Genomic DNA, 108305 nt, shown 5'->3' with positions numbered 1-108305 from the left:
AGGTCCCCAGCGGTCGGCGGGGGAGTGGGCTGTGGGTGGGACGCTGCTGCTCCAGGCCACTCTGGCCGCCGCCGGCTGCGGCGACACCCGCCGCGCCGACGACCTGATCGACCGGGCCGCCGGGATCGCCGCCGGGCTCAGGGGGTACGACGATGTGCACCGGACCAGCTTCGGGCCGACCGCCGTCGACGTGGCGCGAGTGCTGGCGGCGGCGCAACGGGGTCAAGCCGTCGAGGCGCTCCAAAGGCATTCGACAGTGATCCGGCGGGAGGCGTGGCGGCGGTTGCCGGCCGAGTATCGGGGCGCGTACCTGGTGGACGTCGCGCGGGCGTACCTCCAGGTGGGTGACCTACGCGGGGCTGCACGGGCCCTGGTGGACGCCGACAGTGTCGCGCCGGCCGAGGTTCGGTGTCGGCCGTTGGCGCGTACCGTGATCGCCGATGTTGCCCGCGCGCAGCCGGCGCCGGCCGGCGTGGCGCGACTCGCCACGCTGGTCGGGCTCACGAGGTGAAAGCCCGCCGTCCTGCTATCCGCGGCCGACCCAGGTGGCGACGCACGCCTCGTTGCCCTCGGCGTCGGCCAGGACCCACCACATGGGTGCGTGCGCGTCGGAGACCAGGTGGCCGCCGGCCGCCAGGGCGGCGGCGATGCGAGCCTCTGCCTGATCGTGCGGGACGGCTATGTCGAGGTGCATGCGGTTGCGCTGTGGGCGCGCCTCGTCCGACGGTTGCAAACCGAAGCCCGGGCCGCGGCGCGACGGGTCGAACAGGTAGTCGTCGCCAATCTGCCGATAGCCGAGCAGCGCCTGCCAGAACGGCAGCACGTCCGCGCCGACGAGTGCGTCAAGGGTGACGTTGATGAGTTGTACGGCGGTCGGGTCGGCGGGTAGGCCCAGTTCCTTGGCGGCGGCCGAGATGCGCCGGGCCAACGAGATGTCGCGCCGATTCAGGCTCACCGTGACGCCAGTGCCGCGCAGGTCGACGATGAGGTGTTGCTGCTGGGCCTCGTCGGCTAGCCGGCCAATCTCGTCGACGAGCGCGATGCCCTTGGACAGCGAGTCGGTCGGGAAGTAGGCCGAGACCAGGTGGTAGAGGCAGCGCCAGTCCTCGACACCGTCGGCCGCGTGGAACTGCGCGGCCGTGATCTGCCCAGTCATGTCAGCGAACCTAACATCGGCGTCGCGACGGCCTCCTACACGGCGGTTGCCGGCTGCGGGCGGATCGCAGTAGAAGCGGAAGGCGAGCGAGGGTACGAGGATGGCGAGGGCGGCTCGTCGCTGAATCAGGCTGCGTTGTGCTGGCCGTTGACCGGAGGGCTGATGGTGTACTGGCTTGCCGCATCCAGCCGGGTGGAGACGCTTTCCGGAAGCTCGAATGCGAGGCCGGCGAGGTTCGCGCTCAGTTGATCGGCGGAGCGAGGGCCGAGGACCACCGAGGTGATCTCGGGCCGGCTGCGGAGCCAGGCGAGCGCCACGGTTGGCGTGGTCGTTCCTAGTTCGGCGGCGACGGTGGTGACGTCGTCGACGATGTCGAAGTGCCGCTCGGCGAGGAGACCGGTCACGAATGCGCGTGCCATCGGGCTGGGCATGGCCGCCCATTGGGCGAGTCGGGATCCGGCGGCCGGCGCGGTGCCGCGCTGGTATCGCCCGGCGAGCAGACCGCTGCCGAGCGGGCTGTAGGCGAGGACGCCGAGCCCGTGTTGCTGGCAGGTGGGCACGATCTCGGCCTCGATGGCGCGCGTGATCAGGGAATAGTTGGCTTGCAGGCTGATGAAGGGTGTTCCGCCGAGGCGTTGCGCCGCCCATTGGGCGCTGACGATTCCGGCGGCGGTGAAGTTGGAACAGCCGATGTAGCGGACCTTGCCGGAGCGCACGAAGCCATCGAGCGCTGCCATGGTTTCGTCGATCGGGGTGTCCGGGTCGGGCACGTGGCACTGGTACAGGTCGACGTAGTCGGTGCCTAGTCGGCGCAGGCTCGCCTCCAGGGCGCGGGTCAGGTGGGCGCGGGACAGGCCCCGGGTGTTGGGCCCGGCACCCTGCGGTGCCGCCCCCTTGGTGGCGAGGACGACCTCGGAGCGGCGGTGGGCGATGGCGTGGCCGACAACCTCTTCGCTGGTGCCACCTCGGTAGGTGTCTGCGGTGTCGATGAAGTTGTGGCCGGCGTCGAGGAACTCGCCGATGACGCGGCGGGCCTCGGGTTCCGGCGTCGGTGCCTGCGGGTCGGTGCCGAAGTTCATCGTGCCCAGGCCGGCCCGGGAGACGTGGAGGCCGGATCGGCCCAGTGTCGTGTACTGCATGCCATCCCCGTAGAATCGGAATCAGTATTCCGCTTGAAGATACGGAATCTAGATTCCGCTCGTCAAGGGTGCTCGATTTGAGGAGGCCGGCATGATCCGTTCGGATGCGGCGCGCAACCGCGCGAAGGTACTCGCGGCGGCGGAGATCGTGCTTGGCGAGCAGGGGCTGACCGCCCGCATGGACGAGATCGCCCGCCGAGCCGGAGTTGGTGTCGGTACCGTCTACCGGCACTTCGCCACCAAGGAAGCCCTCTATGCGGCGATCGTCTCGGCGCGGGTGGACCTGCTGCTTGACGAGGCTGCCCGGTTGCGCGTCGCCGCAGAGCCGCAGACCGGGTTCTTCAGATTCTTCGCGCAGGTCGTCGCGGACGCAGCGCGCAAGAAGACTCTGACGGACGCGTTGCACAGCGCAGGGATCGACGTCAAAGCAGAGCAGGCAGGCCAGCGAACGCAGATGCGCGACGCGTTGGCAGACCTTCTGCGCGACGCCCAGGGCGTCGGCGCCGTACGCCTCGACGTCGGCATGCCCGAGATACTCGCCTTGTTACGGGGCGCCAGCATGGCGGCGGAAACTGGTGACTACTCCGGCCCCGTCATCGACCGGACCCTTGCCGTTCTGTTTGACGGCCTGCGCCCGCTCGCGCCCCAGGCACCCCCGCCATCGGCGTAACGCGTCGGCTTCTCAGTAGGTCTTGTCGGCCCGGCCCGGCGCGACGCACGTGCCTGCCTCGTTCAGGTCACCGGCAAACCGTAGCCGGCCCTAACGCTGGGGTTGTGCCACGTGCGACTGAGCCTGCGACGCCCCTCGGGCCGCGAAGCGTGTTAACGCGGACAGTGTCGCGCCGGCCGAGGTTCGGTGCCGGCCTCTGGCGCGTACCGTGATCGCCAATCTTGCCCGCGCGCAGCTGCCGCCGGCCGGCGTGGCGCAACTGGCGACGCATCTCGGCCTCACCCGCTGACAGTCGCTGACCTCGGCACCGGCCTCGCGTGGGTTCTTACTGGGGCTACCGGGCGTCGCGCCGACGACGCGCGCGCTCGAACTCGGCGACATCCGACATCCAGGGACCGTGCTGTTCGAGTGCGGCGCAGCCGCCGCGGACGAAGGCGCTCACCAGCTTCCGGTACCCGCCGATCCCGTCGACCAGGCTGTACTCGACCTGGTACTGCGGATCGGATCCGGCTTCCCCGTGTCGCACCGTCGTGATCCGGGCGATGGAGTCCGCGTAGAAGTGCAGTTGAATCCCCTCGCCCCTCTCCTCGTCCTCGATGGTGAACACTTCGTTGTCTCCGGCTGAGCGATCGGAGACGAACTCCCAGAACTCGGCGGAGGCAGTGCGAGGCCCGTCCCGTACCCATTTCTTCTCGCCGCCCTTGTCATCGGTGAACGACAGGGCCGTCTTTCTCGCACTCTCACCGAGGTCGGCGTGGTCGTCGCCTTCCACCGGTGTGCTCCTGGAGCGGTCCGCGGCCTCCGAGCACATCAGAAAGCTCACCGTCCGCACCGCGTCATCGACGAGTTCGGGGTACGCGCGGCGCACGGCGGCCTCAACCGCCGCCGCCATCCGATCCCGGTCGCGCTTGTCAGTGGCCCGGTGTCCCCGCCGCGGATCGAGGCCGATCCGCATCCCGGCGCACGCCTGCTCCGCGGTGGCGATCACACGCATGACCTGGGGCAGCAGTGCGGGGTCGACGGCATCCGGGCTCCGCCGTGGAACCGTCGCGCCATGCAGATACTGGCCCGTGTACCTCAAAATCGCAGCGTCGAGTGGCCCGAGGGCTACTCCGCGCTCGGCGCGACGGCGGTCCGCGTGATACTCCTGGGCACGTTTCTCGTTCGCCAGCTCCGTCGCCGCGCGCATCGCCTCGCAGACCTGACCGCGCTCCAGTAGCTCGATGTCGGCGCCATGGGCGACGAGACGACTCCTGTCCCACCGGATGCGCCGAAAGAGCGCGTCGACGCCTGCGGGCGGGGAGAGCAGGACCTGGTCCAGGAGCGCGACGGCAGCGTTCTCGTCGAGCTGGCCCCGGATTCCGGCGGTGTCGCACAGCGGGAGGACCGCACTCCACAACAGCAGGTGCCTGGCCAGGTCCGCCCGGATCACCGCAAGATGGGATTCCCCGATCGGGAACGTGAACGTGCGAGGGTCATGGTTGGCGTCGGCCCCGGCGGCGAGCGTCAGCTTCAGCTCACCGTCCTCGCGGATCACCTTCGGGAACCAGCCGCTGCTACGGGTGAAGACGATGTCTTCCATAGCTCACGACCACCGTGCACATTCGACAGCGAGGCGAGGGTCGGTGCGCACCCAGACCTCGCCCCCGGCGGCCTCGGCCGGGGCGTCGACCCGTTCGAGACCGAGGAATGCGATCAACTGGAGCAGTTCGGCTCGTTCGGCTCGGTCCTCGTCGACGTCATGCGAGTCGAAGAAGACGTAGTACTGGCCGCTCGGGTCGACGATGCCCGAATCCGCCCAGATCCGAGCGACCTCTTCGATTGCCGCTGCTTCCGTCGTGAACGTGGCGGCGCGGGCGGCACCGCGGGCCTCCGGTGACGCGTCGAGGTCCGAGAGGTCGGACAACCACTGGCCGAAGTGGTCGAGGCCGGCATATCCGTTCTCGAAGAACAGCATCGCGCTCGGAAGGTAGCGGTTGCCCCTGTCGACCCGGAGGTGCTCCGACCTAGGTTGGTCAGCATCCTTGATCCGGGAGATCACACCCAGACGGGGCCTGAGCACCAACCTCTGCCTCGCCGCTTCGTCAGTGATGATGTAGGTCTCCGACTCTCGACCCCGGAAGAACACAGAGAACGCCACGTAGGCCTCCTGAGGGTCGCCCACCGAGACTCGTTGATCGTTGCCATCACCGGCAGCGAAGACGAACAGCTTCGGTCCGGGACTGTAGGGGCGGGCCATGTGCGTCCTTCGTTCACGTGTGAAAGCTCCGCCAGCGTAGTGGAACGATCTGACACGACCGCGGCCTGATCATGGGCGTGCTGCGCGCGGTGGCCCTGCGCGAGCAGACCAGCCGTTCGCAAGCCCTCAGCCGGACCGCGATCAGGCTGGGCACCGTGGTCGCAGGGGCGCTCGACATCGACGACGGTGCCAGCGCGAGCGCAATTCCGCAGTGCATTGTCAGATCAACGATTCGTGTCACTCCACTCGCTCGGAGCCCTATCGCGCGACGGCCGAGGCAGCACATCCTGATTTCGCGACCCCCCCCGTGCCGCAGCCAGACCCGCCGCGCGGTCCGGCCCACTGCCGCACGTGTCCGTTGCCAGATTCTCCGGTCAACAAGGGAGCACTCACACCATGGATAAGGCCGATCAAGCCCCGCGCTGGACTCGTCGAGCGGTCCTCACCACGACCGCCGGTCTGGGCGCGGCAGCCACCCTGCTCGCCACCGTAGGCACTGGTTCCCCGGCGTCCGCCTGGACGAGCACCACACACGCCCCGTACCGGTACTGCGGCGACTGCTTCGTGATGTTCTATTGGGGCTTCGCTCCCAGTGGGCGCTGTGCGGCGACGGGCAGCACGCACCGTCAGATCGGCTGGATCTTCAAAATCCCGTTCGGGGGCGGCTGGACGCCCAACGACCAGCCCGACTGGCGGTGGTGCCGGAACTGTTTCGGGCTGTTCTTCAGCGGCTTCTGGCCGAACTACGGTCGCTGCATCGGCAACAACGTCGAGAACATCCAACACCAGCCGGGTTCCAGCATCCCCTTCAACTACGTACTGCCGCACGACATCGGCGAGCCACCTGGCACCCAGGCGAACTGGGAGTACTGCATCAACTGCTCCCAGTTGTTCTACAACGGCTGGGCCCCACAGCGAGGGGTGTGTTTCCGCTTCGGCGGGCCGCACGTCCCGGACCCGGGCGCGTTCCACTTCGCCATCCCCGTCTCCAGCTACCAGTAGTGCTCCGTGGCGCCGCGGGCGTACCCGCCGGTTTGCTGCGGCCTGAGCCGACACCTACTCGGCTTCGACCTCGGTCCGGTAGACGGTCATGCCGCGACGCTGGTAGTTGCCCAGCGCATTCGGATGGTCGAACGAGCAGGTGTGCAGCCACACCCTGCGCACGGCCGGAGAGTCCAGGGCCACCGTGTTCCAGGCTTGCCGGATGGTCAGCGTCAGCGCATGGCCGCCGAGACCTTTCCCGATATGTTCTGGCAACAGCCCGAAGGCGGTGATCTCCACATCTCCGCCCGGGTGGGGCTCCACATTCGCCACCCCCACGATCTCGTCCTTTAGGGTGATGAACCGGTACTGGCGCAGCGGAAGAGACCGCATGAACTCCTGCCACTCTTCGTTCGTGCGAGACGCGCAACGCCACCCGTGGGGCGCCCCGACCTGAGCATTGATGGCGTGCACGAGCGGCAGGCCAACGTCGACGCGCCGTAGGGAGAGTTCCGGCACGACCTTTCCCGGTCGCAGGTCCGTGGCGTTGTTCATCTCCAGGTACGTGACAACCTTTGCCATGCCGGCAGGCTACCCATCGATCCGGGTGGGCCCAACACGAGCGCTGCGGACGACGCGGATCGCCTCCGAGCGGCTCCCATCGACGTGCCCGATGGCGTCGCTTCGACACCATCCCGCGACCTGTCGAGGCCGGGGCGGGGTTTCCGGGAACGCGAGATTCGGGCATATACCTGGGCATTGCTCGAGGGGAGACGGCAATGCTGGTAACTGGTTATCTCGGCGCGGTGCTCATCGGTGCCCTCGTCGGCCTGCTCGGCCGACTCATCCTGCCGGGGAGGCAGCGGATCGGCTTCTTCGCCACGTTCGTCATCGGCGTCGGCTCCGCGGTGCTGGGCACAGTGGTCGCCAGGGCGCTTGATATCGACGACGGGGCCAACGTGGAGGTGTGGGTGCTGCGCTGGGACTGGGTAGTGCTCGCGATCCAGGTCGGCGTCGCGATCATCGCCGTGGCGCTGGCGAACATGCTCACCTTCACCCGGCTCGCCGGCGGCGACGACAAGCCCCGTCGGCGGGCTCGTCGCAGCCAGGCCAAGAGCTGAAGAGTCGGTCAATGGGCGAGCCGCGGAGGGACCACCCTTCCGACTGGTCCCTCCGCTGTTGCTGGTGAGTGGCTAAACTTCAGGTTGGCAGGCGCAAACTGGCCCGGCACATCACCGACGCCGGGTTCGCCGAGATCCGCCGGCAACTGACCTACAAGACCAGGTGGAACGGCAGCCGGCTGATCCTGGCCGACCGCTGGTATCCCTCCTCCAAGACGTGCTCGAGCTGCGGCGCGGTGAAAACCAAGCTCGCCCTGTCCGAGCGTGAATACCAGTGCGAATCGTGTGGCCTGTTCCTCGACCGGGACCTCAACGCCGCCCGCAACCTGGCCGCGCTCGCGGCTGACGCAACAACCGCCGGGAGTGGCCCGGCGGCTGGACGTGGAGCCGACCGCAAGACCCCACTCCCGGGGCTGGTGGCATTGAAACGTCAACCCGGCACCGCACCAACGGATCAGACCGGGACCGTCCCACCGCAGGGCGGGACTGCAAACCGCGCGCTCGCTAGAGCGCACTGAGAGGCAACGGTGTTCCCGCACCCTCTCGAGGGCCCGTCCCTTCAGACGGCGCCTACTCGCAGAAGACCCGCACTGTGGCATCGGGTGAATCCACCTCCACGGTGACCTCGTCGAGGTGCTCCACGAGCGCCTCCAACTGCTCGGGCTTGAGCTGCGTCAGGTCGATCGGCACACCCGAGTCGCTGAGTGACGCATTGGCCTTGACCAGGGCCTGCGGCGGGATCAGCGCCGCCAGCCGTACACCGGCCCGCAGCAGTTGCAGTGGCACCCGCACGTTGACCCGCGACGGCTCGCCGTTGTCGGTGGCGTCCACCATCACCCGCAGGTACTTCACCTTGCCCTTCGGCCGGACGTCGTGACTCACCGTCGCCGGTGCTTGGTCCCGTTCGAGTGCGGTGATCAGCTGCTCCGCCTCCTCAGCGGTGATCTTGCCGGCGGCCAGCATGTCGAGGATGTCCTTGCGTTGTTCGGTCATTCGAACCTCTCCTATCGGATAGCCACGAACACGGCCGTGCGGCAGTGCTCGATGTCGAAGCGGGCGCCGGGCAGCGCCGAGATGACACGCCAAGCGGCGCCGAGTGCCCGCACCACACCGATGCGGAACACGACGCAGGCCACGATCGCCGCCAGCACGACCAGGACCACGACCGGGAAGAGCACGAGCGCCACAGGGATCACCGGAACCCAGACGCGGATGGGCCGGCGGTCCGGGCGGTTGACCTTGACGGTCACCAACTGCGGCATCACGTCCGGCCGTCCAGCTCGGCCAACGCCTGCTGTGCGGTGATCTCACCGCGGCGCAACCGGTCGATGACGTCGGCTCGCGAGGGCGCCGGGTCGGTCTCGACGAAGTCGAGCATCTGCGTGATCCGGTTGAGCCGTGACTTGATCGTCGGGTAGCTCACCCCGAAGATGCGTTCCATCTCCTTGATCGAGCCGTGGCAGCGCACGAACGCCGTGACGAAGACCTGGTCATCGACGTTGAGCTGAGCCAGTTGCGGTGGCTCGAACTCGCCCTCGATCGCGACGCCGTTGCTCGCCAGGCGCACCCGCTCGACGACGAACGGCTGCCCCCGCGTCAAGCTGGTCAGCTCCTGCCAGTCCATCGCCTGTTCTGTCATACCTCAAGTTGTATCTTAAGAATCCTGAACTTAAAAGATGTTGACCTTAATTTTCTTAAGGCGGCGCTCGGCGGGAAGGACGGAGTCGATCTCGCCGTCGGATGGGGAATGCAAACCGCGACGGGACCCGAAGAGGTCTCGCCGCGGTCGAAGGGTTTTGCTTGCCGGGCGCCCAGCGGGCGGGAGCGGGCAACCCCGACTCCCGTCCACGGCAAGCGGATCAGCACATCCGGATGTACCAGACCGGCGAGAAGTCGACGGCTTCCCAGGCGACCCCAGAGCTGAAGCCGCGGATCGGGTTGCGGTTCTGGTCCATGATGTCGGCCCAGGCACCCCAGGTCTGGTTGTTGTAGATGGAACCCCAGCCGTTCCAGTTGGTGAGCGAGTACCACCGGCACTGGTACAGCACGAACATGCGTCCGCCGAAGTAGGTGTCGGTGTAGACGCAGGTGGCGCCGTACGGGCAGGCACCGACAGCCTGGGACGAGACGCCGCTGATGCCGGCGTACGGATTGTCGGCCGCGCTAGCGGTTGCCGGGTTGGCCGGCTGCGCCGCGACGTTGACGACCGGTTGGTCGGCCGGGCCCGCGGTGGCGGCCGACGGCGCTGCCAGCGTGGCGATGAGGGCCGCGAAGGCCGCGATCAGGAGCATGCGTAGCTTCATGCATCCACGATCCCCGATGACCCTGGAAGCAGAGGGTGTTTCACCTGTGACGGAAAGTACCCCTTCCGTTGGGGCGTCAACGACCTGGCATTTCGGCCGGGGTCGTGATTGTGACCCGGTGGCCCGCGCGGACCGCCACTAAGATGCCGGGATGGGCAGGTTCCTGGCGCTCTTCCACGGCGCGGCTGACGACGCCGACAAGGCCGACCTCACCGAACAGCAGCAGACCGAGTTCATGAACGCGTGGGCGTCGTGGCGCAGGCCAACGAGAAGGCCATCGTCGACCCCGGCGCTCCCTTGAACGCCAAGAAGCGGGTCACGGCGCGAGGTGTCGAGGACTTCACCGACACCCTGATCGCCTACACCGTGGTGGGGGCGGGCTCGCACGACGAGGCGGTTCAGATCTTCTCCGGGCACCCGCACCTGAGGCTGTTCGCCGGAAACTCGATAGCGGTCCTGGAGTGTCCGCCGCCGCCCGGCTGACACTCGCGCCCCGCCCACGATCCACTCGCCGGGAACACGAAACCGCGGCGGGACCCGGAGAGGTTCCGCCGCGGTCGACGAGCGTTGCCTACCAGGGACCCCAGGTGAAGGCTTGGTTCTCCGACGTCGTGTAACAGGTGAACTGCATCATGTCGGCGCCGTTCAACCTCGAGTTGGCCTCCACCGCCATGCACTTGCCGGTGCCCCGGTTCTTCAGCTGGTAGTAGTCAGCGCTCCCGGAGGCGAAGAGCTTGATGGGCAGCCACTGGTCGTTGAGCCGGGCGTCGCCGCACACCTGCGTGGCGATCTTCGCTCGTTCGGTGGTCACCGCGCCGCGGACGGCCATGCACCTTCCGCCGTTGTTGAAGGAGATGCGGTAGTAGCCCGAGCTGGTCGTGGTGAAGGTCCAGTTGCGGTTCGGTCCGCTCTCGCAGAGATGCTGGTCGACCACGACGTTGAGCGCTGACGAGAACGCCTCGGGCGACAGGCAGTGCAGGTTCGTGAAGGGCTGGATCACCCACGGACCAGAGGAGGCGGCCGCCGCCGGGCTGCCGGTGCCTACCAGCATCGCCGCGATCATGGTGAGCACCGTCACCAGGCTGGTCATCATCTTGCGCTTCATAAGAGCCCTTCGCGGTCCACAATGGAGTGTCGCTGAGGCTAGACGATCACCATCGATGCGCGCCACTCGGCCCGGGACGTCCGGCGTGGGCCAGGATGCACGTCCGGATCACTCGAAGAACTTGATGCTGAACCCGGTGTCGGCCGTCGGACCTGGCACGTTGGCGCGGCGGTAGGTGGTGTTGCCCCACCAGCAGAAGGTGCCGGTGTACCAGTAGCGGTTCGCCCAGGAGTACGCGGTGCCCTTGGGCACTCCGTGGTACATCAGCGGGAACCTCGGCCCGGCGGGCGGGCTGGTGGCGATGTCGCCGTTGAGCAGCACGAAGCTGTGGTGGCCAGGCCCGTTCACGTGCAGGGTCGGATCCCAGCCAGCCATCATGGTGGCCCGGTTCGAGCCGAACAGGCAGCCGTTCGACTTGTACCAGTCCCACACGTACGTCGGGTCGCCGCCGGCGCGCAGCCGCAGGTCCGCGAGACAGTACTGGTCGCTCCAGCTGCCGTTGGCCGAGTAGACGATGTGGAGCTGCCCGTTGGGGTCCCTGATCGCCTCGGGGGACTCGTTGATGAACGGGTTGCCGACGACGCGCTCCCAGCTCTCGCGGGGCTGGGAGATGACGTACCGGCCACCGCTCGGGGTTAGCGGGTCGCTCATCCGGCTGAGGTAGATGTTCTGTTCGACATTGGTGTCCCCGGCCCAACCCGACCAGACGAACCACCGCTGCCCGTTGAAGGTGAACAGGCTGCCGTCGATGGCCCACCTGCCGTCGGGTAGCGCGAGCTGGCGCTCGGCCGTGTAGCCGCTGGCCGGTGACGCCGAGTGGATCGCGTACATGCGGTGGGCGGTGCCGCGCCCGGCCGAGAAGTAGATGTAGTAGCGGCCGCCATCTGTGACGATCTCCGGGGCCCAGACCTCACCGAGGTTGCGGCTGTCCGTCCAGACCTGCCGTGCGGGCGCGGCGGCCAGCGTGTCGGGAGAGGCCGCCTGTCGAACGGCGATCCCGCCGTTGACCGACTGAACGGAGATGTAGGTGGCGCCGACGCGGATCACGCTGGGATCGGCGGCTCGCAGGCTGGTCTGCCCGGCCGCCGCCGGAGCCGCGCCGAGCAGGGGCAAGCCGGTGGCGAGCACGACGGCCAGCAGGACGGAGAGGAGTCGCGGAAGGGCTCGGCTACCGACATTCACGATCGGGATTCCTCTCCTCGAACGGAGCTGGAAGCAGTAATCGACACCCATAGATTAGGGCAGGAGTTGTGAGTCGCATCCTGGCAGCCGCTGCGCCTGCCTGACTCGAAAGACCTGTTGCGAAAGTAAGCCGAGGGGGCGTATAACCGAAAGGAGTCTTTCGCTAAGGGGTGTCTTGTGGAGCTGAACGAGCCGGAACGCCGGGTGCGCGTCCAGGACGCCACCAAGCTGCGCGTGCTCGCGCACCCGTTGCGCCTGCGGCTGCTGCGCTATCTGCTGGCCGCCGGCCCGAGAACCGCCGCGCAGTGCGCCGAGGCCCTGGACGACACCGGATCGAACTGCAGCTACCACCTGCATCAACTGGCCCGGCACGGCCTCATCGAGCGGGTCCACGCCGACGGGGCCAACCGGCGTGACCGGCCGTGGCGTGCCGCCGCCACCGGGCTCGAATTCCGCCCGGACCCCGATGATGCCGAGGGGCAGCAGATCACCGACGCGCTGACCGCCCTGGAGCTCGACGAGGTGTTCCGATCGTTGCAGCGCTACCACCATCAGCAGGACAAACTGACCGATGATTGGCGGGAGAGCGCCACCTTCCACAGCTACACGCTCTCGCTCACTCCGGAGGAGCTGCGGCATCTCGCCCTGACCCTGGACGCCGTCATCCGGCCGTACCTGCGCCCGTTGCGCACCGCGCCCCCGAGCGACGCCCGGCCCGTCACTCTCAACCTTCAGGCGTACCCCACGCCGGAGTTCCTCTAGATGGTGACCCTGCTGCGACACCGCGGATTCGCCCTGATCTGGGCTGCCGGGCTCTTCTCCAGCGTGGCGAGCTGGCTGCTGCTCACCGGGCTGCCGATCTACGTGTTCGGGGTGACCGGCTCGGCGCTCACCACCTCCGCCGTCTTCCTCGTCGAGTTGCTGTGCGGCATCACACTGGGATCGTTCGCGGGTGCTCTGGCCGATCGTCTCGACCGGTTCCGGCTCATGAGTTGCGTCGCTGCGCTCCAGGCCGCCGTGGTGATCCCGCTGCTCGGCCAACCCGACCACCACCTGTGGATCATCTCCCTGGTCGCCGGGGCCCAGGCGGTGCTGACGCAGACGTTCGACTCCGCCCGCAACGCCGCGCTGCCACGCCTCGTCGAGCCCGCGCACCTGGTGCGCGCCAACAGCGTGATAGCGCTCAACATGAGTGTGGGACGGCTCATCGGGGGTTCGCTGGGCGGGTTCGCGATCACCCGCGACGGCACCCGTTACCTCGCTGTCGGTGCCGCCGTGGGCTTCGTGATCACGGCGGCCCTGATCGCCGCCGGGCGCCGGGCCGCCCACCATGCAACTGCGCAGCAGGCGACCCCGGACCGTACGTCGTCGTTCTTCACCGCCTGGCGACACGGCCTCACGGCGATGCTGCGCAACCGCGCCGTCCGGATAACGATCGTGAGTGTGGCGTTGGGCGGCATCGCGCAGGGCCTGTTCGTGGTGCTCTTCGTGGTCTTCGTCAGCCGCGCGCTGCACGCCGACGGCACCCTCACCGGTGTGCTGCGCGGCGTTCAGGCCATCGGTGGGGTGGCGGGTGGGCTCATCGTCGGCCTGCTGGGCGCCCGACTCAGCCCTCGGCTGCTGATGAGCCTCGGGGCGACCACCTTCGCCCTGATCAGCCTGGTCATTTGGAACGGACCGGCGGTCAGCCGTCAACCCGAGTGGTACATCGGGTTGTTCATCCTGGTCGGTGCGCCGGGCATCGCGTACGCCAGCGGAGCTTTCGCGCAGATCCAACAGAGCGTGCCCGACACCGAGTTGGGCCGGGCCTTCGGCGTCTACTTCGCGATCTTCAACGCCTCGCAGGGGCTGGGTATGGCGGCGGCCGGCCTGCTCGGCGACGTGCTCAGCGTCGTACTCGTGCTCAACGTGCAGGCCCTGCTGTACCTGGCTTCCGGTGCGGTGGCCTACTTTGGCCTGCGTACCGTCCGGCAGCAGCGTCATGTCGTACGGCGGCGCGCCACCGTCGACGTCGGGTAGACCATGCTCGTCGCACCGACTGCGGCGGTCCGGCGGGAGGCATGGCCCGTGGCTTCCTCAATCCTGCTGCTGCCGCCGGCGGCGCAGCACGTGCACGAGCACGGCAGTCAAGCCCAGGATGATGATCACGGCGGATGTGCCCACGAATGCGTCTGGATAGCGCTCACCGATGGTGCTGGCGAGCACGTACCCGATGATGGTGCCCAAGACTATGAGGAGTACGCCGAGAGTCGGTCGTTTCACTGGGCTCACTCCTCAGTGGCAGCCGGACCTGACCCTGTTGGTTGTGCTCGAAGTCGTCGTCGGCCAAACCTGTGGGAGGGCTGGCGCGTCGAACAGGCTCGTCAGGTGGTCAAGGACTTGTCGTTCGAGCCTTACGCCGGGCGAGTGTGTCGCGGATGGCGAGAACGACGAGCGAGAGTGGTACGAATACCCAGAGCTGAAGCACCGTGTACCGGCGCAGATCCCGGTCGATGTCGACGCCTGCCAGTTCGGCTTCGAGGGCGCCGGGTCGTCTCAGCGCCAGCGCGTATATGGACAGCGGTGCGTAGTTGAGACCTGCGCCTGTCAACCACAGGCCGATCGCTCGGGTGCTGAGGCCGCTGGACGACGTCAGCAGCCAGATGCCCCACGTCACCATGAGAACCACGCCGACGAGGAACTCGGCCAGAATGATCCGCCGTCGGCGGGTCGTTCCTCGGCTGCCGTACATGTCGATGGCCGCCAAGCGACGCACGTTCATCAGAACGATGATGCCACCGGGGGACAACCCCGGGGTTGCGGCGGCACCGGCAGCACGACCCGATGATCCACTCGCGTTCACGGAAGTCGGAGTGTCCCGGTTCCAAGGACACCCCGACTTCACGAAACCCGAGTCGATCTTCGCCACCGAGGGGAAGTGGGGACGGGGCCGCCGGCCACGCCGCTGCGCCTATACGGCCAGGACGGCCTTGAGTGCCGTGTCGAGTGCCTGGTCCGCCGGGACGGGTACGTCGGGGACCACTCCGACGCCTTCCCAGTTGGTACCGGTGACGCTGTTGATGGTCCGGGCGGTCGGCACTGTCACGAGGATGTGTTCGGTGACCGGGTGGCGGGCCGTCGGATGCGCGCCGCCACGCGTCGTCTCACCGACGACGACGGCCCGGCCGTGCGCCTGAAGGGTGTACGCCACGTCCTCGCCGCCGGAGAACGTCATCGCGCTGGTGAGCACGTGGACCGGGCGGTCCGCGTAGCGCGGCGCGGGCAGGTGCGCGGTCGTCCAGAACTGCCGGGTCGCGCCGGTGGACCGCTCGTAGAAGTCGTTGAGGTGCACCTGGTCGTCGCGGAAGAAGTAGCTGCACCACATCGCGGCTCCCTCCGGTGTTCCGCCGGAGCAGGCGCGCAGGTCCAGGATGAGCGCGGAGCTGAGGGTGACCAGTTGCATGGCCGCGCCGATCGCGGCGGCGCCTTCGTCGGCGTACGCGATGCGCCGCACGTCGATGAGCCCGACGTTGCCGTCCAGGTGCTCGACCCGGCGGATGCCCTGGTTCTCCGCCCTGAGCAGGGCGAGGAACGCGGCCCGCCCTCCGTCTTCGTCGGCTGGATCCAGCGACTGCGGCTGGTCCGACCACAGCAGCCGTAGATGCTTGTCCGGGCAGACCTCTTGAAGGTGAGCGGTCAGCGTCTCGCAGAGCGCCGGCCCGTCCAGGTTGTCGTACTCGCCTGCCGCGAGACGGCGCCGGATCGCGGCGTCGATGTCCGGGACCTTTTCCGGAAAGACGTACCCGGCCTCGATCCGGTCCAGGGCCTGTCCGATTATCTGTTCGTTTGAGAGCACGGCGGGCAACGGTAGACCGCAACCAGCCTCATGACTACCGAGTTTCCCGCAGGGAATCAGGAGCGCGGCAGTATGCCCACTAGCGACGTGATGATGGCGACCCGCAGAGCTGTCCGTAGGTCGACATGGTGGACCGCGAGCGCCGGCTCGGACTCGTAGACGGCGAGCAGGCTCGGCGGAGGCGAGGTGTAGGCGGACAGCGCGCCACCCATGATCAGGGCGTTCAGGCAGAACAGCTCGGCGTTGTCGCCGAGCTCGGGTAGGTGCCGCCGGACGAGGTCGGCCATCACCGCGAGGTTGCCCAGTGCGGCCCGCTTGTGCCGGCGGACCACCTCGACCGAGACGTTGTGCTCAAGCACCCCGCCCTGCGCGCCGAAGAGATCGCAGAGCACCGTCTGGGCGGCGAGCGACCGGCTGAGCACGTCGGCCGTCTGCTGCGCCCGTTCCATCGGGGACCGGCTCAGGTCGACACCGTGGGCCAGTTCCTGGTCCAGTTCGGCCAGCCAGGTCGTCGTGCGGTCGTCCAGCAGGTCGAGCAGCACCGCCTCGCGGGACTCGAAATAGCGCAGCACCGCCGTCTTGGCCAGGCCGACCCGCCTGCTCAGCTCGTTCAGGGTCACCTCGGCCACCGACATCTCGTCGAGCATCGCCGAGGTGGTCTCCAGGATGGCCCGGCGCCGCGCCTCACGCTGCTCCTCGCTGCGCGCCCGCTGGAACGTCATGACGCCAACCCTAGCTTAGGTACCGGCGGTCCCTTGACAGCGTACCGGCGGTACCTTACCGTTTCGAACGTAAGTTACCGGCGGTACATAAGGAGCCTGAGATGAAGTGGACCGAGCAGCAGATCCCGCGCCAGGACGGCCGGGTCGCCGTGGTCACCGGCGCCAACACCGGGCTCGGCTTCGAGACCGCCCGGCGGCTCGCCGAGCGCGGGGCGTCAGTCGTGCTGGCCGTGCGCGACACGCAGAAAGGCAAAGTTGCCGCCGCCCGGATCAACGGCGATGTCTCCGTACGGGAACTGGATCTGACCTCGCTGGAGTCGGTACGCGCCGCCGCGGACGACCTACGCGCCGCCCACCCGCGGATCGACCTGCTGATCAACAACGCCGGCGTGATGTACACCCCGAAGCAGACCACCCGAGACGGCTTCGAGATGCAGTTCGGCACCAACCACCTGGGCCACTTCGCGCTCACCGGCCTGCTGCTCGGCCTGCTGCTGCCCGTGCCCGGCTCCCGGGTGGTCACCGTCAGCAGCGTCGGCCACCGCATCCGCGCCGCCGTCCACTTCGACGACCTGCAATGGGAACGGTCCTACGGCCGGGTCGCCGCCTACGGCCAGTCGAAGCTCGCCAACCTGATGTTCACCTACGAGTTGCAGCGCCGGCTCGCCGCGCACGGCACCACTGTCGCCGTGGCCGCACACCCCGGCATCTCCAACACCGAGTTGGCCCGCAACGCCCCGGCGGTCGTCCGCCGGCCGCTCACCTGGCTCGCCCCCGTGATCACCCAGTCCGCGGTGGCGGGCGCGCTGCCCACCCTGCGGGCTGCCACCGACCCGTCCGTCCTCGGTGGGCAGTACTACGGCCCCGACGGCCCGGGCGAGGCGCGCGGCTACCCGAGGCTGGTCACGTCCAGCCCCGAGTCCTACGACGTGAGCGTGCAGCAACGCCTCTGGGCCGTCTCGGAAGACCTCACCGGCGTGCAGTTCCCGGTGGGCCAGGTAGCCGCCACTGTGTGATCGTGCCCGAGTCGGGGCGCCCCGACTTCACCGGCGACCCGAGTCGATGTCGTGCCAGGCGGGACCCGGACAGGTCCCGCCGCGGCGTGAGGGCGTTGCTCAGTCCAGGCCCCAGGTGAAGGCCTGGTTGTTCGAGGTGGTGTAGCAGGTGAACTGCATCATGTCGGCGCCGTTCTGCACCGAGTTGCCCTCGACCGCCATGCACTTTCCGGTGTTGCGGTTCTTCAGCTGGTAGTAGTCGGCGCTCCCGGAGGTGAACAGCTTGATCGGCAGCCACTGGTCGTTGAGGCGGGCGTCGCCACACCCCTGCGTGACGATCTTCTCCCGTTCGGTCTTCGACGCGTTGCGGACGGCCATGCACTTCCCGCCGTTGCGGTAGGAGATCTGGTAGTAGCCCGAGCTGGTCGTGGTGAAGTTCCAGTTGCGGAGCGGTCCCCTGTCGCAGAGGTGCTGATCGACCACGGTGCCGCTCGCCGACGCGTACGCCTCGGGGTGGAGGCAGTAGAGGTTCGTGAACGGCTGGATCACCCACGGGCCGGTGGTGGCTGCCGCCGCCGGGCTGCCGGTGCCGATCAGCGTCGCCGCGATCATGGCGAGCGTCGCCACCAGGCTGGTCATCGTTCTGCGCTGCATGAGGGGCCTTTCCTTGGTCCAAAGTGGAGTGAAGGGGTAAGGCTAACGATCATGCTCGATGTGCGCCACCGTCGGCGGCGGCTAGATGATCCACTCGCGTTTACGGAAGTCGGGGTGTCCAGGAGTCCGGACACCCCGACTTCACGAAACCCGAGTCGATCTCGGCCGCAGGGCGTTGCCTAGGACGGGGAGAACCAGGTGAAGGCCTGGTTGTTCGACGTCGTGTAGCAGGTGAACTGCATCATGTCGGCGCCGCTCTGCACCGAGTTGCCCTCGACCGCCATGCACTTGCCGGTGTTGCGGTTCTTCAACTGGTAGTAGTCGGAACCACCGGAGCCGAAGAGCTTGATCGGCAGCCACTGGTCGTTGAGGCGGGCGTCGCCGCACACCTGCGTGGCGATCTTCGCCCGCTCGGTGGTCACCGCGCCGCGGACGGCCATGCACCGCCCGCCGTTGCGGTACGAGATGTGGTAGTAGCCCGAACTGGTCGTGGTGAAGATCCAGTTGCGGCTCAGTCCGCCCTCGCAGAGGCGCTGCTCGACCACGACGTTGAGCGCCGACGAGTAGCCCGCCGGGTGGAGGCAGTAGAGGTTCGTGAAGGGCTGGATGATCCACGGGCCCGAGGAGGCCGCCGCCGCCGGACTGCCGGTGCCGATCAGCGTCGCCGCGATCATGGCGATCATCGCCACCAGGCTGGTCATCGTTCTGCGCTTCATGAGGGGCCTTCCGTCGTCCACAGTGGAGGGACCGATAAGGCTAGCGATCATGCTCGATGCGCGCTACCCCCGTGCGCGTGGCCGGCGATTCGTGGGCGGCTGATCTCCGGAGCGGGCCCTTATGGCTGCGACGGCTCGGGCAGGTTGTGGCGTGCCCAGGCGGCGAAACTCGTGAGGGGAATGCCGAGGGCCCGCGCGTACTCCGGGCGGGCGGGTTGGCCGACGACGTTCATCTGCTCGTGGGAGATGCCGGCCCACTCCGGCATACCTGCGGCGACCGCCTCCTCCTCGGTCATGTCGGGCGCGGTCAGCTCGGCGCCCAGAGCGTCGGAGAGCGTCTTGGCGATCTCCGTCATCGTCAGGTGGTCGCTCGCCAGCTCCAGCTCAACTCCGTGGAACCGGTCGGGTTCGGCGATGGCCGCGGCGGCTGCGCGGCCGATGTCGTCGACCGCGACGAGGGAGAGCGAGGTCTGTGGCTTGATGACCGTCGCCAGCCCGCCGGCGACGCCCCGGGGGAGCAGGTACGCCACCGAGGGGAGGAGGTTGTCCATGAAGAAGCCCGGCTTGATGAGCGTCCAGTGCGTGAAGCCCGCCTCGCGTACCCGATCCTGGATTGCGGCCTTGGTCGTGTAATAGGGCTCCATCGTCGCCCAGCGGCCCTCGGCCCAGCCGGGCGCCTCGGTGTGCTGGCCAGCGCCACTGACTGACGTGTGTACGAACTGCGGCACCTTCGCGGCCAGCGCGCTTTCGATCAGGTTGACGCCCTGGGTCAGCTCGCCGTCGAAGTTGATGGTGTTGCCGTCCATCGCGGGCATCTGCACCGAGAAGACGGCCCGTGCTCCGTGCGCGGCCCGGACCAGCGAGTCGCGATCGTCGAGGTCTCCGGTGACCAGTTCGGCCCCGAGGGCCTCGACCGACCGCGCCCGGTCGGTCGAGGGATCACGGACCAGTGCCCGGACGGGTACGCCGGCCGCGAGCAGGGCGCGAGCGGTGGCACCACCCTGCCTTCCCGTGGCGCCGGTGACCAGGACGGGTGCGGAATCGGTGGGCATGCGGAGTCTCCTGTCACGGGGTGAACGATAAACGGCGGGGTCCGCCGTTTATGCTTCGCTAAGATACGGCGGACCCCGCCACTTAGCAACCGTGAGGTGACGCCATGTCCAGCCAGCGAGCGGACGCCCGGCGCAACTACGCGCGCCTGCTGGCCGTGGCCGAGCAGGAGATCGCCGCGCACGGCGCCGACGCGTCCCTGGAGCAGATCGCCCGCATCGCCGGAGTCGGCTCGGCCACTGTGCGCCGACACTTCCCCAGCCGCCACGCGCTGCTGGACGCCGTCTTCCGCGGCGTGATCGAGAACCTCGGCGCTCGTGCCCGCGACCTGTCCGACGCCGCCGACGCGCGGGCCGCGCTGATGGACTGGCTCGCCGCCGTCAACGGGAACGTCGCCACCATCAGAGGCCTAGCCATGGCGCTGACCCGCGACTGCACCGCCAACCCCACCGAGGCGCACGAGCACTGCGCCTCCGCGCAGCTCACCGAGGCGGGCGAGCCACTCGTGCGCCGGGCCGCAGCGGCCGGCGCGGTGGCCCCAGACCTGACCATCACCGACCTGCTCGCGCTGATCACCGGCATCGCCCTGGCCACCGAGCACCACGCCGATCCCGCCGCCGCCGCGACCCGACTACTCGACCTGACGGTGGCGGGAATCAGCCCAGGGCAGGGTAAGCGCGCCTGACCTCCGACCACGACCCTGGCTGATCATGGAGTTGTGGTGCCGGTTTGGGGATGCATCGCGGCTTCTGCGGCCCACCACAACTCCATGATCGACCACGGCCAGGGCGGGCCGGCCGGCTGGGCGGGGTGGGTGGGTGGGTGGGCGTCAGCTTGCGGGGGTGAACGGGGCCAGGAGCAGATCGGTGAGGCGCCGCCTGGCCTCCTCGTCGCCGCTCAACCGCAGCGCGCCCGACTCCATCGCCGCGTCCATGGTGATCTCCTGGCCGCAGACGGCCCGGAGGGTGTCAAGGTCGGTGGTGAGCGCCGCGTCGGGGTCGGACGCCGTGCCGCGCCGGAGCTGCACCGTCTCGCCGGCGACGTCGGCGAGATACGTGTCGGAGTCGATGTGGAACGCGTAGCTGCCGGCGAGTTCCGAAGCTCGCGCCGGGTCGAACGCCGCCTTGATGCTGAGCAGCAGGGAGTCGATGCCAAGAGCGCCGTCGGGCAGTTGAGGGGACTGGCTTCCCCAGCGCCCGAACTGAAGGAGGATCGGCTCCAGGGCGCGGCCCCATTCGGTCAGCTCGTAGAGGTGGACCCGCGTCGGCGGGCCCAGGTCCCGCCGGCGCACCACGCCGTGCTCGGTCAACTGGCGCAGCCGCTGGCTCAGCACGTTCGGGCTCACCCCGGGTAGGCCGCCGAGCAGGTCGTTGAACCGCCGGGGGCCGAGCAGGAGGTCGCGTACCACCAGCAGCGCCCACCGCTCGCCGATGATGTCCAGTCCACGCGCGACACCGCACGGATCTCCGTAACTACGCATGCCGCTCATGGCGTCCACCCTACCTGGATCCTAATTCAGGAGTATCGCTTGTTCTTTAGGAGTTAGACCCCTAGCGTGGTTCACATGAGCCTGCCGCAAGGTGACGTGAAGCTGCTGGACACCCCGTTGGCCCGCCGTCTGCTCGCCGCGTCCCTGGTGGCACGCCTCGCCTACACCAGCAGGGACGGCACGCCGAGGCTGATCCCGGTGAACTTCCTGTGGACCGGCGACGAGCTGGTGGTCGGCGCGTTCGCCGGCACGTACAAGATCCGTGACCTCAGCGCCCGGCCGGACGTGGCGGTCTGCATCGACACCGCAGACGGACTTCCGGAGGTGCTCATGCTGCGCGGCACGGTCACCCTGACCGAGGTCGCGGGCGTCCTGCCGGAGTACGCCACCATCCAGCGCGTGGGGATGGGCGACGAGATGGGCAACGCCTACCTGGCGGCGATAGATCAGCCGGGCCTGCGGATGGTCCGGATCGGCCTACGCCCCAGCTGGGTCGGCGTCGTCGACTTCCAGGAGCGCTTCCCGGCTCGCACACCGCAACCCGTCCGAGCCGCGCTCGGCGGCGGTCAGTAAGGCGGCGGTCGGTAACCAGCACGCCGAGGACCCGGATCCCCGGGGCTCACCGCACCATGACGGAGGACGACGTTGCGCAAGATTGTCGTGTCGATGTGGACCACTGTGGACGGGTTCGTCGCCGGCCCCGACGACGAGATGGACTGGCTCCTGGTCGACGACCACCTGCAGAAATACGAGCGGGCCCTGGTGGACGAAGCCGGCAGCCTGATGCTGGGCCGGATCACGCACGCCGACTTCGCCGGTCACTGGCCGTCGACCGCCCAGAACCCCGACCAACCGGACGACGTACGTGGGTATGCCCAACGCCTCGACGCGCTGGAGAAGATCGTCGTCTCCGCCTCGGGAGACATCGCCACCTGGACGAACACCCGGCGGCTCAGCCGCCTCGACGCCGACGAGATCACCGAAATCAAGCGTGGACCGGGCGGCGACATCGTGGTCTACGGCAGTCTCACACTGGTCCGATCCCTCGCGGATCTCCGGCTCATCGACGAGCTGCACCTTCTGGTGCATCCGGTGTTCCTTCGCCGGGGTAGGGCGCTGTTCGACGGTGGTCAGCCGCCGGCACGACTGGAGTTGGTGTCCGCCGAGCCCTTCGCCTCCGGGGTCGTCCTGCTGAAGTACCACCCCGCCTGACGAACTCAGGTGGTGCGGTCGGGCACCGCGCACCCGTCCGGGGCGCACATGCCCTCGGCCGCACCGACAACCGGCAGCGGCTGCGGCGTCGGGTGGCTCTCGGCCCACGCGTTGTCGATGACCACGAGCAGGTCGTCGAGGCCGATCGCCCCGGGGACGGCGAAGCGGCCGTCGAAGACGAGGAACGGCGCGCCGCGTGCCCCGAGGCGCTGTGCCTCGCGCTGGTCGGCCGCCACGCGGGCCCGGTAGCGGCGGCTTCGGAGGGCGTCGGCGGCCCCGGCGCTGTCCAGACCCACCTCGGCGGCGAAGTCGAGGACCTCCTCGACGGTCCACAGCTTGCGGGCCTGCCCGAAGTGCACGCGGAACATCGCCGTCCAGGTCTCGGCGCCGCGCCCCTGGTCAGTCGCGTACGCGAGCAGTTCGTGGGCGAAATCCGTCGGCCCGAGCGTGCGGTCCACCACGTGGTAGGGCGTCAAACCCTCCGCCTCGGCCACTCGCTCGATGGGCCGCAGGACCCGATCCACGGTCGTGGCGGGAGCCCCCGCCATCGTGATCAACTCCCGTTGTGTGACGCCCGCTCGGGGCAGGTCGGGATGTAGCTGGAACGACCGGTGGATCACCTGGACCTGGTCGCCGTATGGGAGTCGGTCCAGGGCCTGGTGGAGCCGGTGGTCCATCAGCCCGCAGTACGGGCAGACGATGTCCGACCAGAACTCGATTTTCATGCTGCTCCTCAATGATTCTCACTTCTTGTTCGTAGCGCCATGATGCATCAGAATCGGAGGGCCACAAAAGGTACATTCATGTGCGTAGCGCGGGCTGCGCGGAGGGGGCGGGGATGAGCGCAGGAGATCTTCGGCGTAGGCGCACCAACGTCCGGGGGAATGTCCGGGCCACTCCCGGGCCCTGCGCGCACTGGAACGACGAGGACGCCGACTTCATCCGGGAGGTCCTGGACCTCGTCGGCGACAAGTGGAGCGTGCTGATCATCGGCACGCTCGCCGACGGCCCCGTCCGCTACTCGGACCTGGGCGACGCGATCCCCGGCATCTCCCAGCGCATGCTCACGCTGACCCTGAAACACCTCCAGCGGACCGGCCTCGTCACCCGGACGTCGTACCCCGAGGTGCCACCCCGCGTCGAATACGCCCTGACCGACCTGGGCAGGTCACTGCTCTCCACCGTCCTGGCCCTGGCGGCCTGGTCCGCCGACCACCACGCCGAGATCCGCCGCCACCAGACGGCGTACGACAGCCGCGCCTCGACCTGACCGACTCATGCTCAGAGCTGGGCGACGACCACCCGGGTGGCCTGGGCGATGAGGGCGTCGTCGGGGGTGGCGTCCTTCGTGTCGCGGCTGGACAGCACGGCGAGCATGATCGGGGCCCGATCGGGCGGCCAGATCACCGCGATGTCGTTGCGGGTCCCGTACCCGCCGGTCCCGGTCTTGTCCCCGACCACCCAGCCGGCCGGCACCCCGGCGCGGACCAGCGCCGCGCCGGTGGTGTTGCCCCGCAGCCAGCCGCGCAGCCCGTCACGGTCCGCCGGTTCCAGGGCAACCCCCACTGTGTACGCCCGGAGGTCGCCGGCCAGGGCCCGCGCGGTGCTGGTGTCCCGCTTGTCGCCCGGCGTTGCCTCGTTCAGCGCGGTCTCGTAGCGGGCGACGTCGGTGACCGTGTCGCCGAGCGCGCGCAGCTTCGCCTCGAACCCCGCTGGCCCGCCGAGGTGGCGCAGCAGCAGGTTGCCGGCCGTGTTGTCGCTGTAGCGCACGGCGGCGTCGGCGAGGGCGCGCAGGCTCATGCCCTCGCCGACGTGCTTCTCGGTGATGGGGGAGTGTGCCACCAGGTCCCGTGCCGAGTACCGCACCACCCGATCGAGCTGGGCGTCGGTGGTGCCGTCGAGCACCTCGGCGGCAGCGAGGGCCTTCCACGTCGAGGCGTACGCGAACCGTTCGTCGGCGCGGTACTCCACAATGCGGCCGGTGCCCGTGTCGACGGCGGAGATCCCCAGTCGCGCCCCGAACTGCTCCTCCAGTCGCCGGAACTCCTGGTCGGCGGCCGGCGACGGGGCGAGCGTCACCTCCGGGCTCGGCGTCGTCCGCGCCTCGGTCGCGTCGCGGCCGCTGCCGCACCCCGCCAACGACACCAGCGTCGACGCCGTGGCCACCACGACCGCCAGCCGTCGAACCGGAACCGCCATCGTCGTTCCTCCTGAAGCGTCGTCGGTCAGGGCAGGATCTCCACGTACCCGTCGCTGCCGTGCACGCGGATCCGCTGCCCGTCGCGAATCAGCCGGGTGGCGTCGAGCACGCTGACGACAGCCGGCAGGCCATACTCCCTCGCGATCACCGCGCCGTGCGTCATCAACCCGCCGACCTCCGTCACCAGGCCGGCGATGCCGACGAACAGGGGTGTCCAGCTCGGGTCCGTGTGGGCCGTGACGAGGATGTCACCCGCTTCGAGGTCGGCCTGCGCCATGTCCAGGATGACGCGGGCGCGTCCTTCGACCGTCCCGGACGACACCGGCACACCGGCCAGGGCGCCGGCCGGCACGTCGTCGCGTCGGTACGCCCCGGTGATCGCCTCGCCGTCGGAGGTCAGCACCCGGGGCGGGGTGAGCGCCTGGTACGACCGGAACGCCTCACGGCGCTGCCGGATCAGCTCGTCGTCCACCCGGTGCGTGCGCGCGACCTGGTGGAACTCCTGGAACGTGAGGTAGAAGACGTCGTCGGTCTCGGCGAGCACCCCGGCGTGCACCAGCCGCTCGGCCTCTGCCAGCAGAGCCTGCTTGTAGATGAAGTAACGGCGGATGATGTCGTACTTCGGGTACTCCCGGTAGCCGGTGAAGGCCCGCACCCGGTCGATCATCCGCGCGGTCTCGTCGGCCTTCCGCTGCCCGTCCGGCAGCGCCCGCAGGCGCGTCAACACCTCCTGCGCCTGCTGCTGTGCCTGCTGTCGGCCCTGCTCGAAGCGCCGCCGGGCCGCGCCCGGCTCGAAGAGCTTGACGTTGTCCAGCAGCACGGGCACGAGCGTGCTGGGGCGTTCGCTCCACCGCGGCCTGGTGATGTCGATCTCGCCGACGCAGCGCATGCCGTACCGGTCGAGATACGCCTCGATGGCGGTGCGCGCCTCGGCCCCGCCCGCGACCTTCGGCAGCTCGTCGAGGAAGTCGTCGTGCGCGACGCCGTCGTGCGCGACGTCACGGAGGAACGCCACCACCTCCGGACAGGGACGGATCACGTCGGCGACGTCGAGCAGCGCCAGCCCCATCTCCGACGTGACGTTGCCGGGCGCGGACAGGGTGAGGGTGTCCGCGGCGTTCTTCTCACCCAGCCACTCGTGCAGCCGGTCGTTGAGCCACCAGGTGGCCTCCATGCCGGCCATGATCGCCTGCATGTTCAGTGGATCACCGAGGACCCGCTTGTGCTCCTTGAAGGCCTCCAGCAGGAAGTCGAACAGCGCCGTACCGGTCACCGTCGCGATGTCGCGCCGCAGGGCGGCGATGGACGTCTCGCTGCGTTCGGTCAGCTCGGTCACGATGGCCGGGTCGGCCTCGGTCGAGGTGGACGGGCCGCCGGTCGTCGGCTTACCCGGACCGCCCTGGTCGGGAAGCGTCGGAATGAAGTCCCGGCGGTCGATCAGGGTTTCCAGCGCGTCCTTCATCAGCGGATCGTCGCGCCCGGCCATCGTGAGGAAGCCGGCGCGGCTGGCGGGGGAGGCCAGCAGTCGGGTGGCGTCGACGAACAACCTCCCGCCGGCCTCCAACATCGGGGCCATGGCCGTCAGCTGCCACATGGAGAGCCCCAGCGGCCGCATGGCGTCGGTCATCATCTGCTGGTGACCGACCGAGAGGTAGACGTGGTTCTCCTGGTCATCGGCCACCGGGATGGGGAACAACGTGGTGATCGGCCGGCTCTGCACGATCTGGAAGTCGTCGTCGACCAAGCACCACTCGATGTCCTGCGGGCGGCCGAAATGCGCCTCGATCCGTCGCCCGAGCCGCACGAGTCGCACCACCTGAGCCTGCGTCAGCGCCGGCTGCTGCTGCCGCTGCCTGTCGATCTCCACTTCCCGGGTGCCGCCGCCGGGCAGAGCGGTGACGGCGCGCTGTTTGGCGGCGACAGTGCCGGTGACGACGTCCCCGTCGCGCACCGTGAAGACGTCCGGGTTCACCAGGCCGGACACCAGGGCCTCGCCAAGGCCGAAGCTCGCGTCCACCGTCGCGACAGTCCGGTTGCCCGTCACCGGGTCCGCCGTGAACAGGATGCCGGAGGCATCCGGAAAGACCATCTGCTGTACGACGACAGCCATCTGGACGGTGCGGTGGTCGATGCCGTTGCGCAGGCGGTAGATGACGGCCCGCTCGGTGAACAGTGACGCCCAGCATCGGCTGACGTGCCGCAGGATCGCCTCCGGCCCCACCACGTTCAGGTAGGTGTCCTGTTGGCCGGCGAAGGACGCAGTGGGCGTGTCCTCCGCCGTCGCGCTGGACCGCACGGCGTAGGCGGCCTGCTCGTCGAACCGGGCGAGCGCCCCGGTGATCGCGGCGGCCAGGTCGCCTGGAATCGCTGTCTCTTCGACGCTGCGCCGGATCTCCGCGCTGAGCGTGCGGATCGCCTCCCGCTCGTCCGGGCTCAGGCGCGACAGTTGATCGAGCCGATCGTCGATCGACGGCGTCTGCGCCATGATCCGCCGGAAGGCGTCCGTCGTCACGCAGAACCCCGCCGGCACCCGGATGCCGTCGATCCGGGACAGCGCGCCCAGGTGCGCGGCTTTGCCGCCGACGACCGACACCTGCGTCTCGTCGACCTCTCGAAGATCCAACAGCGGTGCCCGGTCGCCGCGCTCCCCGTCCATCGACAACACACCCACGTCGCGCCCCCGTTACCTCGTTCGTGCTGGTCCGGCCGCCGATTCTGCGCCACGACCGGGGTCTTGCCGCAAGTCCCCAGGTGCGGTATACGTTAGAAGTGGCAGGGGGAGTGATCTCCTTGCCTTTTGTTGTTCTTCGGGGCCGCCGGGCCCGCTCAGTCGTAGGGGAGTCGGCGCGGCTCGAACCTCAGCCTTCGGCCGAGCTGCCAGGAGGCGGTGGGCCAGGCCGCGGCGAAGCCGGCTATCAGCCCGAGCTGACCGGCGAACCAGAACGTCGGACTGTCGGGTCGCAGGTGTAGCTCCGGAAAGACCACCCGATGCGCGAGGGTCAGCCACACGAACAACGCCACCTCGAACACGGTGATGGTCAGCAGCTCGATCCTGCCGACGCTCGACAGCGCGTGCCAGACCTTTCCGAGGCTGCGACCCGGCCCGGCGAAGTATCGGAAGAGAACGGCGATCGTCACCGCCGTCAGGTAGTCGCCGGCGTAGGCGACCCACAGCGGGTCCTCGGCCGCGTCGAATCTCACTGCGTACAGGGCGACCTCGGCGACGATGAACCCGAGAGCGCAGTGCGCGCCGCAGCGGGACACGTGGGTGACGACGATGCCCCGGCGGGGCCGGCGCGGTTGATCCTCCTGCCGCCGTTGAGAGAACGCCTCGGGTCTGCCCCAGTTCCAGTAGAGGCGGACGGCGGCCGGGCCGATGTAGAGGACTGTCACCAGCCAGACGATCTCCATGACCCGGACCGGCTGACGGTTCCCGCGGAGATAGGTGTCGGCCAGCACGACCGCGAAGCTGACGACGCCGACCGCGAGCGAAGCCCACGAGAGCGCTACGAGCCAGGTTGGATGCATTCCCGCCCCTTCCGCCAGCCGGGCGAGTCTTTCATGGCGTACTCGAACGGATCGGCGGATCGGGCGTTCCCGCGTGCCGGCGCGGACGGATTCACCCCCCCGGCCCCGCCCGGACGGTGGAGCGAACCAGCCGGCCGCTGCACTACGGTGCGAGGGGTGACGAGTGCCCCTCGCGAAGCGGAAGCGCGTGTCGGTCCGATCGGCGCGCTGCTCAGCCGAGTCGTCTTCCTGGCCATCTGCCTACCCGGACCGGTCCTGCTCGTCGCCGCCATGACGCTGAACCCACCGCGATCGTCCAGCGACTTCTGGGGTCTGCTGGTCGGTGGCGTCCTGGCGACAGCCATCGGTGTCGGGTTCGGCGTCTTCGGTTGGCGGGTGGTCGCCCGATCCCGTCGCGACACGCGCCGGCTGTCCGCCGCCGGTGTCGCCGCGACGGCGGAGATTCTCACCGTGGCGAACCACCTGGCTGGAGAGAACCCCGAGCTGGAACTCCACCTGCGCATCAGCGGGCCGGGGTTCGCCACCTTCGAGGCGGACACGATCCGCGCGACCGACCCGGCCCTCGTGCCCGGCGCGGTCCTGGCCGCCGTGGTGGACCCCGCCGACCGCCTCTTCGCGATCATCTAACTTCTCCTGGCACCCGCCGGATTCCCTCTCGATCGCGACAACCACTGACCGTGATTCGCCGGGTCGAAGTGGCATCGCCGCGCTGGCACACTCGTGGGCATGGTCGACTGGTATGCGCGGGCCGACGTGGACGGCGACGTCCACCGAATCTCGGAACCGCACGTCAACGAACTGCTGTCGGCGAACTTCTGGTGGTTGCGGGGCGACGATCGGGACATCGTGATCGACGCCGGGCTCGGTGTCGTCGCCCTGCGGGAGGCGATTCCGGGCCTGTTCGCGCGCGATCCGATGGTCGTGCTCACCCACGCGCACCTGGATCACGTCGGTGCGGCGTCGGAGTTCGGGGAGCGGGCCGCCCACCCCGCCGAGGCCGGGGTCCTGGCGGCGGGCGTGCCGGCGAGCCTGTACGGCGCGGAACTCTTCGACAAGCTCGGGATCGACGCCGCCGGAGAGGACATCCCGGAGCTCATGATCGACGTCCTGCCCGATCCCGGCTACGACCCGGCCGCCTACCGCGTCGCACCGATGACCCTGCACCGCCTGCTCGACGACGGCGACCGGATCGACCTGGGCGGGCGGGTGCTGACGGTGCTGCACCTTCCCGGCCACACGCCCGGGAGCATCGCCCTGCTCGAGGAGCGCACCGGGACCCTGTACTCGGGCGACATCATCTACGAGGGCGCCCTGATCGACGATCTGCCGAACTCCGACGTGGCCGCGTACCGGCGAAGCATGCGGGTCCTCGTCGACCTCGACGTGTCCGTCGTCCATCCCGGCCACGGGGACAGCTTCGACCGGACGCGCCTACGCCAGTTGGCCGAGACCTACCTGCGCAGGACGGCGTAGGGCGAGCCCCGTCGATCTTGACGGCGGGTCACGCGGTTAGGGTGCTCGCCATGATCGAGGACGCCGTATGCCGTTGACGAATCCGTGGCTGTCGGAGCCCACGCCAGTGAAGCGGCTCGATCGCGAACGGCTTGAGGAGCGCCTCCTCAACCTGTTGTCGTCGCAGAACATGTGCGTGCTCGCGACCACGGGGCCGGACGGGCCGCTGGCCACCCCTGTGCGGTACTTCCCGCTCGGCTTCGCGGTGCTCTTCACCGCCGCGCCACGGTCGCCAAAGATTCGCAACATCGCCGCCGACCCGCGCGTGTCCATCGGCATCTTCGCGCCGCTGGTCGGGTTGGCCAGCAGCCGCGGTGCCCAACTGTTCGGGACGGCCAGGGTGCTTGCTCCGGAGCATCCGGACCGCGCGCACTACTGGACGGCGGTTCGATGGGAGAACGAGCACGCCGAGCGGGGGCGGGCGCTGTCCGAGCCACCCGAGGACACACTCGTGGTCGTCGAGGCGGAGCGGATCGTCTACACCGAGCACTGGCTGCGACGTGAGGGTTTCGCGCCACGCCAGTTCTGGCGCCGCTCCGCCAATGACGAAAGCCGATTTATTGCATAATTCGGTACGTGCCTCCCAAAAGGGAAACTTCGCGGCTCACCCGTAGCCCGGGCCGGCTGCTGGCCTTCAGCGACGGTGTCTTCGCGATCGCCGTGACGCTCCTCGTGCTGGAGATCCAACCGCCCCACGACTTCGGGCGCCTCGCCCAGGGGCTCGGTGCGCTGTGGCCGTCGTACCTGGCGTACACGTTGAGCTTCCTGCTCATCGGGCAGGTGTGGGTGAATCACCACGTCATGTTCGACCGAGTCCGGCACGTCGACCGAGGAGTCCTCTTCCTCAACACGTTGCTCCTGATGGTCATCGCGTTCCTGCCGTTCTCCACGTCACTGCTCGCCGAGGCGTTGCGCGCGGAGCAGGGGCTGCGCGCGTCGGTCGTCGTCTACGGCGGCACACTCTGGACGGCCGCGGCCCTCTTCAACATCGTGTGGGCACACCTGCGGCGGGCCAAACTGCTGGACCCCGGCCTCGGGCCGTTCGGTGCGCGGGCCATCGGTCGTCGCTTCGCGCTCGCGCTGGTCTGGATCGGCTCCGGCATCCTCGTCGGCGCGTTCGTGCCGATCGCCGGCGTCGCCATCATCGCCGCGTTCCTGCCCGCCTACTACCTGCCCATCCGCGGCGAGTACGGCGAGGACGACACCGCCGAGCAGCCGGCCGGTAACTAGAGTCGGTGCCATGCGCATCAGGATCGACGGCACCGATTTTCCAGGTCAGCGTGCCGGTGCGGAGGCCGACGCGCTGCGGCTGGGCAACGTGCACGTCGGGGTTCAGCGCAAGGCCGACGTGGTCGATCAGGTGCCGGCCGACGCGGCCAGCGCCACCTGGTCCTTCGAGGTGTCCAGCCGGGAGATCGACTGTGCGCTCGACGTCGGTGGCCCCTGGGTGCACGGCCGCCCCGGGGCGCGGTTTCTCTATCTGAGCTGGGGCGCGGTGACGCAGGACGGCTTCGCGATGTTCCGACGAGCGAAGTTGATGTTCACCGACGTGCCGACCGAGCTGCTGCGCGCCGCCCACGAGGGCAACGGGACGCTGGTCGGCCGGGTCGGGTTGACCGATGCCGCCGGTGGGCCGATCTGCGCTCGGGTGCGCCCGCCCGCCGTCGCCTGGGCTCTGGAGTGAGAGTCGCCGACGGCTAGCTGCCGAAGTCGACGCCGCTGAGGGGGACGGAGCGGTACGCGGCGAGGTGTTCGGCCTGCGCGGTGATGGCTTTACGTGTGGCGTCCGACAACCGGTGCCACGGCTGGACGGCGACAGTGAACGTCCTGCCGGACTTGCGGGGCCGCCAGGTGCCCACCAACTCGCCGTCGACCAGGACGGCTCCGGGGCGACCCAACACCGGCCACAGCTCCTTGGCGTGGGCGGCGTCCGGCACCAGCGTTGCCCGATCCTTGGCCTGGAGGAACAGGTCGAACGGGCCGAGCAGTCGGGTGACAGTGTCGTCGGCGGACTCCAGGGCCTCCACGTCGGCGGCCAGCAGTGAGCGCACCTCACGGTCGACAGTCACCTCGATCACATCGTCGGGCCAGTGCGCCTTCACGTCCTTCACCGGGGCGTCGAGGTAGTCGGCGACCTGTTTCGGGGTGGCCGGACCGAGCAGGCGAAGATACGCGCGGACGAGGTCGAAGCGGTCACCCGCAGCGGCTGCTTGTCTGAACCCGGCGATGCGCCGCAGGACCGGGGGCGAGGTGTCGAGCTGCAACTCCAGTCCGGCCCGCAGGGCGGCGAGCCGGAACGGCATCTCGTAGAGGTGCGTGGCGTCGCACGGCCGGCAGAACCGCAGATAGGGCTCGGGCAGCATGGTGGCCAGGCGGCCGGAGACGTCCCCCTTGACCGTCGGCGTGCTGACGATGGCCCGCATCCGTTCGGCGATCTCGTCCAGGGCCGCGAGGGTGTCGATGCCGGCCGCCTTCAACGGTTTCGCGGCGTCGTAGATGCGCTTACCCGCGTCGGCCGAGGAGAAGGGTTCGACGGCGGCCGCCACCTTCGCAACGTCGGCCCGGCGGTAGAGGTGGGGAGCGCCCCGCACCGTCCACAGCAGGACCAGATCCGCCTCGGACAACGCGGTCACGTCGACCCCGCGTACCGCCAGCGCCCACCGACCGCCGTCCGGACCGGTGTTCTGCACCCCGAGGTCCAGGACGGCGGTGTCGGCGAGCGTGCCCTCGGCCCGGTTCAGCTGCTGGGCCCGGACCCGGAAGTTCATCACCTGGTGCCGATCGACCATGTCAGCACCCTAGTTGGGGCGGCGCGCCCCGTGGGTCCAGGCGCGCAGCGCCCATTCGACGGGGCCGTACCGGAACCGTCGCAGCCACCACGAGTTGACCACCAACTGCACTGCGAAGATCACCAGTGCGATCAGCAGTGTCTGTGCCGGCGAGGTGCGGCCGACCAGGCCCCACCCGAGGCCGGTGAAGACGAGCACGCACACGAGCGACTGGGCCAGGTAGTTCGTCAGGGCCATCCGCCCAGCGGGCGCGAACACGTCCGCGAGGCGCGGCCGCCGCGTGAACAGGCGCAGCAGGGTCGCGGCGTAGGCGGCGGCCAGGAACGGCGCGGTGACGATGCTGACCATCAGTCCGGTCAGGTTCGCCGTAGAACCACCGACCGCGAACACGACGGCGCCGGCCAGACCGATCGGGTACCCCACCCGTTCGCACCGGCGAAGCAGGTCCTGGTGGGCGGGCACGGTGGCGAGCAGCCGGTGCTTGCCGGCGGCGAGGCCGACGAGGAACGCCGCGAACGCCAGCGGCCCCTGCACGGCGAGGCCGCCGATCATCGCCGGCATCGACCGCAGGTGCTCCAGGACGACATCGCCGAGGCCGCCGCCCAGCGCCAGCGTCGAACGCGCACCGGCGCTGAGCGCGGCGGCCTCGTCCGGAACCAGTGTGGCGCCGAGGACCGCGGCGATCCCGACCACCACGGCGATGCCGCCGATGATGGACGCCGCCGCGATCAGCGCGGTGCGGGGCTCGATCCGCCGGACCGCGAGCAGCACGAGGCCGAGCAGCGCGTACGTGGTGAGGATGTCGCCGTGGAACAGCAGCACCGCGTGCAGCACGCCGAGAACGAACAACCCGGTGAGCCGGCGCAGGAACGCGGGACGGAACGCCGCTCCGCGCCGAGCCGCGGAGTCGAGTTGCAGTGTGAAGCTGTAGCCGAACAGAAAGGCGAACAGCAGGTACGCCTTCATCGCGAACAACAGCTCCACCGCGCCGGCGATCAGCAGGTCGACGGTGCCGCGCGTCGGATCGTCGACCAGGTGGAAGTCGTAGCCGGAGCTGAAGAACGCGATGTTCACCAGCAGGATGAGCAGCAGCGCGCTTCCGCGCAGCGCGTCCACGACGGTGATGCGGGCGAGGGTGTCCCCGGGCGAGGGCTGTGGGTGGCTGTCGCCCGGTCGGTCGAGCCCTGTCACATTCATGCTGTCCAGCCTCCGGAGCGCGGCCCGCTGCCGTGAAGTGTTTCCGTCACACGGGTTGTCGTGACGAAAAGACACCATCCCCGGGGAGGGGGAGGCGATTTCCCTCCGCGCGGCGATCCGCTCGTCGCGCCGTTCGGCGACGGTGATCTCGGATGTGTCAACGCCTGCCGCTGATGGAGACGACGCCGTGACTCGAACACCACGCACGAACGCCATGCCCGCACCACCGCCGCCCTGGGCCCGCCGAGCCGGGCACGTGGCGTGGATCGCCCCCGTACTGGGGTTCATCCCGCTGCACGTGCCATGGATCCTCGGCATCCCGCTGTTCGCCAATCCCGACCCGTTCCGGGAGTGGTACCACGGTCGCGGGCCCGGGGTGGGGGACCACCCCGTCGACGGATTCCTGGGCCTGCCGGCCGGCGCGTTCTACCTGGGGCTCCTGTGCGTCCTCGCCGGGCTCGGCGGCGTTCTGGCGCTGGGGCTCATTCAGGACTGGGGCGTGGTCTTCCCCCGGTGGGTGCCGTGGCTGCGCGGACGTCGGGTGCCACAGTGGGTGCCGCTGACGCCAACGGTGCTGGGATCCGCCCTGATGATCGGCTACTCGGCGACCCTGCCCTGGCAGTTCGCCGCGGACCTGGGGGAGTCCAGTGCGGATGACATCTTCACCCCGACCGGCGTCCTGATCGGCCTCCCGCTCCTGCTGGCCTGGGCGGTCGCGTTGCCGATGGCCGGATGGTCCTACTACCGCCGTACCCGTCGGCCGCGACGCGACCGGCGGCGCTGGTCGGCGGCAGTGGATGACCGACCAGCGTCGCCGTCCGGGTGGCCCGGGCTCGGGTGACGGCCTCAGGCCACCAGGGAAACCCGCCCGTTGTCCAGGTCGTAGCGAGCGCCCACCACCCGCAGCGCACCCTCGTGCACCTTCTCGGCGATGATCGTGCTGCGTGCGCTGAGCGCCCGCACCTGGGCGACGATGTTGGCGCGCACCCCGTTCTCCACCGGGTCGCCGGGCTGGTCCAGCACCGGCTCGACGATCGGGCGCAGGGCGTCCACGATGGTGCCGATGTGCCCGGGCGCCGTACCGCCGGTGTGGATGGCGTCGATGGTGGCGGTGATCGCGCCGCAGCGCTCGTGGCCGAGGACGACGATCAGCAGGCTGCCGAACTCCTCCACGGCGAACTCGACGCTGCCGAGCAGCAGGTCGTCGACGATGTTGCCGGCCACCCGGTTGTCGAACAGGTCACCCAACCCCTGGTCGAAGAGCACCTCGGGGGCCACCCGGGAGTCCGCGCAGCCGACCGTGATGGCGAACGGGTGCTGGCCGGCGGCGAGCCGGTGCAGGTCGGTCAGGCCCTGGTGCGGGTGCCGGCCGTGGCCGGAGGTGAACCGCCGGTTGCCGGCCTGCAGCCGACGCAGCGCCTCCGTCGGCGTGTCGACCGGGTTGTCGGCTGGCGCGGCGGAGGCGGCGGACGGGCTGGCTGCGGCCGCGCCGAGCGCCACGGCGGCGGCGCCACCGGCGGTCAGCAGCGAACGGCGGGACAGGTGGGAACGTGCCACGATCATCTCCCTGAGGTGAGGCAACTCGTCTCTTCCTACCAGCCCGCCGTCCACATAGGTCGCCGCGGTCGGGCGGTCAGCAGGCGGCGGATGACCGCCCCTGCCCCTTCGTCGCCGCGTCCAACAGCGAGGACGGGTTGACCTTGACACAGTGACAAGGTCTTCACTGGGCCGGAAAGGGGTGATTCCGATGACCACGCCGAGACAGGACACGCACGCGACGAGGGTTCTCTGCGGGCTGGGAAGCAGCGACCCGTCGGTGCGGCTGCGCGCGGCACTGACTGTCGGCACGACCCCTGACCCGCAGCTCATCGACACGCTCATCGAGCGATGCGCGGTCGAGCCCGAGTTCTCCGTACGCGAGATTCTCACCTGGGCACTCCTGCGCCACCCACCCGCACTGACGGTGGCGAAGCTCACCGATGAGCTCCGCTCGGAGCGCGCGCAGGCCCGGAGTCAGGCATTGCACACGCTGTCCAAGATCGGGGACCGGCGAGCCTGGCCGGCGATCACCCGGGCGCTGCTGACCGACGCCGACGGCGAGGTGGCGCGGAGCGCCTGGCGTGCAGCGGTCGCGCTCGTACCCCCCGGCCGGGAGCCCGAGTTGGCCACGGTGTTGTCGACGCAGCTCGGGCGGGGTGGGCGTGAGATGCAGTTGAGCCTCAGCCGGGCGCTGATCGCGCTCGGCGAGGTGGTCATGCCGATCCTGCGTGCCGCGATGGCGGATCTCGACCCGCGAGTACGCAGGCACGCGGTCGCCACACAACGTCTGATGCAGGATCCGGATGCCGGGTTCGAGTTCGCGATCGAGGCGGCGAAGCGTGTCGTCGCCCTCGGCCCGATCGGCGAGAAGGGATGACACCAGATGTTGATCGGTGAGGTGGCGCGACGGTCCGGGGTCAGCGCCCGCATGCTCAGGCACTACGACGCGCTCGGGCTGATCCGGCCCACTGGTCGCACCGGTTCCGGCTATCGCGAGTACACCAGCGAGGACATCCGGCTGATCTTCCACGTCGAGAGCCTGCGGTCGTTGGGTCTGTCGCTACGTGACGTCTGCCGCGCGCTCGACGATCCCGGCTTCACCCCCGCGGAACTCGTCAACGACCTCATCCGGCGGACGCGACTGCGCATCGCGGATGAGATGGAGCTGCTCACCCGACTCCGTCGGATCGGTGCCGCGGACCCCGCCAACTGGGAGGACGTCCTACAGGTCGTCACACTCCTGCGGGCACTGGGGTCGGAAAGCGCGGGTGCCCGCCAACGCGCAGCCCTGTCGTCGGTCGGTGAGGGGCCGGTGCCGGTGGAGGCACTTGTCGAGGCGGTGCTGAGTGAGTCGGACCCGAACGTCGCCGGAGCCCTGCGCTGGGCGCTGGCGCAGTCCGGCGACGGCGGGTTGGCGTTGCTGGCCGAGGGCCTCGGCTCCCCAGAAGCCGAGGTACGCAGGCGCGCCGTTCAGTCCGTCGCCGAGATCCCGCACGCCGCGGCGACCGAGGTGCTGCGGGACGCCCTCGCGCACCCCGACCTCGTGGTGCGCGGGTACGCGGCTCTGGCGCTGGGCGCGCGCGGAGTGGCGGACGCGCTTCCCACGTTGATCGACATGGTCGCCGAGGAGAGCAAGGATGTCGACGCTGCCGACGCGCTGAGCCTGCTGGCGGCCGATCCCGCGCTGGCAGACGAGATTGCGATCCGGCTCGTTGCCTGCCTCGAACAGAGCGGCGTCGCACCGTCTGTACGGCGACGGCTGACCGAGGCGTTGGCGGACATCCAGGGGAGCGTCGCCGTACGCGCCCTCACGGACCTGTCGCACGATCAGGACCGTGCGGTCGCACTGACGGCGACCTCCATCCTGGCCCTGCGCGACGCGGCTTCACCATGACCAGACACTGTGGAGCCGCCGAGGATGGGCGGGATGCCGAGCGAATTGATCATCGTTTGGACTTCGACTATCGTCCGCGTCCGTGAAATCTTCCCGTCTTGCTTCCGCCATGTTGATCCTTGCCGTTTCGACCGCCCTCGCCGCCTGCGGCGACGCCGATAAGGCGACGACCGCCGGCTCCACCACGCCCGCTCCCACCTCCGCGGCCCCGTCCGCTGTGGCCACCTCCGCTGCCGCAACTCCGGCCTCGTCACCCGCCGCGGGCGCCGCGAGCGACAAGCAGCTCTGCGAGGCGGCGAAGAAGGTCAGCGACGAGATGAAGGCCGAGCTGGTGAAGGTCGCCACGGCCGGCCAGGACTCCCCGGCGGACTACCAGAAGATCCTCAGCGACCTGGACAAGAAGATGGTCGCGGTCGCCGCGACCGGCGACGGCAAGCTCGCTGCTGCCCTGCGGGCGTTCGGCGCCGAGGCGGCCAAGGCCGCGGCTGCGGCGGACCCGGCGACCGCCGCCGACAACCCTGCCTTCGAGAAGGCCGGCAACAACCTCTCCGCCGTCTGCAAGGCGGCTGGGTTCAAGGGGATTATCTGAGCATCGCGGCATGCCGCACCGGTTGCCATGACGGACGGCCCCCACGCCTGAGCGTGGGGGCCGTCCGTCGCAGACGGAGGCGGTGGTCAGCCGCCGGCGAAGGTCGTGTCGACGCCGCACTTGGCGTTCTGGTTGAGGCAGGACTTCACCAGGTCGCCGAGACGCTCCGGCTCCCAGGCGTTCATGAAGTCGCCGTGCATGGACGACGGCTTGCCGGAGGAGAGGCTGAGGCCGTCACCGCCCAGCGACTCGTAGTTGACCATGAAGGAGAGATCCGGCACGGCCACCGGGTACTTGCCGGTGCAGACGCCGTTCACCGGGTCGCCCATGTGCGACTTGTGATCGGGTGAGTCGATGTTCTTGCCGTCCCAGCAGTCCTTGAACACGAGCTGGAAGATCAGGTTGCCGCCGGGGGCGCACTTCGGCCAGTTACCGTCAGCGCTGCGGCCGACCTCGGCGCTGCCCGCGCACCAGAACTGGTTGCTGCCGGCGTTCTTCGGAGTGTCGACCTGCCGCTTGGCGTCGCCTTCGACCACTACCAGGCCCGGCGGGAAGGGCTTCACTGTCGACGGGTCCTTGACCCGCGAGCCGTAGTAGATGCGCATGCTCTTGATCGGCACGGCCTTGCCGTCCTTGCGCAGCTCCGGCGTCCAGTAGGCGCTCTTGTCCCCGGGGGCGTTGCAGGTGTTCGCCGCGGCGAACAGCTTGTCCGTCGTGGTGAAGGCGTCGATCTTCGGGCCGAAGAAGGTGTGCATGTGCGAGGCGCCCGAGAGGTTCGGCAGGACGATCGGATCGTCCGGAGCGGAATTCGCGACGCCGCAGTCGGTGTGGAACTCCGGCACCCGGGTGGTGCCCGGCGGCACGGCCTTCGGCTTGATGGCGTTGAAGGCGGCCAGTTCCTTGTTCCACTTGGCCTGGTCGACGGGCACCCAGCCGCCGGCCGGCGCGCTCGGCGGGACGGACGTCGACGGGGACGCGGACGCTGTGGAACTCGGCGTGGTGGAGGGGGTCGCCGACGTGCTCGGCGTGGCCGAGGCGCTCGGCGACGTGCCCGTCGCGGGGCCGAACGTGAACCAGTTCAGGTTCACGAAGTCCGACGTCGAGGTGCTGTTCATGACCGCGAAGACGGTCTGCGCGCCGGCCGGCACAGCGGACGCCTTCGCGGCGACGGTCGTCCACTTCTGCCAACCGCCGGTCTGGGCGATCGGGAAGCTGGCCAGCACCGGGCCGTTCTGCGCGCCGAGGCGCAACTCGACAGTGCCGCCGGCGGCGTTGTGCGAGGCGACCCGGGCCGTCAGGTCGACGCCCGTTACCGACACACCGTCGAAGCGCAGCCAGTCGCCGCTGGCCAGCCAGCCAACGTTCCGGCCGCCGTCGGCGTCGCCGGTGCCCTCGGTCTGCGCCCCGGACTGTGCCGCGAAGGCCTCTGCCTGCACCCGGCCGGGCACGGCGACCTCTTCGGCCTGGGCGCCGGCGATGTAGATGCCGCTGCCGGTCAGTGCGGCGACGATCGCGGAGGCGAGCGTGATGCGAGTGAGGCGACGACGCTTTCGTGCCCGATCCGGGGGTGCGACGTGCGCGGGGGGAGTCCGCATTACCAGTGGTTTCCTTCGAGTCGACGATAAAGCTCTGTTGGAAGGAGTATGTGCACGTCAGGGGCCTTCATCAACTCGCGGGGAAAGAATTAAGGAGGCCTGTCGACACGTGCCCTGGCAGCCGGCGCGGCGTCTCCGGATGACAATTTTTCGCTCATGCAGTCTTAAGTTTCTTTTAAGTCCCGTCGCCGGGTTCTGGCGCGATGATTACGGATTTTGAGTAACGAATTGTGGTCGAATTCTCGGCCTCAGTCGTTGACCGGATCGACGCGGATGGTCGGCGACAGCGCGCGCAGGAAGTCGGCCGCGTCGAACATCTCGCCGGCGGAGGCGACGCCGCTGGTCCTCGTCCGACCATCGAGGACGCGCCCGACCGCCTCCACGGCCAGGGGCGCGCTGACGGCGTAGATGTCCCGGCCGGTGGCCACGACACGGCGGCGCGCGTCGCCGCGACGCACCATGACGTCGACAGTGAACGTCTGCGCTGACCGGCCCAGCCCGTCGACCGCGACCGGCGCCGCCGCGGCGGCCAGGTCGGTGGCGGCGTCGACGGTCATGTAGGTGCGGACCTCGGGGATGGCCAGGTGACGGGGGATGGTGACGACGTCGGCCATGGTGAACTCCCCGAGGACGGTGCGCCGGCCCAGCGGCGCGGGAAAGTCCCAGTCGGTCCTCGGCAGCTCCCCGCCGGACTGGTACTCCAACCGGCCGCCGGTGTAGCGGACCCGGCGGCCGGCGCGGCGCTCACGGGAGACGACGCCCGCGGCGACCGTTCCGGCCGTCGGGTGCCAGCTGCTCAGTCCGTACGCGACGTGCGCCTCGTCGGCCGACGTCCAGTCGCCCATCGCCGTCGTCGCGAGCAGGTCACCCAGCCCGCCGAAGAAGGCCATCGCCGGGACCACCGCGACACCGGCCGCCCGGGCGCGCTCGGTGAAATGGGTGAACGTGTCGAGGTTGGCCTCGATCTCGGCCGCCACGTCCACGTACGGGATCCCGGCGCGCAGCGCAGCCTCGATCACACCGGCGGCGGTCGACGCGAACGGGCCGGCGCAGTTGATGACCGCGTCCGCGCCGGTCAGCGCCGCGTCGAGCGAGGCCGGATCGTCGGCCGACGCCACCCGGTAGTCGAGCCCGAACGCCGCCAACCGGCGCGGGTCGCGGCCCACCGGCAGGGCGCCGAACCCGCGCTCGCGCAGCTCCGCCATCACGAACCGACCGGTGTGCCCGTACGCCCCGAACACCGCCACGTTGTGGCCCATCGTTGCCCCCTCGAAGATCGACTGGGTCCAGCCTCCCGCAGTGGCCGGCGACCGACCAGTGTCGGGAACGCCAACTCCCGTACAGTTTCGGACATGGCCCTTGTCGCGATCGCCGCCACCGACGGGATGCTGCACTTCGAGCTGGCCCTGGCCTGCGAGGTCTTCGCCCACGACCCCTCCGGCCTGGCCGACCCCTGGTACGACGTGGCGATCTGCGGCCCCCGCCCGGTCCGGATCGGCCGCTTCCTGCTGGCGCCCGACGACGGGCTGGACCGGCTCGCCCGCGCCGACACCGTGATCATCCCGTCGGTCGAGGACGTCGACGGGGACCTACCCCCCGACCTGCTCGACGCGGTCAGCGCGGCCCACCGGGCGGGCGCCCGAATGGTCTCGCTGTGCACCGGCGCGTTCGTGCTGGCCGCCGCCGGGGTGCTCGACGGACTGCGGGCCACCACGCACTGGGCGCACACCGAGGCGCTGGCCGCCCGCTATCCGCGGGTACGGGTCGACCCGGACGTGCTCTACGTCGACAACGGCACCGTGCTCGCCTCCGCCGGGAAGGCCGCAGCGATCGACCTGTGCCTGCACCTGATCCGCCGCGACCACGGCTCGACCGTCGCCAACGCCGTCGCCCGCCGCCTGGTCGTGCCACCACACCGCGCCGGTGGTCAGGCCCAGTACGTCACCACCCCGGTGCCCGCCCGTGACGACCACCCGCTGGCCACCCTGTTTCCCTGGGCCCTGGCCCGCCTGGACCGGCCGCTGACCGTCGAGGACCTGGCCCGGCAGGCGAACATGAGCTCCCGCAACCTGGCCCGCCACTTCCGCTCGGCCACCGGCACCACACCACTGCTGTGGTTGTCGACGCAGCGGATCCGCCGCGCCCAGGAGCTGTTGGAACAGACCGACGACAGCATCGACGTCATCGCCGCGGCGGCCGGCATGGGCACCGCCGCGACGCTGCGTCGACACTTCCACCGCACCGTCGGCGTGCCCCCGGACGCGTACCGGCGTACCTTCCGAGCCACCGGGCCTGCCACCGGTGAGCCCTGACCGGGTACGCGCCGCGGAGGGCGTCGCTCGTCGCCGTCGGGCAGAATGCCAAGTTCCTGCTCTGCACGGCGGTCGGGGGTCCGATGGGCTACAGCTTCGAACACGTCGATCTGCCCGAACCCGCCGCGACCGCGCGCGCCCACGCCGAAGCGTGCATGGATCTGAACGGGTCGTGCGGCAACTGCCCACAGTGCTACGACGAGTACTCGTCGCTCGCCGCCGGCTACCAGTTCGCACTGAACATTGCCGGCATGGGGTTCTGTCGGGAACGCATGCGGTGGGCCGGGATGACCTATCAGGCAACGCCAGAGCCCTTTCCGGACTGGCCGTTCGACAGCGTCGACGACTGGCGCAACGATCAGCGCCGACGCGACGCCTACAAAGAGGCCGAGCGGGCGGCGGCCGCGCAGACCAGCCCCGGCAAGGTGGGGATCCCCGAGTTCAAGCTGACGAGCAACGGCCCGTGGGTGGTGGGTGAGACCGAGATCGAGCAGGCGTTGATTCTCTACGACGCGTCGCCGACGAGCCTGCGCGCCGAGTGGGAGGCCGACGAGCTGTGGGTGACGTGGCTCAACTGGCTGCGGGAGACGCGTACCCGCGGCGGCTTCACCGTCAGTTGAGCGTCTTCGCTAGCGCTGGTCGGGGCGTTGGCGGGCGAACGCGTCGCGCTTGCCCCAACGGCCGGGGATGTCCAGGAGCGCGATCCGCCCGAAGGTGGTGGGCAGCGCGGGGTCCACGGCCAGGTGGTCGTCGTGCGGGTTGATACCGAGCATGGTGCGGATCAGCAGCATGGTGGCGCCGCTGGACCATGCCTGCGGACTGCCGGCGGTCGGGTACCGGATCGGAAACCGGGTGGTGTCGCGGTCGAACCCGCCGAACGCCTCGGGTAGCCGGCCCTCAAAGTAGGTGGCGGCGGAGAGGATGCCCTCGGCGATGCGGGCCGCCTCGTTGGCGAACCCGTAGCGGCGCAGACCCCAGGCGATGAACGAGTTGTCGAACGGCCAGACCGTGCCGTTGTGGTAGCCGAGCGGGTTGTAGCGGCGCTGCCCCTCGGCGAAGGTCCGTACCCCCCAACCGGAGAAGAGCGCCGGCCCCATCAGGTGCTCGACCACCCGCGCCGCCCGCTCCGGTGGCACGATGCCGCTCCACAGCAGGTGACCGATGTTGGACGACAGGCTGTCCACGGGAGTGCCGTCGTGGTCGAGCGCGAGGGCGTAGAAGCCGCGGTCCTCAAGCCAGAAGTCCCTGTTGAACCGGTCGTACAGGGCCGCCGCCTCGCTCTCCAGCCGATCGGCGTACTCGGGGTCACCCCAGAAGGTGCGGGCCAGTCGTGCCCCCCGAATTTTCGCGTCGTAGGCGTACCCCTGGGTTTCGCAGGTGGCCCTCGGGAAGCCCGGCAGCCGGCCGTCGGCGTAGGAGATGCTGTCCCAGGAGTCCTTCCAGCACTGGTTGTCCAGGCCGGTGGCGCGGTTGCGTCGCTGGTACCAGACGTAGCCGGTGTTGGTCAGGTCCGCGTACCTGTCGATCCAGGCCAGGGCCGCGCGGGCCTCCTGCTCCAACTCCACCACCAGCGCGGTGTCGCCGCTCCACCGCTCGTACTCGTCGAGCAGCACCACGAACAGCGGTGAGGCGTCCACTGTGCCGTAGTAGGGGGAGTGCGGCTGCTCCTCGAACGCGGCCGACTCCCCGTAGCGCAGCTCGTGCAGGATCCGGCCCGGGTCCTCCTCCAACACGTCGTCGGTGCGGACGCCCTGCAACGACGCGAGGATCCGCAGCGTCGGTGGGGTCAGCGACGGGGTGACCGGGAGGGTCTGCAAGCAGGTCAACAGGCTGTCGCGGCCGAACAGGGTCATGAACCAGGGCAACCCGGCCGCGGGCACGCTCGCGCCGCTGAGCGAGAGCGGGGCGAAGCGCAGCGCCGCCAGGTCCACCAGACTGCGGTGGTAGACCTGCTGGAGGCCGACGCTGTCAGTGTCCAGGGTCGGGGCCGCCGCGACCCAGGCCCGCACGCTGGCCGGCAGGGTGGAGTCGTCCGGCCGTTGGGCGCGCAGGGCGGCGCGCAGGTCGACGCCGTCCGGGCGCAGCGCCAACATCGCGGCCTGCAACCGGGTCGACCACTGCTGCCCGGGGCGCAGCCGGACCGCGAACCGGAGGCCGCCCGGGTCGAACTCCGCGGGCTCGCTGGCCGACACGACGACCTCACGCCGGTAGGTGCCGCGGCGGTAGCCCAGGCGCAACTCGTCCGTGCCGACGTGCGTGTAGTGCTCGCCGCTCTTGTCGCCGGTGTCGAACTTGATCTCGAAGATGTCGGCGAAGTCGGCGGCCACCTCCAGACGCACGTCGAGCGTCATGTCCCGCTCGCCGTAATTGAAGATCGTCAGCGATTCGGTGAGGTCCGGGCCGATGCGCCTGCGCCGAATGGCCGACACGTCGGCCTCCACGTAGTCCACCGCCGCGCCCGGCACCGCGAAGAACGTGACCTCGAAGTACTGGCTGTCGTCCACCGACAGCGCTGTCATGCACTCGCCGTTGACGGTGAGCCTCCAGCGGGACAGGAAGCGCGTGTCAGCGGCGAAGAGGCCGACCGGGGTGCTCGGGGACGACTGCACGTCGCCGCTGGCGTCGGACACCATGAAGGTGTTCCCGTCGATGCACGCCACGGTGCCCGCGATGTCCCTCATCGGTCACGTCTCACTGTCGGGATCGTCGCGCTGAAGCCGCCCGGGCTCTCGCGGAAACAGCCGCCCGATGCGCAACGCCAGGGCGAGATCACCGTCGACCATGATCTCGCCACGGGTGATCGCCGCCAGCCCGTTCACCTCGCCCCGCGCCATCGCCTCCGCGAGCTGCGCGGACACCTGGATCACAGTGGTGGCGGGGGCGTCGCTTCGGGTCACCCGCATCCGGCCATGATCGATCTCCAGCAGCCACTGCTCCAGGTTGCCGTCGTCGCGGATGTCGAATCGCACGCTGCCACAGACCTTGCTGAACCGTGGATCCTGGCCGGCGACCGTCAGCCGCTCGAAGAAGGCGCTGGTCTCCGACATCCCACCTCCTCCGGCGCTGGTACGAGCGGATGCCGGCTACCCGCTGCCGCGCACTCCTAACGCCGGGTGGTGCCCCCTTTGTTCACTGTGCGAGCGAGAAGCGGGTCCAGGTGGTGGCGTCCGTGGTGACGAGGACGTGGTCCGGCTCGCCCGTCGACCCATCGTCACGCCCGAAGAGCCAGGCGAAGCCGGGCGCGACACTGACCGCGCCGACGAGCCGGCCGTACTCCCGGGCGACAGTGAAGGTCCGCCCGTCGTCCCGGCTGACGAGCAGCCGCGCGCTGCGGTCGGCTTCGGTGCCCCCACCGGGAGCGATGGTCAGCAGGGACCCGTCCGACCCCACAGTGAGGTCGTAGTGCACCTGTGTCGGCAGCTCGGCGCCGGTGTCCGTCCAGGTCTTCGCGCCGTCGGTGGTCCGCAGCAGCCGCACCTCACCACCCGCCGTCGACGACTGGGTCAGCGCGTACCCTTCCCGGTCGTCGACACCGACCGCCGTGATCACCTCCGCGTCGTCGCCCACCTCCCAGGTGGTCCAGGTCGCGCCTCGGTCGGCGCTGCGGGCGACGGTCGACCCCTGGGAGCCGGCTGTCCGGTACGTGGCCCAGATGCTGCCGTCCGCTGCCGGGTAGAGGCTGAACAGCGAACGCGACGTGGGCGCCGGGGTGGTGAGGCGGTACACCGTTCCGCTCGACGGGTCCACCGCCAGCGGCTCCGACACCGGCGCACAGCCGAACCCGCACAGGACCGGTCGGGCCGTCGCCGGGAACGTGGGTACGGCGACGATCGCGGAGTCCGCGTCCCGCCAGGTGCGGCCGTAGTCGGTGGAGAGGTGAGCCAGGCCGTCGTCGGTGACCAGGTAGGACCGCTCACCGAGCACGGAGAAGCCCGTGCCGCTGCCCGGCGTCCCGGCGGCGGTGTCGGCCGCACATCGGGTGACCTCGAAGCGCGCCGCGTCCCAGTCCGACCAACTGCGACCGCCGTCGCCGGTGTACGAGAAGCGCACCACGCAGCCGTCCTGCCGTACGTCGACCCCGGAGTTCGGCCCGGTCAGCGTGAACTGGCTGAACTGCGCACCCGACGGTGCCGGCGGGTCGGCCGGCGCGACCCGGTCCGGCCTTGCCACCAGCGGTACGACCGCCAGCCCGGCCAGTACGACAAGTGCGGCCGTCACCGTCGCGACCGACCGACGCCGACGGGACCGGGCGGTGGTGCGCAGCTCGTCGAGCGGCGGCTGCGACACGGCCTCGGTGACGGTGTCCACGTCGAAGCCGGAGAACTCACGACCGGACATCGATCCTCCCGGTTCCCGTGGCGTCGCTGTCGGCGAGCAGCGCCGCCAGGGCGACCCGGCCCCGCGACAACCGGGACTTCACAGTCCCGGACGACACGCCCAGCGTGGCGGCGACCTCGTCCACCGGCAGGTCGACGAGGTAGTGCAGGGCCAGCGCATGTCGCTGCCCCTCGGGCAGCAGGCGCAGCGCGGCGAGCAGGGCGAGGTGCTCCGGGGAGTGGTCGGCGACTGCCGGCGGCGGCCCGATACGGCGCAGCAGCCCGTCGAGCATCCGACGGCGGCGGAACCGGCTGCGGGCCCAGTTCACCGCGACCCGACGCAACCAGGCCTCCGGGTTCTCCAGCCCGGCGAACCGCCCTGGCGCCATCAGTGCTCGGGTGAACGCCTCCTGGACCGCCTCCTGCGCCTCGGTCAGGTCGCCGGTCACCGCGTACAGCTGGACGACCAGGCGTCGGAAACAGCTGGCGTAGAGCTCGGAGATCGGATCGCCGTCGGACACCGTCACCCCCCTTCTCCACCACTCCCACCAACGGGCCCGGGAGAAGGTTCCGGCGGCCGGCCAGAATCCGGGTCAGTCGAGGTTGAAGTCCACCACGACCGGCGCCTGGCGGACCCGCACGGCAGTCGCGGCGTCGAAGCCGGCGGCGTCGCGGTGCCAGACCGGCGGGGTGTACGCGCAGTCGCAGCGCAGCTTCACCCGCTGCCCGGGGAGCAGGCGCAGGGCGTAACCGCTGCCCACGTCCGCGACGCCGGCCAGGTCCCCGGTGGCCGCGTCGAACGCGATCACCTGGCCGTAGGTGAGCAGCTCGTCGACCCGTACCGCCCCGCTCAGCGGCGTCCCCGCCGGCAGCGCCTGATTCAGCGTCGCCGTCTGCTGGGCGCGGACCCGCACCGGCCGCGCCTGCTCCCGACTGCCCACCCCACCGGACCACACCGTGGCCAGCCCGTCGGCGGCGAACTGCACGGGCCAGTGGTACGGGCCGAGGCCGGTGATGGTGTAGCGGCCCTCCTCGTCCGTGGTCGGGCCGTGGTCGCCGTACTTGGGGTGCGGCACGTAGGGCACCACCATGACCAGCGCACGGGGGATCGGCGCGCCCGTCGCCGCGTTGGTCACCACTCCGACGACGGTGCCCGGCGGGTCGAGTCGGACGTCCGGCACGCCGGTCACCGCGCCGGCGCGTACCTGGACCACCCGGGCCCGCTCGCGCTCACCGGTGCCGCCGTGCCGGCCGACCCACTGCCAGCCGTGCGCCGTCGTGTCGTAGGGGCGCACCAGCAGCCGGTACCTCCCCGGGGCGACGTCCCCGGTCACCAGCACGCCCTGCTCGTCGGCGCAGCCCCCGTACCGTCCGTGCTGGTCCTCACCGATGTAGACCGCCGCCAACGCCGCGGCGTCCACCGGGACGAGCCTGGCGCAGGCCTGGGGGACCGGCGCGCCGGTCGCCGCGTCGCGCACCACGGTGCGGACGCCGCCGGGCGCCGGCGACCCGGGGGTACGCGCGGCGGCCGGCGCGGCGGCCTCCCCGACGAGCAGCGCGACGGCGATGGTGGCGGTCAGGTGACGCAGCAGAGCATGGCTCATCGGGATGTCCTTCCGGCGGCACGGCGGGTTGGACAGACCGTAACGACGTTCACGTGATCGAAATCGGTCAATGTCGCGATGCCGACCGTCGCCGTACGGCGTTCCCGCCCACACCGACCGCAACGGACGTTCTGCCCCGAACCCGGCGCATCTGACACCGGTACGACATAGCGTCACGGGGGCGGAGACCACCCGCCGCCCCCGCCGGCGGACCGGCGGCGACGCCCACCGGAAGGGAACGGACATGAGTCGTGTCGACACTGTGCTCCTGCCGGAGTTGGACGGGCCGGTGCCGGCGACGCTGCCGAGCGCGCTCGGCCTGCTGAGCCTGGCCCTGGGAGTGGGCGCGCTGGTCGCGCCCGGACCCGTCGCGCGACTGACCGGGGTGGACGACTCCCCGGCCGCGCGGTCCGTGCTTCCGGCCATCGGCCTACGGGAGTTGGGCAGCGCCGCCGGCCTGCTCAGCGGCCGCCGCCCGGCCGGCTGGGCCTGGAGCCGGGTGGCCGGCGACGCCATGGACCTCACACTGCTCGGGAGGGCCCTCGCCGACCGTGGCGGTGAACGCCGCCGCCGGGTCGCGCTGACCACCCTCGCCATCGCCGGCATCACCGCCGTCGACGTGCTCGCCGCCGTACGCGTCGGGCGCGCTCGACGGGCCCGCGCCCGGGTGATCAGGATGCAGATCGCGGTGACGGTGAACCGGTCGCCCGCCGAGGCGTACCGGTTCTGGCGGGACATGGAGAACCTGCCCCGGTTCATGGCGCACCTGGAGTCCGTACGCGCCGACGACCTGCGCCGTTCGCACTGGATCGCCCGTGGCCCGGCCGGGCACCGCGTCGAGTGGGACGCCGAGATCATCGACGATCAGCCGAACAAGTCGATCACCTGGCGGTCGCTGCCGGGGACCCGGGTGCCCAACGCGGGCCGGGTCCGGTTCGTGCCCGCGCCCGGCGACCGGGGGACCGAGGTGCGGGTGGAGCTGCGCTACGCGCCACCGGCCGGCGCGCTCGGCCGAGTGGTGGCGAAGATCTTCGGTGAGGAACCCGAGCAGCAGGTCCGCGACGACCTGCGCCGGTTCAAGCAGGTGCTGGAGACCGGCGAGGTCGTCCGCTCCGAGGGCAGCCCCAACGGCATCTCCGTACGCCAACAGGCCATGCAGCGACCCGCCCAGCCGCTGCCGGCGTCCCGTCGCTGACCGCCCGAGCTCTCCGAAAGGGACCGAGAATGAAGGCCACCGCCTGGATGGGCACCGACAGCGTCAAGGTCATCGACGTACCCGACCCGAAGATCATGAACGCCCGGGACGCGATCGTCCGGATCAGCACCACAGCGATCTGCGGCTCCGACCTGCACCTCTACCACGGCTACATCCCCGCGATGCGCAAGGGCGACATCCTCGGCCACGAGTTCATGGGCGAGGTGGTGGAGGTGGGCCCGCAGGTCCGCAACCTTGCCCCCGGCGACCGGGTGGTGGTGCCCTTCCCGATCGCCTGCGGGCACTGCTCGTCCTGCCAGCGCGGCCTCTACTCGGTCTGCGAGAACTCCAACCCCAACGCCGGCATCGCCGAAAAGATCATGGGGCACTCGCCGGCCGGCATCTTCGGCTACTCGCACCTGCTCGGCGGCTACGCCGGTGGTCAGGCCGAGTACGCCCGGGTGCCGTTCGCCGACGTCGGCCCGGTCAAGGTGCCCGACGAGATCAGCGACGACCAGGCGGTCATGCTGGCCGACGTGTTCCCGACCGGCTACATGGGCGCCGAGATGTGCGACATCAAACCCGGGCAGGTGATCGCCGTCTGGGGCGCCGGGCCGGTCGGGCTGCTCGCCGCTGCCAGCGCCCGGCTGCTCGGCGCGGAGCGGGTGATCGTCATCGACCGGTTCCCGTACCGGTTGCGACTGGCCGAGGAGCACATCGACGCCGAGGCGATCAACTACGAGGAAGCCGACGTGCTGGACACCCTCAACGAAATGACCGCCGGCCGGGGCCCCGACGCGTGCATCGACGCGGTGGGCCTGGAGGGCCACCACGGCAACGCCGCCATGTACGCGTACGACCGGGCCAAGCAGGTCGCACGAGTCGAGACGGAACGACCGTTCGCACTGCGGCAGGCGATCCTCGCCTGCCGCTCCGGCGGGGTGGTCTCGGTCGTCGGCGCGTACGGCGGCTTCGTCGACAAGTTCCCGATGGGCGCGTTCATGAACCGCTCGCTGATCATGCGGACCGGTCAGTGCCACGTCCAGCGCTACACCCGGCCGCTCCTGGAGCGCATCCAGCGCGGCGAGATCGACCCGAGCTTCATCGTCAGCCACCGGATGCCGCTGCGTGACGCACCCAAGGGCTACAAGATCTTCCAGAAGAAGCAGGACGACTGTACGAAGGTGCTGCTCAAGGTCTGACCGGCGGCCAGGTCTGCCGGCAGGGGAGTGCGTCGCGCGCTGCCTTTGGAGCTGATGTCGCAAACGATTCAGCGCGGCTGGGCAGGGGCGGGCTGGGCCGGGGCAGGCTGGGCCGGGGCGGGCTGGGCCGGGGCAGGCCGTGGGGTGATGTCGTCAACGATTCAGCTCCAAAGGAGCCGACCAGAGCCTCGGCTATCAACGCCGGTCGCTCCGCGTGCACACGGCGTCGAACCCGGCCTTGGCTCTGCGCAAGCTAGCGTGTCGCCATGGAGAGTGGCGGTATGTCGGTGCCCGTCTCGGTCGACCTCAGCGTTCGGCTGCGGCCGGTTGCCGAGCCCGACCTGGCGATGCTCCGGCGGTTCTGCACCGAGCCGGGTCTGATCGGTCTGGACTGGGCCGGCTTCCGGGACGCCGGGGTGCCGGCGCGGCGGTTCGCCGTCGACGGCTACCTCGGCGAGGACGACGGACGGCTCGTCGTGGAGGTCGAGCAGGAGCAGGCCGCCGCCGGCGTCGTCAGCTACACCGCTGGCCGATACGCGGGCAGGGCGTCGTACTGGGAGATCGGCATCGCCCTGCTGCCGCAGTGGCGGGGGAGGGGCATCGGCTGGCGCGCCCAAGCGCTGCTCTGCGACTACCTCTTCCACCACAGCCCGGCCCAGCGCATCCAGGCCGGTACGCACCCGGAGAACGTCGCCGAGCAACGGGCGCTGGAGAAGGCCGGCTTCCAACTCGAGGGCGTCGTGCGAGCCGGCGAGTTTCGGGCCGGCCAGTGGCGCGACGGCCACCTGTACAGCCGGTTACGCGACGACCCGTCCCCCTGGGACCCGACGCCGCAGGTCTGAGCCCTAACGCGGGCGGACCCCCGGCTCCACCGTCAGGGTCCCTGCCGTGGCGTCGATAGTGGCGCGCGAGCCCAGCGGGACGGTGAGCTGCCCGTTGCCATGCCCCAGCCGTAGCCCACCCAGGACCGGCACGCCAAGGTCGTACAGGCGGTCCTTGAGCACCGCCGCCGCGTCCCACTCGCCCGGTTCACCGACACTGTTGGTGATCTGGCCGATGACCACACCGGCGACCCTGCCCAGCGCGCCCACCCGGCGCAGCTCGGTCAGCATGCTGTCGATGCTGTACGGAGCCTCGTCCACGTCCTCGAAGAAGAGGATCGCGCCGTCGAACTTCGGGGAGTCCTCCGCGCCGAGCGAGGTGGAGATCAGCGTCAGGCAGCCGCCGAGCAGGGGCCCCGATGCCCGCCCCGGCACCACCACGGAAGCGGCCGTCTCGGCCGGGTCCCGGGAGATCGTGACGGGTGCTGTGGTCATCACCGCCCTGCGGAGCGCCTCGGCCGACTCGGGGCCGGTGCGGTCGTCACTCCAGTTGACCATCGGGCCGTAGAAGGTGACCAGGCCGGTATCGCGCCAGAGCTTGCCGTGGATGCTGGTGATGTCGCTGAAGCCGACGACCACCCGGGGGTCCCGGCGCAGAACGGAGACGTCGATCTGGTCGACGATCCGCTGGGTGCCGTAACCGCCACGCGCGGCGAAGACGGCACGGATTCCCGGGTCGGTGAGCGCGGCGTTCAGGTCGGCCAGCCGCTGCGCGTCGTTGCCGGCCAGATAGCCGTACTTGGTGAAGACGTGCCTGCCCAGCTCGACCTCCAGGCCCCAGCTGCGCAGGATCTCGATGCCGCGGGCCATGTTCGTGGGGTCGGGCGTGCTGCCGGGCGAGACGACCCGAACCCGGTCACCGGGTGCCAGCGCCGGTGCCCGCAGGACGCGCTTCGCGCCAGCCGGCGCGGCCTGCGCGGACGTGGCCTCCGCCGAGCCGACGAGCACCGCGCCACCGGCCGCCGCCGCTCCCATCCGCAGCATGTTCCGACGGGACAGGGGCACCCGCGCGGGCCCCTCGATCGCGGCTGGGTCTGTTCCAGAAGTGGCCACCGGCGTCCCCTCATCGTGATCAGACGATGCGTGCGAGCTGCCACAGCCTACGACAGTCGTCGATTCGCATGGGGGTCCACAAGGGACACCGACAACCCGAGCGAACGCGCGGTGCCCCGGTATCAGCGGGCGGGCTTCCGACACGGCCCGACCCCGGCTCGGCTGGCGACCAGAGTGACCTGACTGGCACGTTTTGTGAGGCCCCGCCCGCCGATGGCGGGGCGTCCGGATCCGCACGTGACCCCGTTTGTCGCCAGGGAGCCTGGGAACTCGCCCCGTTCGTCCGCAGGCAGGCCTGACGGCATGCCGACGAGACCGAAGGAGCGGGGCATGGAGTACGAGCAGATGATCGCCACGGTACGACAGCGCGCGGGCCTCGGTGAGAACGAGGCCGTGCGGTCCATACAGGCCGTCCTGTCGGTGCTCGGTGAACGGCTCGCCGGACAGGAGGCGGACAACCTCGCGGCACAGCTACCGGATCGGCTGGACGCTTCGGTCACCCGTAATCCGCAGGGCCGCCGGTGGGACATTGGTGAGTTCCTGAAGCACGTCGGGGACCGCGAACAGGTCGCGAACGCGGACCAGGTGCGTCAACACGCCCAGGCGGTGTTGCGTACCGTCGCCGAGGCGCTGAACGACGACGAGCGGCACGACCTGCTCGCCCAGCTTCCCGGCGGCATCATCGACCTCTTCGGTGTTCCCACCCCGCGAGGCTGAGCCTCGCGCCGATCGGGCTGACCGTCCGGTGTGCTCACGGGATCGGCCACTCGTGCACCGGCCGGTTGCTGTGCATCAGGTCGACGTAGTGTCGGACCACCTCGCGCAGCGCCTCCGGCCGGTCCAGGTGGTCGGCCGACTCCAACCGGTGCAGCGTCTCCACCTGCCAGGTCGCGCCGTTGCGGCCAGTCAGGCAGCGCTGCTCGATGATGCCGAGCAACCGGTCACGCTCGGTCGGGTCGAGCCCCCACCGGTCCAGGCCGTGATGCGCCATCGGCAGCAACCGGCGCAACACCAACTCGGTGACGGGCAGGTAGCCGAGACCGGGCCAGAAGACCTGCGCGTCGATGCCGTGCCGGGCGCAGCTGGTGAAGTTCTCCTCGGCGGCGCTGAACGACATCTGCGACCACAGTGGCCGGTCCGACTCGGCGAGGGCGCGCACCAACCCGAAATAGAAGGCGCCGTTGGCGATGGTGTCGAGCACGGTCGGGCCGGCGGGCAGCACCCGATTTTCCACCCGCAGGTGCGGCCGGCCCCGTGACACGTCGTACACCGGGCGGTTCCACCGGTAGACGGTGCCGTTGTGCAGGCGCAACTCGGCCAGATTGGGCACCTCACCGGCCGCGAGGGCCTGCGCCGGGTCCTCCGGATCACAGACCGGCAGCAGCGCCGGGAAGTAGCGCACGTTCTCCTCGAACAGGTCGAACACGCTGGTGATCCAGCGTTCGCCGAACCAGACCCGGGGGCGTACCCCCTGGGCTTTGATCTCCTCCGACCGCGTGTCGGTGGCCTGCTGGAACAGCGGAATGCGGGTCTCGCGCCACAACTCCCGGCCGAAGAACAGCGGCGAGTTCGCGCCGACAGCGACCTGGACGCCGGCCACCGCCTGGGCGGCGTTCCAGTAGTCGGCGAACTGGGCCGGGCTGACCTGAAGATGGAACTGGGTGCTGGTGCAGGCCGCCTCCGGGGTGATCGTGTCGGCGGTGACCGCCAGACGTTCCACCCCGCTGATGGCGATCGGCAGATCCTCGCCGCGGGCCGCGAAGATCTGCTCGTTGAGCAGTTTGTAGCGGGGGTTGGCCGACAGCGTCTCGGCGGTCAGGTGCTCGGGGCGCAGCGTCGGCAGGATGCCGATCATGACCATGTGCGCGCCGATCGCCCGGGCCTTCACCTCGGCGGCGTTGAGGCTGGCCCGCACGTACTCCTCGAAATCGGCGGTGCCGGTGCCGGTCAGCCGGCGCGGCGGCACGTTGATCTCGACGTTGAACTGGCCCAGCTCGGTCTGGAAGCTCTCATCGGCGATGGCCGCCAGCACGTCGGCGTTGCGCATCGCCGGATTCGACGCCTCGTCGACCAGGTTCAGCTCGATCTCCACGCCGGTCATCGGCCGGTCGAGGTCGAAGCGGGACTCGCGCAGCATCTCGGCGAAGACATCCAGACAGCGGCGGACCTTGTCGCGGTAGCGGGCTCGATCCTCTCGACTGAAGGTTCGTACGCCGACGTCCTCGCCCATGGTCACCACCCCGTCACCGCTGGTCCCCCTAACCTCGCACGTGATCGGCGGGCGGGGGAAGACCCGAGGACCCTTTCCTACCCAACTGCCCGCACTGTTAGCCCAGCCGGAGCGGACCGATAGCATTGCGGGCCGAGAGGTGGTGGCGTGCGGATGCGCGAGAAGGTGACCCGGCTGTTCGTCGCGGCGGCGATCGCCGAGGCCTGCTCCTGGCTGGCCCTGCTGGTCGGCATGCTGGTCAAGTACGGTCCGCCGGACAACGAGCTGGGCGTCAAGATCTTCGGGCCGATCCACGGCGGCCTGTTCGTCGCGTACGTCCTGCTGGTGCTCGCCGTGGCCCGGCTGCACCGGTGGAGCCTGCTGGCCACGGCGGTGGCCCTGGCCAGCGCGGTGCCGCCGTTCGCCACACTCGCCTTCGAGCGCTGGGCCCGCCGCCGGGGCATGCTCGGCGTCGACCGGCAACCGGCCCGCGAGCCCGCCCCGGTCGGCTGAACCGCCGACTCGCCCTCGCACTCGTCCCGCTCGGCTGAACCGCCGACCCGGCGGGGCCGATCAGGTCAGCGCGGAGCAGGCCGCGATGCCGGCCACCAGCAGCGTGCCCAGGAACGCCTGCAACAGCAGTGGCGGCCCGAGATGCGACCAGAGCGTCGCCGTACGCGGGGTCAGCAACTGCCCGGTGGTGAGGTTGACGATCCGCTCGATCCGGGGCGGCAGCTCCGGGTCGCGTTGCGGGCGCAGTGTGAGCTGCACCTGGTCTGCCGGGTGCAGGGCGCTCTGCGGCAGGTGACCGTGCAGCTCCACCTCGCAGAGCTGACCGGCGGTGTTGCGGAGCCGCACCGGGGTGACCAGGTATTCCGGCCCCTGCTTCAGCTCCTTCCAGCGACGGCGGGTGCCGCCGCCGCCGAACGAGAAGAGCGAGCGCAGCAGCAGGGCGGGCAGCCGGGCGAAGGCCGCCGCGGCGAGCACCGCCACCAGCACCGGCTGACCGATGCGCACCTCACGGGTGTAGCCGTCGAGCAGGCGGATCAGCCGCCCGGTGACGATTCGTTCCGTCGGGTGCACGATCCGTCGGGTATCGAGTCCGCTGTCCATTTCCACCACCGAGAGTCCGCTTGTGTTCACAGATCGTATCGACGTCCTCGGTTGAACGACGTGAATGAAACCTGGTCACGGGCTCACGGCCGCGAGGTGACATCCCCGGCGACCCGGGTAAGCGGGGGGCCGAGCTGGAAAGGGGTCGAGCATGCAGCTGTCCTTCCTGCGCCCGCTCTACGACCGTCCCGGGCCGTGGTGCTCGGTGTATCTGGACGCCTCCGCGGACACGGAGGACGCCCATCCCGCCCTGGATCTGCGCTGGCGTGCCCTGGAACGCCGCCTGGCCGAACAGGGGGCGGACGAGGCGAACATCGCCGCGCTGGACCGGGTGGTCCGAGGTCACGATCCGATGGTCGGGGACTACGGCCTGGCGCTCTTCGCAAGTCACGGCCACGTGGTGCTCTCCGAGTACCTGTCCGCGCCGCCACTGCGGGACCTGGCCCACGTGGGGCCGCTGCCGCACGTGATGCCGTTGCTCGCCCAGCGCGGCGAGCAGGTGGCCTGGGTACGTGTGGTCGCCGACCGGCTCGGCGCCGACGCGATGGCGGTCAGCGCCGGCGGGGTGCCCCGACGAGCGCACGTCGCCGGGCGGGACGAGTACCCGCTGCGGCGGGCGAAGCCCGGCGGCTGGTCGCAGTCGCGCTACCAGCGGGCGGCCATGGAGGCGTGGCACCAGAACGCTGGCGACGTCACAGCGGCGACAGTGCAGCTGGCCGACCGGGTCGGCGCGGACGTGGTGGTGGTCGCCGGTGACGTCCGGGCCACCGGAATGATCGCCGCCCAGATGCCGGAGCGCTGGCAGGACCTGGTGGTTCGTACCGATGCCGGGTCGCGGGCCGGCGGCGCCGACCAGACGATGCTGGACGACCTCACCGTGCAGACCATCGCGGAGATCGCCGACCAGCGGATCAGCGCCGCGCTGGACAAGTTCGGCGTGCAGGAGGACGTGGGCGGCGGGCTCGACGCGGTCGTCTCGGCCCTGCAACGCAACCAGGTCGACATGATGCTCATCGTGGACGACCCGTCGGCAAACGGTGAGCTGTGGATCGGCGCGGAACCCACCGAGATCGCCGTCGACCCGGGGCAGCTGGCCGCCATGTCGGTGGCCGACCCGCAGCGGGTACGCGCCGACGCGGCGCTGGTCCGGGCGCTCGTGGGCACCGACGCGGCACTGACAGTGCTCGGCGCCGACGAGGCGCCCGACCTCACCGACGGCGTCGGCGCGGTACTGCGCTACGTCGACCCCAGCACACCGGGGCGCGGCAATGGTTGACCGAACGGTTGCGGACGTCGTGGTGGAGCGGCTCCTGGCCTGGCGGGTGCCCCGCGCCTTCGGGTACCCGGGCGAGGCGATCGCTCCACTGGTCGACGCGCTGGACCGCACCGGCGGCGAGCCGGCGTTCATTCCGGCCCGGCACGAGGAGACCGCCTCGTTCATGGCCACCGGGCACGCAAAGTTCACCGGCGGCATCGGGGTCTGCCTCGCCACCCAGGGTCCCAGCGCCGTCCAGCTCCTCAACGGTCTCTACGACGCCAAGCTGGACAGCAAGCCGGTGGTGGCCATCGTCGGGGAGGACATCTCCGGGCCGCTCGGCGGCGCACACCAGGAAATCGGGCTGAGCCGGCTCTTCGGGGACGTGTGCAACCAGTTCGTCCGGTACGGCCGCAGCCCCGACGAGGTCGGGGCGCTGCTGGACCAGGCGTTCCGGACGGCGGCGGCGACCCGCAGCCCGACGTGCGTGGTGCTACCTCGACAGTTGCAGGAGGCGCTGGTGCCCGACCTGCAGTCGTACGGCGTCGGGGTGATCACGGCGACCCCCGGCGAGCCGCTGGCCCGGGTCCTGCCGCACGAGGTGGACCTGGACGCCGCCGCGCAGCTGCTCGGCGGCGGCCAGCGGACCGCGATCCTGGTGGGCCAGGGTGGTCGGGACGCGGCCGCCGAGATCATCGAGATCGCCGACCGGCTGGGCGCCGGAGTGGCCACCTCGCTGCTCGGCAAGCCGGTGCTCGACGAGCGGTTGCCGTTCCACACCGGGGTGCTCGGCGAGGTCGGCACCCCGGCGGCGGCCGAGCTGATGGGTGGTTGCGACACGCTGCTGATGGTCGGCACCAACGACCCGTGGACCGACTACTTCCCCATGCCCGAGCAGGCGCGCACGGTGCAGATCGACATCGACGGCCGCCGGATCGGCACCCGCTACCCGGCCGACGTGCCGCTGGTCGGTGATGCCGCCGAGACGCTGCGGGCACTGCTGAGCCGGCTGCGCGGACGGCCCGAACAGCAGTGGCGCGCCACGGTGGAGAGTTCGGTGGACCGCTGGCGGGAGGTCGCCGCCGAGCGCGCCGCCGCCGCCGCGGACCCGGTCAACCCGCAGCTCGTCCTGCAGGAGTTGTCCGCCCGGATGCCCGGCACCGGCGCTGTCGCCGTCGACGTCGGCTCGGTCCTCTACTGGTACGCCCGGCACCTCACCCTGCCACCGGGGGTCAACGCGCAGCTGTGCGGAACCCTCGGCTCCATGGGCTGCGCGTTGCCGTACGCGGTGGCGGCCAAGCTCGCCGCGCCCGACCAGCCGGTGGTCGCGCTGGTCGGTGACGGGGCGATGCAGCTCAACGGGCTCGCCGAACTGATCACCGTCTCGCACCTCTGGCAGCAGTGGCGCGACCCGCGGCTGGTGGTGCTGGTGCTCAACAACCGGGACCAGAACGGCATGGGCGACGGGCGACAAGCGTCGTCCGACCCGACCCGCCGGCGCCCCGACGTGCCGTACGCCGGGTGGGCCCGGCTGCTGGGGCTGCACGGGGTGCGGGTGGACCGCCCGGAGCTGGTCGGCGCGGCCTGGGACGAGGCCCTCGCCGCGGACCGCCCCTGCGTACTGGAGGCGGTCGTCGACCCGGCGGTGTCGCTGGCGCCGCCGGAGCCCGCCTTCGCCGACCTGAGGGGCCTGTACGCCGAGGGCGCACCGGCCCGGAAGGTCCGCGAGCAGGTGGAGGTCACCGCGAACGCCGACGACCTCGTTTAGCCACCCTGGTCCAGGGCATGAGTAGCGGCCCGACGACGCTGGAGGTCCCATGTCCGAGCCCGCCGACCGCCGCTACGGTCCCGCGACCCTGCCGACGGCACGGGGTCCGCTCTCCGCGGCGGTCGTCAAGGCTCTGCGGCGCCCGCCGCACGACCTGGCGGCCGATCTCGGCGTCGACCTCTACCCGGCGGACCCGGTCACCGACGAGGACCTGCAGCTGACGCTGTTCCTCTGCTACGAGCTGCACTACCGGGGCTGGCTCGGGGTGGACGAGTCGTGGGAGTGGCAGCCGACGCTACTGGCGCTGCGTGCCCGCTGTGAACGGGTCTTCGAGGCGGCGCTGCGTCGACTGGTCGGCGCGCCGTCGGTGCCCGCCGCCGGGGTGGCGGCCGGCCTGGCCGAGCTGGTCGCTGCCGACGACGGGCCGGCGCTGGCCGCGACGCTGCAACGGCGTGCCGACCTCACCCAGTTCCGCGAGTTCGTCGTCCACCGCTCCGTCTACCACCTGCGGGAGGCGGACCCGCACAGCTGGGCGCTGCCCCGCCTCGGCGGCCCGGCCAAGGCCGCGCTCGTGGAGATCCAGACCGACGAGTACGGCAACGGGCGGCTGGACCGGATGCACGCCGAGCTGTTTCGGAACACACTCGACCGGTTGGGCCTGGACACCGGCTACGGCGCCCACATCGACGCGGCCCCGGCGGTGACGTTGGCGACAAACAACCTGATGTCGCTGTTCGGGCTGCACCGACGGATGCGCGGCGCGCTGCTCGGGCACCTGGCCGCGTTCGAGATGACCTCCTCGCAGCCCAACCGTCGCTACGGCAACGGGTTGCGCCGGCTCGGCTTCGACGAGGTGGCCACCCGCTTCTACGACGAGCACGTCGAGGCCGACGCGGTGCACGAGCAGATCGCCGCGCACGACATGTGCGGCGGCCTGGTCCGCGTCGAGCCGGCCCTCGCCTCCGATGTGCTCTTCGGCGCGGCGGTCGGGCTCGCGGTGGACCGGCTGTTCGCCGCGCACCTGCTGGACAGCTGGGCGGCCGGCCGCAGCTCGCTGCGCGCGCCGGCCCCTCCGGCCGTGCCGCCGACCGTCTCGCTCGCCGTGGCCGCGTCCACGGCGCCGGCCCCGGCGGTCCGGACCGTCGTCGTCTGACGGCCGCGACGGGGATGCCGCGACGCGCCACTGTCGACGCGTTGCCGCGGCGACGCGGGGTCAGCCCTCGCGGGTGGTGCCCGCGCGGAAGTTGATCGCCTTGTGGGTGCCGTCGCAGAACGGCTTGAGCGCCGACTTGCCGCACCGGCACAACGCCACAGTGCCCCGCCGCGCGTCGATGCGCTCGCCGTCCGGGGTGACAAGCGCGAAGTCGCCGCGGACCAGCAGCGGTCCGTCCTCGTACGGGGTGATCGTGGCGGCGGCTGGCTCACTGGTGTCGTCGGTGCGCATGGCCCCGGAAGTGCCCGTCCTGGCCCTGGCGAAACCCGAGCCGCCGAACGCCGGTGATGACCGGGGCACCCCGCTGACCAGCGGAATGTGCCGCCGGGTGGGTGATGCCCCGTTTGAACCCCATCGGGACGGGAAGCCGGGCCGCGTGGTGAGCGAACGAGGCAAGGTGGGGCCGGTGCACAAGGTGCACAAGGGGCTCACGGCCGATGGCGCCGGTCTGGCCGGCGACCGGGTCGTGGCCGCGGGCAGCTCCGCCCGGGTGCTGGTCGCCGCCACCGCCCGGGCACTGCGCGGGGTCGACTGCGCCGACCTCGGGCACACCGGGCCGACGTCACGGTTCCCCGGCGCCCCCGAGCCGGTACGCCGTGCCGCTGTCACCCGCGCCGCCGGCCGGGTCGCGCTCACAGTGGCCCAGATCGACGAGGTGGACGCCGCAAGGGTGGCCCGTTGGTTCGTCGACCAGTACCCTCGCCGGCGCTACCCCGGGGTGCTGATCGGCTCTCCGCACGGCGCGGCCGCGCACCTCGCGGTGGCCCTCGGCGTGCCGTGGCTGCCGTCGGGATTCGAGATGACGGTGCACTGGTCCGACGGCGGGGTGGACCGCCCGGCGGACGCCGCGGAGCATGGAGCGGCACTCGCCACCCGGTTGCTCGCCGGCAACGCCGACCTGCACCTGCGCCAGGTGCACTGCCCGGCCAGCCGTGGCGCGCTGACCGGGGCGACCGTGTCGCTGACCGCCGCGTGGAGGGCCCTACCGGCCGCGTACGCGCGGTTCCTGGCCGACCTGCTGGTCCCGGGTGCCCCAGTGCTGCTGGTCCGCGACGCGCGCACCTGGCCGGTCCTGGAGCGCGGGCCGGGGCACAGCTTCCAGGTCGGCTGCCCGGGCAGCGGGCTGGACCCGGTCGACTTCCACCCGGACAGCCACGCGTTGCGGCAGGTGCTGCGCTCCGCCGGCGGCGACGCGACCCGGTGGGAGCCGCCGGAGGTGTCAGTGCCCTCGGCGTACGCCGAGCACGGCGTCGACTCGGGCTTCGAGTTGGCCGCCCGGGACTGGTCCACCCGGCACCAGCACCCGCTGCACCGGGTGTTGGTGCCCCGGCCGGCGGCGCTGAGCGCGGGCGTGGCCGACCTGTACCGACGGTGGCTGCGCCGCGCCGGTAAGACCGGTGACCGGTTGGTGGTGGAGTGCGGTCGACTGCTCGACCCGTGGCAGGTGGTGCGGGCGGGGCTGGTGCCGTACTGGTGTGAGAACGCCACCCGCCGCAGCGTCGACGAGGCCGAGTGGTGGCTCGCCGGCAGCGAGGCGTTCAGCTCGGTGGACGTGCTGCCCGAGCCGCCCGGGGTGCGCTCACCCGCGCTGGCCGGGCTGCCGCAGTGGCTGGCCGTGGCCGGGTTCGGCCGGCGGCGTCGGGCGCTGGACCGCACCACCGCCCGGGGTTACCCGATCACCTCGGTACCCACCCGCCGGGCCACCGAGGTGCTGCGCGCCCAGCCGTACGACCTGCCCGTGCCGCCCCCGCTGGGGGTCGCCGAGGCCCTCTCCGTGCTCCGCGACAGCGGCGGCCACCAGGGGTTGTTGGTCTCCTGAGGCGGAGCACGCCGAAACATCCTCGCGAACCCGGGGTCCCGTGATTGAGTACCTACGGAGCGGGAACATCGCTGGCTGCGACGGCCTGATTGCGCTGCGTAGAGGCGGTGTCGCCCGCTGGCATCCCAGTCACTGACCCACTTTCCGGCCCGGTGCGTGGCTCGACCACGCGCACGACCGGTTTCCCGATCCGGGCGGGGGACCTTCCTGAGGGAGGCGCGGATGTTCGGACAGACGAGCACGACCACGACCACGACCCCACCACCACCCAACGATCGAGGTCTGGAGGATCTCGACGCGGCGGCGATGGCGTACGCGGCCCGGATCGCCGGGCTGCCGCCGGAGCGGCGGGGGGAGGCCCGGGACGACCTGGTGCGCTTCGCGCTGCCGTTCGCCGGCCGGCTGGCCCGCCGGTACCGGGGGCGGGGGGAGCCGCTGGAGGACCTGGAGCAGGTGGCCCGGCTGGGACTGGTCAACGCCGTCGACCGCTATGACCCGGAACGGGGCTCGTTCACCGCGTACGCCGCGATCACCATCGTGGGCGAGATCAAACGGCACTTCCGGGATCGAACCTGGGGTGTGCACGTGCCCCGTCGGCTGCGGGACCTGATCCTCGAGGTGGGGCAGGCCACCGCTGCGCTCACCAGCGAGCTGTCCCGGGCCCCGTCGGTGGCCGAGCTGTCCGCCCGGCTGGAGACCCCGGAGGAGGAGATCCTCGCGGCACTGGAGTCGGCGGCCGGCTACAGCCCGGCCTCGCTGAACGCGCCGGTGGGTGGGGAGAGCTCTGCCGAGTTCGGGGACCTGGTCGGCGAGTCCGACAACGCGTTGGAGTCGGTCGACGACCGGGTGACGGTGAGCGGCCTGCTGCACCGACTGCCCTGGCGTGAACGACGGATCCTCGCGATGCGCTTCTACGGCAACCAGACCCAGGCGGAGATCGCCGCCCGGTTCGGCATCTCGCAGATGCACGTGTCCCGGCTGCTGTCGCGGGCGCTCACCTGGCTACGCCAGGCGATGCTCGCCGACGCGCCGCCGCCGTGGCAGAACGGCGCCGCCGAACCCGACCCGGGCAAGACCCGGATCTCGGTCAAGCAGAACGGCGACTCGGTGGTCGTCGAGGTCGGCGGCGAAATCGACCGCGACGGCGCGGACCAGCTGCGCCGGGCCATGCTGGAGGCGGTCACCGGCCAGCCCAGCGAGGTGGTCGTCGACCTGGTCGGCGCGGGTGGCTTCGACGCCGGTGGGATCGCCGCCTTGATGGCCGGTCGGGACGCTGCGGAGCGGACCGGGGTGCCGCTGCGGCTGACCCGGGTCCAGCCCGCGGTACGCCGCTCGCTCACCGCCGCCGGCCTGTCGCCGGTCCGGGACTGACGCACACGGACACGCGAAGGGCCGACACCCCGCTCGCCGGGTGTCGGCCCTTCCGCGCGTACCCCCGGTCAGTGCTCTTCGGGGTTACCGTCGCTGTGCGGGTGCCGCCAGCGCTCGTGCGGCTTCGGCGTGTCCTCGGCGTCCTTCGGCGGGTCGCTCTCCTCGAAGCTCGGCCGGCGGACGCCCTCGGGCTCCGGCACGTCCACCGGGCGGGCGCCGGAGCGCGGCGCCGGCTGGTAGTCGACAGCGTCGCGGGCACCGTGCGCGCCCTCGGCGGACGGCGACTCCGGGGCGTGGTGCTCCGTCCGGAGCTCGTCGGAGAACTGTTGCGGCGGCTTGGTGGTGCGCTGCGGCAGGTCGCGGCCCAGGTCGGCGACGAGCGGGCCGTACTTCAGGTCGAAGGCGGGGCGCTCGGAGCGGATCCGGGGCATCCGGTCGAAGTTGCGCAGCGGCGGCGGGCAACTGGTGGCCCATTCGAGGGAGTTGCCGAAGCCCCACGGGTCGTCCACCGTCACCACCGCCCCGTACCGCCAGGACTTCCAGGCGTTGTAGATGAAGAAGAGTGTGGACAGGCCGAGGATGAACGCGAAGATGCTGGAGATCGTGTTCAGGGTGGTGAAGCCGTCGGTGGGCAGGTAGTCGGCGTACCGGCGGGGCATGCCCTCGGCACCCAGCCAGTGGTGCACCAGGAAGGTGCCGTGGAAGCCGATGAACATGGTCCAGAAGTGCGCCTTGCCGAGGCGCTCGTCGAGCAGGCGCCCGGTCATCTTCGGCCACCAGAAGTAGTAGCCCCCGAACAGGGCGAAGACCACGGTGCCGAACACCACGTAGTGGAAGTGCGCCACCACGAAGTAGCTGTCGTGGGTGTGCCAGTCGACCGGCGGGCTGGCCAGCAGGACGCCGGTGAGACCGCCGAGCAGGAAGGTGACCAGGAAGCCGATGGCGAACAGCATCGGCGTCTCGAAGGTGAGCTGACCCTTCCACATGGTGCCGATCCAGTTGAAGAACTTCACACCGGTGGGCACCGCGATCAGGTAGCTCAGGATGCTGAAGAACGGCAGCAGCACCTGGCCGGTGGCGAACATGTGGTGCGCCCAGACCGTCATCGACAGCACGGTGATGGCGATGGTGGCCAGCACGATCCCCGTGTAGCCGAAGAGCGGCTTGCGGGAGAAGACCGGGATGATCTCGGTGATGATGCCGAAGAACGGCAACGCGATGATGTAGACCTCGGGATGGCCGAAGAACCAGAACAGGTGCTGCCAGAGCATCGGGCCGCCGGTGGCGGGGTCGTACACGTGCGCGTTGAGCAACCGGTCGGCGGAGAGCGCCAGCAGCGCGGCGGCCAGCAGCGGGAAGACGAGGATCACCAGCACGCTGGTGAACAGCATGTTCCAGGTGAAGATCGGCATCCGGAACATGGTCATGCCGGGCGCGCGCAGGGTGAGGATCGTGGTGATCAGGTTGACCGCGCCGAGGATGGTGCCGAGCCCGGAGACGACCAGACCGAGCACCCACATGTTCGCGCCCACGCCGGGGCTGTGCTCGACGCTGCTGAGCGGGCTGTACGCGGTCCAGCCGAAGTCCGCCGAACCTCCCGGGGTGACGAACCCTCCGATCACCATGAGGCCGCCGAAGAGGTACAGCCAGTAGGCGAGCGCGTTGAGGCGGGGGAACGACACGTCCGGCGCGCCGATCTGGATCGGCACGATGTAGTTGGCGAACCCGAACGCTGCTGGCGTGGCGAACAGCAGCAGCATCACCGCGCCGTGCGAGGTGAAGAGCTGGTTGTACTGCTCGGAGGAGAGGAACTGCATCCCCGGGCGGGCCAGCTCGGCGCGCATCACCATCGCCTGGAGCCCCGCCACCAGGAAGAACCCGAAGGAGGTCAGCAGATACAGCAGGCCGATCTGCTTGTGGTCGGTGGTGGCGAGGAACTTGATCAGGGAGTTGCCGGGGACCGGCGCTCGTACGGCTCCCGGGAAGCCCCCGAAACGGGCCGGTGCCAGGATCGCCGGGCCCCGATCTCGACCGGGTTCTGTGGTTACCCGCTTGGGCATGGCTGCTCACCCCGTCGTGACGGCAGAAAGGACGGGCGTGCTCTACCCACCCTCACACCATGTAACCAGCCAACGACGGTAATTTCGGTCAGATCGCCAGTACCGGCGCAAGCACCCTCGAACGCTCAGGTTGCCGGCAGCATGGCCCAGACGGCCTTGCCCTGCCCGGCCGGCACACTTCCCCACCGCTGGGTCAGCTCCCGGACCAGCATCAACCCTCGCCCACCCTCGGCGTGCAGGTCCGTCCCGCCCGCACGGGCCTGGGCGCTGCTGCCGTCCACCACCGCCAGGTGCAGATACGGCCGGCGCAGGGTCACCGTCACCTGCATCGGCGTGCCGGCGTGGCGCACCACGTTGCCCACCAGTTCGCTGAGCACCAACGCGGCCGGGCCGGACGCGTCGGGCAGGTTCCACCGCGCGCACGCCTCGGTGACCAACTCCCGGGCCCGCCGGCACGCCCCGGCCACCGGCTCCAGCCGGGCCCGCATCCGCAACGTGGACGTCGTGCCGGCCAACCGGGTCGCCTCCGCGCAGTCCGCGGAGACCGGGAGCAACCGGCACGTGGTCGACTCGGCCAACCATCGTGCCGCGATCGGCGACGGGGAGCAGAGCAGCACCGGCACTGCCGGCCACTCCTCGGCCCGGCGGGCGGTCGCGGCGAACACGGACAGCGCCAACCGGTCCTCCACGCTCACCCCTGCCATGTCGACCACCAGCGCCTCCGGCTGGTCGACAAGCGCGTCGCTGAGCGCCCGGTGCACCGAGCGCATCGTGCCGAGGTGCAGCGGGCCGGTGAGCCGGACGACCGCCACCGGTGCCGTGGTGCGCACCTCGCAGGTGATCCCGCTCGACATCGGCGCCTCAATTCGCTGCTGGGTCGGGATCTGCCAACTACCCGAGGGCGTTCCCGATCAAACCGGACCGACGGCGGGGCGACGCAGGTCACGGTCCGCAACGCCCAGGTCACGGACGCGATCGGCCGGTCCCGCAGGGGATCGGCGGTCAGCGACGGGGCCGGCCGGTCAGGACGCCCAGTGCGATCATCCCGACGCCGAGACCCAGGTGCAGCCAGCCGTCGGCGTCGTTGACAGGCAGCACGTTCGCCCCGGTGTCGTGGTCCACCGCCAACCCGTAGAGCCAGAGCACCAGGTAGACCGCTCCGCCGCCGATCAGGAACGCCCGAGCGCCGGTGACCGTCCGGGCCAACAGCAGACCCACCACCCCGTACGCCAGGTGCACCAGGTTGTGCAGCACCGACACCTGGAAGACGCCGAACAGGTACGCGCCCGAGTCGTGGCCGGCGAAGCGCAACGCGTCCATGCCGGTGGTGATCCCCGGCACGAAGCCGAGCACGCCGACCAGCAGGAACAGCACCCCCACCGTCGCCGCCGCGCGACGGACCGGCGGTTTGCCGTCGGCCGGGTTGGGTCGGGCCCGGGAGTGCGCCATCGGTCCGACCATTCCCGGCTCCTCGTCGCGCGGCGGGCATGAGCGCTGCCGGCTACCCGCTGCCGGGACCGGCAAACCGGCCGCCCCCGCCGTCGGTCAGGCCGGCAGCAACCTCGGCGCGCTCGCCGACTGCCGGACCCGCTCGTACAGCTCGACGTAACGCTGCGCCATCACCGCGGGCGTGAAGCGCTGCGCTGCCACCCGCCGGCACTCGTCGGGGTCGAGCAACTCGGCGGCGAGGACGAGGTCGCCCAACTCCTCCTCGTCAGTGGTGAGCAGCCCGGTGCGGCCGTGCTCGATCAGCTCCGGCAGGCAACCCCGGGCGGTGGCCACCACCGGCGTACCCAGGGCGAGCGACTCGACGACCGCAGTGCCACCCGGCTCCTCCCACCGCAGCGGGAACAGCGACGCGCGGGCGCTGGCGAGCAGGTCGTCACGCTCCTGGCCGGCCACTGTGCCGACCCAGCGGACCAGGTCACCGTCGACGTGCGGTGCCACCTCGTCGAGGAAGAACCGCACGTCCGGGTTCTGCCGGGCCTCGTCGCCCGCCGCGGCCAGGTCGGCCGGCCGATGGTACGGGCCGACGGGGCCGGCCAGCACCAGCGGCATACCGACCCGGTGCGCGAGCCGGGCACCCACGTCCTGCCCCTTGCCCGGGTTGATCCGGCCCAGGATGAGCAGGTGCTCGCCCTTGTCCGGTCGGGGCCGCCGGTCGGCGTCGACGGCGAGTGGCGTCGACAGGTGCACGTGCCCCACCGAGTGCTCCCGCAGCGCCAGCGGGGCGCGGGCCAGCTGCGACGCGGAGACGCCGTTGACCCGGACCCGGTCGCCGCCGTCCAGGCTGCCGTAGAGCGCCGGGTGCTTGGCCAGGTCCCAGTGCAGGGTGTGCAGGGTCGGCGGTCCGGCCGGCCCCATAGCGGCGAGGGTGGCCAGCCCGACCGCCTCGACGTGATCGTGCACCAGGTCGATGTCGTCGCGGGAGTGCAGCTCCCGGACCACCCCGGCCAGGTGCGCCTGGGCGATCCCGCAGACCTGGTTGTACGGCCGCTGCAACGCGGCGAACTGCCCGTCGGCGAAGACCGAGATCTGCTCGTCCACCGGCAGGGTGCTGCTGCCCACCGAGGCGAGCACCACCCGTACGCCGAGTCGGCGCAGCTCCGGCACCAGCGTGGCGATGACGTTCTCGATGCCGCCGTAACCGGGCGGTGGCACCGACAGCCACGGGCCGGCGTTCATCAGCACGGTGAGGCTCCTCGCGCTCACGCGGCGGCCACCCGGCGGCGGGGCACCCGATGGCGCAGTTCGGCCAACGGCGGGCGCTCCTCGATGGAAACGTCGCTGACCACGATCTCGCGGTCCAGGTTCGGCAGGGTGTCGGAACCACCGCGACGGAACTGGGTCAGCAACGCCTCCGGCGTAAACCCGGGGGTCGCCCAGCCACGCCGTTGCAGTCGGGACCAGGCGGTCAACATGATCTGCGCGGACATCCGACCCAGGGCGGCGGTGTCCTGGTGGCGGTGCTTGCGCTCACCGAGGTCGACCTGCGCCAGCGCGTCCAGGCCGACCAGGTCGAGCAGGTCGATCATCATGGCCGTCTCCACCCCGTACCCGGAGACGAACGGCACCTGGGCCAGCACGTCCCGGCGACCCGCGTACTCGCCGGCGAGCGGCTGCACGAAGCCCGCCAGCTCGGGCCAGAAGAGGTTGAGCAGCGGTCGGGCCATCAACTCCGTCACCCGACCCCCGCCGTCCTGCTCCACGCTGGCGGTGCCCACCAGAGGCCGGTGGTAGAAGCCCTTCACGAAGTCGACCGACGGGTCGGTCAACAGCGGGCCGAGCAGCCCGCTCACGAAATGCGGCCGGAACTCCCGCAGGTCGGCGTCGATGAACGCCACCACGTCTCCCTCGGCGGCGGCCAGCCCGGCCCAGAGCGCGTCGCCCTTGCCGGTGAGCCGGGGCAACCCCCGGGTCATCGCGTCCTGACTGACCACCTCCGCGCCGGCGGCGCGGGCCACCTGCGCGGTCCGGTCCGTCGAGCGGGAGTCCACCACGATCAACTCGTCGACCAGGGCCACCCGATCCATCAGGTGCTCCCTGATGGTCGACACGATCGCGCCGACGGTGGCCTCCTCGTTGCGCGCCGGCAGCACCACGCTGACCCGGGTCTCACCCTTGGCGCGCATCAGCCGACGGGTCGGCCAGTCGGCCGCCGACGTCGTCCGGTACGTGGCCCATGCCTCCACCACCGGCGACACGCTCGTTGTCATATCCCGCACGGGCACCCCTCCGTTCGTGCGTGGAAAAACCGAATTTGGTTGTTCCCATTCCTCGTCACGTGCTAACCGCATTCTCGGCAACAGCTTGATCACAGAGGTGACGACAATTCGTTCCCGGGGGATGAACGTTTGATTGCGCACAGCCCAGGGGACTGCTCCCATCGCACATGAAACGTCTTCGAAGGGGTGTCGGGATGCGGAAATGCCGGGTGGGTCTGGTCGGAGCCGGCGGCGTGGCACAGCGTCACGCGCGGGTGCTGGCCGGGTTCGACGACGTCGAGCTGGTCGGGGTCACCGACGTGGCGCCGGAGGCGGCGTCCGCGCTGGCCGGACAGCACGGCGGGCGAGCCTGCGCCGACGTCGCCGAGCTGCTGGCCACCGATCTGGACGCCGTGTACGTCTGCGTGCCACCGTTCGCGCACGGTCCCGCCGAGGAGGCGGTGATCGAGGCCGGGGTGCCGATGTTCGTGGAGAAGCCCGTCGCTGTCGACCTGAGCACCGCCGAGCGGATCGCCGACCTGGTCGCGCGGCGTGGGCTGCGCACCGCCGTCGGCCACCACTGGCGCTACCTGAGCGTGCTCGACCAGGCCCGGGACCTGCTCGCCGACCGGCCGGTGCGGATGGTCAGCGGCGCCTGGCTGGACAAGGTGCCCCCGGTGGCGTGGTGGTCGCGGCGGGACCGCTCCGGCGGGCCGGTGGTCGAGCAGGCCGCCCACGTGCTCGACCTGATCCGCGTGCTGGCCGGCGAGGTCACCGAGGTCACCGCGTACGGCAACGGCACCCCGCCGCCGGTCGACGGCGCCGACATCGACTCGGTGACCACCGCCGCCCTGCGTTTCGCCGACGGAGCGGTCGGCACGCTCAGCGCCGCCTGCGTCCTCGGCTGGAAGCACCGCGCCGGCCTGGAGATCCTCGCCGACGGGCTGGCCCTCGCGATCACCGAGGACGGGCTGTCGATCCGCGACGCCGACGGCGAACGACACGTCCCCGCCGACCCGGAAGCCGCCCGGGTGGCGGTGGACCGCGCCTTCGTCGACGCCGTCCGCGGCATCGGCGACGACGTGCGCGTCCCGTACGCCGAGGCTCTCGCGACCCAGCGCCTGGCCCTCGCGGTGGCCGACTCGGCCCGTACCGGCGCCACAGTGCGGCTCGCCACCGCCACCGCCACCGCGCCGGCGGCGCTCGCCAGCGGGGTGACAGTCGATGCGTGACAAGGTCGTGGTGGTCACCGGCCCCGGCCGGGTCGACCTCGTCGAGCAGGACGCCGCCCCGCTGCGCCCCGGCACGTTCCGGGTCGAGACGCTGTTCAGCGGTGTCTCGGCCGGCACCGAGCTGAGCTACGTCAAGGGCACGAACCCCTACCTGAACGTCACCTGGAACCCCGACCTGGGCCTGTTCCAGCCGGGCGCGGTCAGCACGCCCTACCCGGTGACCCGACTCGGCTACATGCAGGTCGGCCGTGTGGTGGAGAGCGAGACCCCGGCCATCGCGGTGGGCACTGTCGGCGCGATGACGTACGGGCACCGCACCGGCTGGCTGGCCGACCCGGTCGCGGAACGGTTCGTGGCGCTGCCCGACGACCTGGACCCGCTGCTCGGCGTCTACGTCGCGCACATGGGCCCGATCTGCGCCAACGGTCTGCTGCACGCCGCCGCCGACCTGCACGGCACCGATGTCCGCACGCTCGGCGACGGGGTACGCGGCCGACGGGTCGCCGTCGTCGGCGCCGGTGTCGTGGCGCTGCTGACGGCGTTGTTCGCCCGGCGCAACGGCGCCGCGTCGGTGGTGGTGCTCGACCCCACCCCGCACCGCCGCCAGGTCGCCGAGGCGCTCGGTCTGGAGACCCTCGACCCCGACGCGGACGACCCGGCGGTGGTGCTCAAGACCCGTTGGGCGCACACCGCCGGCGACCGGGGCGCCGACGTGGTGTTCCAGTGCCGGGGGCAGGCGTGGGCGCTGCACCTCGCCCTGCGTCTGCTGCGGCCCCAGGGCACAGTCATCGACCTCGCCTTCTACCAGGGTGGCGCGGACGCGGTCCGCCTCGGTGAGGAGTTCCACCACAACGGGCTGTCGCTGCGCTGCGCACAGATCGGCCGGGTGCCGCGCGGGCTCGCGCCGACCTGGGACCGCGAACGGCTCTCCGCCGAGACCGTCGACCTGCTCAGAACGAACGGCGACGCGATCCGCAAGCACCTCGTCTCGGCGGTGGTGCCGTTCGACGAGGCGCCCGCCCTCCTCACCGACCTGGCCGACCGTCGCCGCCAGGAGCTTCAGGTGGTGCTCGCCGCCTGACCCGCCGTCGCCGCGTGCCAGCGCCAGCTACCGAAATGCGGGCTGGTGCACCGCCCTTCAGGTTGGTGGTGAAAGCCCGCGCGGGAGGCCCGTCAAGGCCCGAGCGTGCCCTGGACCGGATGGTTCTGTTGCTCGATGTACTGCCGCAGGACGCTCAGGGGTGCCCCGCCGACGGAGCCGGCGAAGTACGGCGCCGACCACAGGCGGTTGGTGCGGTAGTAGTGGCGGACGAGGTCGGGGAACTCTTGGCGCAGCCGCCGGCTGGACACACCCTTGAGAGAGTTGACCAGCTTCGTCAAGGCGACCTTGGGTGGGAAGTCCACCAGTAGGTGGACGTGGTTGTCCTCGCCGTAGACTCGACCTGTGCAGCTTCGGTACAACTACCGGCTCTACCCGGATGGCGCCCAGCGTGAGGCGCTGGCGAAGGCGTTCGGGTGCGCGCGGGTGGTGTTCAACGATGGGCTGCGCGTGCGACAGGAAGCACACGAGGCTGGCCTGCCGTATCCGACGGACGCCGAGTTGTCCAAGCGGGTTACCGTGGCGAAGTTGACTCCGGAGCGGGCGTGGCTGGGCGAGGTGTCGTCGGTGGTGTTGCAGCAGGCCGTCGCGGACCTGAACAGCGCGTACCGCAACTTTTTCGCCTCGGTGTTGGGCAAGCGCAAGGGTCGCAAGGTCGCCGCTCCCCGGTTCCGGTCCCGTAAGGACAGCCGGCAGGCCGTCCGGTTCACCGCCAACGCCCGGTTCAAGGTCCTCGGCAACGGTCGACTGCGGCTGCCGAAGATCGGCGATCTGGAAGTTCGTTGGTCGCGGGAGCTGCCGGCTGCGCCGACGTCGGTGACGGTGGTTCGAGACGCCGCCGGTCGGCACTTCGCCTCGTTCGTTGTGCAGACCGCCGACCAGTCGTTGCCCGAGCTGGACTCGGAGGTCGGCATCGACCTGGGGTTGACGCACTTCGCCGTGATGTCCGACGGGACGAAGGTGAGCGCGCCGAAGTTCCTGCGCCGTGCGGCCCGCAAGCTGCGCCGGTTGCAGCAGGGCTTGTCCCGCAAGCAGCGGGGCAGCAACAACCGCAAGAAGGCCGTCCGGAAGGTCGCCCGCGCGCACGCGAAGGTGGCCGACACCCGGCGGGACTGGCAGCACAAGCTTTCGACGCAGATCATCCGCGATAACCAAGCGGTGTTCGTCGAGGACCTGTGCGTGACCGGTCTCGCCCGGACACGGTTGGCGAAGTCGGTGCACGACGCCGGGTGGTCGCAGTTCGCGGCCATGCTGGAGTACAAGGCCGCCCGGCGCGGGCGCACCTTCGCCCGGGTAGATCGGTTCTTCCCGTCGACCCGCATGTGCTCGGACTGCGGCCGGATCAACGACAAGATGGCGCTCAACGTCCGGACGTGGGGCTGCCCATGCGGCAGCCTGCACGACCGAGACGTGAACGCCGCCAAGAACATCAGGGCCGCCGGACGGGCGGACCTCAACGACCGTGGAGCGCAGGTAAGACCGGCACCCGTGCCGGCGCCGCGCAGGGAAGCGGTAACCCGCCGGGAGCTTGCCCCTTCGGGGTGTAGCAGACCGGAATCTCCGCCCTTCAGGGCGGAGAGGGCGTCAACGTTCGCGACATGAGCACCGTGCAGGACCGGCCGGTTCCCGGCGACACCTCGACCGACAGGCCGGTCGGCCTGGCCGCGTTGCTGCCGTACCTGCGGGAGCACCGCGGCACCCTGGTGGTGGTGGGCGTCCTGTCGCTGGTCGGCTCGGCGGCGTCGTTGGCGCAGCCGCTGCTCACCCGGTCGGTGCTCGAGCGGATCGGCGCCGAGCAGGGCGTGTCCCGGCTGGTCGCGGTGCTGGTGGCCCTCGTGGTGCTCGGCGCGGCGATCGGCGGGCTGCGTGACTACCTGCTGCAACGCACCGCCGAGGGAGTGGTGCTGGGCACCCGGCGTCGGCTCGCCGGCCACCTGCTGCGGCTGCCCATCGCCGAGTACGACCGCCGACGCACCGGCGACCTGCTCTCCCGGGTCGGCTCGGACACCACGCTGCTGCGCGCGGTCGTCACCTCCGGGCTGTTCGAGACGGTCACCGGGGCGGTGACGGTGGTCGGCGCCGGCACGGCCATGGTGCTGCTCGACCCGCTGCTGTTCGGCGTCACACTGCTCGGGGTGGCGCTGGGGCTGGTCTTCGCCGCCACCTTCGCCCGCCGGGTCCGGGCGCTGGCCCGAACCGCCCAGGAGCGGATCGGCGAGATGACCTCGGCGGTGGAGCGGGCCATCTCGGCGGCCCGGACCATCCGGGCCAGCCGCGCCGAGACCCGGGAGACGGAGGCCGTCACCGGCAGCGCGCGGGAGGCGTACGGGGCGGGGCTGCGGGTGGCCCGGGTGCAGGCGTTGGTCGGCCCGATCGGCTCGGTCACCGTGCAGGGCGCGTTCCTGCTGGTGCTCGGCATCGGTGGGGCGCGGGTCGCCGCCGGGGCGATCTCCGTCGGCGACCTGGTCGCGTTCGTCATGTACCTGTTCCTGCTGGCGCTGCCGCTGGGTCAGGTGCTGCGGGCGTACACCCAGTTGCAGTCCGGCCTGGGCGCCCTTCAGCGGATCGAGGAGATCCTGGCGGTACCCGCGGAGGGCGCTGACGACCGCCCGGCGCCCGCCGCCGCGACGGCGACGCCGCGCCGCCCGACCCCCATGATCGAGTTCGACCGGGTGGGCTTCGGCTACCCGGGCGGCGAGCCGGTGCTGCACGAGGTCAGCTTCGCGGTCCCCGCCGGCACCCGGACCGCCCTGGTCGGTCCCTCCGGCGCCGGCAAGTCCACCCTGTTGGCCCTGGTCGAACGCTTCTACGAGGTGAGCGCCGGCGCGGTCCGACTCGACGGCACCGACGTACGGGACCTGCCCCGCGACGCGCTGCGGGCCCGGCTCGGTTACGTCGAGCAGGAGGCTCCCGTGCTGGCCGGGACGCTGCGGGAGAACCTGCTGATCACCACCCCGGACGCCACCGACGACCGATTGCGCGACGTCCTCGACGAGGTCAACCTGAGCCACCTGGCGCAGCGCACACCGCTGGGCCTCGACGTGCAGGTGGGGGAGGGCGGCGTGCTGCTCTCCGGAGGTGAACGGCAGCGCCTGGCCATCGCCCGCGCGCTGCTCGCCGGCCCGCCGGTGCTGCTGCTCGACGAACCGACCAGCAACCTCGACTCCCGCAACGAGGTCGCGCTGCGCCGCGCCATCGACGCCGTTGCCGTCCGCCGGACCCTGTTGATCGTGGCGCACCGGCTCGCCACAGTGGTCGACTCCGACCAGATCGTCGTCGTCGACGGCGGTCGGGTGGTGGCCGTGGGCACCCACGCCGAACTGACCGCCACCGACCCGCTGTACCGGGAACTCGCCAGCCACCAGCTGCTGGTCGGCTGACCGCGCCCCAGGAAGACAGACTTGCCGGGCGGCCGGGCCGCGCGCGCCGCCCGGAATCGCGTACCGTTGCCGCTCATGGGTGTGTCGCAACGGTTCAAGAGCAAGTTCCGGCGGTTCCTCCAGCGCCCCGGCTCGACCGTGGATCTTGCTCCGCTGGAGAAACTGCTCCCGGCGATCGAGGCGCGCGAGGCTGAGCTCACCGCGCTCGACGACGCCGAGCTGACCGCGGCCGCGGGTGCCGCCGCCGGTTACGAGGAGATCTGCGCCGTCGGCCGCGAGGCCGCCCGCCGTGGCCTCGACCAGCGGCCGTACGACGTGCAGCTGCTCGGCGCGATGTCGCTGCTCTCCGGCAAGGTCGCCGAGATGGCCACCGGTGAGGGCAAGACACTGACCGCCACGGTCGCCGCGTACGGGCACGTCCGGCTCGGCAACGGCCCGGTGCACGTGCTCACCATCAACGACTATCTGGCCCGCCGCGACGCCCAGTGGATGGAGCCGGTCTACACCCTGCTCGGTCTCACCGTCGGCTGGGTCAACGAGGCCTCCACGCCGCAGGAGCGGCGCGACGCGTACGCCTGCGACGTCACCTACGTCTCGGTGAGCGAGGCGGGCTTCGACTACCTCCGCGACCAGCTGGTCACCGACGTGGAAGACCGGGTGCAGCCCGCGCTGACCACCGCCATCGTCGACGAGGCCGACTCGATCATGATCGACGAGGCCCGGGTGCCGATGGTCCTGGCCGGCGCGGTGCCGGGCGAGCAGGATCCGGTGCACGCGGCCGCCGCGCTGGTGCGCGGCCTGCGTAAGGACAAGCACTACACGGTCGCCGAGGACGGGCGCAGCGTGGCCTTCACCTCCGCCGGCCTGGCCGCCATGGAGGCCAAACTCGGCATCGACCTGTACGACGAGGAGCAGGTCGCGCAGCTCTCCGCGGTCAACGTGGCGCTGCACGCGCACGCCCTGCTGCACCGTGACGTGGATTACATCGTCCGGGACGGCTCCGTCGAGCTGGTCGACGAGATGCGCGGCCGGGTGGCCCAGCGCCGCCGCTGGCCTGACGGTCTCCAGGCCGCGGTCGAGGCCAAGGAGGGGCTGGACGCCACCGCCGAGGGCGAGGTGCTCGGCACCATCGCCATGCAGGCGTACATCGCGCTCTACCCGAAGGTCTGCGGGATGACCGCCACCGCGGTGCTGGTCGGCGACCAACTGCGGGAGTTCTTCGACCTCGAGGTCGCGGTGATCCCGCCGAACACCCCGTGCATCCGTGAGGACGAGCCGGACCGCATCTACGCCACCCGGGCGGAGAAGGACGAGGCGCTGATCGACGAGATCCAGCGCTGGCACGCCAAGGGGCGACCGGTGCTGGTCGGCACCCTGGACGTCAAGGAGTCCGAGGGGTTGGCCGCCGGGCTGAACGCCGCCGGGGTGCCCTGCGTCGTGCTGAACGCCAAGAACGACGACGAAGAGGCCGCGATCATCGCCGAGGCCGGCGCGTACGGCGCGGTGACCGTCTCCACCCAGATGGCCGGCCGGGGCGTCGACATCCGCCTCGGCGGCAGCGACCAGACCGACCAGGAGCGGGTCGCCGAGCTGGGCGGGCTCTACGTCATCGGCAGCGGCCGGCACGACAGCCGCCGGGTGGACGACCAGCTGCGCGGTCGGGCCGGCCGGCAGGGCGACCCGGGCGGCTCGGTCTTCTTCGTCAGCCTGGAGGACGACCTCGTCGTCCGGCACGCCGCCGACTCGGTGCCGGCCTCGCCGCGGATGAACGCCGACGGCCTGGTGACCGACGAGCAGGTCGACTACGCGGTGGAGCACGCCCAGCGGGTCGCCGAGGGCGTCAACCACGAGATCCACCGCAACACCTGGCGCTACAGCGTGGTGATCGAGCAGCAGCGCAAGGCCCTCGCCGCGCGCCGCGAGCGGCTGCTGACCAGCGACGTGGCCGCGGTGATGCTGCTGGAGAAGGAGCCCGAGAAGGCCGGCGAGACGGACGAGGACCTGCTCGCCCGCGCCGCCCGGTCGATCGCGCTGTACCACCTGGACCGGCTCTGGGCCGAGCACCTGGCCGAGCTGTCGGAGGTCCGCGAGGGCGTGCACCTGCGCGCGCTGGGCCGGCTCGACCCACTGGACGAGTTCCACCGGGCCGCAGTGCCGGCGTTCAACGACCTGATCCCGGAGATCGAGGCCCGCACCATCGCCACCTTCACCGAGACCGAATTCGATGAGGACTGGCAGCCCGACGACGGCACCCTGGTCCGGCCCACCGCCACCTGGACGTACCTCGTGCACGACAACCCGTTCGGGTCCGAGCTCGACCGTCTGATCGCGTCGATCGGGCGGCGGCTCAGCGGCGCCTCGCGCTGACGTACCGACCGTCGGGGCCTCGATCGCGCCTCCGTGCGCGACCGGGGCCCCGATTTACGCCGTTTCGACCCAGGTTTCCCAGGGTAGTAGGGCTGGTCGGTCGAGTCGGGAGAGAGCAGACGATGACACAGGTGACGATGCGTGCCGGGCAGGCGCGAGACGGCACGGAGGCTGCGAACCGGTGAACCTCGACACGCGGGAACCGGTGGTGCACACCCTCGGCGTCCTGGAAGCAGCCGCGCTGTTACGGGAGCTGACCGCCGGGCTGATCGCCCTGACCGACTTTGATGAGGCGCTGCTGGCCCTGGTCCGGGTCACCCGGGACGCCGTCGCCGGGGTGCGCTGGTGCGGGTTCACCGCCCTGCGGGCCGGCGAGCCGGCCGGAGTGGCCGCCTCCGACGAGGGGCTGGCCGGGCTGGACGACCTGCGACACGGCCCGGACACACCGGCGATGAGCGCGATCCACCGCCGCGAGATGATCCTCGCCGCCGACCTGACCGGTGAGCCCCGCTGGCCGGCCTGGACGGCACACGCCCGCGACCTCGGCGTACGCGGGGTGATCTCCGCACCGGTCGACATCGACGACCAGGTCATCGGGGCGATCAACCTGTACGCCGCCGCGCCGGACCTGCTGACCCCGCAACACCAGTTGACCGCCATGCTGCTCGCCGAACACGCCGGCCTGCTGCTCGCCGCCGTCCGCGACCGCAACCGACAGCTCACCCTCGCCGGTGAGCGGGACGCCTCACTCCTGCACGACGGGGTGGTGGGCCAGGCCGTCGGCGTGATCATGACGCAGCGCGGGTGCCCACCGGCCGAGGCCCTCGACGTGCTGCGGACCGCCGCCTCGTCGCTGGACATCCCGCTGCGCGAGGTGGCCGAGCGCCTGGTCCGGACGGTCTCCCGCCAACGCGACAACTGACCCCCGGCCGCTCGGCCGCTCGGCCTCGTGGGTCCCGTGGGTCAGGCGGGCCGTGTGGGCCGTGTGATCAACTCGGGTTTCAGGAAGTCGGGGTGTCGCGGGCCGGCGGACGCCGCGACTTCCTGAAAATCGAGTCGATCATCCGTCGGTCTGGCCGTCCGGCCTCGGAGGGCGGCGGCCACGGTGCCCGTTCTCCCGGCCGGCGGCGAGTCGGGCGGCATCGTTTCCTCTCGGCCGGCCCCGGGTAGCACTCTGGTCAGGTGAGCTGCGCCGACCCGGGGGAGGACCGATGCAGAGCCGACTGCGGGTGCAGGGACACCCGATCCAACCGATGCTGGTGACGTTCCCGCTCGGGCTCTTCGTCAGCGCCACCGTCTTCGACCTCACCGACGTGATCGGCGGGCCCGCGTTCCTCGGGGAGGTCGGCTACTGGACCGGCGTCGCCGCCCTCGTCGCCGCCGCGCTGACCGCAGTGGCCGGCATGGTCGACCTGTGGGACGTGCCGGGCGACCGTACCCGCCGTACCGCTGTCGCCTTCAACCTGGTGAACGCGGTGATGGCCGCCATGTTCCTGCTCACCTGCCTGGTCCGGTCGCACTCCCCGCAGCGCGGCGCGTCGGTAGCGATCCTGGTCACCGAACTGGTCGCGCTGGCCGTCGGCGGGGTCGGCGTGCACCTGGGCGCCCGGCTGATGCGTCAGTTCGACAGCGGTCGCGCCGAGGCCGGCGGCCTGGACGCGCTGGCCAGCTCCACCGGCGAGATCGCCCGCCCCTGACCCGGCCTGGCAGACGGTCTCGCGGGGCCGGCCTCGGTGCGACTGGTCGGTCTACCATCCCCGAATGACCTCCTCCCTGGACACGCTGCCGAAGATCGGCGCGCCCGCCACCCGGGCCCTGCACGGCGCCGGCTACACCGCGCTGCGCCAGCTCGCGGGCGTTCCCCGGGCGGACCTCACCAAGCTGCACGGCATGGGCCCGAAGGCGCTCGGGATCCTCCAGGCCGCCCTCGAGGAGCACCGGCTCAGCCTCGGCTGAGATCCACCGCGGACCTCGACCGGGCGGCGGCAAATGGGTTGCCGGGCGGGTGAGCGGCCGCGAGGCTGACCGCCATGACCGCTGAGCGTGACGCCGAGGACTTGATCGCGGAGGCCGCCGCCGCGCCCGTCGATGGTTGGGGCTTCGGCTGGCTGGCCGGCCGGGCTACCGAGGAGCGTCCACAGTGGGGGTACGCCCGGCTGGTCGCCGACCGGATGGCGCGGGCCGACGCGGCGCTGGACGTGGACACCGGCGGCGGGGAGGTGCTCGCCGAGGTGCCGCGTCCACCGAAGCTGCTGACGGCGACCGAGGCGTGGCCGCCGAACGTAGAGGTCGCCCGACGGACCCTGCGTCGGGTAGGCGCGTCGGTGGTCGCGGTCGCGCCGGATGGGCCGCTGCCGTTTCGTGATGCCTCGTTCGACCTGGTGGTCAGTCGGCATCCGGTCCGTACCGACTGGGTTCAGACGGCGCGGGTGCTGCGGCCGGGCGGGACGTTCCTGTCGCAGCAGATCGGGGCCGGCACCATGCGGGAGCTGAGTGAGGCGATCCTGGGACCGTTGCCGCCGGCGACCCAGCGGCACCCCGAGCACGCGGTCGCTGCCGCCGAAGCGGCCGGCCTGCGGGTGGTCGACCTGCGTCGGGCCACGCTGCGGGCGACCTTCGCCGACATCGGCGCGGTGGTCTGGTTCCTGCGCAAGGTGATCTGGACGGTGCCCGGGTTCACCGTCGACCGCTACCGTGCACCTCTGCGCGACCTCCACCACCGCATCGCCAGAGAGGGCCCTTTCGTCGCCCACGCCCAACGCTTCCTCATCGAAGCCACCCGCCCCTGACAGCCACCCCCGCCCCTGACAGCCACCCCCACCCGTCGATCTTGCACTTTCGCACCGACAAAAGCCGCCTACCTGGGCAACTCGACAGCCGAAACTGCAAGATCGGCGAGGAGAGAGCAGGGGCGAGGGCGAGGAACCAGGGCGGGGGCGGGGGCGCGGGGTCAGTGGTGGTGGGTTTGGTGGTGGGTTGCCAGGACGTCGGCGCCGAAGTCGCTGGCGGGGCGGCGCAGCACTGTGTGCGCGTGGTTGCCGTCAGCGGTGGTGTTGTCGTACTCGATCAGCAGGTCGTCGCCCTGTACCCGGTAGTAGTGCCGCCGCCCGGGGTGGGTCGGGCCGGCCCAGGCGAAGTGCAATGGGCCGGCGTCCAGTCGGGTCGCTTCCCGGATGGCCAGCTCGGGCGGCAGCCGGTCGAGGTAGAGGGCGACCACCTGGTCGAGCAGTGCGCGGCCGGTCGGTCCCAGCCGCTCCGCGGGTACGCCGAGGGGCTCCAGCGGCGCGTCGACCCGCCCACGGGTGGCGCTGATGATGTCCGTCGGTGCCTCGTCGGCGATGATCGCGGCGGCCCGCTCGGCGGGGCCCAGCGCGTCGAGCAGGGCGCGGGCCAGGTCCTCCTCCACGCCGAGTGGGCGGGATACCGGACGGCCGGCGTAGCGGACCGCTGCCGGGTTGGCGCCGAAGAAGATCGGCGCGGGGGAGACCTGACCGTCCACCACTGTCATGTTCACCGACAGGTGGTGCCCTTCGAGTCGCCACGCCCAACGGTCGTCGCGTGCCGGGTCACCGAACACGGCCACCCAGTAGTCGGCGCTGTGCCGCCCGCGCTGCCAGCCCTCGGCCCGGTCCAGCACCTCCTCCAGCGAGATGATCGCCATCGCCTGTGCGTACGCCGAGGGGCTGAGCGCGGTGGCCAGCAGCCGGTGGGCGGCCTTGCGGGCGGTGACGTCGAGCTCGGCGAGGCAGACGCCCGGTCGGGGTCGGGGCCGGTACTCCAGCCAGCGTCGGGCCGCCTCGTCGTCGAACGAGTGCACGGCGCTCTCGCGGGCGGCGGGGTCGAGCGCGGTCAGCAGCGCGGTCGCGGCGGCCCGCATCTGCTCCGGCAGAGGATCTTCCACCGCCCCTGTATACCGGCCGGCCGTGCCGGTGTCAGCCGACGCGCAGCAGCTCTGTCATCTCCGGCAGGTCGAAGAAGCGCGCGGTCTCGACGGCCGAGGGGTTGCCGTGTGCCGGATCCGCGCCGGCGGCGAGGAGCGCGCGAACCGCTTCGGTGCTGCTGCGGAAGACCGCCGCTGCCAACGCGGTCTGACCTCGGTCGTTGGCCCGGGTGTGGTCGGCGCCGCGGCTGAGCAGGGCGGCCACCGTCTCCGGGTGGGCGTGGTACGCGGCCAGGATGAGCAGCGTGTCGCCCTTGTCGTTGGTGAGGTTGACCGGCAGGCCGGCGTCGATCTGCGCCGCCAGATCGTCGGTGGCGCCGGCTCGGGCCAGGTCGAACATCCGGTGCGCGAACGCCAGCGTCTCGGCGTCGAGGTTCTCGGTCACCGGTCCAGGTTAGCCACACCGGTCCTGATAGGTTGCTCGGCCGGCGCGCTGGGGGAGGGGTCCGATGGGTGAGACGGTCTACGTGGGCAACGCGGGCGTCGACGGCGCCACCAACGCTGGTTGGTTGCTCGGGCACTTCGCGCCACCGGGGGAGATTCGGCACAGCACCGACGTCGAGGTGAAGTGGGGCGTGCATCCGCCCGGGCAGGCCCGGTCGCGGTGGGCGACCGGCGAGGTGCGCACCACTCTGCTCGTACTCGTCGAGGGGTGTTTCCGGGTGGAGTTGCCGGACCGGACGGTACGGCTGGCCGTGCCGGGCGACTACGTGGTGTGGGCCCGTGGGGTGGACCATTCCTGGTTCGCCGAGCGCGCGTCGGTGGTGTTGACAGTGCGCTGGCCCTCGTTGCCGGGCTACCGCGCGGACCCGCCGGTGCTGCGCTGATTCACCCGGACGGATGACTTGGCGTCCCACCAGACGGAATTACCTACTAAACCTATAGGCTTTGCCGTCTAGAGTACGAGAGCACCCCGCCGAACGACCCGCGAGGAACCGCCATGACGCACCACCGTCCGGAGCCCGACCTGCTCACCGTTGCCGCCGGATGGGCCGACCCGGCCGGCTGGCCGGTCGCGCTGCGTTTCGACCCCGCCGAGCGCTGGTACGCCCGCCTCGCCGTCAGCGACGAGCACGAGGTGTGGGCGCTGAGCTGGCTGCCCGGGCAGGGCACCGACCTGCACGACCACGGCGGCTCCTCCGGAGCGTTCCGGGTGGTCAGCGGCGTGCTCACCGAGGAGACGGTCAGCGCCGGCCGACTACGCCCCCGACTGCTTCCGGCCGGCGCGGGCCGCCGCTTCGGCCCGCGGCACGTGCACCAGGTGACCAACCGAGGCGTCGATCCGGCGGTCAGCGTGCACGTCTACCGGCCGGCGCTGCTGCGGATGACCCGCTATCACCTCGTCGACGGGCGGCTGCGAGTCGCCGAGGTCGCCGAGGCCGGCCGGTCCTGGTAACCGCGCGCACCGAGAATCCCCTGTCACCGGAAGGAACCCGAGAATGCAGATAACCGCCGAGTACTGTCCCGCCCCCGTGCCGCCGCCGGGCTCCCGGGGCATCGACGAGATCCTGGCCGCCGCGCGCGCCCGGTTGCGCCGACTGGACCCGGAGCGGGCGCACCTGGCGTACCGCAGCGGAGCGCTGCTGGTCGACATCCGCCCGGCCGCGCAGCGGGCCGCGCACGGCGTGGTGCCGGGCTCGCTCATCGTCGAGCGCAACGTGCTGGAGTGGCGCTTCGACCCACGCTGCGCGGCCCGGCTGCCGCAGGCCGTCGACTACGACGTGCCGGTGGTGATCCTCTGTCAGGAGGGCTACACCTCGTCGCTGGCCGCCGCCGCGTTGCAGGACGTCGGCCTGCACCGGGCCACCGATGTGGTCGGTGGGTTCGCGGCCTGGCGGATCGCCGGCCTGCCGGCCCTCGGCCCGACCCCACTGCACCACCCCTCTCCCCTCGCGTCCCCGGTCAACGCCGGCTGGGCGCGCCGCTGACCGTCACGCCACACCCGGCGTGGCGCGCGTACCGCCACTCAGGAGGCACCATGTCCGTCGTCGCCATCCCCACCCGCCGCCACCCCGGCGTGCGCCCGCCGGCCCGTCCGCGTACCAGCCCGACCCTCACCATCACCCTCGACCTCGTCCCGGGGCCGCTGAGCCCTCGGCTGGCCCGGCTGGTGCAGTTGCTCGGCGAGCTGGCCGAGTCGGGGGAGGGTCAACTGCGTGCCGTGGAGGAGCCCGCGTCCGGGCCGCGACCGGCCCCGCGCCCCGCCGCGCCGTCCGCCGCACCGGACCACGTCCGCATCCTGGCCGGCTCGCGGATGGTCCGCCAGGGCGACCGGGTCATCGCGCTGACCCGCATCGAGTACGAGCTGCTGCTGTTCCTGGCCGAGCGGCCCCGCCGGGTGTTCACCCGCCTGCAACTGCTCTCCAGCGTCTGGGGCTACGAGCACGCGGTGGCCCGGACGGTGGACGTGCACGTCCGCCGGCTGCGCGCCAAGCTGACCGGCTCCGAGGTGGTCACCACCGTCTACGGCGTCGGCTACCGGCTGGCCGACGAGGCCCCGATCAGCGTGGATCACAGCAGCTGAGCCCTGGTCCGGCGGCGATGTGACCGCCTGGTGAACCGGTCGGGGACCCCCGTAACGGGGCATCTCGACGACTCTGCTGTAATCATCAGGCCTCGTACGCAGAGCGAGCATTCGGCTCCGATGTGTTCGTCAATTGTCACATTCATGCAACGCAGCCGCCTCTTGACCCTCGCCCAGGCGCCGGGAAGCATCGATGAAGCGGCGTCCCGGGCCGTGGGGAGATACCCGGACCAGCCCAAGGAGGACCATGTCGGTCAGCCCCGCCTCGTCGCGCGCCGGATGGCATACGTCCCAACCCGCGGTGCCCGGTCGACCTCCCGGCGGCCAGCGTCGCCCGGCGAACACCGCCGCGCCCGTGCTCACCGTGACGCTGTCCATCCCGCTGGCCTGTGAGGAGTCGCTGACCCCGGCGGCGCGCCGGCTGTTGGAGGCCGCTCGCGAGATGCTGGAGCGGGGTGAAGGCGTGATCATCGGTGCGGTCCCGGCCGAACGCCGCCCCGACCAGGCGCCCACCAGCCGGTCGCCGGCCCGCCCGATCAGCCCGACCATTCCCGCCCTGCACATCCTCGCCTCGTCCCGCTCGGTGCTGCGCGACGAGGAACCGCTGCCGCTGACCCGGCTGGAGTTCGACCTGCTGCTGCACCTGGTCGCCCATCCGCGCCGCGTGTTCACCCGGCTGCAACTGCTCAACGCCGTCTGGGGCTACGAGCACGCCGGCGTGCGCACCGTCGACGTGCACGTGCGTCGGCTGCGCGGCAAGGTCGGCGTGGACGTCCCGCTGGTCACCACCGTCTACGGCGTGGGCTACCGGCTGGCCGACGACGCCCGGGTCACCATCGACCGCAGCGGCTGACCGGCGGCAGCCGCGTACCCGGCGCGGGGCAGGATGGTCCGGTGCGCATCCGCCCCATCTCGCCCGACCTGCTCGTCACCGAGCTGACCGGCCGGCTGGCCGACGCGGCGGACCGCGCCGCGAGCGCCGCCGCCGGGCTCGCGCGGCTGCGGGTGGCAGTGGACGGCGCCCCCGCCGCCGGCGTCGACGAACTGGCCGCGGCGCTTGTCGACCCGCTGCGCGCCCAGGGTCACCCGGTGCTGCACGTCCGCGCCACCGACTTCCTGCGTCCCGCGTCGCTGCGCTTCGAGTTGGGGCGCACCAACCCGGACTCTTTCTACGAGGCCTGGGTCGACGAGGCCGGGCTGCGCCGGGAGGTGCTCGACCCGGCCGGTCCGGGCGGCAGCGGCCGGCTGCTTCCGTCGCTCTGGGACGCCGACGCCGACCGGGCCAGCCGCGCCCGCTACGTCGACCTGGCACCCGGCGGCGTCGTCCTGGTCAGCGGCTCGCTGCTGCTCGGCGGTGGCCTGCCCTTCGACGTGACCGTCCACCTGGAGTTGTCCCCGGCGGCGCTGCGCAGGCGCACCGAACCGGCCCAGCAGTGGGCGCTGTCGGCCTTCGACCGGTACGCCGAGGAGGTCGTCCCGGCGAGCTTCGCCGACGTCGTGGTACGCGCCGACGACCCCCGCCGACCGGCGCTCGTGGAGCCCGGCGGAAACGACTGACAACAACCGAGAATTTGTCGGTTTGCACGCCTGATCGGGCGGGTACTCGCCCGGCTCACAGAGCGCGGGTGACCGCCCGCGCACCGAACGCGACCGTGACCGGGGCCCCGCGCCGCCGGCACCCGGTTCACCTTGAGCCACAGGCCCAGGAAAGGCAGGCAGCGATGCTCGTCCACGACACGGTCGGTACGACCCGGTCCCAGACGGAGATCGATCAGATCCGACAGTCGCTCCAGGCGCGCTACGACGAGCTGACCGCGGAGTACGACCAGGCGGTGCTCCAGAGCCAGGTGCTGCGGTTGGTGGAGGTCGGCGACACCGCCGGCGACGACCAGGCCGACAGCGGCACCAAGACTGCCGAGCGGGACACCGCCCAGTCTCTGTTGCGCACCATCCTCGATCGCCGCGCCCAGTACGAGCACGCCCTCGGCCGGCTCGAGGAGGGCACCTACGGCTGGTGCGAGGGCTGCTCGGCGGCGATCCCGGTGGAGCGGCTGGAGATCTTCCCGTCCGCCACCACCTGTGTGACGTGCAAGCAGACTCGCGAGCGGCGGGCGGCCTGAGCCACCCCAGCGGTTGCCGGTCGGTCCGCGACGCGATGGACTTCCACAATGGGTGACATCCTCGTGGGCACCGCGTCCTGGACCGACCGCACACTGCTGGACTCGGGATGGTATCCGCAGACCGCCGACACCCCGGAGAAGCGGCTGGCCTACTACGCCAAGCAGTTCCCGCTGGTCGAGGTGGACGCCACCTACTACTCGCCGCCCGCCGAGGCGACCGCGCGGTTGTGGGCCGAGCGCACCCCGGCCGGCTTCACCTTCAACATCAAGGCGTTCAGCCTGCTGACCGGACACCCCACCCGGGTCAGCGCGCTCTACAAGGACCTGCGCCCGGAGACCGACAAGAAGAACGTCTACCCCGACGACCTGCCCGCGCAGTCGTACGAGGAGGTGTGGACGCGCTTCCTGTCGGCGCTGGACCCGCTGGTCGAGGCCGGCAAGCTGGGCGCGCTGCTGTTCCAGTTCCCGCCCTGGTTCACCATCAAGCGGGCCAACAAGCAGTACCTGCTGGAGGTGGCGAAGCGCTGCGCGCCGCTGCGCCCGGTGTACGAGTTCCGGCACGCCTCCTGGTTCGACGGCGACAACGCCGACGAGACCCTGGCCTTCCTGCGCGAGCACAAACTGCCGTACGTCTGCGTGGACATGCCGCAGGGCCACCGCTCGTCGCTGCCTCCGGTGCTGGCCGCCACCGCGGACCTCGCGGTCATGCGTTTCCACGGGCACAGCGACAAGTGGACCAGCAAGGACATTCACGAGAAGTTCGGCTACCACTACTCCAAGCGGGAGTTGGCCGACTGGGCGCCGAAGCTGCGTGAGCTGGCCGACGAGGCCGGGCAGACCCACGTGCTCATGAACAATTGCTACCGCGACTACGCGCAGACCAACGCGAAGACCCTCGCGGGTCTCCTCGACGCCGGCTGACCTCACCCGATCCGGGTGGGGCCGCCTCACCCGCCCTGCGGGGAGGGTGGACGCGGTGGGTACGGCCGTCCGGGGACGGCCGACGCCGGAGACGACACGGAGGTGACGGGGATGACGGTTCGACTGGTGACGGATCGACGGCGTGGTGCCGTCCTGCACGTGGTCGGCGCGGCCGACAACGCCCGGCGCGCCCCTCAGGGCAGCCCGGTGCGGGCCCGCCGCGGCCCGGTGGGGCCGCCGCGCCGCGCCGACGACCGACGGTGGGACACGACGGAACGGGGGTCGACCGATGGCTGACGCGATGATCTCAGCGTTCGAGTCCTCGCTGGACAAGACGAACCTGATTCTCAAGGACATCGAGAACGCCTACGGCTGGCCGAAGGACCGGCGCAACCAGTCGTACGCGGCGCTGCGCACGGTGCTGCACCTGCTGCGCGACCGGCTGCCGGTGGACGAGAGCGTGGAGTTCGCCCAGCAGTTGCCGGTGCTGGTGCGGGGCATCTACTTCGACGGCTGGGTGCCGTCCGACGTGCCGATCAAGCTCAACCGCGACGACTTCCTCTACGAGGTGCGGCAGGGCTTCCCGTACGACGCGGAGGGTGGCCCGGAGCGGGTGACGCAGGTGGTGCTGGACACGCTGCGCCGCCACGTCACCCAGGGCGAGTGGCAGGACGTGAAGGACACCATGCCCAAGGACCTCGCGATGATGATGCCGTGACGGCCTGAGAGCTGTGAGCCCGCCCGACGACACGTCGGGCGGGCTCAGTCGTCGGGGCGGGCTCGGTCGTCGGACGTGGCCGCCTTGGCGGCGGCCGGCACCCGGGACACCTGGTGCCCGGCACCGCGGGCCAGCGCGGCGAACGCGATCGCGTCCACGATCGCGGCGCCGCCCGGGTCGTTGTTGAAATAGACGTAGGCCGGCTCGTCCGCGCCGAAGGCGTCGGTCAGCCGGCCCACCCAGGATCGCAGCGCGGCGCGACCGTAACGCGGCCACGGCCGTGCCCGCCCCTCGTGCAGCCGCAGGTAGCCGAAGTCGGTGGTGCGCCAACGGGGGGCGACCGGGCGGCCCAGCCGGTCCGCCCAGACCAGCGCGGCCCGACGCCGCTCCAGCACCGTCCGGGTGGCGTCGGTCCACCAGGAGGGGTGCCGGGGCTCGACCGCCACCCGCACCTGCTCCGGGAACAGTCGCAGCGTCGCGTCCAGCGCCTCGACGTCCGCCCGTAGGTTCGGCGGCAGTTGCAGCAGCACCGGGCCGAGCCGGTCACCGAGCGCGGTGGCGCGGCCGAGGAACCGGGCGACCGGCTCCTCCGGGTCACGCAGACGCTTGATGTGGGTGAGGTAGCGGCTCATCTTCACCGCCACGCAGAAATCCGCCGGGGTGCGCGCCCGCCACGCGGCGAAGGTGTCCCGTTCGGGCAGCCGGTAGAAGGCGTTGTTGACCTCGACAGTGGCGAACCCGGCCGCGAAGTGCTCCAGCCAGAGCCGCTGCGGCAGCCCCTGGGGATAGAAGCGGCCGCGCCAGTCGCGGTACTGCCAGCCGGACGTGCCCACCAGGATCACCACCCCATCCTGGCACTCTCCGCCGCCGCTCGCGAACTGCCCGTGTCGCCCCGGTTCGGCGTCTACGGTGAGGGTTAGAGAAGATCGCGCGTGGGGTACCACCCGCAGCACGACGGACCCCGGCGCACGGCGGGGCGGCACACCCGAGGGAGTACCGATGGCACTCAACGATGACGACATGCAGACCACCGGCGGCGGCGGCGCGGAGGGTCCGGCCGACGGCGGCGCGACCCCCGGTCAGCACGACGGTGGCGCCGACGGCGGCGCGGAGGGTCCCGCCAACGGTGGTGCCACCCCGGGTCAGCACGACGGTGGCGCCGACGGCAGCGCGGAGGGTCCCGCCGACGGCGGTGCCACTCCCGGTCAGCACGACGGTGGCGCCGACGGCGGCGCGGAGGGTCCCGCCGACGGCGGTGCCACCCCGGGCCAGCAGGACGGTGGCGCTGACGGCAGCGCCCGGTAGCGGCTCGCCATGACCTACCTCGACCCGCCGGGCGGCCACCACGGCCGCCCGGCGGTTCCGTCCGCCGAGGCCACCGCGGCGGCGCTGGCCCGCTGCGTCTCGGTCGAACCGGCGAAGTTCGCCGCCGCGCACTGGGGGCACACCCCGCTGCTGTCCCGGGCCGCGGAACTGCCCGACCCGGCCGGCTTCACCGACCTGCTCAGCCCCGCCGACGCCGACGAGTTGCTGAGCCGGCGCGGCCTGCGTACCCCGTTCCTGCGCGTCGCCAAGGACGGCCAGTTGGTAGCGGCGTCGCGCTGGACCGGCGGCGGCGGCGCGGGCGCCGAGATCGGCGACCAGGTGCTCGACGAGCGGGTCCTGGAGCAGTACGCGTCCGGGGCAACCCTGGTGTTGCAGGGGCTGCACCGGATCTGGCCGCCGCTCGTCGACTTCGCCCGCGACCTGGGCCTCGCGCTCAACCAGCCGTTGCAGATCAACGCCTACCTGACCCCGGCCGGCAGCCAGGGCTTCGCCACCCACTACGACACCCACGACGTGTTCGTGCTCCAGGTCGACGGCCGCAAGCACTGGCGGATCCACCCGCCGGTGCTGCCCGACCCACTGGAGAAGCAGCAGTGGGGTGGACGCGCCGACGAGGTCGGTGCCACAGCGCAGGGCCCGGCCGCGCTGGACGTGGTGCTCGCCCCCGGTGACGCGCTCTATCTGCCCCGGGGGTGGCTGCACAGCGCGCAGGCGCAGGACGCCAGCTCGCTGCACCTGACAGTGGGCATCCGCGCGCTCACCCGCTACGCCCTGGTCGAGGAGTTGTTGGCGCTGGCCGCCGAGGACCAGCGGCTGCGGGCCAGCCTGCCGTTCGGCACCGACGTCGCCGACCCGGACGCCATCGAGCCGGAGCTGACCGAGACCGTGGAGGCGTTGCGGGACTGGCTGCTGCGCGCCGACCCGGGCGCTGTCGCCGCGCGACTGCGGCAGCGTGCCTGGCCGGCCGCCCGCCCGGCGCCGATCCGACCGCTCGCCCAGGCCGACGCGCTGGCCAGCCTGGACGCCGACTCCCGGGTCGCCCTGCGTCCCGGCCTGCGCTGGCAGTTGGTGCCGCACGACTCGGACACCGTGGCGCTGCGGCTCTTCGACCGCACCATCACCCTTCCGGCGACCTGCGAGCCGGCCGCCCGCGCCCTGCTCACCGGCACTGTCACCCGGGTCGGTGACCTGCCCGGCCTGCCCGACGACGCCGACCGGGTCACCCTGGCCCGCCGACTTCTCCGCGAGGCCGTGCTGATCCCGGCCTGACCGGCTGCATCCAGGGCCGGCGCCGGCCGTATCGAGGGCGGGCGCCGGCCCTGGGCACACCCTGCCCAGGGCGCTTCACATCCCGATGACCTGGTGAACGGTCAGTGACACCAGACGCGACGTCCTGTTGGATGTGGGAGACGGTGCCGCGAAGGGATTCGTCCATGGGTTCTGATGGTCGCCGCTCGGCCGGATGGGTCGTGGCCGGTGTGCCGATATTGGCTGCGCTGGCCGGCCTTGCAGCTAACGCAGCATCCGACCAGCAGCGTTGGCCCAGGGTCCTTGACCTGGTACGACAGAATCCGTGGTTGACCTTAGGCGTCATAACTCTGATGTGTGTGGGGTCCGAGGTGGTGTTGCTGCGGCCACGCCGGAGATCCAAGACCGTCGTCCCCGCCGAGACCGAGCAGCCGGGCCCGCGTCGTATGCCGAATCGGAATCCGTTGTTCACCGGTCGTGAGCAGATATTGGATGAACTTCACCTGCGACTCGAATCATCTGTCGTCTGTCTGCACGGTATAGGTGGGTCCGGTAAGACAAGTGTGGCAATCGAATATTCGCACAGATTCAAAGAGCGCTTTTCTGTGATTTGGTGGATAGCTGCCGAACAGCCTCCGCTCGTGACAGAACAATTGGCGGCGCTGGCTGTCGAAGTGGGTGAAGCAACCGAAGGAACACTGGTCAAGGATGCCGCCGAGAAGGCTCGGAGCTGGCTGCGCGGCCACCGCGGCTGGTTGGTGGTGCTCGACAACATGCCGGGAACTGAGCTCGCTTCACCGGCAATTCCCGATGGTGCTGGCCAAGTGCTGATCACCTCGCGAGCCAACAGCTGGAATCAGCTAGGAGTGTTGATTCAAGTGGATGTATTTTCCCGGACGGAGTCGGTGTCCTTATTGACAGCGCAGCTGAGCGGAATCAGCCCGTCGGACGCGGACACGGTCGCGAACGCGGTAGGCGATCTGCCCCTGGCGGTAGCGCAAGCGGCGGGGTTCATGGTGGCAACGGGCATGCGGCCCAGTGAGTACGTCGATGCGATCGAAGCACATGCGATCGAGATTCTGGACCGCGGCAGGCCGGTCGGATATCAACTGTCGTTGGCCGCGGTGGTCGCGCTCTCCGTCGAACGGCTCAGCGTTGAGGACCCCGTCGGGGTCAGCATCCTGAATCTGTGTTCGTTCCTGGGACCAGAGCCGATTCCCTTCACCTGGCTCACCCGTATGCCGCAGGAGACAAGTCGAAGCGCCCTCGCCAAGGCCTCACCCGTCAAACTGAGGTCATCGGTGGGACGGCTGGTCGAGTTCGGCCTTGCGCGGCTCGACTCGGACGGGGGGTCGCTCGTGGTCCACCGCACGACGGCGGCAGTCGTGCGCGATCTGCTCACCGCACGGACGCGAAGCAGGCAGTGGCAGTTGGCCGGTGAATTGCTCGCCGCGAACCGAACCGGCGACCCCTCTGAGCCGACCCTCTGGCCGCTGTGGTCCATCCTGACGGCTCACGTTGGCGTGCATCTACGGCTGGCGCCCGGATCCGCCGAGGCGGGCAGCCAGGATTATCGGAGTGTCGTTCTCGATGCCGCCCGATATCTGGAGCTGTCCGGACAGGCCGCATCAGCGAATGAACTCGCCAGGACCGCTCGCGAGAGATGGTCTCAATCGCTGGGCAGCGACGATCTGGATGTCTTGCGGGCAGCTCGGCGTCAGTCGGCGACGCTCCCCCCGGCGCATCCCGACGCGTTGGGCATCGAGACGGACACACTTGCCCGCTTGCAGCGCCTGCTCGGTCCGGACGACCCGGAGACCTTGTCTTCGGCTGGCAACTGCGCCAGGGCCATGGCCGACCTCGGGAGATACCAGGACGCACGGCAGCTGAACCACGACACTCTCACTCGCCTGCGGCGGATCTTCGGTGAGGATGATCCCAAGACTCTGCTTTCCGCCAACAACCTGGCTAATCGAATGTCCGAGCTCGGTGAACACGAAGCTGCAAGGGCTCTGCACCGCCAGGTTCTGGACCGCCGGGAAGTCGTCCTTGGTCACGATCATCCGGACACCCTGATCACCAAGGTCCAACTCGCTCTCGACCTCGCGAATCTCGGAGAACAGGACGAAGCGAGGACGTGTGGTCGCCTATCCCTTGCCGAGCTCAGACGCAGGCTTGGTCCCGACCACCGCAGCACTCTGCAGGCGGCGGCCATCCTCGCTGAAATCCTTCGCCGGGAGGGGAGTCTCCAAGAGGCGCGCGCTCTTGACGAGGACACCCTTCAACGTCGCAAGCGGGTGTTGGGCACGGACCATCCCGAAACCATGGCCTTGGCTCAGAGCCTTCCTCCGGACTCGTCCAAACAGGGATGAGGGGGCCGTTCGTCGGGTCAGCGGCCGAGGATCAGCAACAGCACTGTGGTCAGCAGACCGGCGCCGAGGACCACGGTGATCGGTCGCGGGCCGAGCACCGCGTGCCGGCGGTCGGCCAGCACCCGTGCCGGCACCAGGCCGACCAACGGCCCGAGCAGCGTCACCACCAGCGCCAGCACCGGTAGTCCGACCGCCAGGTCGCCGCCGTACCCGACGCCGAGCGCGCGGGCGCCGGCGCCCAGCGCGTACGCCAGCACACCGCCGGCCACCCCGCAGAGCGCGAGCAGCGGGTTGACCGAGCCCGGCAGCTCGCCCGGCTGACCGGCCCGGTCGAGCAGGTCCCGGGCCTTGGCGAGCAGCAGCACCGGGTCGGTGGCCCCGACGCCGTTCGCCGGGGCGGGCGGGCCGCCGAGACGGCGGGCACCGAGGCGCGAGCGGACCTGCTGCCACAGGTGGGCCACCTCGGCGTCGACCCGTTCCTGCTGCTCACGGGCGGCGACCAGCTCCTCCTCGGCGTTCTGGAGCTGCTCGGCCGCGTCGGCGACGGCCCGCTCGGCGGCGACGCACTGCCGCTCGTGCCAGGTGTGCGCCTCGGCGCGCTGCTCGCGCACCCGCGCGGTGAGGTCGGCCAGCCGCCGCAGCTGCGCTGCGTACGTCTCGCTGGTCACCGGTTCGTTCATCGTGTCGGTCCATACGGGATGATCACCTGTCCGGTGCGGTGCACCGCCCGGTCGAAGAAGAGCCCCCGCCAGGGGCGGGGATACCAGTCCGGGCCGCCGGTGCCCGGATAGAGCGACGAGCCCAGCTCGCCACCGTGCGCGTCCAGGGCCACCCAGGCGCCGATCTGGTCGGTACGGGCGGCCGGCCCACCGAGATCGGCGCGCATCCGGGCCACACCCCGCCACCAGGCCAGCACGTGGGTGCGTCGTTCCGGCCCGTCGTGCATGATCCGGCGCAGCTGCTCCAGCCCGGTACGTCGGCCCGCGCGGGCGGCCAACGCGCCCGCTGCCGCGTCGACGGCGAACAGGAGCAGGTAGTGCGGGCTTCCCGGGCCGCTGAGCCCGTCGGCCGTCTCGGCCATCAGCTCGCCGACGGTCTCCTCGTCGTACCAGGCGGCGTCGTCGGCCAGGTCGTCGTAGAGGGCGCGGGCGATCGGGTCGGCGTCCGGGTCGAGGCAGGCGATGGAGAACCGGGCGGTGCCCGGCGGGTGCTGTCGGGCCAGCGACCGGGCCGCCGCGTCGAGCACCGCGCACGCCTCGTCGACGCGGGTGCCGAGCACCGCGAGGTTGCGGCCCGGTGCGCGCGGCAGCCGCAGCGACGCCGAGCGGGACTGCACGTCGATGATCTCGCCGAGCAGGGCCACCGGGTTGCGCGGGACGGTCCCGTCCGGGGGGACGGCGAGCGCCCGGAAGTCCGGGGCCTCCGCCAGCCGGGGGATCGCGTCGCCGTCGAAGAGCCGGGCGGGCGCCGCGTCGGGGGCCCGCATCCGCCACAGCCGGTGCTGCAAACCGCTCCACGTCTCCCAGTCGCTGGCCGACGGGATGCGCGCGACCTCGTTGCCCTCCACCATTCCCGACTCGGCGTTGACCACCGCGTGCCAGCGCGGCAGCGACTGCGCCGCGTCGTTGCGCTCGGCGAGGATGCGCAGCGCCTTGGGCAACGCGATGCGCAGCGTGAACTGGGCGACCAGCGCGGGGCGGCCCCAGAGCGCCTCGATGCCCCGCACGTCCTGCGAGGCGAGGACCAGGTGGATGCCCTGGGAGCGGCCGCGGCGGGCCAGGTCCTCCAGCAGGTCGGCCGCCTCCCGGGCGACCACGTCACGGCCGGCCAGCAACATCTGGAACTCGTCCACCACGGCGACGATGCGTGGCCAGTGCCCGGTCGGGTCGACCGCCCGCAGCTCGGCCAGCTTGGTCACCTCGTGCTTCTTGGCCGCGTCGGCGCGTCGCCGCAACTCCTCGGCGAGGAAGCGCAGCAGCGCCAGCCCGAACTCCCGGTCGGTGTTGACGTTGATGCCGACCAGCCGCATGTGCGGCAGCCAACTCGGGTCGCGTCGGCCCTTCGCGAACCGCGCGAAGGAGACCCCCTCCTTGAAGTCGAGCAGGTAGAACTCCAACTCGGCGGGGGAGTAGCGGGCGGCGAGGGCCCCGATCCACGCGAAGATCAGGTTGGTCTTGCCGGTGCCGGACGGCCCGCCGATCAGCGCGTGCGGTGGATAGTCGCCCAGCGTCAACCGCACCGGCCGGCCCTGCGGACCCTCACCGATCGGCGCGGTCAGCCCGTCGGCGGAGTCCTCCCGCCACATCAGCTCCGGCGGGGGCAGCAGGTCGGTGAAGGGGGTCGGCGGCGGGCCCGCGTTCACCCGGGCGGCGACGTCCCGGCAGGTCTCGGTGACCAGCGCCGCCGGTGGTGGTGGGTCCAGCCGCACCGGCAGCCCGGCCGAGCCGCCGATCCGCGCGCCGGACACGCCGGCCACCACCCGGGTCACCGTCGGATCCTCCGGCAACGGCACACCGTGCACCACCAGGTGTACGCCACAGGCGGCGCCGGCCCGCACCACCCGGTCCAGTTGCCCGCGCTCGTGCCGGTTCAGCTCCTCCCCGCCGAGCAGCACCGCCACCCGCCACGGCTCGGGTCGTCGGCCGGTCGCCGCCGCCAGTTCGCGCAGCGACGCGTACTCGCCGGCGAGGACCGTCTCGTTGATCCGGCGGATCTGCTCCACCAGGTCGTCCAACAGCGGACCCAGCCCACCGGGGCCGACGAAGGTGAGCAGCCCGGCCGTGCCCAACGGAGCGAACCCGGCCAGGCCACCGCCGAGCTGGTCCGGGTCGTACCCGATCAGTCGTACCGCTCCGGGGTCGGCGCGGCCGACGGCCCGCAGCAGCAACGCGGAGACCACCGCGTCGCAGCCGGCGCGGTCGTCCCCGGAGAGGTGGACGTGCCCGGCGTCGAGCAGCGGCACCAGCGCGGGCACCGGGTCGACGCCGTCGATCCCGACAGTGCCGACCCGCAGCGCGCCGGGCGGCTCGGCCCGGCGGGCGGGCGTCGGCGCCCACCCCGCCCAGTCGGCCCCCGCGCAGCCGGGCGCCTCCTGCCGGGCCGCGTCGGCGGCCCTCCGGGCCAGCTCCGCGATCCGGGTGGAGTAGCGGGCGTCGATCTCGGCGATGCGGCGGTCCCGTTGGGCGCCCACCCGCTCCGGTACGGCGGCCGCCGCCCGCTGCACCCGGGCCAGTCGTTCCCGCCCGGCGGTCAGGTCGGCCTGGGCGGCGGACAGCCGGGTACGGGTGGCGCCCAACGCCTCGGCGAGGGTGTCCCGGACACGGCTGGCCAGTTGCCCGCGCCGGTCAGCCATCGGAGCCCCGACGCGTCGGCGCGTCCCGCCAGGGGCTGCCCGAGCGTGGGGGCAGCCCAGCAGGGCGCGGTGGCGGCCCGTCCGCGCGCGGTGGCAGACCACCGGAGCGCTGCGTGGTGGCGGTGCCCGGCCGCGGCACCGCACCGCCGACGCGGGGAACCGCGCCCGGCCGCCCGGTCCCGCCCGGTTGCTGCGCGCCCGCCGGCTGCCCGGCCCGCGCCGGCTTTCCCGCGTCGCCTCGCTGCCCCGCGCCCGCCGGTTCTCTCGCCCCCGCCGGTTCTCTCGCGCCGCCGGCCGGCAGGTCCCGGCCGAGGCGGGCGAGCAGCAGCCCGGTCGCCACCCCGGCGGTCACCGCGGAGTCGGCGGCGTGCGGTGGTTCCCCGGAGCCGCGCGGCGGTGGCATCCGGCACACCCGGGTCAGCAGCGTCTCCAGCACCGGCGGCGGCAACCCGGGCAGCAGGTCGCGGACGCGTCCGTCCAACTCCCCGCGCAGCCGGCCGAGGTCGGTGGCGCGCGGCGGGTGCCCGAGCAGCTCACCGGCCAGCTCGCGCAGCAGCGGCGGCGCCAGCGCCGCCATGCCCAGCCCCACGTCGGCAGGGGCCCGGCGCAGCTCCTTGCGGAGCCGGTCCCGGTCGCCCGAGCGGACACCACCCGCCACTCGGCGCAGCAACTCCTGGGAGTCGTCCACCCGCTCGTCGGGTTCGTCGTCGGTGCCCTCGCGCCCGCCGGTCAGCTCGGCCACCCGCACCGACCACCAGCGGCGCATCCGTACCTGCTCGGCCGGCTCCGGCGCGACCGCGGCGGGCCCGGACGCCGGCGGCGTGTCGTGCCGGGGCGCGCGTTGCTCAGGACGTGGCGCCGGGCCGCCGTCCGCGCCGAGCCCGATCGCCGTCAGATAGGCCGACAGCTGCTCCTGCGCCACCCGCAGCGCGTAGCCGGCGCTCTCGGCGTGCTCGGTGGCGGCGGACAGCTCGGGCACCCCCATCGGGTTGGCCGACTCCTGTCGTACCCAGCGCAGCCGCTCCGCGGCCAGACCGAACTTCTCCAGCGCCTGCCCGAGCAGCGCCACCGGGAACTCCTCGGTGGCGGCACGGACCTGCCCGCCGACATCCTCGATGATGGACATGGCCCCTACAGGGTGGAGACGTAGAGCTGCGCCTGCTCCACCGCGACAAGTGTCGCGGCGAGACACTCCTCCAGCTCCTGGCTGGCCTGGGTCAGCGACGCCTGGGCCGCCTCCACCGTCTCGTGCCCGCTGCCCTCCAGCGCCCCGGCCAGGGTCTGCTGTGCCTCGGACAGTTTCTCGCCGGCCGCCTGCACGGCTGTCTGCCCGTCCCCGATCTGTTGGAGGGCGACATCGATGGCAGCCTTCAACTCGGCGACGCTCGCCACGGCGGAACCTCCTGGGGGCGGGGAGATCTCCATTAGAGCCTATCGGCGGTTCCGAAAGAACATCCGCCCTGTCGGTGTTCCTGCCCGCCTGTCCGGAAGGCCCTTGGAAGTGCCGGGAGTCCGATCTGTGGGAGTCCCAGTGCGAGAATTTCTCAGTTGCTGGTCGGGTTGTCGCGGAGCCAGCGCGGGCCGTACACCTCGGCGCCCAGCGCCGTCACCCGCCCGCGCAACTCCCGGTCGGCGGTGACCACCAGCCGCCGACGCCGCGGCGCGCCCTCCACCAGCTCGACCACCGTGTCGTCGCCGGAGCCGGCGGCGGAGACCACCCGGACACCCTCGGTGCCCGGCACGTCCCGCGCGGCCCCCTCGACCACCAGGACCACCTCCACCGGGGCGGTCAGCCGGGCCGGCAACCCGATTGTCGCCACCGGGGCGAGCGAGTCGCGCAACCGGGCAGCGGCCCCGGCACGGTCACGCCACCACCCGTTCGGGCGCGAGCCCACCACGTTGGCGCCATCCACGATCAGCAGCGGGGTCTCATCCATTCCGTCAGCCTGCCACCATCGGCCGGCCCTGACCCGACGCCACTCCCGGAACGCCGGTCCTCCGCCACCTGCGGCGTTTGTCGGGGCGCGCGCCGGGTAGCCCCTGCCGACCGTGCCGATCCCTACTGCGGAGGACAGACATGATGGGACCCGGTGACATCGGCTCCGACCCGTGGGACGAATTCCTGGCCAGGTACTTCGGCCGGGGCGAGGGAGGGCGCCGACCGCCGCACCGGGTCGACATCACCCGACTGATGACGGCCGACGCCCGGGAGATGCTGGCCGACGCGGCCCGGCGGGCCGCGCAACGGCAGAGCAGCGACCTGGACACCGACCACCTGCTCTGGGCGGCGCTGCAACGCGAACCGCTGCGTGACCTGGTACGCCGGGCCGGGGCTGACCCGGACACCCTGCTCAACGCCCTCGGCGGGAAGGGCGACGGCGCGCCGCGCGGGGAGGTGCCGCCCAACCTGTCGTTGACCCCCGCCGCCAAGCGGGCGCTGCTCGACGCCCATCAGCTGTCCCGGGCGATGGGTGCCAACTACATCGGTCCCGAGCACATCCTGATGGCGCTGCCGCTCAACCCGGAGTCGCCGGCCGGGCGGATGCTGGCCGCCGGCCGGATCCAACCCGAGTCGTTGCAGGCCGCCAACGCCGAGCGCGGGCCGATGACCGGGCCGAAGCCGGACCGCGGCACCCCCACCCTGGACCAGTACGGGCAGGACCTCACCGACCTGGCCCGCAACGACCAGATCGACCCGGTGGTCGGCCGGGCCGACGAGATCGAGCAGGCCATCGAGATCCTGTCCCGGCGGACCAAGAACAACCCGGTGCTGATCGGCGAGGCCGGCGTCGGCAAGACCGCCATCGTCGAGGGGCTGGCCGAACGGATCTGCGACGGCGACGTACCGCAGACCCTGCTCGGCAAGCGGGTCGTCCAGCTCGATCTGGCCGGCCTGGTCGCCGGCACCCGCTACCGGGGCGACTTCGAGGAACGGCTGAAGAAGGTGATCGACGAGATCCGGGCGCACCGGGACGAGCTGATCATCTTCATGGACGAGATCCACACCCTGGTCGGGGCCGGTGGCGCCGGCAGCGAGGGTGGGATGGACGCGTCCAACATGCTCAAACCCGCCCTCGCCCGTGGCGAGCTGCGGGTGATCGGCGCGACGACGCTGGACGAGTACCGCAAGAGCATCGAGAAGGACGCCGCGCTGGCCCGGCGCTTCCAGCCGGTGCTGGTGCCCGAGCCCAGCGTCGACGACACCATCGCCATCCTGCGCGGGCTGCGCGACCGGTACGAGGCCCACCACCAGGTGCGCTTCACCGACGAGGCGCTGGTCGCCGCCGCCGAGCTGTCCGACCGGTACGTCACCGACCGGTTCCTGCCGGACAAGGCGATCGACCTCATCGACCAGGCCGGCGCCCGGGTGCGGCTGCGCACCCGTACCCCCGCGTCCGACGTGCGGGAGCTGGAGCAGGAACTCGACGAGGTACGCCGGGACAAGGAACAGGCCGTCACCGACGAGCAGTACGAGCGGGCCTCCGCGCTGCGCGACCGGATCTCCGAGCTGGAGGAGGACATCCGACGCGCGAACGGCGAGGACGGCTCGTCCGGCTCCCAGGTGCCCGAGGTGGGCCCGCAGGAGATCGCCGAGGTGGTCTCCCGGGCCACCGGCATCCCGGTCAGCCAGCTCACCGAGGAGGAACGCGACCGCCTGCTGCGCCTGGAGGGCCACCTGCACCAGAAGGTGGTCGGTCAGGACGACGCGGTCACCGCCGTCGCCGAGGCGGTGCGCCGCTCCCGGGCCGGGCTGGCCGACCCGGAGCGGCCGATGGGCAGCTTCCTGTTCCTCGGCCCGACCGGTGTCGGCAAGACCGAGTTGGCGCGGGCCCTGGCCGAGGCGTTGTTCGGCGAGGCGGACCGGATGGTCCGGGTGGACATGAGCGAGTTCCAGGAGCGGCACACGGTCAGCCGACTGGTCGGCGCGCCGCCCGGATACGTCGGCTACGAGGAGGCCGGTCAGCTCACCGAGGCGGTGCGGCGCCGCCCGTACGCGGTGGTGCTGCTCGACGAGATCGAGAAGGCCCACCCGGACGTGTTCAACATCCTGCTCCAGGTGCTCGACGACGGGCGGCTCACCGACAGCCAGGGTCGCACCGTCAACTTCAAGAACACCGTCCTGATCATGACGAGCAACCTCGGCTCCGAGCTGATCACCGGCGCCCAGCGCTCGGTCGGCTTCGGCACCGGGGACGTGGGCAGCGAGCAGGAGAGCAACGAGCTGCGGGAGCGGCTGATGCGCCGCCTGCAGGAGAACTTCCGCCCGGAGTTCCTCAACCGCATCGACGAGGTCATCATCTTCCGCCGGCTGGAGGCCGAGCAGCTACGCGACATCACCGCGCTGCTGCTGGAGGAGACCCGCCGCCGGATGCACGCCCAGGACCTTCAGGTGGAGTTCACCACCGCCGGCATCGACTGGCTCGCCGAGCACGGCTACCAGCCGGAGTTCGGTGCCCGCCCGCTGCGCCGGGTGATCCAGCGGGAGGTGGACAACCACCTGTCCCGGATGCTGCTGGAGTCGGCGATCTCGCCGGGGCAGAAGGTCACTGTGGACGTCCGCGACGGCGCGCTCACCTTCGACGTGACCGCGGGCGAGCGGGGGTACACCGCCGCCACGACCACACACCCGCGATGAGCGGGCCGGCGCGAAGGGAGGAACACGAGGACCCGCACCAGCCCGCGGAGTCCGCGAAACCCCGGGACGAGGACGACCATCCCGACCCGATCCTGGCGCCGCCCACCGCGAACCCCCGCCGCACGCGGGTGCCCGCGGAGGGCCTGCATCCGAAGACCGACCAGGACGACCCGGAGACGTCCGGGCCGCCGCCCGGAGAGGAGACCTGATGGTACGCGAAGCGCGGCTCGACCCCGAGGTGGAAGTGCTCTGGGAGGACTTCCACGCCGAGGTCAACGTTCCGTCGGAGCAGCTGCGGACCTGGCTGCTGACCCGGGGTTCGGGGGAGGAGTCGTTCAGCCCGAACCCGAACCTCGACCTGCCCCAACCCGGCCGGGAGATCCTCAAGGTGCTCAACAAGCGCAAGGTGGACCTCACCCCGGAGGACATCGAGGTGATGCGGGAGGCGGTCGAGCGGATCCGCGAGCTGATGGACGCCAAGCCGTCGCGCGGCAACGCCGACGACGGCTGGAGGCACTCCCTGCTGGACCTGGGTCACGACCCGCTCGTCGAACTCTGAGCGACCGCTCGACGGTGCCGTCCCGGGCAGGGACGGCACCGTTCGGCGTCCTGCTACTGGCCCTTGTCGGGCTCCAGGCTTGCGATGGTCAGACCCGCCGCGTCGGCGGCGGCGTCCCGGTCGCCCCGGGTCTGGTCCTCCCGGGTGAGCAGGTTCGCGTACTCGGTCACGTCGGCAGGGTCGGGCACCGTCGGCAGCCGGCGCAGGAACGCCTCCACCTCGCGGGTGGCGGCGGTGTGCGCGGCGGCCGCCTGGCGCAGCAGTTCGCGGTCGTCGGCGGGCGGGTAGAGGTCGGTCATGTCCGCCAGATACCCGGCCCACGGCGGTTCGCACCGCCAGCGGCCGGGAATACCGGCCGCTCAGCCCGGCCGGACCGCGGTGGGGTGCCGGACGCCGAACCCCGGGTTGCGGGGCAGCCAGGCCAGGTACGCCGGGTGCGGCGCCAACGAGTCGACGTACGCCTCCTTGGCCGTTCCCAGCACCAGCTCCGCGCCCTGGGCGGCGGGGGAGTCCGGATGCCAGCCGAGCAGCAGCCGCCAGCGCAGCGGCGTCCCGGCGAGTTGACGGGTGACCAGACCGCTCACCGGGCGGAACGTCGCCTGGCACAGGGCCACCGCCACGCCGGCTTCCACCAGGTCGACGCAGCCGCGGATGTCGGTCTCGTACACCTTGCGGGGGGTGAAGCCGGCGCGGGCGCAGGCGGCGGCGAAGCAGTCGGCGAAGCAGCCGTCACCCGGCGCGGCGACCCACTGCTCGTGGCGCAGGTCGGCCAGGCGGACCTCGTCCTGCGCCGCGAGGGGATGGGTCTCCGGCAGCAGCACCAGCACGGGGTCGACGGCCACCTCCTGCCAGCTCAACCCGAACCCGCCCGACGGACTCGCGTCGCCGCACACCCCGGCCAGCGCGAAGTCCAGCCGACCGCCGGCCACCAACTGCGCCAACTCGTCCACCGACCAGGACGCGTACGTGGTGATCTGGGCGGGCGGCTGCTCGGCCGCCAACCGGTGCACCAGCCGACCCAGGATGGGGCTGTTCACCCCGCCGAACCGGTAACACGGCGGCGTGTCGCCCGCCCCGGCCAGCCGGGCGGCCTCGTCCTGAAGCCCCTTCATCGCCGGCAGCAGCACCCGGGCGCGGGCCAGCACCAGCTCACCGAGCGCGGTGGGCCGAGCCCCGCGCCGGTCCCGGTCGAACAGCGGGCCGCCCAGCGTCCGTTCGATGCGTTGGAGCTGGGCGGTGAGCGCCGGCTGGGCCAGGCCGAGCGCCGAGGCCGCCTTCGTCACACTTCCCGTCTCCGCGATCGCGCAGACCACCCGCAGGTGACGCAGCTCCAGGTTCATAGGGTGACGGTAGGACTACGCGTCTGCTGGCGGAATAGCCCAAGCGGATCGGTGATAATGAATGCATCACCGGCGGTCGCCGATCACCGGTCGCGCGGTGGCTCCGGCAGGTCCGCCAGGTACGTCGGTCGCCGGGTCACCGCGTCGAGGACCTTGTCCACGACCCCGACCGCCGGCTCCACGATCCGGTTCCACGGAGGGGTGGCCGGCGTGCCCGGGTGCGGTCGGGTCGGCGCGGCCTCCTCGGCGATCTCCAACCGGTTGCCGAGCCGGATCAGCTCCTCCTCGGTCGCGACCACGCGCAGCTCGGTGACCAGCGCGCCCACCCCGTCGACATGCCGGCGGACCCGCTCGGTGACAGCGGACAGCGCGTCGTCCGTCAGCCCCTTCAGGGCGCTCAGCAGGGCCGCGTCGGCGTTGATCTCCGCGTCCACCCGCTCGGTGGCCGCCGGCAGCGCCGCGCGGACGGCCGGCAGCAGGTACTGCTCCTCGGCGGACAGGTGCCGCGACAGCGCGGCGGTGAGCACCGCCAACCCCTCCTGCGGCGTGGTGTCCGGGCCGGAGAGCTTGTCCAGCAGCGCCAGCAGTTGCCGGTGCTCCCGGTCGACGATGTCGGCGATGCTGCGACCGGCGGGTCGGTAGCCCTCCTCGGGTGCGGGCGCGGGCGGCAGCGGCGGCAGGGGAACAGCGGACATGGTGCCCTCCTCGACTGGCGGGCGGAAGCTCCGGCAGGGACGTTCGGTCGTGGGCGGCGGTACCCGAACGCGGCCAACGCGAAACCGACCCGTCGATGCGTCCACCCGCGCCGGCCTGTCGAGCTGCCCGGGCTGGTATGAAGAGGCGATGACGAGCGATGCCGCCTCCGCCCTGCCCGACCCCACCGCAGAGGTCGTGGACCTCTGCCGCGACCTGCTGCGCATCGACACCACCAACACCGGCGACAACGACACCAGCGTCGGCGAGCGCCTCGCGGCCGAGTACGTGGCGGAGAAGCTCGCCGAGGTGGGCGTGGAGTCCGTCCTGCACGAGTCCGCGCCGGGCCGGGCGAACGTGGTGGCCCGCATCCCGGGCACCGACCCGAGCCGGGGCGCGCTGCTGGTGCACGGCCACCTGGACGTGGTGCCCGCCGACGCCGACGAGTGGTCGGTGGGCCCGTTCTCCGGCGAGCTGCGCGACGGCTACCTGTGGGGCCGGGGCGCCATCGACATGAAGGACTTCGACGCGATGGTGCTCGCCGTGGTGCGGCACTGGCAGCGCACCGGCGTACGACCCCCGCGCGACATCGTGCTCGCGTACACCGCCGACGAGGAGGCGGGCAGCGACTACGGGGCGCGCTTTCTGGTGGACAACCACCGGGGCCTCTTCGACGGCTGCACCGAGGCGATCGGTGAGGTCGGCGGCTTCTCCTACTCGGTCAACGACAGCCAGCGGCTCTACCTCATCGAGACCGCCGAAAAGGGCATCGACTGGCTGCGGCTGCACGCCAAGGGCCGCCCCGGGCACGGCTCGATGATGCACGATGACAATGCCGTCACCGCGCTCGCCGAGGCGGTCGCCCGGATCGGCCGGCACCGCTTCCCGGTGGTGGTCACCGACACCGTGCGGGCCTTCCTGACCGAGGTCTCCGACCTGCTCGGCATCGAGTTGGACCCGGACGACCCGGAGACGGCCATCGCGAAGCTCGGCCCCATCGCCAACATCATCGGCGCGACCATCCGCAACACCGCCAACCCGACCCGGTTGAGCGCCGGCTACAAGGACAACGTCATTCCCGGCCGGGCCACCGCCACCATCGACTGCCGCAGCCTGCCCGGCCAGTCCGAGTTGCTGGAGCGGCAGCTGCGCGAGCTGGTCGGCCCGGACATCGCGATCGAGTACGTCCAGCGGCAGCCGGCACTGGAGACCACCTTCGACGGTGACCTGGTCGAGGCCATGTCGGCGGCCCTGCGCGCGGAGGACCCGGGAGCGCGGCCCGTTCCGTACATGCTCTCCGGTGGCACCGACGCCAAGGCGTTCTCGCAGCTCGGCATCCGCTGCTTCGGGTTCGCCCCGCTGCGGCTGCCCGCCGACCTGAACTTCTCGGCGTTGTTCCACGGCATCGACGAGCGCGTTCCGGTGGACGGACTACAGTTCGGCGTGCGGGTTCTCGACCGGTTCCTCCGCACCTGCTAGTCGTGTCCGGCGGTGGCCGCCGGCGCGCAATCTCCCCAACGTGAAGGGACTGCCCCACATGACCGACCAGCATGGTGAGCTGGACGCCGCTCTCGAGCGGGTGATCGAAGCGGCCCGCCACCACCTGGCCGCCGTACGCGCCGCGCAGGGCCGCGTCGACGACGACGACGTCTGGCAGGCGTACGTGGCGTTGAACAACGCCTCCTTCGCGTACGACGAGCGACTGCTCGACGCCTTCGGCGAGGTGACGCCGTGGGATGTCGACTCGATCGACCCGGACGAGGCCGACGAGCGTTTCGGCGCCGGCGAGGGCGCCGAGGCCAGCGACCCGCACCCCAGGGTCATCTCGGTGCGTCAGCGTCGCGACTACCGGGTGCCGAGCGTCGCCGCGCTGCTGCGGGTGGCCGAGGCGGCCCGCCGCGAGGGCACCCCGGAGGACGACGAGCCGGCGCCGGTGGAGGGTGTCGGCGAGGCGGTGCTGGAGCTGCTGCAGAGTGGTGACGGCTCGCTCGGCGCGTTGGACGTCCCCGAGTTGGAGCCGCTCGACGGGGTGGTCATGGTCAGCGAGGTGGGCACCCCGGTCGACCTGGAGTCGTTCGACGACGACGACGCGGTCGGCCCGTTCCAGCCGGCTGCCGACGACCGGCTGGTCGGTCGGCTCGACGAGCACCCGTTCCTGGAGCTCGACGACGACCACGACCACGCCGGGCACCAGCACTAGGCCGGGCGCCGCCCGGGGCCGACTCCGGCCTCGGGCGGCACCGCCCGGTGGTCAGTACGACAGACCCGGCTGCGGCTGGTTGACCCGCCGCCGACGCAGCACCACCTGCCGCGTGCCGTCCCGGTACAGCCGCACCCGGGCCAACTCCCATCCGGAGAACTCCGCCTGGATCGCCAACTGCGCCGCGGCGGTCAACCGGTCGACGTTCGGCGGCAGCCGCAGTGGCGCGTACTCGTAGTCCATGCCCTCCATGCTGCCCAGCCCAGCGGCCGTTCGCCACCCCCTCCGGAGTGACCAACGACGCCACCGCGGGCGGTTCGTGCCGCCTCGTGCCCCGTCGTGCCGCCCTGCGTCCCCGTCGCGCCGAGATCCCCGGCAGAGCCTGACGATGCCGCCCACGGTCGGGTCGATCATGGAATTGTGGTGCCTAATTTGGCCCTGTTGCGGCCACTTTGTCGCCCACCACAACTCCATGATCGGCGAGGTGATGCGGTGCGCTTCGTCGGCGCCCCGGCCTGGCGCGAACTCAGTCCGCGGGGACGTTCGCCGTCAGCAGGGCGGCGAGGGCCGGGGCGGCCAGTGCGACCGCCCGGGGGCTGCCCGGGTCGACCGTCAGCCCCCAGGACGGGTCCGGCCAGTCCTCGAACAGCTCTGCGCAGGGCAGCGCGACGAACGGGACCCCGTCCCCGGTGAACGCGGCGAGCGCCCCCGGCGAGGTGAAGACCGGCAGCAGCGGCGCGCCGGTCGCGTCGCCGACCACCGTCCACGGGAAGTCGGCGTCCGGCGTCGGTTCCCCGGCGAGGGGGACGCACACCGTGGCGCCGGCCAGCGCTCCGAGGTAGCCGGGCAGGTCGCGCCGGCCGACGGCCGCCGCGAGCACCCCCACCACCGCCGGCTCCGCGTCCCCGCCGGGCGCTGGTCCAGGTCGCGCTGCCGGCACCGCCGGTCCAGGTCGCGCTGCCGGCACCGCCGGTCCAGGTCGCGCTGCCGGCGGCAGCGCCCGGCAGGAGAGCGTTCCCGGCTCGTCGGTCAACACCTCGGCGGCGGTACGGGTCACCAACAGACTGAGCCGCTGCACCTGCTCCGGAGTACGCGCCGCCTCGTACCACCAGCCCTCGTCGCCGGTCGGGCGGTGCCAGCCGAGCGCGGCCAGGCGTGCCTCGTCGTGGCCGGGGCAGATCGCCCGCACCACCTGGCGGCGCACCAGCAGCCGGATCCCGCGCGGACCGGCGGAGAGCTCCAGGTCGGTGTCCCGGTCGCAGCGGGCGACGGTGTCCCGCAGCCGAGCGGCGATCTCCGGCCAGGTCGGCGACGGCGACGTCACGCCGGTGTGCCCGGCAGGCGGTCGTCCAGCCGCCCGAGCCGGGCCACTGTCTCCTCCAGCCGGCCCAGCGCCGAGAAGTCCCCCGGTGTGCCGAACAGGTCGCCGAGCCCCGCGCCGAGCGCGACGTCCAACCCCTCGGTGTGCTCGTCGACGTGGCCGGAGGCGACCTCGCGAGCCCGCCGGTACGCGTCGAGCACCAGCTCGGCCACCCTCTCCGTGCCGGCGCGCAGGGCGGCGGGCGCGAGGGTGAGGCCGGTCAGCGCGCCGGTGGCGTCGACGGTCGCCGAGACCAGCCCGCTCTCGTCGACAGCGGTGCCGGACAGTTCGGCCAGGTCGTCGCGGAGGCCCGCGAACCGGCGTTCGATGTCGGCGATCCGCCCGGCGAGCGCGTCGAACGCGGACGTCGGGTCCGTCATGAGATTCCTCCCCGTGGATCGTGCGACCGGGTGGTGCCCGGCGGCCGGGAGATCGTATCGTCGGTGCGCTCGACTCATGGGGGAGGAACGGCATGCCACCGGATATCGATGTCGACGTGCAGGCGGTCCGTCGACTGGAGACAGCCGCCAAGCAGGTCGCCAGCTCGCTGGCCGCGTTGGAGCGGCAGATCGTCTCCGCCGGGGACGTGCCGTCGGACGCCTTCGGCCATCTGCCGTTCGCCAGCGACATGCTCCGCGACAAGTACGCCGAGCAGGTCACCGGCGGCAAGGAGTTGTTCGCCGCCGCGAACGCCGCGTTCGGCCGGGTCGCCACGGCGCTGGGCGACACGGTCGAGGCGTACGAGCACAACGAACGGGACCTCGACGCCGGGTTCAAGGCCATCCAGTCGGGGCTGCCCGGATGAGCGGCCCGGCCGGCAGCGCCGTCCAACTGTGGAACGGCCTGGACAGCGCGCTCTCCGGCGTGCAGGACGCCGTCGACAGTGTCTGCCGGACCCTGGCCTGGCCACTGATCCAGCTCGTCGACCTGGTCGACGGCGAGCCCGCCGTGCTGCGCGCGAAGGCCGCCGAGTGGGATGCGCTGGCCGCGCAGGTGCGCGAACTGGCCCAGGGGCACCGCGGGGCCCGGGAGTCCGCGCAGGCCGGGTGGCGCTCACCGTCCGGTGTGGCGTACGGCCAGCGGTTGGCCGAGGTGGAGCAGCAGCTCCTCGACGTCGCCGAGCAGTTCGCCGCGACCGCAGAATACCTGCGCAGTGTCGCCGACGGCCTGCAGACCGTGCACGACGTGCTCGTGGACCTCTGCGTGGAGTTCGTGAACTTCCTCCTGGTGACGCTGGTGACGGCGTTGCTGATGGCCCCGGTGACGATGGGGGCGTCCTGGGCGGTCGGCGTGGGCGTGACGGTGACCAGGGCCCTGGTCGTCGTCACCCGGATGCTGAAGGTCATCCGGCCGCTGGCGGCGCACCTGCAGAAGGTCATCCGCCTGCTCCAGAGGGTCATGCTGTACCTGCGCAAGCTGCAGGCGCACCTCGACAAGCTGGTCAAGATGCAGGACAAGCTGCGGACCGGCAAGAAGTACGCCGACAAGCGGCACGCCGCCGGCAAGGCCGACAAGTGGTTCCACAAGATTCTCGACCCCACGAAGGGCACCTACAAGCTGGGCAAGTCCGGTTCCCCGTTCGACATGGGCGCCCTCGACCGGGCCGCCGCGCTGCGGGCGCACGGGGTCGCCGACGGTGCCCGGGTGATCGCCCGGGACTGGGCGACCCACCTGCCGTGGAACGTGCCGAACTCCGTCGTCCACGGTGTCACCTGGGGGACCGTCGCGGTGACCAGCGGGCTCTCCGTGCCCGGCAGCGAACAGGTCGGCGACCAGATCGACCAGGCGGTGCAGGGCGGGGCCGACTGGATCGACCAGAATGTCTTCGGGCAGCCGCCGGCGGGTCAGCCGGCGGGCCGCTAGGAGGAACGCGTGATGTCAGGGGAGCGAGGCCGGCTCGGTCGGTTCACCGACGCGGTGCTCGGCGGCGCGCGGGCCGCCCGGGACAAGGCCCGTGAGCTGCGCGACGAGTTCCGCACCAGCGACGAACCCGAACGCGCTCTCGTCGCGCCACTGCTGCCCGGGCAGGAGCTGCGCTATGTGGGGCTCGGCCCGGTCCGCGTCCCGCCGACCCACAAGGCCGGTCGGCAGCTCGCCGATGTGATGGCCGACGAGCTTGTCGACTCGCTCGACCCGAAGGTGCTGTTCGGGCTCCTCAACATCGTCAACCCGGTGGTCTGGGTGGACGCGGTGCTGACGCCGGTCCGGCTGGCCGCAGGCGTGCTGCTGCTGCCCGGCAAGGCCGGTGCCATCGCCGCCGGTGTGCCGGAGGCGGCCGAACCGGAGCCGGCCCCACCACACCAGCGGGTGCAGCGGGATCCCATCCCGCTCACCGAGGAGCAGGAGGCGTTCCGCTCCCTGTTTCGGCTCAGCCTGTACCGCCCGCTGGCCGAGCAGCTCGCCGAGATCGCCTACCGTCGCCGGTTCGTCT

General features: G+C 71.3%; 120 protein-coding genes and 1 pseudogene (2 of these 121 only partly in view). 64 read left to right on the top strand and 57 right to left on the bottom strand.

Annotated elements, in window-relative coordinates:
• Positions 1–511 carry the final stretch of a helix-turn-helix domain-containing protein gene (locus OG598_RS12815; RefSeq protein ID WP_328654637.1) on the top strand. Its footprint begins 644 nt before the window's first position, so only the last 511 of its 1155 coding nucleotides appear in the window; its start codon lies beyond the left edge, outside the window; the stop codon is at positions 509–511.
• 15 nt (positions 512–526) lie between these two features.
• Here the strand turns inward: OG598_RS12815 and OG598_RS12810 are convergent, their stop codons facing one another.
• The gene (locus OG598_RS12810; protein ID WP_328654636.1) at positions 527–1156 is read right to left on the bottom strand and encodes a VOC family protein; all 630 of its coding nucleotides are present in this window, start codon (positions 1154–1156) and stop codon (positions 527–529) included.
• Positions 1157–1281: 125 nt separating this feature from the next.
• Positions 1282–2295: an aldo/keto reductase gene (locus tag OG598_RS12805; protein ID WP_328654635.1), complete on the bottom strand. Its 1014-nt coding sequence runs from the start codon at positions 2293–2295 to the stop codon at positions 1282–1284.
• A gap of 91 nt (positions 2296–2386) precedes the next feature.
• Here OG598_RS12805 and OG598_RS12800 point away from each other — a divergent pair, with 91 nt between their 5' ends.
• Entirely contained in the window at positions 2387–2965 is a 579-nt protein-coding gene (locus tag OG598_RS12800; protein WP_328654634.1) for a TetR/AcrR family transcriptional regulator, read from the top strand.
• 334 nt (positions 2966–3299) lie between these two features.
• Here OG598_RS12800 and OG598_RS12795 read toward each other — a convergent pair whose 3' ends face one another.
• Both OG598_RS12795 and OG598_RS12790 read right to left on the bottom strand, forming a co-directional pair.
• A complete protein-coding gene (locus tag OG598_RS12795) occupies positions 3300–4547 on the bottom strand; it encodes a DUF6357 family protein (RefSeq protein WP_328654633.1) in 1248 nt (415 codons plus the stop codon).
• 3 nt (positions 4548–4550) lie between these two features.
• Positions 4551–5204, bottom strand: coding sequence for a hypothetical protein (locus OG598_RS12790; RefSeq protein ID WP_328654632.1), 654 nt, complete (start codon positions 5202–5204; stop codon positions 4551–4553).
• Between the two features lie 396 nt (positions 5205–5600).
• Between OG598_RS12790 and OG598_RS12785 the strand changes: the two genes are divergently transcribed.
• Positions 5601–6206 (top strand): hypothetical protein, encoded by a 606-nt coding sequence (locus OG598_RS12785; protein ID WP_328654631.1) that lies wholly within the window; start codon positions 5601–5603, stop codon positions 6204–6206.
• Positions 6207–6260: 54 nt separating this feature from the next.
• On the opposite strand, the gene OG598_RS12780 is transcribed toward OG598_RS12785, so the two are convergent.
• Positions 6261–6767: a GNAT family N-acetyltransferase gene (locus tag OG598_RS12780; protein WP_328654630.1), complete on the bottom strand. Its 507-nt coding sequence runs from the start codon at positions 6765–6767 to the stop codon at positions 6261–6263.
• 197 nt (positions 6768–6964) lie between these two features.
• Between OG598_RS12780 and OG598_RS12775 the strand changes: the two genes are divergently transcribed.
• Together OG598_RS12775 and OG598_RS12770 are read left to right on the top strand one after the other, a co-directional pair.
• The gene (locus OG598_RS12775) at positions 6965–7306 is read left to right on the top strand and encodes a GlsB/YeaQ/YmgE family stress response membrane protein (protein ID WP_328654629.1); all 342 of its coding nucleotides are present in this window, start codon (positions 6965–6967) and stop codon (positions 7304–7306) included.
• A gap of 68 nt (positions 7307–7374) precedes the next feature.
• Positions 7375–7824, top strand: coding sequence for a zinc ribbon domain-containing protein (locus OG598_RS12770; protein WP_328654628.1), 450 nt, complete (start codon positions 7375–7377; stop codon positions 7822–7824).
• 52 nt (positions 7825–7876) lie between these two features.
• Here OG598_RS12770 and OG598_RS12765 read toward each other — a convergent pair whose 3' ends face one another.
• The 4 genes from OG598_RS12765 to OG598_RS12750 all read right to left on the bottom strand — a co-directional run bounded on the left by OG598_RS12765 (position 7877) and on the right by OG598_RS12750 (position 9609).
• Positions 7877–8299, bottom strand: a complete 423-nt coding sequence (locus tag OG598_RS12765) for an SHOCT-like domain-containing protein (protein ID WP_328654627.1) — start codon at positions 8297–8299, stop codon at positions 7877–7879.
• A gap of 11 nt (positions 8300–8310) precedes the next feature.
• Complete coding sequence (locus tag OG598_RS12760; protein ID WP_328654626.1) at positions 8311–8556, bottom strand: hypothetical protein; 246 nt, start codon at positions 8554–8556, stop codon at positions 8311–8313.
• A gap of 11 nt (positions 8557–8567) precedes the next feature.
• Positions 8568–8945: a DUF2089 domain-containing protein gene (locus OG598_RS12755; RefSeq protein ID WP_328654625.1), complete on the bottom strand. Its 378-nt coding sequence runs from the start codon at positions 8943–8945 to the stop codon at positions 8568–8570.
• A 220-nt stretch (positions 8946–9165) separates the two neighbouring features.
• Positions 9166–9609 (bottom strand): hypothetical protein, encoded by a 444-nt coding sequence (locus OG598_RS12750; RefSeq protein WP_328654624.1) that lies wholly within the window; start codon positions 9607–9609, stop codon positions 9166–9168.
• 243 nt (positions 9610–9852) lie between these two features.
• Here OG598_RS12750 and OG598_RS12745 point away from each other — a divergent pair, with 243 nt between their 5' ends.
• Positions 9853–10092, top strand: a complete 240-nt coding sequence (locus tag OG598_RS12745) for a hypothetical protein (protein ID WP_328654623.1) — start codon at positions 9853–9855, stop codon at positions 10090–10092.
• Between the two features lie 88 nt (positions 10093–10180).
• On the opposite strand, the gene OG598_RS12740 is transcribed toward OG598_RS12745, so the two are convergent.
• Both OG598_RS12740 and OG598_RS12735 read right to left on the bottom strand, forming a co-directional pair.
• Positions 10181–10714, bottom strand: a complete 534-nt coding sequence (locus OG598_RS12740; protein ID WP_328654622.1) for an RICIN domain-containing protein — start codon at positions 10712–10714, stop codon at positions 10181–10183.
• Positions 10715–10822: 108 nt separating this feature from the next.
• Entirely contained in the window at positions 10823–11896 is a 1074-nt protein-coding gene (locus OG598_RS12735; RefSeq protein ID WP_328654621.1) for a glycoside hydrolase family 43 protein, read from the bottom strand.
• A 177-nt stretch (positions 11897–12073) separates the two neighbouring features.
• Here OG598_RS12735 and OG598_RS12730 point away from each other — a divergent pair, with 177 nt between their 5' ends.
• Positions 12074–12658, top strand: a complete 585-nt coding sequence (locus tag OG598_RS12730; RefSeq protein ID WP_328654620.1) for a winged helix-turn-helix domain-containing protein — start codon at positions 12074–12076, stop codon at positions 12656–12658.
• Positions 12659–13915, top strand: a complete 1257-nt coding sequence (locus OG598_RS12725; RefSeq protein ID WP_328654619.1) for an MFS transporter — start codon at positions 12659–12661, stop codon at positions 13913–13915.
• A 57-nt stretch (positions 13916–13972) separates the two neighbouring features.
• Here the strand turns inward: OG598_RS12725 and OG598_RS12720 are convergent, their stop codons facing one another.
• The 4 genes from OG598_RS12720 to OG598_RS12705 all read right to left on the bottom strand — a co-directional run bounded on the left by OG598_RS12720 (position 13973) and on the right by OG598_RS12705 (position 16453).
• Positions 13973–14158 carry a hypothetical protein gene (locus tag OG598_RS12720; protein WP_328654618.1) on the bottom strand — a complete coding sequence of 62 codons (186 nt, stop codon included), beginning with the start codon at positions 14156–14158 and terminating at the stop codon, positions 13973–13975.
• A gap of 109 nt (positions 14159–14267) precedes the next feature.
• A complete protein-coding gene (locus OG598_RS12715; RefSeq protein ID WP_328654617.1) occupies positions 14268–14657 on the bottom strand; it encodes a hypothetical protein in 390 nt (129 codons plus the stop codon).
• Between the two features lie 189 nt (positions 14658–14846).
• Entirely contained in the window at positions 14847–15731 is an 885-nt protein-coding gene (locus tag OG598_RS12710) for a S41 family peptidase (RefSeq protein ID WP_328654616.1), read from the bottom strand.
• A gap of 56 nt (positions 15732–15787) precedes the next feature.
• Positions 15788–16453, bottom strand: a complete 666-nt coding sequence (locus OG598_RS12705) for a TetR/AcrR family transcriptional regulator (RefSeq protein ID WP_328654615.1) — start codon at positions 16451–16453, stop codon at positions 15788–15790.
• 101 nt (positions 16454–16554) lie between these two features.
• Between OG598_RS12705 and OG598_RS12700 the strand changes: the two genes are divergently transcribed.
• On the top strand, positions 16555–17469 hold the full coding sequence (locus tag OG598_RS12700; RefSeq protein ID WP_328654614.1) for an SDR family NAD(P)-dependent oxidoreductase: 915 nt from the start codon (positions 16555–16557) through the stop codon (positions 17467–17469).
• 99 nt (positions 17470–17568) lie between these two features.
• Here OG598_RS12700 and OG598_RS12695 read toward each other — a convergent pair whose 3' ends face one another.
• The 3 genes from OG598_RS12695 to OG598_RS12685 all read right to left on the bottom strand — a co-directional run bounded on the left by OG598_RS12695 (position 17569) and on the right by OG598_RS12685 (position 19870).
• A complete protein-coding gene (locus OG598_RS12695; protein WP_328654613.1) occupies positions 17569–18102 on the bottom strand; it encodes an RICIN domain-containing protein in 534 nt (177 codons plus the stop codon).
• 179 nt (positions 18103–18281) lie between these two features.
• Positions 18282–18818 carry an RICIN domain-containing protein gene (locus tag OG598_RS12690; RefSeq protein WP_328654612.1) on the bottom strand — a complete coding sequence of 179 codons (537 nt, stop codon included), beginning with the start codon at positions 18816–18818 and terminating at the stop codon, positions 18282–18284.
• 119 nt (positions 18819–18937) lie between these two features.
• Complete coding sequence (locus tag OG598_RS12685; protein ID WP_328654611.1) at positions 18938–19870, bottom strand: NmrA family NAD(P)-binding protein; 933 nt, start codon at positions 19868–19870, stop codon at positions 18938–18940.
• Positions 19871–19974: 104 nt separating this feature from the next.
• On the opposite strand from OG598_RS12685, the gene OG598_RS12680 reads away from it, so the two are divergent.
• The gene (locus tag OG598_RS12680; protein ID WP_328654610.1) at positions 19975–20553 is read left to right on the top strand and encodes a TetR/AcrR family transcriptional regulator; all 579 of its coding nucleotides are present in this window, start codon (positions 19975–19977) and stop codon (positions 20551–20553) included.
• Between the two features lie 144 nt (positions 20554–20697).
• Here OG598_RS12680 and OG598_RS12675 read toward each other — a convergent pair whose 3' ends face one another.
• On the bottom strand, positions 20698–21357 hold the full coding sequence (locus OG598_RS12675) for a winged helix-turn-helix transcriptional regulator (RefSeq protein ID WP_328654609.1): 660 nt from the start codon (positions 21355–21357) through the stop codon (positions 20698–20700).
• 75 nt (positions 21358–21432) lie between these two features.
• On the opposite strand from OG598_RS12675, the gene OG598_RS12670 reads away from it, so the two are divergent.
• A complete protein-coding gene (locus tag OG598_RS12670; protein ID WP_328654608.1) occupies positions 21433–21930 on the top strand; it encodes a pyridoxamine 5'-phosphate oxidase family protein in 498 nt (165 codons plus the stop codon).
• Between the two features lie 72 nt (positions 21931–22002).
• Positions 22003–22569: a dihydrofolate reductase family protein gene (locus OG598_RS12665; RefSeq protein WP_328654607.1), complete on the top strand. Its 567-nt coding sequence runs from the start codon at positions 22003–22005 to the stop codon at positions 22567–22569.
• A gap of 5 nt (positions 22570–22574) precedes the next feature.
• Here OG598_RS12665 and OG598_RS12660 read toward each other — a convergent pair whose 3' ends face one another.
• Entirely contained in the window at positions 22575–23294 is a 720-nt protein-coding gene (locus OG598_RS12660; RefSeq protein WP_328654606.1) for a DsbA family oxidoreductase, read from the bottom strand.
• 113 nt (positions 23295–23407) lie between these two features.
• On the opposite strand from OG598_RS12660, the gene OG598_RS12655 reads away from it, so the two are divergent.
• Positions 23408–23839: a winged helix-turn-helix transcriptional regulator gene (locus tag OG598_RS12655; protein WP_328654605.1), complete on the top strand. Its 432-nt coding sequence runs from the start codon at positions 23408–23410 to the stop codon at positions 23837–23839.
• An 11-nt stretch (positions 23840–23850) separates the two neighbouring features.
• Here OG598_RS12655 and bla read toward each other — a convergent pair whose 3' ends face one another.
• From bla to OG598_RS12640, 3 genes are all read right to left on the bottom strand, one after another.
• Positions 23851–24768, bottom strand: coding sequence for a class A beta-lactamase (bla, locus tag OG598_RS12650; protein WP_328654604.1), 918 nt, complete (start codon positions 24766–24768; stop codon positions 23851–23853).
• A gap of 26 nt (positions 24769–24794) precedes the next feature.
• Entirely contained in the window at positions 24795–27425 is a 2631-nt protein-coding gene (gene rph, locus OG598_RS12645) for a rifamycin-inactivating phosphotransferase (protein WP_328654603.1), read from the bottom strand.
• A 170-nt stretch (positions 27426–27595) separates the two neighbouring features.
• Positions 27596–28297, bottom strand: coding sequence for a DUF4396 domain-containing protein (locus OG598_RS12640; RefSeq protein WP_328654602.1), 702 nt, complete (start codon positions 28295–28297; stop codon positions 27596–27598).
• A 156-nt stretch (positions 28298–28453) separates the two neighbouring features.
• Between OG598_RS12640 and OG598_RS12635 the strand changes: the two genes are divergently transcribed.
• From OG598_RS12635 to OG598_RS12615, 5 genes are all read left to right on the top strand, one after another.
• Complete coding sequence (locus OG598_RS12635) at positions 28454–28924, top strand: hypothetical protein (protein ID WP_328654601.1); 471 nt, start codon at positions 28454–28456, stop codon at positions 28922–28924.
• 99 nt (positions 28925–29023) lie between these two features.
• Entirely contained in the window at positions 29024–29770 is a 747-nt protein-coding gene (locus tag OG598_RS12630; RefSeq protein ID WP_328654600.1) for an MBL fold metallo-hydrolase, read from the top strand.
• A 67-nt stretch (positions 29771–29837) separates the two neighbouring features.
• A complete protein-coding gene (locus tag OG598_RS12625) occupies positions 29838–30377 on the top strand; it encodes a pyridoxamine 5'-phosphate oxidase family protein (RefSeq protein ID WP_328654599.1) in 540 nt (179 codons plus the stop codon).
• Positions 30378–30385: 8 nt separating this feature from the next.
• Positions 30386–31039: a TMEM175 family protein gene (locus OG598_RS12620; RefSeq protein ID WP_328654598.1), complete on the top strand. Its 654-nt coding sequence runs from the start codon at positions 30386–30388 to the stop codon at positions 31037–31039.
• Positions 31040–31049: 10 nt separating this feature from the next.
• Positions 31050–31493 (top strand): DUF5990 family protein, encoded by a 444-nt coding sequence (locus tag OG598_RS12615; RefSeq protein WP_328654597.1) that lies wholly within the window; start codon positions 31050–31052, stop codon positions 31491–31493.
• 13 nt (positions 31494–31506) lie between these two features.
• On the opposite strand, the gene OG598_RS12610 is transcribed toward OG598_RS12615, so the two are convergent.
• Positions 31507–32598 carry a winged helix DNA-binding domain-containing protein gene (locus tag OG598_RS12610; protein WP_328654596.1) on the bottom strand — a complete coding sequence of 364 codons (1092 nt, stop codon included), beginning with the start codon at positions 32596–32598 and terminating at the stop codon, positions 31507–31509.
• A 9-nt stretch (positions 32599–32607) separates the two neighbouring features.
• A complete protein-coding gene (locus OG598_RS12605; RefSeq protein ID WP_328654595.1) occupies positions 32608–33795 on the bottom strand; it encodes a DUF418 domain-containing protein in 1188 nt (395 codons plus the stop codon).
• 187 nt (positions 33796–33982) lie between these two features.
• Between OG598_RS12605 and OG598_RS12600 the strand changes: the two genes are divergently transcribed.
• Positions 33983–34636, top strand: coding sequence for a hypothetical protein (locus tag OG598_RS12600; protein WP_328654594.1), 654 nt, complete (start codon positions 33983–33985; stop codon positions 34634–34636).
• A 5-nt stretch (positions 34637–34641) separates the two neighbouring features.
• Here OG598_RS12600 and OG598_RS12595 read toward each other — a convergent pair whose 3' ends face one another.
• Positions 34642–35358, bottom strand: coding sequence for a carbonic anhydrase (locus tag OG598_RS12595; RefSeq protein ID WP_328654593.1), 717 nt, complete (start codon positions 35356–35358; stop codon positions 34642–34644).
• A gap of 184 nt (positions 35359–35542) precedes the next feature.
• Here OG598_RS12595 and OG598_RS12590 point away from each other — a divergent pair, with 184 nt between their 5' ends.
• The 3 genes from OG598_RS12590 to OG598_RS12580 all read left to right on the top strand — a co-directional run bounded on the left by OG598_RS12590 (position 35543) and on the right by OG598_RS12580 (position 37817).
• Entirely contained in the window at positions 35543–36211 is a 669-nt protein-coding gene (locus tag OG598_RS12590) for a HEAT repeat domain-containing protein (RefSeq protein ID WP_328654592.1), read from the top strand.
• Positions 36212–36217: 6 nt separating this feature from the next.
• A complete protein-coding gene (locus OG598_RS12585) occupies positions 36218–37228 on the top strand; it encodes a HEAT repeat domain-containing protein (RefSeq protein WP_328654591.1) in 1011 nt (336 codons plus the stop codon).
• A gap of 82 nt (positions 37229–37310) precedes the next feature.
• Complete coding sequence (locus OG598_RS12580; RefSeq protein WP_328654590.1) at positions 37311–37817, top strand: hypothetical protein; 507 nt, start codon at positions 37311–37313, stop codon at positions 37815–37817.
• 86 nt (positions 37818–37903) lie between these two features.
• Here OG598_RS12580 and OG598_RS12575 read toward each other — a convergent pair whose 3' ends face one another.
• Both OG598_RS12575 and OG598_RS12570 read right to left on the bottom strand, forming a co-directional pair.
• Positions 37904–39412: a DUF1996 domain-containing protein gene (locus OG598_RS12575; RefSeq protein ID WP_328654589.1), complete on the bottom strand. Its 1509-nt coding sequence runs from the start codon at positions 39410–39412 to the stop codon at positions 37904–37906.
• A gap of 248 nt (positions 39413–39660) precedes the next feature.
• Positions 39661–40671 (bottom strand): saccharopine dehydrogenase NADP-binding domain-containing protein, encoded by a 1011-nt coding sequence (locus OG598_RS12570; protein ID WP_328654588.1) that lies wholly within the window; start codon positions 40669–40671, stop codon positions 39661–39663.
• A gap of 93 nt (positions 40672–40764) precedes the next feature.
• Here OG598_RS12570 and OG598_RS12565 point away from each other — a divergent pair, with 93 nt between their 5' ends.
• On the top strand, positions 40765–41724 hold the full coding sequence (locus OG598_RS12565; RefSeq protein WP_328654587.1) for a helix-turn-helix domain-containing protein: 960 nt from the start codon (positions 40765–40767) through the stop codon (positions 41722–41724).
• 83 nt (positions 41725–41807) lie between these two features.
• Positions 41808–42344 carry a hypothetical protein gene (locus OG598_RS12560; protein ID WP_328654586.1) on the top strand — a complete coding sequence of 179 codons (537 nt, stop codon included), beginning with the start codon at positions 41808–41810 and terminating at the stop codon, positions 42342–42344.
• Between the two features lie 9 nt (positions 42345–42353).
• Here OG598_RS12560 and OG598_RS12555 read toward each other — a convergent pair whose 3' ends face one another.
• The 5 genes from OG598_RS12555 to OG598_RS12535 all read right to left on the bottom strand — a co-directional run bounded on the left by OG598_RS12555 (position 42354) and on the right by OG598_RS12535 (position 47644).
• Positions 42354–44405: an amylo-alpha-1,6-glucosidase gene (locus tag OG598_RS12555; RefSeq protein WP_442931473.1), complete on the bottom strand. Its 2052-nt coding sequence runs from the start codon at positions 44403–44405 to the stop codon at positions 42354–42356.
• Positions 44406–44408: 3 nt separating this feature from the next.
• Positions 44409–44771 (bottom strand): SCP2 sterol-binding domain-containing protein, encoded by a 363-nt coding sequence (locus OG598_RS12550; RefSeq protein ID WP_328654585.1) that lies wholly within the window; start codon positions 44769–44771, stop codon positions 44409–44411.
• Positions 44772–44853: 82 nt separating this feature from the next.
• Complete coding sequence (locus OG598_RS12545; protein WP_328654584.1) at positions 44854–46062, bottom strand: WD40/YVTN/BNR-like repeat-containing protein; 1209 nt, start codon at positions 46060–46062, stop codon at positions 44854–44856.
• A complete protein-coding gene (locus OG598_RS12540; protein WP_442931472.1) occupies positions 46049–46567 on the bottom strand; it encodes an RNA polymerase sigma factor in 519 nt (172 codons plus the stop codon). The genes OG598_RS12545 and OG598_RS12540 overlap by 14 nt, the downstream gene beginning before the upstream one ends.
• Before the next feature lie 66 nt (positions 46568–46633).
• Positions 46634–47644 carry a carboxypeptidase-like regulatory domain-containing protein gene (locus OG598_RS12535; RefSeq protein ID WP_328654583.1) on the bottom strand — a complete coding sequence of 337 codons (1011 nt, stop codon included), beginning with the start codon at positions 47642–47644 and terminating at the stop codon, positions 46634–46636.
• Between the two features lie 244 nt (positions 47645–47888).
• Between OG598_RS12535 and OG598_RS12530 the strand changes: the two genes are divergently transcribed.
• The 3 genes from OG598_RS12530 to OG598_RS12520 all read left to right on the top strand — a co-directional run bounded on the left by OG598_RS12530 (position 47889) and on the right by OG598_RS12520 (position 50883).
• Positions 47889–48839 carry an SRPBCC family protein gene (locus OG598_RS12530; protein WP_328654582.1) on the top strand — a complete coding sequence of 317 codons (951 nt, stop codon included), beginning with the start codon at positions 47889–47891 and terminating at the stop codon, positions 48837–48839.
• 29 nt (positions 48840–48868) lie between these two features.
• Positions 48869–50041 carry a zinc-dependent alcohol dehydrogenase gene (locus OG598_RS12525; protein ID WP_328654581.1) on the top strand — a complete coding sequence of 391 codons (1173 nt, stop codon included), beginning with the start codon at positions 48869–48871 and terminating at the stop codon, positions 50039–50041.
• A gap of 266 nt (positions 50042–50307) precedes the next feature.
• Entirely contained in the window at positions 50308–50883 is a 576-nt protein-coding gene (locus OG598_RS12520; RefSeq protein WP_328654580.1) for a GNAT family N-acetyltransferase, read from the top strand.
• Between the two features lie 3 nt (positions 50884–50886).
• Here the strand turns inward: OG598_RS12520 and OG598_RS12515 are convergent, their stop codons facing one another.
• Positions 50887–51906, bottom strand: a complete 1020-nt coding sequence (locus OG598_RS12515; protein WP_328654579.1) for a S66 peptidase family protein — start codon at positions 51904–51906, stop codon at positions 50887–50889.
• Between the two features lie 399 nt (positions 51907–52305).
• Between OG598_RS12515 and OG598_RS12510 the strand changes: the two genes are divergently transcribed.
• On the top strand, positions 52306–52692 hold the full coding sequence (locus OG598_RS12510) for a DUF2267 domain-containing protein (protein WP_328654578.1): 387 nt from the start codon (positions 52306–52308) through the stop codon (positions 52690–52692).
• A gap of 34 nt (positions 52693–52726) precedes the next feature.
• On the opposite strand, the gene OG598_RS12505 is transcribed toward OG598_RS12510, so the two are convergent.
• The gene (locus tag OG598_RS12505; RefSeq protein WP_328654577.1) at positions 52727–54205 is read right to left on the bottom strand and encodes a glutamate--cysteine ligase; all 1479 of its coding nucleotides are present in this window, start codon (positions 54203–54205) and stop codon (positions 52727–52729) included.
• Positions 54206–54358: 153 nt separating this feature from the next.
• Between OG598_RS12505 and OG598_RS12500 the strand changes: the two genes are divergently transcribed.
• Positions 54359–54697 (top strand): DUF3817 domain-containing protein, encoded by a 339-nt coding sequence (locus OG598_RS12500; protein WP_112602008.1) that lies wholly within the window; start codon positions 54359–54361, stop codon positions 54695–54697.
• 60 nt (positions 54698–54757) lie between these two features.
• Here OG598_RS12500 and OG598_RS12495 read toward each other — a convergent pair whose 3' ends face one another.
• Positions 54758–55306 (bottom strand): hypothetical protein, encoded by a 549-nt coding sequence (locus OG598_RS12495; RefSeq protein WP_328655319.1) that lies wholly within the window; start codon positions 55304–55306, stop codon positions 54758–54760.
• Between the two features lie 142 nt (positions 55307–55448).
• Here OG598_RS12495 and OG598_RS12490 point away from each other — a divergent pair, with 142 nt between their 5' ends.
• Genes OG598_RS12490 through OG598_RS12480 form a run of 3 tightly spaced genes read left to right on the top strand, consistent with a single transcriptional unit; the run spans position 55449 to position 59473 of the window.
• Positions 55449–56573, top strand: a complete 1125-nt coding sequence (locus OG598_RS12490; RefSeq protein ID WP_328654576.1) for a baeRF2 domain-containing protein — start codon at positions 55449–55451, stop codon at positions 56571–56573.
• A complete protein-coding gene (locus OG598_RS12485; RefSeq protein ID WP_328654575.1) occupies positions 56566–58320 on the top strand; it encodes a thiamine pyrophosphate-binding protein in 1755 nt (584 codons plus the stop codon). Before OG598_RS12490 ends, OG598_RS12485 begins: the two co-directional genes overlap by 8 nt.
• A 49-nt stretch (positions 58321–58369) precedes the next feature.
• Positions 58370–59473, top strand: coding sequence for an iron-containing redox enzyme family protein (locus OG598_RS12480; protein WP_328654574.1), 1104 nt, complete (start codon positions 58370–58372; stop codon positions 59471–59473).
• Positions 59474–59533: 60 nt separating this feature from the next.
• On the opposite strand, the gene OG598_RS12475 is transcribed toward OG598_RS12480, so the two are convergent.
• Positions 59534–59764, bottom strand: coding sequence for a CDGSH iron-sulfur domain-containing protein (locus OG598_RS12475; RefSeq protein WP_112587484.1), 231 nt, complete (start codon positions 59762–59764; stop codon positions 59534–59536).
• Between the two features lie 145 nt (positions 59765–59909).
• Between OG598_RS12475 and OG598_RS12470 the strand changes: the two genes are divergently transcribed.
• Complete coding sequence (locus OG598_RS12470) at positions 59910–61352, top strand: hypothetical protein (RefSeq protein WP_328654573.1); 1443 nt, start codon at positions 59910–59912, stop codon at positions 61350–61352.
• A 222-nt stretch (positions 61353–61574) separates the two neighbouring features.
• Entirely contained in the window at positions 61575–62723 is a 1149-nt protein-coding gene (locus OG598_RS12465) for a SigB/SigF/SigG family RNA polymerase sigma factor (protein ID WP_328654572.1), read from the top strand.
• 68 nt (positions 62724–62791) lie between these two features.
• On the opposite strand, the gene ctaD is transcribed toward OG598_RS12465, so the two are convergent.
• The 5 genes from ctaD to OG598_RS12440 form a co-directional block, all read right to left on the bottom strand.
• Complete coding sequence (gene ctaD, locus OG598_RS12460; RefSeq protein WP_328654571.1) at positions 62792–64783, bottom strand: aa3-type cytochrome oxidase subunit I; 1992 nt, start codon at positions 64781–64783, stop codon at positions 62792–62794.
• Positions 64784–64908: 125 nt separating this feature from the next.
• Complete coding sequence (locus tag OG598_RS12455; RefSeq protein ID WP_328654570.1) at positions 64909–65637, bottom strand: ATP-binding protein; 729 nt, start codon at positions 65635–65637, stop codon at positions 64909–64911.
• Positions 65638–65785: 148 nt separating this feature from the next.
• Positions 65786–66244 carry a DUF4383 domain-containing protein gene (locus tag OG598_RS12450; protein ID WP_328654569.1) on the bottom strand — a complete coding sequence of 153 codons (459 nt, stop codon included), beginning with the start codon at positions 66242–66244 and terminating at the stop codon, positions 65786–65788.
• A gap of 84 nt (positions 66245–66328) precedes the next feature.
• On the bottom strand, positions 66329–67468 hold the full coding sequence (locus OG598_RS12445) for a glycosyltransferase (protein ID WP_328655318.1): 1140 nt from the start codon (positions 67466–67468) through the stop codon (positions 66329–66331).
• A 23-nt stretch (positions 67469–67491) separates the two neighbouring features.
• Positions 67492–68499 (bottom strand): glucosyl-3-phosphoglycerate synthase, encoded by a 1008-nt coding sequence (locus tag OG598_RS12440; RefSeq protein ID WP_442931504.1) that lies wholly within the window; start codon positions 68497–68499, stop codon positions 67492–67494.
• Positions 68500–68702: 203 nt separating this feature from the next.
• Between OG598_RS12440 and OG598_RS12435 the strand changes: the two genes are divergently transcribed.
• On the top strand, positions 68703–69719 hold the full coding sequence (locus OG598_RS12435) for a Gfo/Idh/MocA family protein (protein WP_328654567.1): 1017 nt from the start codon (positions 68703–68705) through the stop codon (positions 69717–69719).
• Complete coding sequence (locus OG598_RS12430) at positions 69712–70800, top strand: zinc-binding dehydrogenase (RefSeq protein WP_328654566.1); 1089 nt, start codon at positions 69712–69714, stop codon at positions 70798–70800. Before OG598_RS12435 ends, OG598_RS12430 begins: the two co-directional genes overlap by 8 nt.
• Before the next feature lie 92 nt (positions 70801–70892).
• Here the strand turns inward: OG598_RS12430 and tnpA are convergent.
• A pseudogene (gene tnpA, locus OG598_RS12425) lies at positions 70893–71150 on the bottom strand (IS200/IS605 family transposase); the annotation flags it as partial.
• A gap of 13 nt (positions 71151–71163) precedes the next feature.
• Between tnpA and OG598_RS12420 the strand changes: the two are divergent.
• From OG598_RS12420 to OG598_RS12390, 7 genes are all read left to right on the top strand, one after another.
• The gene (locus tag OG598_RS12420; RefSeq protein ID WP_328654565.1) at positions 71164–72420 is read left to right on the top strand and encodes an RNA-guided endonuclease InsQ/TnpB family protein; all 1257 of its coding nucleotides are present in this window, start codon (positions 71164–71166) and stop codon (positions 72418–72420) included.
• On the top strand, positions 72417–74198 hold the full coding sequence (locus tag OG598_RS12415) for an ABC transporter ATP-binding protein (protein WP_328654564.1): 1782 nt from the start codon (positions 72417–72419) through the stop codon (positions 74196–74198). Before OG598_RS12420 ends, OG598_RS12415 begins: the two co-directional genes overlap by 4 nt.
• Before the next feature lie 75 nt (positions 74199–74273).
• Positions 74274–76565 (top strand): accessory Sec system translocase SecA2, encoded by a 2292-nt coding sequence (secA2, locus tag OG598_RS12410; RefSeq protein WP_328654563.1) that lies wholly within the window; start codon positions 74274–74276, stop codon positions 76563–76565.
• Between the two features lie 181 nt (positions 76566–76746).
• Positions 76747–77487 carry a GAF and ANTAR domain-containing protein gene (locus OG598_RS12405; RefSeq protein ID WP_328654562.1) on the top strand — a complete coding sequence of 247 codons (741 nt, stop codon included), beginning with the start codon at positions 76747–76749 and terminating at the stop codon, positions 77485–77487.
• Positions 77488–77776: 289 nt separating this feature from the next.
• Positions 77777–78262 (top strand): DUF2231 domain-containing protein, encoded by a 486-nt coding sequence (locus OG598_RS12400; protein WP_328654561.1) that lies wholly within the window; start codon positions 77777–77779, stop codon positions 78260–78262.
• Between the two features lie 64 nt (positions 78263–78326).
• Positions 78327–78521 (top strand): DNA-binding protein, encoded by a 195-nt coding sequence (locus tag OG598_RS12395; RefSeq protein WP_328654560.1) that lies wholly within the window; start codon positions 78327–78329, stop codon positions 78519–78521.
• A gap of 74 nt (positions 78522–78595) precedes the next feature.
• Positions 78596–79354: a class I SAM-dependent methyltransferase gene (locus OG598_RS12390; protein WP_328654559.1), complete on the top strand. Its 759-nt coding sequence runs from the start codon at positions 78596–78598 to the stop codon at positions 79352–79354.
• Positions 79355–79515: 161 nt separating this feature from the next.
• Here the strand turns inward: OG598_RS12390 and OG598_RS12385 are convergent, their stop codons facing one another.
• Positions 79516–80466, bottom strand: a complete 951-nt coding sequence (locus OG598_RS12385; RefSeq protein WP_328654558.1) for a DUF3500 domain-containing protein — start codon at positions 80464–80466, stop codon at positions 79516–79518.
• A gap of 31 nt (positions 80467–80497) precedes the next feature.
• Positions 80498–80845 carry an ankyrin repeat domain-containing protein gene (locus tag OG598_RS12380; protein WP_442931503.1) on the bottom strand — a complete coding sequence of 116 codons (348 nt, stop codon included), beginning with the start codon at positions 80843–80845 and terminating at the stop codon, positions 80498–80500.
• Positions 80846–80954: 109 nt separating this feature from the next.
• Here OG598_RS12380 and OG598_RS12375 point away from each other — a divergent pair, with 109 nt between their 5' ends.
• From OG598_RS12375 to OG598_RS12330, 10 genes are all read left to right on the top strand, one after another.
• The gene (locus tag OG598_RS12375) at positions 80955–81332 is read left to right on the top strand and encodes a signal peptidase I (RefSeq protein WP_328654556.1); all 378 of its coding nucleotides are present in this window, start codon (positions 80955–80957) and stop codon (positions 81330–81332) included.
• A gap of 113 nt (positions 81333–81445) precedes the next feature.
• Complete coding sequence (locus tag OG598_RS12370; protein ID WP_328654555.1) at positions 81446–81901, top strand: cysteine dioxygenase; 456 nt, start codon at positions 81446–81448, stop codon at positions 81899–81901.
• A 43-nt stretch (positions 81902–81944) separates the two neighbouring features.
• Positions 81945–82433, top strand: a complete 489-nt coding sequence (locus OG598_RS12365) for a rhodanese-like domain-containing protein (RefSeq protein ID WP_328654554.1) — start codon at positions 81945–81947, stop codon at positions 82431–82433.
• 50 nt (positions 82434–82483) lie between these two features.
• Positions 82484–83029, top strand: coding sequence for a winged helix-turn-helix domain-containing protein (locus tag OG598_RS12360; protein ID WP_328654553.1), 546 nt, complete (start codon positions 82484–82486; stop codon positions 83027–83029).
• 247 nt (positions 83030–83276) lie between these two features.
• Positions 83277–83882 (top strand): winged helix-turn-helix domain-containing protein, encoded by a 606-nt coding sequence (locus OG598_RS12355; RefSeq protein WP_328654552.1) that lies wholly within the window; start codon positions 83277–83279, stop codon positions 83880–83882.
• Between the two features lie 41 nt (positions 83883–83923).
• On the top strand, positions 83924–84586 hold the full coding sequence (locus OG598_RS12350; protein WP_328654551.1) for a uridine kinase: 663 nt from the start codon (positions 83924–83926) through the stop codon (positions 84584–84586).
• Positions 84587–84750: 164 nt separating this feature from the next.
• Positions 84751–85149: a TraR/DksA family transcriptional regulator gene (locus OG598_RS12345; RefSeq protein ID WP_091408390.1), complete on the top strand. Its 399-nt coding sequence runs from the start codon at positions 84751–84753 to the stop codon at positions 85147–85149.
• A gap of 48 nt (positions 85150–85197) precedes the next feature.
• Positions 85198–86070 (top strand): DUF72 domain-containing protein, encoded by an 873-nt coding sequence (locus OG598_RS12340; RefSeq protein WP_238685876.1) that lies wholly within the window; start codon positions 85198–85200, stop codon positions 86068–86070.
• Positions 86071–86181: 111 nt separating this feature from the next.
• Positions 86182–86367 carry a hypothetical protein gene (locus OG598_RS12335; RefSeq protein ID WP_124775983.1) on the top strand — a complete coding sequence of 62 codons (186 nt, stop codon included), beginning with the start codon at positions 86182–86184 and terminating at the stop codon, positions 86365–86367.
• Complete coding sequence (locus OG598_RS12330) at positions 86360–86788, top strand: DUF2267 domain-containing protein (RefSeq protein WP_328654550.1); 429 nt, start codon at positions 86360–86362, stop codon at positions 86786–86788. The genes OG598_RS12335 and OG598_RS12330 overlap by 8 nt, the downstream gene beginning before the upstream one ends.
• Before the next feature lie 44 nt (positions 86789–86832).
• On the opposite strand, the gene OG598_RS12325 is transcribed toward OG598_RS12330, so the two are convergent.
• Positions 86833–87630: a DUF72 domain-containing protein gene (locus OG598_RS12325; protein WP_328654549.1), complete on the bottom strand. Its 798-nt coding sequence runs from the start codon at positions 87628–87630 to the stop codon at positions 86833–86835.
• A gap of 157 nt (positions 87631–87787) precedes the next feature.
• Here OG598_RS12325 and OG598_RS12320 point away from each other — a divergent pair, with 157 nt between their 5' ends.
• From OG598_RS12320 to fxsT, 3 genes are all read left to right on the top strand, one after another.
• A complete protein-coding gene (locus OG598_RS12320) occupies positions 87788–88093 on the top strand; it encodes a hypothetical protein (protein WP_328654548.1) in 306 nt (101 codons plus the stop codon).
• A gap of 9 nt (positions 88094–88102) precedes the next feature.
• Positions 88103–89383: a cupin domain-containing protein gene (locus tag OG598_RS12315; protein ID WP_328654547.1), complete on the top strand. Its 1281-nt coding sequence runs from the start codon at positions 88103–88105 to the stop codon at positions 89381–89383.
• Positions 89384–89547: 164 nt separating this feature from the next.
• Positions 89548–91734, top strand: coding sequence for an FxSxx-COOH system tetratricopeptide repeat protein (gene fxsT, locus OG598_RS12310; protein WP_328654546.1), 2187 nt, complete (start codon positions 89548–89550; stop codon positions 91732–91734).
• Positions 91735–91751: 17 nt separating this feature from the next.
• Here the strand turns inward: fxsT and OG598_RS12305 are convergent, their stop codons facing one another.
• The 5 genes from OG598_RS12305 to OG598_RS12285 all read right to left on the bottom strand — a co-directional run bounded on the left by OG598_RS12305 (position 91752) and on the right by OG598_RS12285 (position 97023).
• Positions 91752–92414 (bottom strand): hypothetical protein, encoded by a 663-nt coding sequence (locus OG598_RS12305; protein ID WP_328654545.1) that lies wholly within the window; start codon positions 92412–92414, stop codon positions 91752–91754.
• A complete protein-coding gene (locus OG598_RS12300; RefSeq protein WP_328654544.1) occupies positions 92411–95086 on the bottom strand; it encodes an FtsK/SpoIIIE domain-containing protein in 2676 nt (891 codons plus the stop codon). The genes OG598_RS12305 and OG598_RS12300 overlap by 4 nt, the downstream gene beginning before the upstream one ends.
• Positions 95079–96212: a hypothetical protein gene (locus OG598_RS12295; RefSeq protein WP_328654543.1), complete on the bottom strand. Its 1134-nt coding sequence runs from the start codon at positions 96210–96212 to the stop codon at positions 95079–95081. The genes OG598_RS12300 and OG598_RS12295 overlap by 8 nt, the downstream gene beginning before the upstream one ends.
• A gap of 5 nt (positions 96213–96217) precedes the next feature.
• A complete protein-coding gene (locus tag OG598_RS12290; protein WP_030332749.1) occupies positions 96218–96478 on the bottom strand; it encodes a hypothetical protein in 261 nt (86 codons plus the stop codon).
• Positions 96479–96630: 152 nt separating this feature from the next.
• Positions 96631–97023, bottom strand: a complete 393-nt coding sequence (locus tag OG598_RS12285) for a hypothetical protein (protein ID WP_328654542.1) — start codon at positions 97021–97023, stop codon at positions 96631–96633.
• Positions 97024–97163: 140 nt separating this feature from the next.
• Here OG598_RS12285 and OG598_RS12280 point away from each other — a divergent pair, with 140 nt between their 5' ends.
• Genes OG598_RS12280 through OG598_RS12270 form a run of 3 tightly spaced genes read left to right on the top strand, consistent with a single transcriptional unit; the run spans position 97164 to position 100281 of the window.
• Positions 97164–99722 (top strand): ATP-dependent Clp protease ATP-binding subunit, encoded by a 2559-nt coding sequence (locus OG598_RS12280; RefSeq protein ID WP_328654541.1) that lies wholly within the window; start codon positions 97164–97166, stop codon positions 99720–99722.
• Entirely contained in the window at positions 99719–99931 is a 213-nt protein-coding gene (locus OG598_RS12275; protein WP_328654540.1) for a hypothetical protein, read from the top strand. The genes OG598_RS12280 and OG598_RS12275 overlap by 4 nt, the downstream gene beginning before the upstream one ends.
• Positions 99931–100281, top strand: coding sequence for a DUF3140 domain-containing protein (locus OG598_RS12270; RefSeq protein WP_328654539.1), 351 nt, complete (start codon positions 99931–99933; stop codon positions 100279–100281). Before OG598_RS12275 ends, OG598_RS12270 begins: the two co-directional genes overlap by 1 nt.
• 53 nt (positions 100282–100334) lie before the next feature.
• Here OG598_RS12270 and OG598_RS12265 read toward each other — a convergent pair whose 3' ends face one another.
• The 3 genes from OG598_RS12265 to OG598_RS12255 all read right to left on the bottom strand — a co-directional run bounded on the left by OG598_RS12265 (position 100335) and on the right by OG598_RS12255 (position 102316).
• Positions 100335–100580 (bottom strand): hypothetical protein, encoded by a 246-nt coding sequence (locus OG598_RS12265; protein ID WP_328654538.1) that lies wholly within the window; start codon positions 100578–100580, stop codon positions 100335–100337.
• A 60-nt stretch (positions 100581–100640) separates the two neighbouring features.
• Entirely contained in the window at positions 100641–101621 is a 981-nt protein-coding gene (locus OG598_RS12260) for a LysR family transcriptional regulator (protein ID WP_328654537.1), read from the bottom strand.
• Between the two features lie 83 nt (positions 101622–101704).
• Positions 101705–102316 (bottom strand): hemerythrin domain-containing protein, encoded by a 612-nt coding sequence (locus OG598_RS12255; protein WP_328654536.1) that lies wholly within the window; start codon positions 102314–102316, stop codon positions 101705–101707.
• A 148-nt stretch (positions 102317–102464) separates the two neighbouring features.
• On the opposite strand from OG598_RS12255, the gene OG598_RS12250 reads away from it, so the two are divergent.
• Positions 102465–103793: a M20/M25/M40 family metallo-hydrolase gene (locus OG598_RS12250; RefSeq protein WP_328654535.1), complete on the top strand. Its 1329-nt coding sequence runs from the start codon at positions 102465–102467 to the stop codon at positions 103791–103793.
• A 58-nt stretch (positions 103794–103851) separates the two neighbouring features.
• On the top strand, positions 103852–104514 hold the full coding sequence (locus tag OG598_RS12245; protein WP_328654534.1) for a hypothetical protein: 663 nt from the start codon (positions 103852–103854) through the stop codon (positions 104512–104514).
• Between the two features lie 51 nt (positions 104515–104565).
• On the opposite strand, the gene OG598_RS12240 is transcribed toward OG598_RS12245, so the two are convergent.
• The 3 genes from OG598_RS12240 to OG598_RS12230 all read right to left on the bottom strand — a co-directional run bounded on the left by OG598_RS12240 (position 104566) and on the right by OG598_RS12230 (position 106254).
• Positions 104566–104757 carry a DUF5703 family protein gene (locus OG598_RS12240; RefSeq protein WP_013734349.1) on the bottom strand — a complete coding sequence of 64 codons (192 nt, stop codon included), beginning with the start codon at positions 104755–104757 and terminating at the stop codon, positions 104566–104568.
• Between the two features lie 283 nt (positions 104758–105040).
• Positions 105041–105838: an SseB family protein gene (locus OG598_RS12235; protein ID WP_328654533.1), complete on the bottom strand. Its 798-nt coding sequence runs from the start codon at positions 105836–105838 to the stop codon at positions 105041–105043.
• On the bottom strand, positions 105835–106254 hold the full coding sequence (locus tag OG598_RS12230; RefSeq protein ID WP_328654532.1) for a YbaB/EbfC family nucleoid-associated protein: 420 nt from the start codon (positions 106252–106254) through the stop codon (positions 105835–105837). The genes OG598_RS12235 and OG598_RS12230 overlap by 4 nt, the downstream gene beginning before the upstream one ends.
• Before the next feature lie 92 nt (positions 106255–106346).
• Here OG598_RS12230 and OG598_RS12225 point away from each other — a divergent pair, with 92 nt between their 5' ends.
• The 3 genes in view from OG598_RS12225 to OG598_RS12215 are tightly spaced (at most 12 nt apart) and all read left to right on the top strand, a layout consistent with a single transcriptional unit that may run on beyond the window.
• The gene (locus tag OG598_RS12225; protein ID WP_328654531.1) at positions 106347–106679 is read left to right on the top strand and encodes a hypothetical protein; all 333 of its coding nucleotides are present in this window, start codon (positions 106347–106349) and stop codon (positions 106677–106679) included.
• A complete protein-coding gene (locus OG598_RS12220; protein ID WP_328654530.1) occupies positions 106676–107737 on the top strand; it encodes a WXG100 family type VII secretion target in 1062 nt (353 codons plus the stop codon). Before OG598_RS12225 ends, OG598_RS12220 begins: the two co-directional genes overlap by 4 nt.
• A 12-nt stretch (positions 107738–107749) precedes the next feature.
• Positions 107750–108305, top strand: partial view of a hypothetical protein gene (locus OG598_RS12215; RefSeq protein ID WP_328654529.1) — the 5' portion only. It continues 350 nt past the right edge of the window; 556 of the gene's 906 nt are visible here — the first part of the coding sequence; it begins with the start codon at positions 107750–107752; the stop codon falls past the right edge of the window.

This window comes from Micromonospora sp. NBC_00330 (assembly GCF_036136635.1).
Taxonomy (GTDB): domain Bacteria; phylum Actinomycetota; class Actinomycetes; order Mycobacteriales; family Micromonosporaceae; genus Micromonospora; species Micromonospora salmantinae.
The sequence above is the reverse complement of the archived record's forward strand: the minus strand, read 5'-3'. Positions and strand labels throughout refer to the sequence as shown.

Excerpts from the sequence above, each read along its gene's own strand:
- OG598_RS12240 (WP_013734349.1), bottom strand. The coding sequence starts at position 104,757 with ATGGACTACGAGTACGCGCCACTGCGGCTGCCGCCGAACGTCGACCGG.
- OG598_RS12685 (WP_328654611.1), bottom strand. The coding sequence starts at position 19,870 with ATGCCCACCGATTCCGCACCCGTCCTGGTCACCGGCGCCACGGGAAGG.
- OG598_RS12595 (WP_328654593.1), bottom strand. The coding sequence starts at position 35,358 with ATGATCGTGGCACGTTCCCACCTGTCCCGCCGTTCGCTGCTGACCGCC.
- OG598_RS12590 (WP_328654592.1), top strand. The coding sequence starts at position 35,543 with ATGACCACGCCGAGACAGGACACGCACGCGACGAGGGTTCTCTGCGGG.
- OG598_RS12640 (WP_328654602.1), bottom strand. The coding sequence starts at position 28,297 with ATGCATCCAACCTGGCTCGTAGCGCTCTCGTGGGCTTCGCTCGCGGTC.
- OG598_RS12230 (WP_328654532.1), bottom strand. The coding sequence starts at position 106,254 with ATGACGGACCCGACGTCCGCGTTCGACGCGCTCGCCGGGCGGATCGCC.
- OG598_RS12660 (WP_328654606.1), bottom strand. The coding sequence starts at position 23,294 with ATGAAAATCGAGTTCTGGTCGGACATCGTCTGCCCGTACTGCGGGCTG.
- fxsT (WP_328654546.1), top strand. The coding sequence starts at position 89,548 with ATGGGTTCTGATGGTCGCCGCTCGGCCGGATGGGTCGTGGCCGGTGTG.
- OG598_RS12670 (WP_328654608.1), top strand. The coding sequence starts at position 21,433 with ATGAGCCTGCCGCAAGGTGACGTGAAGCTGCTGGACACCCCGTTGGCC.
- OG598_RS12610 (WP_328654596.1), bottom strand. The coding sequence starts at position 32,598 with ATGGTCGATCGGCACCAGGTGATGAACTTCCGGGTCCGGGCCCAGCAG.
- OG598_RS12365 (WP_328654554.1), top strand. The coding sequence starts at position 81,945 with ATGCAGATAACCGCCGAGTACTGTCCCGCCCCCGTGCCGCCGCCGGGC.
- OG598_RS12490 (WP_328654576.1), top strand. The coding sequence starts at position 55,449 with ATGCAGCTGTCCTTCCTGCGCCCGCTCTACGACCGTCCCGGGCCGTGG.
- OG598_RS12615 (WP_328654597.1), top strand. The coding sequence starts at position 31,050 with ATGCGCATCAGGATCGACGGCACCGATTTTCCAGGTCAGCGTGCCGGT.
- OG598_RS12360 (WP_328654553.1), top strand. The coding sequence starts at position 82,484 with ATGTCCGTCGTCGCCATCCCCACCCGCCGCCACCCCGGCGTGCGCCCG.
- OG598_RS12435 (WP_328654567.1), top strand. The coding sequence starts at position 68,703 with ATGCGGAAATGCCGGGTGGGTCTGGTCGGAGCCGGCGGCGTGGCACAG.
- OG598_RS12260 (WP_328654537.1), bottom strand. The coding sequence starts at position 101,621 with ATGAACCTGGAGCTGCGTCACCTGCGGGTGGTCTGCGCGATCGCGGAG.
- OG598_RS12570 (WP_328654588.1), bottom strand. The coding sequence starts at position 40,671 with ATGGGCCACAACGTGGCGGTGTTCGGGGCGTACGGGCACACCGGTCGG.
- OG598_RS12510 (WP_328654578.1), top strand. The coding sequence starts at position 52,306 with ATGGAGTACGAGCAGATGATCGCCACGGTACGACAGCGCGCGGGCCTC.
- OG598_RS12690 (WP_328654612.1), bottom strand. The coding sequence starts at position 18,818 with ATGAAGCGCAGAACGATGACCAGCCTGGTGGCGATGATCGCCATGATC.
- ctaD (WP_328654571.1), bottom strand. The coding sequence starts at position 64,783 with ATGCCCAAGCGGGTAACCACAGAACCCGGTCGAGATCGGGGCCCGGCG.
- OG598_RS12450 (WP_328654569.1), bottom strand. The coding sequence starts at position 66,244 with ATGGTCGGACCGATGGCGCACTCCCGGGCCCGACCCAACCCGGCCGAC.
- OG598_RS12475 (WP_112587484.1), bottom strand. The coding sequence starts at position 59,764 with ATGCGCACCGACGACACCAGTGAGCCAGCCGCCGCCACGATCACCCCG.
- OG598_RS12220 (WP_328654530.1), top strand. The coding sequence starts at position 106,676 with ATGAGCGGCCCGGCCGGCAGCGCCGTCCAACTGTGGAACGGCCTGGAC.
- OG598_RS12300 (WP_328654544.1), bottom strand. The coding sequence starts at position 95,086 with ATGGCTGACCGGCGCGGGCAACTGGCCAGCCGTGTCCGGGACACCCTC.
- OG598_RS12565 (WP_328654587.1), top strand. The coding sequence starts at position 40,765 with ATGGCCCTTGTCGCGATCGCCGCCACCGACGGGATGCTGCACTTCGAG.
- OG598_RS12715 (WP_328654617.1), bottom strand. The coding sequence starts at position 14,657 with ATGAACGTGCGTCGCTTGGCGGCCATCGACATGTACGGCAGCCGAGGA.
- OG598_RS12625 (WP_328654599.1), top strand. The coding sequence starts at position 29,838 with ATGCCGTTGACGAATCCGTGGCTGTCGGAGCCCACGCCAGTGAAGCGG.
- OG598_RS12440 (WP_442931504.1), bottom strand. The coding sequence starts at position 68,499 with ATGACAACGAGCGTGTCGCCGGTGGTGGAGGCATGGGCCACGTACCGG.
- rph (WP_328654603.1), bottom strand. The coding sequence starts at position 27,425 with ATGGACGGGGAGCGCGGCGACCGGGCACCGCTGTTGGATCTTCGAGAG.
- OG598_RS12330 (WP_328654550.1), top strand. The coding sequence starts at position 86,360 with ATGGCTGACGCGATGATCTCAGCGTTCGAGTCCTCGCTGGACAAGACG.
- OG598_RS12400 (WP_328654561.1), top strand. The coding sequence starts at position 77,777 with ATGCAGAGCCGACTGCGGGTGCAGGGACACCCGATCCAACCGATGCTG.
- OG598_RS12675 (WP_328654609.1), bottom strand. The coding sequence starts at position 21,357 with ATGAGCGGCATGCGTAGTTACGGAGATCCGTGCGGTGTCGCGCGTGGA.
- OG598_RS12630 (WP_328654600.1), top strand. The coding sequence starts at position 29,024 with ATGGTCGACTGGTATGCGCGGGCCGACGTGGACGGCGACGTCCACCGA.
- OG598_RS12740 (WP_328654622.1), bottom strand. The coding sequence starts at position 10,714 with ATGAAGCGCAAGATGATGACCAGCCTGGTGACGGTGCTCACCATGATC.
- OG598_RS12255 (WP_328654536.1), bottom strand. The coding sequence starts at position 102,316 with ATGTCCGCTGTTCCCCTGCCGCCGCTGCCGCCCGCGCCCGCACCCGAG.
- OG598_RS12275 (WP_328654540.1), top strand. The coding sequence starts at position 99,719 with ATGAGCGGGCCGGCGCGAAGGGAGGAACACGAGGACCCGCACCAGCCC.
- OG598_RS12225 (WP_328654531.1), top strand. The coding sequence starts at position 106,347 with ATGCCACCGGATATCGATGTCGACGTGCAGGCGGTCCGTCGACTGGAG.
- OG598_RS12555 (WP_442931473.1), bottom strand. The coding sequence starts at position 44,405 with ATGAGGGACATCGCGGGCACCGTGGCGTGCATCGACGGGAACACCTTC.
- OG598_RS12550 (WP_328654585.1), bottom strand. The coding sequence starts at position 44,771 with ATGTCGGAGACCAGCGCCTTCTTCGAGCGGCTGACGGTCGCCGGCCAG.
- OG598_RS12765 (WP_328654627.1), bottom strand. The coding sequence starts at position 8,299 with ATGACCGAACAACGCAAGGACATCCTCGACATGCTGGCCGCCGGCAAG.
- OG598_RS12790 (WP_328654632.1), bottom strand. The coding sequence starts at position 5,204 with ATGGCCCGCCCCTACAGTCCCGGACCGAAGCTGTTCGTCTTCGCTGCC.
- OG598_RS12315 (WP_328654547.1), top strand. The coding sequence starts at position 88,103 with ATGACCTACCTCGACCCGCCGGGCGGCCACCACGGCCGCCCGGCGGTT.
- OG598_RS12560 (WP_328654586.1), top strand. The coding sequence starts at position 41,808 with ATGGGCTACAGCTTCGAACACGTCGATCTGCCCGAACCCGCCGCGACC.
- OG598_RS12455 (WP_328654570.1), bottom strand. The coding sequence starts at position 65,637 with ATGTCGAGCGGGATCACCTGCGAGGTGCGCACCACGGCACCGGTGGCG.
- OG598_RS12285 (WP_328654542.1), bottom strand. The coding sequence starts at position 97,023 with ATGGATGAGACCCCGCTGCTGATCGTGGATGGCGCCAACGTGGTGGGC.
- OG598_RS12430 (WP_328654566.1), top strand. The coding sequence starts at position 69,712 with ATGCGTGACAAGGTCGTGGTGGTCACCGGCCCCGGCCGGGTCGACCTC.
- OG598_RS12695 (WP_328654613.1), bottom strand. The coding sequence starts at position 18,102 with ATGCAGCGCAGAACGATGACCAGCCTGGTGGCGACGCTCGCCATGATC.
- OG598_RS12480 (WP_328654574.1), top strand. The coding sequence starts at position 58,370 with ATGTCCGAGCCCGCCGACCGCCGCTACGGTCCCGCGACCCTGCCGACG.
- OG598_RS12335 (WP_124775983.1), top strand. The coding sequence starts at position 86,182 with ATGACGGTTCGACTGGTGACGGATCGACGGCGTGGTGCCGTCCTGCAC.
- OG598_RS12585 (WP_328654591.1), top strand. The coding sequence starts at position 36,218 with ATGTTGATCGGTGAGGTGGCGCGACGGTCCGGGGTCAGCGCCCGCATG.
- OG598_RS12390 (WP_328654559.1), top strand. The coding sequence starts at position 78,596 with ATGACCGCTGAGCGTGACGCCGAGGACTTGATCGCGGAGGCCGCCGCC.
- OG598_RS12800 (WP_328654634.1), top strand. The coding sequence starts at position 2,387 with ATGATCCGTTCGGATGCGGCGCGCAACCGCGCGAAGGTACTCGCGGCG.
- OG598_RS12250 (WP_328654535.1), top strand. The coding sequence starts at position 102,465 with ATGACGAGCGATGCCGCCTCCGCCCTGCCCGACCCCACCGCAGAGGTC.
- OG598_RS12370 (WP_328654555.1), top strand. The coding sequence starts at position 81,446 with ATGACGCACCACCGTCCGGAGCCCGACCTGCTCACCGTTGCCGCCGGA.
- OG598_RS12705 (WP_328654615.1), bottom strand. The coding sequence starts at position 16,453 with ATGACGTTCCAGCGGGCGCGCAGCGAGGAGCAGCGTGAGGCGCGGCGC.
- OG598_RS12700 (WP_328654614.1), top strand. The coding sequence starts at position 16,555 with ATGAAGTGGACCGAGCAGCAGATCCCGCGCCAGGACGGCCGGGTCGCC.
- OG598_RS12545 (WP_328654584.1), bottom strand. The coding sequence starts at position 46,062 with ATGTCCGGTCGTGAGTTCTCCGGCTTCGACGTGGACACCGTCACCGAG.
- OG598_RS12785 (WP_328654631.1), top strand. The coding sequence starts at position 5,601 with ATGGATAAGGCCGATCAAGCCCCGCGCTGGACTCGTCGAGCGGTCCTC.
- OG598_RS12415 (WP_328654564.1), top strand. The coding sequence starts at position 72,417 with ATGAGCACCGTGCAGGACCGGCCGGTTCCCGGCGACACCTCGACCGAC.
- OG598_RS12245 (WP_328654534.1), top strand. The coding sequence starts at position 103,852 with ATGACCGACCAGCATGGTGAGCTGGACGCCGCTCTCGAGCGGGTGATC.
- OG598_RS12355 (WP_328654552.1), top strand. The coding sequence starts at position 83,277 with ATGTCGGTCAGCCCCGCCTCGTCGCGCGCCGGATGGCATACGTCCCAA.
- OG598_RS12805 (WP_328654635.1), bottom strand. The coding sequence starts at position 2,295 with ATGCAGTACACGACACTGGGCCGATCCGGCCTCCACGTCTCCCGGGCC.
- OG598_RS12375 (WP_328654556.1), top strand. The coding sequence starts at position 80,955 with ATGGGTGAGACGGTCTACGTGGGCAACGCGGGCGTCGACGGCGCCACC.
- OG598_RS12380 (WP_442931503.1), bottom strand. The coding sequence starts at position 80,845 with ATGTTCGACCTGGCCCGAGCCGGCGCCACCGACGATCTGGCGGCGCAG.
- OG598_RS12505 (WP_328654577.1), bottom strand. The coding sequence starts at position 54,205 with ATGGGCGAGGACGTCGGCGTACGAACCTTCAGTCGAGAGGATCGAGCC.
- OG598_RS12755 (WP_328654625.1), bottom strand. The coding sequence starts at position 8,945 with ATGACAGAACAGGCGATGGACTGGCAGGAGCTGACCAGCTTGACGCGG.
- OG598_RS12575 (WP_328654589.1), bottom strand. The coding sequence starts at position 39,412 with ATGCGGACTCCCCCCGCGCACGTCGCACCCCCGGATCGGGCACGAAAG.
- OG598_RS12295 (WP_328654543.1), bottom strand. The coding sequence starts at position 96,212 with ATGTCCATCATCGAGGATGTCGGCGGGCAGGTCCGTGCCGCCACCGAG.
- OG598_RS12305 (WP_328654545.1), bottom strand. The coding sequence starts at position 92,414 with ATGAACGAACCGGTGACCAGCGAGACGTACGCAGCGCAGCTGCGGCGG.
- OG598_RS12795 (WP_328654633.1), bottom strand. The coding sequence starts at position 4,547 with ATGGAAGACATCGTCTTCACCCGTAGCAGCGGCTGGTTCCCGAAGGTG.
- OG598_RS12605 (WP_328654595.1), bottom strand. The coding sequence starts at position 33,795 with ATGAATGTGACAGGGCTCGACCGACCGGGCGACAGCCACCCACAGCCC.
- OG598_RS12515 (WP_328654579.1), bottom strand. The coding sequence starts at position 51,906 with ATGCTGCGGATGGGAGCGGCGGCGGCCGGTGGCGCGGTGCTCGTCGGC.
- OG598_RS12270 (WP_328654539.1), top strand. The coding sequence starts at position 99,931 with ATGGTACGCGAAGCGCGGCTCGACCCCGAGGTGGAAGTGCTCTGGGAG.
- OG598_RS12775 (WP_328654629.1), top strand. The coding sequence starts at position 6,965 with ATGCTGGTAACTGGTTATCTCGGCGCGGTGCTCATCGGTGCCCTCGTC.
- OG598_RS12530 (WP_328654582.1), top strand. The coding sequence starts at position 47,889 with ATGAGTCGTGTCGACACTGTGCTCCTGCCGGAGTTGGACGGGCCGGTG.
- OG598_RS12500 (WP_112602008.1), top strand. The coding sequence starts at position 54,359 with ATGCGCGAGAAGGTGACCCGGCTGTTCGTCGCGGCGGCGATCGCCGAG.
- OG598_RS12780 (WP_328654630.1), bottom strand. The coding sequence starts at position 6,767 with ATGGCAAAGGTTGTCACGTACCTGGAGATGAACAACGCCACGGACCTG.
- OG598_RS12655 (WP_328654605.1), top strand. The coding sequence starts at position 23,408 with ATGAGCGCAGGAGATCTTCGGCGTAGGCGCACCAACGTCCGGGGGAAT.
- bla (WP_328654604.1), bottom strand. The coding sequence starts at position 24,768 with ATGGCGGTTCCGGTTCGACGGCTGGCGGTCGTGGTGGCCACGGCGTCG.
- OG598_RS12345 (WP_091408390.1), top strand. The coding sequence starts at position 84,751 with ATGCTCGTCCACGACACGGTCGGTACGACCCGGTCCCAGACGGAGATC.
- OG598_RS12535 (WP_328654583.1), bottom strand. The coding sequence starts at position 47,644 with ATGAGCCATGCTCTGCTGCGTCACCTGACCGCCACCATCGCCGTCGCG.
- OG598_RS12445 (WP_328655318.1), bottom strand. The coding sequence starts at position 67,468 with ATGAACGCCGGCCCGTGGCTGTCGGTGCCACCGCCCGGTTACGGCGGC.
- OG598_RS12265 (WP_328654538.1), bottom strand. The coding sequence starts at position 100,580 with ATGACCGACCTCTACCCGCCCGCCGACGACCGCGAACTGCTGCGCCAG.
- OG598_RS12810 (WP_328654636.1), bottom strand. The coding sequence starts at position 1,156 with ATGACTGGGCAGATCACGGCCGCGCAGTTCCACGCGGCCGACGGTGTC.
- OG598_RS12340 (WP_238685876.1), top strand. The coding sequence starts at position 85,198 with ATGGGTGACATCCTCGTGGGCACCGCGTCCTGGACCGACCGCACACTG.
- secA2 (WP_328654563.1), top strand. The coding sequence starts at position 74,274 with ATGGGTGTGTCGCAACGGTTCAAGAGCAAGTTCCGGCGGTTCCTCCAG.
- OG598_RS12280 (WP_328654541.1), top strand. The coding sequence starts at position 97,164 with ATGATGGGACCCGGTGACATCGGCTCCGACCCGTGGGACGAATTCCTG.
- OG598_RS12750 (WP_328654624.1), bottom strand. The coding sequence starts at position 9,609 with ATGAAGCTACGCATGCTCCTGATCGCGGCCTTCGCGGCCCTCATCGCC.
- OG598_RS12525 (WP_328654581.1), top strand. The coding sequence starts at position 48,869 with ATGAAGGCCACCGCCTGGATGGGCACCGACAGCGTCAAGGTCATCGAC.
- OG598_RS12680 (WP_328654610.1), top strand. The coding sequence starts at position 19,975 with ATGTCCAGCCAGCGAGCGGACGCCCGGCGCAACTACGCGCGCCTGCTG.
- OG598_RS12320 (WP_328654548.1), top strand. The coding sequence starts at position 87,788 with ATGGCACTCAACGATGACGACATGCAGACCACCGGCGGCGGCGGCGCG.
- OG598_RS12520 (WP_328654580.1), top strand. The coding sequence starts at position 50,308 with ATGGAGAGTGGCGGTATGTCGGTGCCCGTCTCGGTCGACCTCAGCGTT.
- OG598_RS12485 (WP_328654575.1), top strand. The coding sequence starts at position 56,566 with ATGGTTGACCGAACGGTTGCGGACGTCGTGGTGGAGCGGCTCCTGGCC.
- OG598_RS12725 (WP_328654619.1), top strand. The coding sequence starts at position 12,659 with ATGGTGACCCTGCTGCGACACCGCGGATTCGCCCTGATCTGGGCTGCC.
- OG598_RS12465 (WP_328654572.1), top strand. The coding sequence starts at position 61,575 with ATGTTCGGACAGACGAGCACGACCACGACCACGACCCCACCACCACCC.
- OG598_RS12395 (WP_328654560.1), top strand. The coding sequence starts at position 78,327 with ATGACCTCCTCCCTGGACACGCTGCCGAAGATCGGCGCGCCCGCCACC.